The organism is Mesorhizobium sp. C395A (assembly GCF_030323205.1).
Taxonomy (GTDB): Bacteria; Pseudomonadota; Alphaproteobacteria; order Rhizobiales; family Rhizobiaceae; genus Mesorhizobium.
Map to the genome: position 1 here is coordinate 3,099,695 of NZ_CP100473.1, position 109,377 is coordinate 3,209,071.

The window sequence follows — 109,377 nt, forward strand, 5'->3', positions numbered from 1 at the left end:
TAAACCTTGCCGTCGGCCTGCTCTATGCGCTGGTAGTTGGAGCTTGGGGCAGGCGCTGCAGCTGCAATCCTCCTTTTGGGCGGACGCGGTGTATCGACGACGCTGGGCTCGGTCGCGTCTTCACCATCGAGAACAGCAGGCGCCTCCGCCATGCTGCCGGTCGTGTCGACGGAAGGTTCCGCTGCGCTCGACATGATTTCGTCATGGACAATAGGCTGGTTCTGTTCCAGCCGGGCTATGCTCCGGTTGATTTCGCCAAAGCTGCTCTGCAGTTGAGTGTCCAGTTTTTCAAATCGGCTCTGAAAACCGTTGTTGACCGTGTCCAGCCGGCCCCCGATTCGTTGTTCAAACGTCCCGAGTTGTTCCAGGCGCCCTTCCAGAAAGCGCATATCGCTGATGCCGCGGTATAGATAAACCGCGGCTACCATATTCACCAAGGTGAGCAGGGACGTGCCGATGATGACGGCGCCGACAATGCTTCTGTCGCTCGGTTTCACAACGGCAGCTTGCTCTCCAATGTGGGTTGCTGTCCCAATCTCGATTGCCGGCATGTCCGGTTCGCTGATCATCGTCATTGAACCACCACCTTTGCGCCGATCGCGACGCGCCTGAAGAGATCGATCACATCGGTGTTGGTAAGGCGAAAACACCCCGATGTTCCGTCGAAGCCAACACCCTTGGGATCGTTGGTTCCGTGTATCCGATAGAGCGTGTCACGCCCGTTCCGAAGCAGATAGAGCGCCCTGGCGCCAAGTGGATTGTAGGGACCGGCAGGCACCATTTGCGGCAGGTCCGGCTGGCGGGCGCGCATTTCGCGGGGTGGGCGCCATTCCGGCCATTCGGTCTTCGCCCCCACCTCGACCACTCCGGTCCAGCCAAATCCGTCGCGTCCGACGCTGATCTGATAGCGAAGCGCCTGGCCCTGTCGGGTCACCAGGTAAAGCGCTTTCTCGCCCTTGCGGATAATGATCGTTCCGGGTTGTTCCGTGGTTTCAAAGGCGACGGTCTTGCGCAGGCTGGGGCCCATTGCCGGCAGCGGCGGCCGATCCGAAAGTGCCGATCGCGCGCTGGCAAAATCCTGGACCGACATCGCCAGCGCCATGCCCATGGCGCAGACCAACCCAAGGACGATCCGATACCTATCTGGCAGCAGCGTCATCGAGCCGCTCTTTGAACATCCGCTTCAGGTCCTTGTTGAAGCGCGCACGCCCATCCACCTCGGCAGGCAGGATAGCACGGTTCAAGGCATCGGTCAGAAGCGCATTGTCCAGCGCGACCGACTTGATGTGCGGCGCCTTGAAAATCTTTTCCAGCTCGCTGCGCGAAAAGTGGTTCCCGAACCATTTGCGCTTGTGCTTGTTGGCGACCAGGGTGATGCTGACAGCATTGCCACGCAACTCACGGATCTTCTTGTAGAGCCGCTTGCCTTGCCGCAGCGAGGCGACGTTGAGTTCGAAGACGATGAAGATCTCATCGCTCGTCGACAGCACGGAATTGTGCCAGGGCGTCTCGATGTTCGGCAGGTCGATGACGATGTCGTCGAACCGGTAGGCGACGAGGTCCAGCAGCCGAAACACGAAATCGGCGCCCTGCGGCTCGAAAGGCAATTGCGGCCTCTCGAAGGAATAGAGCGTCAGCCCGGACGGGCGCGAGAGCTTGATGACATCCATCAGCTCGACGTCGAGCCTCTCCGGCTGGCCGATGATGCCGCCGAGGTCGAACTGGTTGAACTGGTTGAGATAGGCGCCGCAATTGGCGCTCTGGAAATCGAGGTCGACCAGGCAGGTGGAAGCCCCGCGTTCTGTCGATTTCGATGCCAGGTGTTCGGCCGCCGACAAAGCGAGCGTCGTCGCGCCGGCGCCGCCGCTGGCGCTGATGAAAGTGATGATGCGGCTTTTCGTTCCCTGGTTGCCGGTGTCGTGGAAGGTCACCGCGTTCAGCAGTTCCTTGCCGTCGAGCGGCTTGTGCAGCCAGTCCGAAGCGTTCATGCGCACCAGCACACGCGTCTGCTCCGACGACAGCTCGTCGGAGACCGCGATCAGCGGCACGGTTGCCCATTTGGAGCGCGCCTCGACGATGCCGGGCTGGCCGAGCAACTCGCCATTGCCAAGGTCGAGGATGACGATGCCGGGGCGCGTGTCCGCGGGCGGACCCCTAAGGAAGTCGCCGGTCTCGGAAACCCTGACGTCGTAGATCGCCAGCGCGTCGAGCCGCGTCGCCACATCGCGCTTGAAATTCGCATCCGACGAGAACAGCGCCACCTGCTTTCGCTTGGTTGGTGTAACCTTGGTGTTGATGGCATTCATGACGCGGTACTCTTCAAATCTTCGCCCGTTACCGTACTCAGCATGGAGGGCATGGTGATGTTGTCGAAACCGAGCAGTCCGCCCAGGAAGAAGAACTGGAAGGTCACGTTCTGCAAGCTGACGGTGATCGTCGGTACCGGTCCGCCCGGGCGGGTCTGGTAACCAAGCCCGGTGGCCGTATATCTGACGATCACATTGGCTGGCTGGAGCATCGGAAAGAAATGACACATGCCCGGCCGTTGTCCCGCACTAAGCGGCGGGCAGGTGCCCGCACCCGTCGCGTCGCCTCGAAAAATGCGATTGAAGTTGGCGGCAGTAAAAGTTCCGGCCACGCATCCCGAACCGGAGCAACTGCACACGCCGGTGGCGCCATTGCACGTGTAGTCGTAGTTGCCGACGGGAATCGGATCGCCTGGCGTCGTCGCGGTTCCTGCTGCCGCAATCGTTGGCGCAATCGGCGTCGAAATCGACGCTAGGCGTGCGCCGATCTCCACGGCTTTGGTCGCGGCATTCCATTGGTACCATGCATATCCAAAGTCTACGAAGCCGAGGGTAAGTGTCAGGAGCAGGGTCATGCTGATGGCGAACTCCACCATCACAGCGCCAGCCTCATCTTTCCTGAACAGGGCTAATGCGCGCATTTCACCACCCGTTGTAACGTTCTTCGTGGGCGGCGGAAAAGGTAACCGGCCCCAGGCCGAGAAAAGTGAGAAGGGAGGCGCCGGTATATGTGAAAGAGGTCTCAAGTCGGACTACCCGGACATTGGCTGTCGCGCTGTGGTAGTTAGCCAGGCCAGTATTGGGGTCGATAGTCACCGGTATGACGAGGTGATTGAGATCGACCGTGACAGCCGCCGGCAGCCAACCGGTGACCCGGCTTGCAACATTGCAATTTCCACCACAGTTGTACGATCCTGTGGCGGCGATGTTCCGCGCATAGGTGACACAGTTGAGCGCCGTGTTAAACGTCTGATTGCAGCGTGCGGCGTAGCGAGCCCCGTCATTGAGGCCAGCTTCGATTAGCAGCTTTTGATGGAGAAGATTGCCGAACTCGAAGACACCCGCCGAAAGGCTGATCATCAACGGCGTAATCAAGGTCATTTCGACGAGAACCGTGCCTCGCTCCTCAAGGCCAAAACTGCGTAAAATAGACCTCAGCGCAGTCAGCATCACATCACCTGTAAAGCTGCGGTTCGTCACGCACGAAATTGTCGAGCGTTCCCTGTCCGCCTGCGGCGATATCGACCAACTCGACCATGACGGAGGCATCGTCCGATGCCGATAGGACAGGCTCGGTCAGGAAGAAGCTGGCGAACGATTCGACGGGAAGATTCTCGCTATGGCCAGAAAGGTCATTGCCCAATGCTGAAAGAGCTAGGCAGTTGAGAATTGCCCCATAGATTAACCTGCGGTCGACTGTCGTTACCGGGGCTTGACACGAATTCACAGGCGTTCCGCTCTCCCCTCCGGTCGATGGTGTTCCAACAAGGCCTGCCGAAATCTCGTAGCGATAGACCTCATAGCGTGTCGGCCTGGTTGTCGCCCAACTGGCCGGCTTGGCGGCGGCTCCGAAATTGGTGCTCCAGTAAGTGTCTAGATCCCAGTTCCCGTCACCTAGCCGAGAATTGATCTGCCCGGCATCCCGAGGCAGCCCCTGAGTGCCGGGCAGATTGAAGGTCAACTGGTTAAAGCTGGGGCACTGGCCCGCGCCTCCCTGAGTCTTTAGGGCGCCCTTTCGGACGTTGGCGGCAGGACCGTATTCTGCAGTGTTGAAGTGACCGCCGGTCGTCCTTATGCCAAACCGGACGTTGAATGCGTCCTGTACTGGGCCAGCGTTCTGCCCGGTTTTGGTGGTGACGTTGTTGTTTCCGTAGCAGCCTACCGGATTTGATGTCGCAATGGTTTGGGCGAGCGCCTGCGCACCGTTGCCGATGCCTTGGGGAGGCTCCAGGAAACCGAAATTGCCCGGCCCGGCGGCGGCGCCATTCCCGACTTTGCGGAGTTCGATTAGTCGGCGGCGCAGGTTCGGATCGGCTGCGGCTTGCTGCAGGGTTACGCCGCCCGGTGCGAGTTCGTACGGGTTGCACATAAATACTGGGGTGAAGTGGCAAACGGCACTCTTGAACCCTGCGACCGAAACCGCACCGATATCGAAGCTGTTTGTTGCGCTACCGACAAAAGTGGCGGGGAACATTGTCGCGAAACCAACCGGTGTGACGGTCACCTCAACGAATTTGGCTGCGGTCGGATCGGTAGTCACATTCGCGGCAACGATGGGATCGCTGTCATTAGTTGGGAGGCTACTCAGGTAGCGCCATGTCACTCCAGCTGCTGCTAGCGCTTCTGCGCCAGGCGGATCGCCGGCAACTGGCTCAGCGAAACGGTACGTGTTGAAGACAAGCGTTGCGAGGGCGTTATTGCCGCGGGTGATCGCGTCCGGCTTGCCGTCAAGCTCCGCTGCCGTGGCAAGCGCAAATGCATCGGCCCCCTTCTGAAGGTCGTTATGTAGGCTATTGGCTCGGGACATATCGATGACCAGCAGAGCAAAGCCGATGATTACCGGCAGCATGATGGCGACGAGGATCATCGCTATGCCGCGTTGATCGTTCCAGAACGCCCTAATGGTCCCCAACATGACCTTACTCTCTAGCTTCCTTGCACCAGGCCCCTCGCTCACCCGGCGCAATGCGACCGCATCCTTCTGTTTTCAATTCGCTCCGTTAGTCACACCCGACCCGCCGACATTGACCGTCATCGCAGGCGGTGGTGGTGGTGGCGGTGGAAATTTATAGCTCTGGGCAACAGCGACAGCCCGCGTGCCGTCGCCTTCGATATGTGTGTTCTTCGCGTTCGGATTGAACGGATCGACCGTCTGCGCCAGCGAATTGTATTTCTGCGTATCGCCGGCGGCGAGCGTCACCGAATCGTAGTGGTTGAGATAGTCGGCGGCGCAGCCCGATAGTGCACCGGCGCACAGAATGAGGATCAAGGCGCTATTTCTTGACATAGAGCAACTTGTCCTTCGATTTGAAGTCCAGCATGTGGCCATAGGGGCCAGTCACACCGTCTCCCGTTTCATATTTTCGGATCATGTCCTTGTTCACTTCGAGCTGACCGAGGATGAAGAATTCCGGATCGTTGGCCGGCCGTGTCTTGTCGAACGGCGTCGCCAGTTGTTCGCCAGGCTTGACCGGTCGCACGATGTGCGGCGTGACGATGACCACCAGTTCGGTCTCTTCCTTCTGGTTGCTCGAATTGCGGAACAGCGCGCCGATGACCGGAACCTGGCCGAGCCACGGCACCTGGTTCTGCAGCTTGGTGGTCTTGCTGGACAACAACCCGCCGACAGCGAAACTCTGGCCGTCGCGCAGTTCGACGACGGTTGCCAGCTTGCGGTTGGTGAAGATCGGGTCGCCGGCAGTGGTGAAACCGGTGAGGTCACTCACTTCCGGCGCCAGCTTCATATGGATCTTGCCGTCGTCGAGGACGACCGGCGTGAACAGCAGATTGACGCCGAATTGCTTGTACGTGATGGTTACCTCGCCATCGGTGCCGATGACACGGATAGGCACTTCGCCGCCGGCGTTGAAGCTGGCCGGCTCACCGGACAGCGTGGTGAGATTGGGCTCAGCCAGCGTGCGCACAGCCCCCTTGGCCTCAAGCGCTTCAATGATCAGGTCGACCTTGATGTTGCTGTCGATGACGCGGGTGATCAGCGCCGCGAAAGGACTACTGTTCGACAGTAGACCGGTAAGCAGACCGCCCGGTCCAAGCACCACATCGTCTTCGTCGACGGCGGCAATGCCGGTTCCGGTGCGCGACGTGCCGCTACCATTTGTGCTCCTGATCGAGACGCCGAGGTCGCGCCCGGTATTGCGCTTGGCCTCGAGCACCCGGACCTCGAGATTCACCTGCTGGCTGTCGTCGACGATGACGGAATTTATGATGGCGTCGGGGCCATATTGCTGCGCCACCTCCAGGATCGATGCCAGCGTGGCGCCATCCTTGACATGGCCGCCAAGCCTGACCTTGCCGTTGATCGAACCGATCTCGATGCGTGACCTAGGCGCCACCTGGCGGATCGCCTGCGCCATGTCGCTGACGTCAACGCCGACTTCGATCTGGATGACGCCCAGCGAGCGCTTTTCCGGGGAGAAGAGATTGACCGTTGTGGTGCCGGCGTTCTTGCCGATGACATAAAGCGTGCGGTCGGTCATCGGCTGGGCATCGGCGATCTTCTCGTCGCCGACAACGATATCGCCGAGATTGGCGCTCACCTGGAGCGTCACCGACTGTGACATTGGCAGGAAGACGCGATGGACGCTGGGGTTCGATACGTCGATGAAGCGGTCGGCTGCTTCAGCCCCAAGGCTCGACGTCAGCAGCGCAGCCAAACAGGACAACGCGGCCGCCGCTACCCTCATCCAAAACCCCTGCATCCCCATCTCCCAAACTGCTGCCGCCTGCAGCCCCCGCTTCGCCGCGTCCCTTTTATGGTTGTCGCGGCACGTCATAGGATTCGAGCTTCACGCCGCGAAAGACGCCCACTGTAACATTCTTCGGCGGTTCCGGTTGTACGTATTTGACAACTTCCTTGACGATTTCCTGCACTTGCGGCGCAGATGCCACAGCCGGCTTCACTTTGCCCAACTCGTCGAGGCGGCTTCCCACTCGGTCCACCGCCTGGGTCAATCCGGCAATCTTGTCGTCGGCGCGCTTGCGCTCAGCTGCGGCCTCCGCTTCGGCGGCTGCCTGCTTATCCAGTTCGGCCTGCCTTTTGGCAACATCGTCCGGCGTTTCGCCGGTCAGATCCGAAAGCGTCACGCGTTCGGTCTTCTCGCCCTTGCTGGCCGCGGCCTGGCGAAGCGCCAGCGACAATTGGCCGGCGCCGGCGGCCAAGGTCAACTTCTGCGCATCCTTGGTGCTGGCCTCGAGCGTCACCGACTTCACAACTGTCGGGCTATCCTTGCTCTCATCGGCGACCTGGTCGATGGCGAGCACCTTCATGCTCTGCAGCAGCACGTCGACGAAACTCTTATCCGTGCCATCATCGCCGCGCGCCGTGCGGGTGAGTAGAATATCGACTCGATCGCCCGGGAAAACGAAGCCGGCGACGCCGAGCACGTCATTGACGCGGATCGAAACGGCCTTCATGCCTTCGCCAAGCACTGCCGATAGTGTGGCGCGTTGGCCTGGGCCAGTAATCTTGGTAGCAAGAATCGGCTCATTGACGCCGATCGCTTGCAGTGCCTGCTTGGCACCGTCACCAGCTAACAGGTCCTTAGTTGACTTGAACGCCCCGGCTGGGACCGCTCCCGCCGGCCATGCGACTTCGCGCAATTTATCTGCGGTGAGCGCGTCGCCGAACTTCAGCGGCATTGCCGCTACGACGACTGTGCTGCCTTGAACGAGGCCGGTTTGCGCCATGGCGCTACGCTGGCCGGCCAGCCAGATATTGACCAGCACAACTGCCAGAACGCCGAACACGCCGGCGAGAACGATCATGATAAGCGTATTGGCGCGCATGCCCAAAGCCCCAAGCCCCAATGCGGGATTCGCCCGCTGCGATCGGATTCAGGCCCGGCTCGAACGATCCGGGCCTGAATGTAGTAGTCAGGCGATCAGCTGCCGGTGCCGGCGCCGGCATTGCACGTGCCGGTCGGATGCCCGTCGAGGGCGGTGCAGAGTGCCGAGAAACGACCGTTTACCCAGCCGCCGATGGCGAGGACAGTTAGGATCGATGCAACGGCAATGATGCCGATAAGAATGGAATATTCGACCATAGCAGCGCCGTTTTCATCGTCGCGGAACTGCCGGGTCATCGTCATGAGCTTCTTCATGTCAATTTCTCCCTCTGGAGGTTTGAACCCGACGAGACAGAGCCAAGGATGAACCCCATACCCAAGCATCCCCCGTCACCTCAATCCTAGGTCCCACGAAAAAGCAGAGTCAAACGGATTAACGTTTCCTTAACCTTCCAATACCTGAACTTGCGAACTCGACAGGGATTTGAATTCTGACAAGAGCTTGATTCAGTTGAATTTTCAACCGTCTTTAACCATTCGTTCACAATTTGGCCGCAGTCAAGGCAAAACGACAGTCGCATCAGCAAAGATGCATATTCCTTTATATCTAAGGGGTTACCGACATTTTTCACCCCGCATCTCATTTGTTGCGGTATGAAAGGTCCCGTGAGCCGGAAGTTTGGGAGAGGGCTAAGCGCGCGGCGTCGAAATAAAACGATATTTTTCTGGCGTCCTCCTTAACTATGTTGAAAGCATTGGCCTCACGTGAGACCCTCCAGCGCTTGTGCCTCGCTTGGTTAACGGTTAGTTTCCGCTAATAAGGGCTAGCGGGGTATAAGGGATTATGCTGGGGCGGTTTATCAAGGGACCAAGCGAGCAGCAGGCCGCGGTAAGGGCGGAGCAGCCGACGGTGCTGCCTGCCGCTCCGGCCCTTTCGCCGGCCGCTGATGTTGAATCCCGCGGCGACGATTTCCTGACGCTCAAGGTCGAGATCCACAGTCACCTGATCGACCGGTTCAATCTTGCCGCGCTTGAAACGGCATCGAAAGATGAGATCCTGAACGAAATTCGGCCGATTGTGCGCGAATTCGTGCGCGGCCGAAGTGTGCCGCTGAATGCGCGTGAACTCGACCAGTTGACCAGTGACACGGCCGACGAGATGCTCGGGCTCGGGCCGATCGAGCCGCTGCTCAAGGACGACTCCATTACCGACATCCTGATCAATACCCACAAGCGTGTCTTCATTGAGCGGCGTGGCCTGGTTGAAGAGACGGCCATCCGGTTTCGTGACGAGGCGCATCTGCTGCGCGTCATCAACAAGATCGTTTCGGCTATCGGCAGGCGTGTCGATGAATCGTCGCCGATGGTTGACGCCCGCCTGGCGGACGGCTCGCGCGTCAACATCGCGGTGCGGCCGATCTCGGTGGACGGTCCGCTGGTATCGATCCGCAAATTCTCCAAGAACCCTTATTCGCTCGAGCGTTTGATGGCATTTAATTCGATCCGGCCGCCGATGATCGAGCTGCTACGGATCGCCGTCCAGGCGCGCAAATCGATCCTGGTTTCGGGCGGCACCGGCAGCGGCAAGACCACCTTGCTCAATGCGCTGTCGAGTTACATACCATCGAAGGAACGACTGATCACCATCGAGGATGCGGCCGAGTTGCAGCTGCAGCAGCCGCATGTCGGCCGGCTGGAGACGCGCCCCCCAATGTCGAGGGCAAGGGCGAGGTGCGCCAGCGCGAATTGCTGAAGAACGCGTTGCGCATGCGGCCGGACCGCATCATCGTCGGCGAGGTGCGCGGCGAGGAAGCCTTCGACATGCTGCAGGCGATGAACACCGGCCATGAGGGGTCGATGACCACCATCCATGCCAACACGCCGCGCGACGCGATCTCGCGGCTTGAACAGATGGTCGGCATGGCCGGCATGCCGATGACGCATGATTCAATCCGGGCGCAGATTGCCTCCGCCATTGACATCATCGTCCAGACACAGCGTCTTTCGGACGGCGGCCGGCGTGTCACCTCCATATCGGAGCTGACTGGCATGGAGGGTAATGTCGTCCAGCTTCAGGAAATCTATCATTTCGTCCGCCGTGAGGTCACAGCCGAGGGCAAGGTCATCGGAGACTTTCGCGCAACCGGCGTCCGCCCGCGGTTCGCTCCGGAGGCCGCAACCCTGGGGCACCATTTTGCCAAGGACGCCTTCAACCCGCAGGTTGCCCTCTGATGCTAACGGGTCAAGCTCTGCTGTATTTCATCTATATGCTGGCGGCGGCCTCGGTCATTCTCGCCGGTGAAGCCCTTTATCTTTCCTTTGCCGGCCGCCGCTCCCGGTCTATGGCAGTCAATCGCCGGCTGAAGCGACTCGCTGGCGACGTTCCGGCCGAACAAACGCTACAGGGGTTGCTGCGAGAGCGCGGTCTCACTGAATCCGGCGACTTTCTTTTTGGAATGGTCTGGCTGAACAGGCTCTATACCCAGTCCGGCATTACCGGAAATCCGTTGACCTTCGCCGCAACATTTCTGCTTGCAGGGCTGGCGATGGCGTTGCTGCTGGTTCTCTTCAATTTTTCCGCCTTGGCATCGCTCATTATCTTTCTGGTCATAGGGCTTGTCCTGCCGCTTCTCGTCCTCCGGCGTGCCCGCAACAAACGAATCCGGAAGTTCGCTAAACAGCTGCCGGATGCGCTCGACATGATTGTTCGCTCGCTGCGGGCCGGACACCCTGCTTCGGTCGCGATCGGTCTGGTCGCGCGCGAAATGCCCGATCCGCTCGGCACCGAGTTCGGCATCGTCTCCGACGAGATCACCTTTGGTCTCAGCATCGAGCAGGCCGTGCGAAAGCTTTCGCAGCGTGTGGGCTTCGAGGGCCTTCAGCTGCTGTCGGTATCGCTGTCGATCCAGGCCAAGACGGGTGGCAATCTTACTGAAATTCTGGCCAATCTTTCCTCGGTTATGCGTGAACGGCAGAAATTGCGAATGAAAATCAGGGCGCTTTCGGCCGAAGGTCGTGTCTCCGCGTGGATCATCTCCTTGTTTCCTATTGTGATGTTCTTCACGCTTCAAATCCTTTCCCCAGCCTATTACGGCGCCGTCTGGGGCGACCCGCTCATCTTCCCGGTATTCCTGCTTTTTGGGTTGTGGGCGCTGCTTGGCGACTTCATCATGTACCGGATGGTTACTTTCGATTTTTGACTGGGGGCGACGAAAGAAATTGTTTTCGAACATTCAGGACCTGGGCTTCTTGGTGTCTATTGCCGTCTTTGTGGCGGCGGTGTCCTTCTTCCTGTTCGGTGCGCTTGTCTTCTTGCCGGCTCTGCAGACACGAAAGCTCGTTGCGCAGAGCCTGATGGGCGAAAGGATTACAGACCGCCGATCGATGCTCGGACAAGACCAGCTTGCCAAGCTTGCGGCGCAACGGCCGGTCGATGCCTACTTCAAATCGATCGAGAGGGAGCGGGAAGAGCCAAACGCCTTGGAAGCGAAGCTGTTTCGCGCCGGCTTTTACCAATCAAGCGCGCCGCTGATTTATACGCTATCCCGTCTTGTCGCAGTCTGCGTCGGTTTTCTGGCAATGTATGCACTCCTGTCACGGGTTCTGCCGCCGCACCTGCCAGGTTTTATCACCCTTGCTGGCTCTGCCCTCTTCGGCCTGGCCTGCATGGTAATTCCCGCCATTCTGCTCGACCGTTTCGAGAACAGCCAGAAACAGATCTATCGTCGAGCCTTCCCCGACTTCATGGATATGATGATCACCTGCGCCGATGCCGGCATGAGCCTGGAGGGGGCGGTCGAACGCGTCAGCCATGAAATGGCCGCCACCCACAAATGGCTGGGAATACAGCTGTCGATCATGAATTTGCAACTGCGCGCCGGCAAACCCTTGCGGGAAGCGCTACGCGAACTCTCCGATCGCATCGGACTTGACGAGGCGCGGGCACTGGCTGTCCTGTTCCGTCAATCGGAAGAACTCGGCACCAGCCTTACCGACGCCCTGCGCGTCTACAGCGCGGAGATGCGCAGCCAGAGGATTCTGCAGGCGGAAGAGCGCGCCAATTCCTTGCCTGTCAAAATGATGATCCCACTGGGACTCTGCATCTTTCCTGTGGTGATGATGGTAATCATGCTGCCGGTGGTCATTCGCATGAAGGGGATTTTCTTCTAGTTGCGCACATGCTTTGGTCCTAATATGGGTCGGGGGACTCACGGGGAGATTGTATGAAAAGGCCAATTGCAGTCGTGGCCTGCCTGTTCATGGCGGCACTTGCCGGCTGCCAGACGAACGGGGCGGACGGTGTCGTTCGAACCAACGAGCCGTCGAAAGGCGACTTGACGTCTTTTGGCGACGCTTTCGACGGATTGAAGACAGTTGGTGACGTCGAATATTATGCCTCGGATCAGGCTGTTGCCGAGGCCAAGAACCAGTTCCGCGCGGAAAATTACGGCAATGCCGGCGCCCTGTTCTTCAAGGCGACGCAGCTTGCCCGCAATGATGGTGGCGCCTGGATGGGACTGGCCGCCTCCTGCGACCGGATCCATCGCTTCGACCTTGCCGATCGGGCCTATGGCCGGGCCTTCAAGCTGTTGGGTGCGACGCCCGAATATTACAACAATATCGGCTATTCCTATCTGCTGCGCGGCAAGCTGCAGGACGCGCGCAGCAATTTCCTCAAGGCCTACGAACTGGCGCCCAATGATCCGACCGTGGTCAACAATCTGAAGCTGCTATCGTCCAGCGTGCAGAACGTCGAACGGTAGAGCGCCTGTATGTTGTTTGCCGCTTCGCTGCTGCTGAAGGCGTTTGCGATCCCTCTGCTGGCATGGGTCGCCTGGATAGACTTCTCGTCCCAGAAGATATCCAACCGTCATGTGCTGCTGCTTTTGTGTCTCGGGCTGGGATCGCTTCAGCTTGTTTCCATAGCAAGCCGATCGTGGTGGGATATGGGATTGAGCGTGATCGCCGGAATTTTGCTGTTCGTCGCGCTCTTCCCGTTCTGGATTTTGCGCAAGGTCGGAGCCGGAGACGTCAAGCTGATTGCGGTCGTCCCGTTTCTGACCGGTGGAAGCGGTCTCGCCATTTTCTCGGTGCTGCTATTGGTTTTCGCCGTCGCCACGGTGGCGGTCATGAAAAACCCGTTCCTGCTGCCGGCGGGCGCGTTTCGCGTCTATGTCCAGCATATGGACAGGAAGGGCGTCGTTCCTTTTGGCGTGCCGATTTCGGCAGCTGCGATTGGCGCTATCGGTTTCCAGATTTACGGGAGTTGGGTGGTGGCGAGCAGCTCCGGAATCCTGGATCAGCTTAATTGAACCTCGGCAGTCCGCTCTGCTGCACGAAGCGCGCGCCGACGTAACCTTTGCTTAATGCCGAACTGGCAGTCTATTTGCCTATTGAGGGTGCGCTATGATACAGGATTACCGGTCGACAGTTGCCTGGTTGGCGGCTGGATTGATTGTTGGTGCCGTGGCGTTCCCGTTTGCGGCTGTTGTCAACAAACCGGCGACACCAACAATTATCAGCGCCGAACCGCCACCGCTCCCAATCATCAAAAAGACGTTCGTCCGAAAATGGCGCCGTACATAGTGATCAGTGGTGCCTGTCCCCAATACCGCGTACCGTCTGCAGCGAGACCCGGATTTGGAGCGGATCGCGCTCGATCTTGCGGCTCAGCCGGTTGATCTGGACGTCGATGGTGCGCTCGCCGACTTCCGAATCGTCACCGGCGAGTTCATAACGCGGCATGGTTTCGCCGACCCGTGCGGCGAAGACCGCCAGGATCTCTTGCTAGCGGCCGCGCGCCCGCCGCCCCGCCTCAGTTCGCGCCTGCACAGCGTGCCATGCGTTCCCCAGCGCTCCTAACGACATTGGTAGGATCATCGAAGATCGCTTCAATGGCAGGTTCCAGATCGAAAAAAGGAAGAGAAGAAGAATCTGTGCGCTCTCTGCACACAGTCTCCCAAATTATCTGCTTTTGCAGGAGTCGCCTGGTGGTGATCTGCCTCGGGAGCCGGCGATCGGCGCGGAGGCGACCATTCCTGGCAAAAAATTTCCGGCTTCGCATGACCTTCCGCCGCAACACGGACAAGACGCTGCCGGCAAGGGGCTGAGCAATAAAAAGCCCGCCACCGTGAGGCAGCGGGTTCTCTTTCGGAAATGATGAGCTGCCTTTTACGGCCGGCCTTCATGGGGCGGGGTTGCGGATGCCTCTGGCCGGACATTCGACGTCATTGAAGCGAGGCACTCCTCCAGACGTTCCAGCCGCGCCTTCTGGCATCGCAGTGTGTGCGCGACGTCATGCAGCCTGGATTTACCCTGAGAGTTGGCGGCAGCGATCAAGTCTATTTGTAGCCGACTGATCTCGCTCCGCAGATCGCGAGCGTCAGCTTCCATCAGACCCCTGATCCATCCAGCCCCGCGCATTCCAGCACACCATCCACCGAGCCCTGCGTCGCACGATAGCAGCGAGTTTGCTAACAACCATGCCATGAACCTTCTCGAATTTTATGCATTGCTAATATATAAAAGGCCCGCCACCGTCAGGCGTCCGGGCAGTTTTTGCCCCGTCGGATCGGACTGTGAGGTTTGTCATGGACGCATCGACGTATCGGCGTAGGCTACGTGCAGTTTCCTGCAGGGGTAAAGGGAGTGGTCCCGATGCTTGTGAACCTTCCTATGCTTGTGAATCTTCGTCTTGTCGCAGTTGGTCCCCTTGCCGATTGGGTCCGTCATCGAGCCGAGCAGAAGGCGCTGTTGAAGGCGACGGACGAGTTGAGCAAGTCACCAGACGACATGCTCAGCGACATCGGGATTTCCCGTGACGACATCACGACGTTTGCGTTCCGCAGCCCGGCGTCGAGACGTTGGGGCTGAGCAACAAAAAAGCCCGCCACCGTGAGGCAGCGAGCCAAATTATTCAAGAATTAAACTGGATCGTTCCAGGTTCTGTAGCGCGGGAAGCGCGGCCGGTGCCGAACACCCGGCCGAGGATGCGAATGCAAGAAGATGGCCCTCGTCCGCACACCAGGGAATCGAGAAGGAACGTCTCGTGCAGACTTCCCTTGGCGGCAAAGCGGCCCCATAGCCTCGCCCGTGATTGTTGCGCCAGCTCATGGTTTGCGGATGACCGCCTCCAAACATGGCGACCACAACGCACCCGTCCTCCAGTTCCGCGTCTGGATCAATGATAAGGCTTTCAGCCCGAAGCTCGGGGTAGGTGTCTGTCACCGCAAACACGTTGTAGGCCCACTTGCTGGCGGCACTGCGAGGCAAAACTGCTGCCCCAGGGCCACGTGACCGTGCCGAGACGGACGCGGGCTATCAGATGCCGTCGAGGTTCTCTTGAGCCGCGACCGAAATTCGACTAGTCGAGTCAGCCGCTTCCGATGATCGCCAGTATATCAAGCAAACGACCAGCCCGGCGTACCCGACTTGCAGAACGATCAGCGCAAGGACCGCACAGCCGAGCGCGGTCCAAATTGAACCGGCTTCGATGTAGGTCCAGATCGCCACAATGATCGCAGTGGCAGACATGCCGACCAGGAACTGTGGAAAATACATTCCTCACGCATTTCATTAATTTAGCGATTGCACAATTAGCCGATTCTAAAATATCGCTGCAGCATGATGTCGCATCGGCTAGCACTACTCATCCACAGAAATGGTCGCTGCAGTCTTTGGGTGTGGGGCCGCACCGGCCACCGCGCGCGAAGATAGAGCCTCCGCGCTGCCTAGATATAGTCATATTAGCAATCACGCCATTAACCATGTAGGCGCTCCCAAGCCAAAACTCAGGGAATCCCTCTTGAAGGCTCAAACGAGAGGACAAGCTAATACCGTTGAGAGTCGCGGGCATGGACGACGGTATGGGCGAGCATCTTGGGGTTTTCGACCTTGACGCTTTGCGCAAGGCTTTCCTCGAGTTCGTAGAAGAGCATAAAACCACGGATCATCCTGAGTGGGGCGAACTCGCCAAGCTGTTCCTCGAAAAAGAACGAGAGCGGCACCAAGAACCGGACCCTGCCCAGCCGGAGGGGTGAACGCACCAGCGCTGTGTGACCCGACCGGCGCAGAAGCCATGACCAGAACAAACCGGGGATTCACGGATTCGCGGTGTCGATCTACATTTGCTCTGAGATGGCATTGGCGTGGCGCTGGCCGGTTAGGTAAGCGAGCCCCTTGTCAGGCAGTCCGGCATGTAGGACATGACCGGCACGTCGGGGAAGCCTCAGGCTAAGTCCACCCTTTCGGCGACACGACGATTCACTTCGATAATCAATTCGAAGACGCTTTCAAGCTCGCCGTTGATCTCGTCGGCAGGAATCCCGGCCTTCTCGGCAGCTGTCATCAACTGGTCTTTCAAGTCGCCAACCGAGATGGGGTCTCCCCGCGCCACAATGGGCAGTTGTTTGGCTACCCACTTATCGAGAAACCTCAGGCCACGGACGCTCATTTGTTAGCAACCTCTCATCCTTGACACTGCACCCGCCTGCGGCCGGGTGACACCCGATGGCATAAGCGTGACGATTCCCTCCTATGACTTCCCGCATGCGGTTGTCGATTCGACTTCGAAGGCCGTGATCGGCCAGATATGGAATTAGTCGGCCCGGTCACGCGCATCGACGGCGACAAGGTAACCGTCAGCCTGCGGCCACTGGTGACTGTCGACGCCGAGCACGTGCGCGTTGTTGAGAGCCATGTGGGGTCGCCACGGCGAAAAAAGCCGATTGTTGACAAAGCCTAACGGCGCTGCTTGAGGAGATCAAAGGCCTCGTCGCAGGGGCAGCCGCCGGAAAGAATGGGATTCGGGCCGCTTTGGATCATTATGCGGTTCCCGAGCCAGCACGGCGACAAGTACCGAGCAGTCGAGTTCCTCGTTGAACGAAAAGTGCGGGTCGGCCTCTGGCAAGATCTGAGCCAAGCGTAGCGATTTCAACCTGGCTGTCTTGGCGGCACGTTCTGTGCATTCAACCTCATTGATCGCTTTCGCGGACCGCACTGCACCTGGGCGTTCTCCCAGCCAACACATTTCCTGGTAGCCTCATTCTCACCTCCCCCCAACGCAAATTTCTACATTCGGATGAACCATGTCGCCCTTCATTCTGATGAAGCCCAAGCTGAAGCAGCGGACCAGATGGCCCGCGATTGTGGGCTCGCACCGCCCGGCGAGGTGATGCGAGCCCGGCCGAGTCTTGCGGGACCTCGACCAGCAGCGAACACCCACTCGCTGCCGTTCTATCAACAAAGCCCCCAAATTTCAGGTTCCGCTTATATACAAAAAAGCCGGCCTCCTTTCGGCAGCCGGCCAGTTCCAACAGAACAAGGGAACGTGCACTGATGGGGCAGTGCAACGCCCGAAGTGTTCGAGGCCACAATGTTCCAAGGGTGAGAATAACGAGGCAGCCTAGCTAGCGGTTGGTGCCAGCCGCATGGCTTGCCCCCTCCGCCCTCTTGACTGCCCGAGCGGGTTAGGTACCTTCACTGCGTGCCTTGAGAGAAGCGGCCCGGGCACCTTTGGAAATGAAGCCGCGTGATAACCGACGATGGGGGAGCCCTTACGTCGTAGACAACGAGCAGCACGGCTGCCCAAGCACAACTCCAAACAACAACAATCCGGCTTCCGCGCCCATGGCGGCGTTGCGGCCACTAAAAAACATGGAGCAAAGTGATGACCAAAATTGTCGAATATCAGGATAGTGACGTGACGGTGGTATCGCGGAATCCGTTGCGAGGCGCACTGAAACTGGTGACCGATGACGACCACACAACCTTCCTCGAACTGGACAGGGACAGCGCCGAGTGGCTGGTGTCGGCGCTCCTCGACTTCCTCATGGAAGGCAAACACCCAGAAACACCAAAGATGACTGTTGAACCGGCCGCTGACGCCGCCAGAGGCCGCGACCAAGTTCTAACCGCCATTTTTGAAGGCATAGCAGCAGCCTATCAAGCCACGCTCTATGAAAACAATGATCCTTTGGACAATTGCGCGACCTTTGCAGAGACGGCACTAGCGTGGCTGGAGTCGAGTGGCTTAAGAGTGGTGCGTTAAGCCACCTTTGCTGCCTGCACGGTTTCGGGGCGAACCGTGCAGGTTGCCCAATGGGGCGAAAGTGGAACAAACAGGGGATTCACATTCCCGGAGTTCCGATCTAGAATCATTCCATGGAAACGGTGTTCGATGATATCGCCAACGCCCTCAGAGAGCCCCGCTCAGACGTGTGGCGCCCAGTCCGCGCCTTCGCCCTCGATCTTAGCCGCCAAGCTGTTCCTTGGCCTCGCTGTCGGCCTAGGCGTTTGCTTTGGAATGGCGCTGGCTGGTTAGCTATCTCGCTGCGGCCGACTGAAGTGCGACAGCAGCAAAATCTGCCGTTGAGTTTCCCGAAAACGTAGCAGTCTCTGATTCAGCGGAGGTCGAACTTGTTGATGCATGGATGCCAAGGAAATCCTTTCCACAAAGGGCACTAAAATCTTCGGTGACATTGCTCATGGACCCGGAGGTGGTGCCGGAAGCGATGAGCGAGATAAAAGCGATGCCATCGGCTGGAATGGTGATGGTAATCCTGTCGCCGCTTTCTGCAGCTATCGCGGCAGGTATCTCAGAAGCTCCAACCACTCTGTAAATCTGCGCCGTGACAGACGGGTTGCCGCCATCAAAAGTGAACCCGATGTCGGTCGACGTTGTGTTTTCCAATATGTCGCCGCTGCCGGCTGATATGAACCAGATCTCGGAATTGGCGCTTGAGGGCACATCATGACTGCGCACCAGGCGCCTTGCCCGAAGGTCGCCGACAGTTACGGTATCCAGCGTCCGCAACTCCCCGAAAAACTTCCATGAGACTTCGAGCCAGATATCCCTACCGGTAGCAACAGCACCAAGGTTTTTCGAGGGCGCCTTAACCGTGGGGCCAGGGACGAGCCCCCCACTATTAAAGGCCGAGACAGCCGAGACCATGATCGGTGACGAGCGCTGTAAATTCTGAAAGCCAATGATCGCCGCCGTGATCGCCAACGCCGCCAGGACAAGGGCAATCGCTATCCAAACAACTGACCGGCGTCGATTCGCATCGTTGCCCCAACCCTAGGGGAAAGATCAACGTATTAGCAACTGCTTGTATTTCTCGTGAACCAGGATCATTCTTGCCGCACGGAGGCCACCAGTAACGATGGAAAAGGGGAACGCCATGGAATCCGTTTGCTACGCCCAAAGCTCGATCTGTTTGCTGTCGTTCTTAGTCAACACCACGATGGCGCTTATTGTTTTGACGCCATTCGCAGCGACGCGCCTGCTGGTGTTGAGGATGCGCGCGGGCTCGGGCCGAAACCTTCAACTCGCTTAAGGCGCCGTGGGCAAACCACGTTACCGAGGCGCAGATCATGCGATTAGTTCTGTTGATCCTTGCCGCTGTCGCCGTGTTCTACATCTGAGACAACGTTGGCGAACGCGCCACCGACGAGATCCGCACTCATCTACAAAGCCCGCGAGCGGCTAAGGGCTTCGGTGCAGTCGTATTCCTTCCAGACCTTACCCTGAAACATCTGCTGCGCAAAATGCCTCTTAGAATCGCTTGGACCCTTGCTGGCGGCCGCGGCTCGTTCGCGGCACATCAAGGACATGTTGGGGACCTGCCAGCCGCCTGGAGAGAAGCGGATGCGCGGCGCCGGCAAGGCCGCATCGACGTGTGCAGGAAGGGATGAGCGCAAAACCGACATTGGCAGGAAAACCCGGGTAAATGCCGAGGCAAGACCGGATCTGGATGGCATCGACTCCTTCGAGGATATGGGCCTGCTTCGGCTAATCCAATCCCTTAGCGTATAAAGCATGCGATATGGACCTGTCGGATTGTTTGTATTCAAACGTCTATTGCAACGCAATATCGTCGGCAAAGAACGTCCGAATGGGGCTGTCGGCGGCTCCGTCGTGGGAACGAAAAAGAAGAGAAGCAGGACTTCCGTGTGCGATTTCTGCACGGTCTCCCGCAACGTCTGATATTACTTATCTATCCGCTCCATCCATCATGGGTGCAATTCGATCGAGCCTCACGGCTCCGATTGTGGAAGAGCAGGCCATCCGATTTCTGTCCAGCCATATCCGTCGTCACTACTACCCTCCTTCCTGCCTTCCCTTCTCGTGCACAGACGTCAGTCATAGCCGTGCTACTGCATGATCAACGTTCGGGAGCGTGCCCGCCCTTCCCTGCCCCACAATTCGAGGCCGATGTTGCCAAATATCTCGGAGACGGCGTGCTTGCCTATTTCGGGTGGCCGATGGCTTACGAGGATCACGCAGAGCGTTCCATTCGGGCTGGCCTCCAGGCCCTCGCCGCAGTCGAGGCCATCCAATCGCCCGACGGCGAGCAACTGAAGGCGCGTATTGGCATCGCATCGGGCCACGTGGTGGTCGGCGACATTGCGGGCAGCAGCGTGAACGAGCGCGCCTCAATCGCAGGGGACACACCCAATCTCGCGGCGCGCCTGCAAAGCGCTGCCGCTCCCGGTCAGATCGTCGTTGCCGACAGCACGCGTCGGCTCGCCGGGCAGTCCTTCGAGATCGAGAGCCTCGGTGAGCAGGAGTTGAAAGGCTTCAAATCGCCTATTGCCCTATTCGCGGTTCGTGGCGAGCGGGAGGTGGAAAGCCGGTTCGACGCAGCGCACGATCGCGCTTTGTCGAAGTTCGTCGGCCGAACCAGCGAAATCGGCATTCTGCTCGAGCGCTGGGAGTTGGCCGAAGCCGGCCAAGGCCAGGCGGTTTTCGTGTCGGGAGAAGCGGGCATCGGGAAGTCGCGCCTCGTGGATGCGCTCGAGGAACGGCTTTATGAGAGCCATCATGAGCTAATCCGGCTGCAGTGCTCCCCCTATCACATCACCTCAGCCTTCTACCCCATCATCCAACGCCTAAGCCGGCTTGCAGGCTTTTCATCCGCCGACAGCGAAGCCATGCGCGATGAAAAATTTCGCGCGATTGTTCAACGTTACGGGGAACATCCCTCGGAGGTCGGACCGATCTACGCCGAGTTGCTCTCGCTCGACCTCGGCGGCGCGTTCAAACCGCTCGATCTCTCCGCCCAACATCGTAAGGAACTCAGCGTCCACACATTGGCGAACCGCGTTCTGCTCGCGGCGAAGATTGCGCCGGCCTGATCGTAGTGGTTGGCCGCCTAGTCACGCATCAGGTCGAAGGCATCGCGCCGTCGATCATGGTCTGGCCCTGGGCGGTGAGTGTCTCGAGTTCAACCGCCTTGATCTCGCTGCCATCCTGTTCGCGCTGCAGGCAGCGCTGGGCATGCTCGTTGTCGTCCAGTTGCCGCTCGATCCGGTGTACAACTCGGTGGAAGACATTGGTGACGGACCAGAGCAGGTCATCGAGGTCGGGTTCGAGGCGCGTGTCGGCCAAGGTGGCGATGAGAGCGTCATAGATGTCGGCCACGGCTCCGGCCACGTGGTCGCCGCTGGGAAGCAGTCGCGGGTCGGGCTCGTCGGCATAGGGGCGCCAGCCATAGAGCTGGAGTTCGGTGAGGATGTGAGCGGTCGGAGAAGCTGCGTGGTGCGGTTCGGTGTCGTCGTGCTCGGCCATGGGATGCTCCCGTCGGTTTGACCGCGCCCCTCGCGGCCTTCATGGCGACGAGAGCCCGTGGGCGGGTTGGCCGGACACCCGAAGCGAAGCGGAGGGCCGGAGCGTAGCGAAGGATGGCGGCGGCCGGCTATTTTGCATCGCGATGGAAAGGCGTCGCACCCTATCGCTGGCTTTCGCCAGCAATCGCGCGCCGCCGGAGAATAGTCGGCCGCCGCCATTGCCTGGCCGGCGAGCTTGTGGGCTGATCGCCCTCTCGAAGGCCGGATCGCGGTTCTCTACCGCATCCAGGCAACGCCGCCGGCACCGTGCGCCGCCGCACGCTTCCCTGCCGGCTCAAGTAAACCGCTTCAGATAGCGGAGGCAGTCCTTGCGCATCAGTTGGTCCGCAATCGGGGCACGGAAGGCGGCAAGTCCGAAACGGCCGAGGTCTTCGTTGAAGTCCTCCATAGCCGGCGACAGCACGATTGCCTCGATTCCGGCGTCGGTCGCGCGCTCCATCAGGCTGTCTCTGGCACCGTCACCGGCCGGATCGTTGTCGCGGATGACGTAGAGCCGCCGCAGGTTCGGAGGGAACAGGATGGCGGCAAGATGGGCTGCCGAGAGTGCTGCAGCCATCGCCATGTCAGGCAAGGCGCATCTGAGCGACAGCGTCGTCTCGACCTTCGCCTGCCGCCATGACGCTGTCGGGTACGCCGAAGCGGACGGCGTGACTCAGAAGGTCACCCATTGCCCGACGCGGCGTGTCGACGGGTGCCTTGCCGGCGCTGTCCCGTGCGAGCCAGGTGCGGTGCGCGCCGGTCAATCCGGCGTTTAACATCCGCTGAGTGTTTTCATTTTTAACGCAATCCCCGATTGGTAGACTCTCGCGATGCATCGGCAGCTACTGGCTCCGTCGGGCCGAGGGGGAGGCCGACGGGAGTAGCAACCATGCCCTTGCAGAAACAGGACTTTCGAACCAACAGGGCCGACTATGCAATTGCTGCCAAGAGCAGCGCGGATAGCGACCGCGATGAGTTACTAGCAAGGAAAACGATGTCGCTCTGGCTCAGAGATAAGCGGTCAGCCAGATTTGCTGCAAACCCATCGGCTACCTTTCCCGGGCCCTCGAAAGCAAAAACCTTTCGCTTGAAGCGATGATAGAGGTCTCTCCGCATGTGAAAAAGCGGCGGTAGAGGACTGGAAGGAGGCTTAATCGCCCGGCCATTCAAGGATGACACTTTCCCCGGCGTTTCGTCGCGCCTCAAAAATGGAAAGACGGTCTATCGCTATCGTGCAAAGGGAATGCCTGAAATCCGCCTCCGCGGCCAGCCCGGTGATCCGGAATTCGAGGCTGCCTACAAAGGGCGACCCAGAGCCAGGGCCTGAAGGCAATTATCATCGACCTACCCGGTCGGGCGTTGCCAAAGACGTTCGGTCATGCAGCGCGGCGACTTGAAGGGACTATGGAATGGCTGGACTTTGACGAAGCAACGCAGCGGAAGAATGTCAGGCTGATTGAACGCTTCCTTGGGATGCAGGTCGAACCTGCCTACCCGCTGACTTGGCGCGATACGCCAGTAGAACATCTCGACGCCGACCATCTGCGTGCGATTGTCGAAAGCGCCTTTGCCGCCAACCGGACGGTTGCCAAGCACCTGCTGGTCGCAATCAAGAAGCTCCTGTGGGTGGGGATCGAAGTTGAGAAATGGATCAAACCGCAGAACAATCCCTCACTGTCGATCCGCGTCCGCATTCCTAAATCCACCACCAATCCCGCGTGGCCGGTCCCCATTTGTGAAAAGTTCGAGGCGCGCCATCCGATCGGCTCCCCGCCGCGCACCTGTTACGCGCTCGCCTTTTGGCTGGGCAACCGACGAGGCGATATCGCCTCGTTGCAATGGGACGATTTGGTTTTCGAGGAGATCGAACTGTTCGATGGCTCCCTAGAGGTGATCGAAGCCTTCGATTTCCGGCAGAAGAAGAGCCGCAACCGTCACGGCGGTCGCGAGATGTTTATCCCCATCCTCGACAAGCTGGCGCAAGCCTTGGCGCCGCTCGACGTTCGAAAGGCGGAACGGTACTGAAGAATGCCTATGGGCGTCCATTCGCGGAAAAGAGCCTCACCGGCATGATGGCACATTGGAACAAGCAGGCCGGCATTCCGGAGGGCTACACTCTCCACGGGCTACGCCGCACCTTCGGCACGTATCTCGCCGAATGCAACATCCAAGCGCGTGCCATCATGGAGGCGACGGGGCATTCTTCCATGACGGTGACGGACGAATATGTCCGGGAGGCTAACAAGAAGCGAATGGCCGTCGACATAGCCCGCGCCATTAACGAGCGCGAGGCCAAACGCGATGCGATGAAGCAGCGAGCGGCCCTGCGCGTCGTCAAGTAAGTGAAATCAACCGACCATGATCAGGGTCCCATATCGGGTGCCCTTTTCTTCGGGCCCATAATGGGCCCAAAACGTTTTGGGCTGAGGCATATTTCTAATAAGAAAATCAATGGCGATGGTGGGCCCGGAGGGACTCGAACCCCCAACCAAGCGGTTATGAGCCGCCGGCTCTAACCATTGAGCTACAGGCCCCACGCGCGCTGGATTAGTGTTTTTCCTTGCGCGGCACAAGGCTTTCCGGACGGGCTGGCCGAGATCGCCCAAATCAGCCCATATTCGCGCCCTAGTCGACAGGCGCGACTGGATCGCACACCGAGGAGATTTTCATGACCAGACATATTTTGCCGCTCGCACTTGCCGCCGCGATCGCTTTTCCGGCGATGGCAAGCGCTGCCGATTCGCTGCCCCCGCCCCGCATCATCGTGTCGGGTGAAGGCCAGTCGACCGTGGCGCCTGACCTGGCGCTGCTGACGCTCAGCGTCATGCGTGAGGCCAAGACCGCACGCGCGGCACTCGACGCCAACAACGACGCCATGGCCGCCGTGATCGCGGCAATGAAGTCGGCAGGGATCAAGGACCGCGACCTGCAGACCGCCGGCATCCAGATTAACCCGCGTTACAACTACACCAACAAGCCCGACGGCAGCCAGGAAGCCGAGCTTGTCGCCTACCAGGTGACCAACACACTCTCGGTGCGCATCCGCGACATCGACAAAACAGGTGAGATTCTCGACAAGGCTGTGTCGCTGGGCGTCAACCAGGGCGGCGGCATTTCGTTCTCCAACGAGGATCCGAAAGCTGCCGTCACCGAAGCCCGCAAGAAGGCGGTCGCCGATGCCATGGCCAAGGCCAAGACGCTGGCTGTAGCCGCCGGCGTCAGCATTGGCCGGGTGCTGGAAATCACCGACCAGAACGTTGCGCCGGCGCCGATGCCGATCAATGCCAAGGCCTTCGATGCGGCAGGCGCCGCGGTTCCCGTGCAGGCCGGCGAGAATGCCTACGCCGTGCAGGTAACAGTGACATTCGAGCTTAAGTAGCAGGCCGCCGGGCCGGGCGCGGTTCTGCTGAACCCGTCGGCCGGAACCGCAGATTTCCGACATGAAAAACCCCGAAGGACTGGCCTCCGGGGTTTTTTCGAGCCGCACCTTTCCGCGGAGGGAAAGGGGCTCCTGGCTAACCCTAGAAGGGTCATGCCGCTACTCCAGGCTGATCCTGGCAGAGGAACATGCCTCCGGATCGACCTTCGCAGAAGGTCGTATCCCAGACTGATCTTCGCAGAAGATCAGTCTGGTTCTCTTAGCGATAGATAACCGGGCAGCCGCGCTCATTGGCGAACACGACCACTACGCGATCGCCATACTGGCGGCCGGCGACCTTCACCACGCGGCGATTGACATCGACGATGCGGACGCGGTGCAGGCCCATGCGCTCGGCCTTGTCGAGGGCGCGATCCGGCGAGCAGCGGCGCCAATTGCGGTCACGGCGAAAGCCGTCCTCATCGTCGCCGGTGTAGACGCCGACGCGGCGGTCATGGTTGTTGCCGAAGCCGAGATAGATCGAGTCCGCCTGGGCGGGCACTGCGGCAAGGGTGCCGAGAGCTACGAGACCCGAAAGGGCTGCCGTCTTGAACGAGTTGAACATTGTCTTCTCTCCTTGTTGAGGGCTTGCGCCCGTCTTGGTCGAACCGATGGGGGGAGAATGCTCCTTGCAATCTGAACTCTTCGCGAACCGGCCGTTCATTTTCGGTTAATCTGCCCGACAGGTTGAAAGCAACCGCCCCTTCCACCGCTGCAAACGATCCTCACCGTCAAAAACGTCCAATGGCGCAGAACGCCCTATGGCAGCGTCCGTTCCAGAATGCTCAGGGCTCGTCATCGAGCATATAGTCGAAATAGTCGTCCGGCTCGGCCAGATCGGTCTCACTGGCGCGGACGCGGCCGCGCATGGAGATGCCGGCATCATGAACGGTCTCGGCACTTCCCGACACCAGCCTGTGCCACCAATAGAGGTCGTGCCCCTCGGCAACCAGCCGGTAGGCACAGGTTTTCGGCAGCCACGTGATGGTGCGCACATTCTGCGGCGTCAACCCGACACAGTCCGGCACGCGCGCCAGCCGGTTGGCATAGTCCGAACAGCGGCAGCTTTGCCCATCGAACAGCCGGCAGCCGACTGATGTCCAGTAGATCTCGCCGGTATCCTCGTCCTCGAGTTTAGACAGGCAGCATTTTCCGCAGCCGTCGCACAGCGATTCCCACTCGGTGGGCGTCATCGCTTCCAGCGTCTTGGTCTTCCAGAACGGCGTTTCCATTATGGGTCGAGATGTGGCCTCCGCATGCGGCAAGGTCAAGCTGTTGTGTGACTTCAAGTTCCGGCCGCACCATAGGAAAAACATGAAGTTGCCTTCAAAACGCCGGTCAATCGTCCTTGGGTGCGGGTAATGCCTGCAAACCGGAACCAATCCGGTCAAGGACAGTTTGGGCAGGGATGGGACCCCACAAGGAGAATTTAAGATGAAACGCCAACCACGGGTACTGGCAGGTACGGCACTTGGCCTGCTTATGGCATCCGCGCCGTTGGGCGCATCCCCGTTGCAGGGCAACGCCGTTTTCGGCCCCTTGCAGCACACGGCCGCGCCACTGATCCTGGTCCAGGACGACCCTGCTGCAGATGGTCAGCAGACCGACCAGGAACTGCCGCGCAAAAAGAAACGCCAGCAGGCCGAACAGGCAGCGCCGGCCGCCGAGCAGCCTGCACCGGCTGCAGAGCAACCCGCCCCTGCCGCCGAGGAACAACAGCCGCGCAGGAAGAAGCGGGATCAGCAGCAGACCGAGCAGGCCCCGGCCGAACAGGCCGCACCTGCCGCCGAGGAACAGCAGCCGCGCAAAAAGAAGCGCAATCAACAGCAGCAGATCGAGGCGGCGCCTGCGGATGAGGGCGGCGCCCAGGCAGCGCCGGCGACCGATGAGCAGCCGCTCAAGCCACGCAAGAAGAAGCGTGACCAGCAGCAGATCGAGGCAGCACCGGCTGAACAACCGGCCGAACAGGTAGCTCCGGCAAATGAAGAACAGCCGCTAAAGCCACGCAAGAAGAAGCGCGACCAACAGCAGATCGAAGCGGCGCCCGCTGAACAGCCGGCCCAGCAGCCTGCCGAGCAAGCAGCGCCCACCGAACAGGTGGCGCCGGCAAACGACAACAAGTCGGGCAAGAAAAAGCGCAAGCAGGATCAGCAGATTGAGGCCGCGCCTGCCGACAAAGCGCCAGACGTCAAAGTTGCGCCTGCCGGAGAGCCCGCGCCGCAGGCCGAGCCGATTCAGCCCCCGGCCGATCAGCAAGCGGCTCCCGCCGAAGGTGAACAGCCGAAGGATCAGGCGAAAAAGCACGGCAAAAAAACTGTCGGCGAACAGCCGGTGACGGGCGAACAGCAGCCTGCGACCGGTGAACCACAGCCTGCGGAGCAACCGGCCAATGCCGAGCAGCCCGCGCAAGGTGAGACGCCGGCGCAAGGCGAAGCCACGGCCAATCCAGACGAAGCACCCATCCTGGACAGCCAGAAGGATGCCAGGCGCAAGCACCGCAAGGACCAGGGCGGCAACAGCCAGAATGGCGATGGCCAAAATGGGAACGGCCAGAATGCTGGCGGCCAGACGGGCGAGCAGCCCGCGCAGGGCGGCAGCGAGGCGCAAGCCCCGAAGCCGGCTCCGGTCGACCAGGGACCGCCGCCCACCGACGACAAGTCGGCTCAGCAGGCAATTCAGCCAGAAAAGATCGCCCCGGTGACGGAGGAAAAAGGCAAACGCGTCGAGCGTGCACCCGATGAGAACGTCCGCGACCGCCGGCGTCCAAGAGGCGTCGACGTCGTCAAGGAACTCGGCGACCGCGTCATCCTGCAGTTCAACAACCAGACGATCGTGCAAAGCAATGACGCCCCGCGCATGCACCGCGGCGCCAGGAATGTTTACTACGAGGATCTGTCGGGCAACCGCACCCGCGAAATCGTCGAGCGCGACAATGGCATCCAGATCGTCACCATCCGCAACCGCAATGGCGACGTCATCAGGCGATCGCGCATCACGCCGGATGGGCACGAATATGTGCTGAGCTATGTCGACGAGCGCAGCTATGACGACGACAACGACTGGCGCGATCCCGGTGACGACCTGCCGCCGATGCGGCTCACCATCCCGCGCCGCGAGTACATCCTCGATTCGGAAGATGTCGAAAGCCCGGACGATTATTACGAGTTCCTCGAACAACCGCCGGTGGAGAAGGTCCAGCGCCTCTATTCCATCGACGAAGTGAAGCGTTCGGCGCGCGTGCGCGACATTGCCCGTCGCGTCGACCTCGACACGCTGAACTTCGAGTTCGGTTCGGCCTCGATCTCCGACACCGAAGTGCAGAAACTGGAAGGCGTCGCCACCGCCATGGAGAAACTGTTGAAGAAGAACCCGGCCGAAACCTTCCTGATCGAAGGCCACACCGATGCGGTTGGCACGCCGGAAGCAAACCTTGCTCTGTCCGACCGGCGCGCTGAGTCTGTCGCCGAAGCGCTGACCAATGCCTTCGGCATCCCGCCGGAAAACCTGACCACTCAGGGCTATGGCGAGGAATACCTCAAGGTCAACACCACGGCGCCCAACCGCGAGAACCGCCGTGTCGGCATCCGTCGCATCACCTCGCTGGTGGCACCGGTGGCGAGTAACAATTGATCTGCTTTCTAATGGCTTGAGCAGCTTTCTGGAATCAGATCGACAACAAGGACCCATCCCGGCAGATCGGGATGGGTCGAGCTGCGGACAGCAATCCGGTTCAACAAGAATTTGTACTGGTATTAGAACCGGCTCATTGAATAGAGCGGCCGCCCTCCCCAGATTCAAGGCTGGGCGTTCCCTGCCCCGTCCCGACTCCAGCGGGATGCATTGAACCCCGCCGGCCCTCCCGGCGGGGTTTTTTTGCGCCGCAATTTGCCTTGCAAACCGCGGCAAGCTGACCGAAATACCCCAGTCGACCTCAGAAAGCTCACCGGAACCGCTGCATGAAACGTCTCGAACTCGCCATCGAATCGATCATCCTCGCCTCACGCTGGCTGCTAGTGGTTTTCTACATCGGGCTGGCCCTGGCGCTCGCCGTCTATGCGCTGTCCTTCGGCAAAAAACTCTACGAGTTCGTCATGGTCGCCTTCACACTCGACGACACCGACACCATCCTGAAGATGCTCGGCCTCATCGACGCCGCACTTGTCGCCTCGCTGGTGGTGATGGTGATCATCTCCGGCTACGAGAATTTCGTCAGCCGCTTCGACGACCAGGATGGCGGCGTGCACTGGCTGGGTACGATCGATGTCGGTTCGCTGAAGGTCAAGGTCGCCTCGACCATCGTCGCTATTTCCTCGATCCACCTGCTGCAGGTGTTCCTGAATTCGTCTTCCTATATGATCGACCAGCTGATGTGGCTGACCATCATCCACCTCGCTTTCGTCGTCTCGGCGCTGATGCTGGCCTATATCGACCGGCTGATGGGACTGAGCAAAGGCAAGAAGGGCGAGGAGTGATGAGCCCCTTTCTCCCCGTTCATGGGGAGGTGAGGCTGGTCCGCACAGCGGGCGAAAAGCCAATTGCTTGGTTTTTCGAAAAACGCCGGCAGGTGGATGAGGAAGCAGCGCCGTCGGCCCGTGATTTCCGTCAGTAGATGCTTTTGACGTTCGTCGGCGAATTGGCAAATACCGCGTCCGGCACGAAAAAGTCGCCGGCCAGCGGCCCGGTCGCGCCCGGCGCATAGACCGCGAAATCGGTCACGCCCTCGGCGCGCAGCACCTCTTCATCGATGTAGAAATTGCCTGATGTCTCGCGCGATGAGCGCAGGAAGATGGCGTGTGCGGCATCGGCCATGATGTCGGGTAAGCGGCTCATCGCCGCCACCGTCGCGCCGCCGAGCAGATTGCGCACCGCAGCCGTGTCGATGGTCGAGATCGGCCACAGCGAATTGACCGCGATGCCGTCCTTGGCAAACTCGGCGCTCATCCCCAGCGTGCACATCGACATGCCGAACTTGGCCATGGTGTAGGCGACATGGTTCTTGAACCATTTGGCCTTCATGTCGAGCGGCGGCGCCAGATTCAAGATGTGAGGATTGCTTGCCAACTTCAGGTGGGGAATGCACATTTTCGACACCAGGAAGGTGCCGCGCGTGTTGATCTGGTGCATCAGATCGTAGCGCTTCATGTCCGTCTCCAGCGTGCCGGTGAGCTGGATGGCGCTGGCATTGTTGACGCAGATATCGATGCCGCCGAACTTTTCGACGGTCTTGGCAACCGCCTCAGCCACCTGCGCCTCCTCGCGGATGTCGCACAAAACAGGCAGCGCCTTGCCGCCGGCCTGCTCGATCTCCTCAGCTGCCGAGTAGATCGTGCCCGGCAGCTTCGGATGCGGCTCGGCGGTCTTGGCCGCGATCGTCACATTGGCGCCGTCGCGCGCAGCTCGCAGCGCGATCGAAAGACCGATGCCGCGCGACCCGCCGGAGATGAACAGCGTCTTTCCCTTGAGCGACATGTCTTGGCACCTCCCTTGCTACATCACTGACGCGAACCATTGCGCGGCGGCAATGCACTGCGCAAGGCCTCGGCAGCCTGCAACGGGGTTACGCAACGTAGGCTCAAACGGAAAAGGGGGTTAGACCAGCACCAGGCCCTGCCGCATCGCGATCGCGATGGCATCCGTGCGGTTCGCAGCACCCAGCTTGATCAGGATCGCGGCGACATGGAATTTCGCCGTGTGCACGGAAATGTTCAGCCGCCGGGCGATCACCTTGTTGGGCGCGCCTTCGGCCAGCAGCGCCAGCACTTCGGCCTCGCGCGGCGACAGCGCCGGACGGGCGGTAGCGCCATCGTCCAACGGCTCCTCGCCGAACAGCCCGCTATGGCTTCCGCCGTTGGCGGCGCCATCGAAATCGTCGTGGCGAGCGGGCGTCGAACGCCCATCCCTGGACACCCGGTAGCCGGCCGCCGCCAGTCTGACGGCAGCCGCGATCAGATTCGCATCCGACGCCAAAGGCAGCACGGCAAGCACCCGGTTTTCCGGCCGGCCAGCGCTCGCGGATAGCAGCACCCGTGGGATTGCGCTGTTGCCACCATCGGCCCGATCGAGCCAGGCCGCACTGTTCGCAACAGCGTCATCGACGACAGCGACGTCGGCAATCCCGCTGCCGGCCACGACCGGAAGCAGATCGTCCGCCATCGCAAGCGAAGCTGACAGGCGCTCGGCACGCGCGGCATCGTGCAGCGCGATCAGCACCACGAGCTGGCGTCCGCCGCCCGCCACCTCCGGCCCACCCGCCTCCGGTCCACTCGCCTCCGGCCTTGTGAGCGTGTCGCTTTCCATCGGCCCTCTCAGCTCAGCGGCTTTTCACCGACGTTCAACGCGACATCGCGCTGCTCGCCGCCGCGCACCACGCCGAGCGTCACCGCGGCACCCGCGCTATCCGGCCCGAGCTTTCGGATCAGTTCGCGCGGGCCGTGCACGGCCTCGCCATTCCACGCCATGATGATGTCGCCCAGCGCAAGGCCGGCGGCCTTGGCCGGACCATTGTCGTCGAGGCTCATGACCATGGCGCCGCGCGCCGCGCCGTCACGGATCGGGTGCAGGCCGGCGCCGAGATAGCCGCGCGCGACATGGCCCTTTTCACGCAGCGTCGCCACGGCCCGCTCGATCGTCTCATAAGGCATGACCAGCGCACGACCACGTGGCCCAAACAGCAGCATGCCGATCAGCGCGCCCTTGGCGTCAAGCACCGGCCCGCCCTCGAAACGGCCGCCGGCATTGACGGCGAGATTGATGCGCCGATCGATGGTGCCGCCGCGCATCGAGCGCCAGGCGGGGCCGACCTCGCCGACCGAGCCCGAGACAGCCAGCGCAGAGCCCTGACTGCTGCCGACAGCGATGGCGACGTTGCCCGGCCGCACCCCATCCGCCTTGGCGAGCGCAGGCGCCGCGGCCGCGCCGGCCGGCTTCAGAAGCGCTACGCCGGTCGACGGATCGCGACCGACCAGTTCGGCCTTCACCGCTTCGCCCGAAGCCAATGTCAATTCGATCTCCTCACCGGCCTCGACAGCTTCCTCGGCGGTGACGAAATAGCCGTCACGCCAGTGGAAGGCGCTGGCGGTGCGATGGTGATGGGTGGTGAAACTTGCCGTTGCCGGCGCAGCCTTGGCGGCGAGATCGGCGATGGCCTCGGAAAATGCATTAAGGTTGAAGTCACTCATGATGATCTCCTGGGTTTTCTCATGCCCCAGATATCGCTCGGCAGTGCGCCCGGAGGTACTCGTCTGACGGCTAGTTACTGGTTTGACTGGCCATCTGGTCAGGTCGCGGCAGTTCGAGCCGCTCCGCACATATAGTCATCATCGCGCCTGAAAACACGGAGCCCCGCCAATGGCCCTCGCCGCCCACAAATTCGAAACCGACGACACACTGCTCGACGCCTATTCGACGACAGTCGCCGACGCCGTCGACCGCATCGGCCCAGCCGTCTGCCGCATCGAGCGCGTCGGTGGCCAAGGTGGCCATGGCTCCGGCTTCGTCATCGCGCCGGACGGGCTGGTCGTTACCAATTTCCATGTCGTTGGCGATGCCAAAACGGTGCGCGTCTCTATGCCCGACGGCGCCTCCAGCGAAGGCCGCGTGCTAGGCCGCGACCCTGACACCGACATCGCGCTGGTGCGCGCCGATGGCAGCTTCACCGAAGTCGCGCCGCTCGGCGATTCCAAGCGGCTGCGGCGCGGCCAGATCGCCATTGCCATCGGCAATCCGCTCGGCTTCGAATGGACCGTAACGTCAGGCGTGGTCTCCGCACTTGGCCGTTCGATGCGCGCCTCGACCGGGCGGCTGATCGACGATGTCGTCCAGACCGATGCCGCGCTCAATCCCGGCAATTCCGGCGGACCGCTGGTGTCGTCCGCAGGCGAAGTCATCGGCGTCAACACCGCCATGATCCACGGCGCGCAAGGCATCGCCTTCGCGGTCGCTTCCAACACCGCCAACTTCGTCATTTCGGAGATCATCCGCTTCGGCCGCGTGCGGCGCGCCTTCATCGGCATCTCGGCCGACACTACCAGTTTGCCGCGCCGCGCAGCGCTCCTGTCGCAGGTGACCACCAGTACTGCGGTGCGGCTGCGCAGCGTCGAGAAAGACGGACCCGCGGCGAAGGCCGGCCTCAGGGAAGGCGACATCATCGCGGCGATAGACGGTCGCCCGGTCACCGGCGTCGACGACCTCGTGCGCATGCTCGACGCCGAACGCATCGGCCGCGAGACGCTGTGCACCGTGGTGCGCCGCACCGGCGTCAGCCAGGTGACGGTGACGCCGGTAGCAAGGGCGAGCTGAGCCCTTATCGAGGCTTGAGCACCCGCCCGAGCAGCGACACCAGCAGTCGCGCAAGGTCACCGGTCGGGTCGAGGTCGGGATCGTAGATCGTCATGTCCAAGCCGGTGCAGCGCTGGTCCGCTGCCAGCGCCGACAGAATGGCAACGAGTTCATCGGGGTCGATGCCGGGGCTGCCGGGCGAATCCACCGCCGGCATCACCGTCTGGTCGAGCACATCGACATCGAGATGCAGCCAGTAGGGACAGCCCGCGCGCGCCAGCGTCGCTCTTGTCTTTTGCAACACTCCAGCCGCGCCGAGTTCCTGCGCTGCAAAGACATCGATGCGCGTGACGGCGGTCGCATTGATGTCGGGCCAGGCAAAATCGGCATCGCGGCTCTCGCGTTCGCCGATCTGAACCACCGCCTCGTCGGCGACGAGCGGACCGACAACACCTGGCCATTGCGCCAGCAAAGCCTCGCCGCGTCCGGTGGCAAGTGCCAGATCCATGCCGGCAGCCGAGCCGAGTGAGGCATTGACATCGTAGTTGCCGGGATGGCGGAAATCGCTGTGGCCATCGACATGGACCAGGGCGACCGCGCCCGAGCGCCGCGCGGCGACCAGTGCGCCAAGCAGGATCGAGCAGTCGCCGCCGATGATCAGCGGGAACTCGCCTTGCCCAAGCGCGCCGGTGACGATCTCGGCAAGATCGAGGTTGAAGCGGCGGATCGCCGGACCATTACGCAGCCTAGTGCCCGGTTGCGGTTCGGTACTGTAGGCGGGTCTGTCGAGATCGACCACCCGCCCCGGCGCCAGCGACTCGATCAAACCAGCTTGGCTCAGCGCCTGCGGCGCACGCCAGGTGCCGGGCACATGGCCCGGCTCCAAGGGCCGAAGGCCGAGATTGGATGGCGCCCGAACAAGGCAGATGTCACGCATGCGGCAGGCCCAGCTTCAACGTCACCAACATAGACCGCATGGTGCGGGTCCGGCCACAGCGGCCGGAGCCGCTGCCGACATTTGCTGCCATCGTTCAGGCGCCCGCCGCGCCCGCCGCGAATTGCGCCTGAAATTCCGGGCTGAGCGGGATCGGCTTGATGACGTCGATCAGCACGCCATTGGGATCCCTGGTGATGAAATGGCGCTGGCCGAAGGGTTCGTCGCGCAGCGGGCACAGGATCGGCAGGCCGGCCGCAACGATCCGTTCATAGACAGCGTCAGGATCCCTCACCTCGAAATTGATCAGCAGCCCCGATGTGCGGCCGCGCCCCTCCTCGGGGATCGTCTCGTGGTCGCCCTGGACGATACCGAGATTGACTCGGCGATCCTCGGCAGACTGCAGATGCACATACCAGTCGCTCGCAAACAGCGGCTTGAAGCGGAAGTGATTGGTATAGAAGGCTTTTGTGCCGGCTACGTCGCCCGTCATCAGCACCGGATAATAGCTCGTCGTCTTCATCTTTCTTTCTCCCGTTAGCCAACATACAGTTTGCATGTAATTCGAAATAACATACAGGCTGCATGTATGCAACGAGAAACCCCGCGCCGCTCCAACCGCGACCGCACCGAAGCGACGCGCGCCGACCTGATCGCTGCGGCGCGCAAACTGTTCATCGAAAAGTCCTATGCCGAGACCGGCACGCCGGAGATCGTTGCGGCCGCCGGCGTCACCCGCGGCGCGCTCTATCACCACTTTGCCGACAAGCAGGCGCTGTTTGCCGCCGTGGTCGAGCAGGAGGCGGCGGCGGTGGCGCAAGAGATCGAGCGCGCCTCGCCGCCTTCTTTGTTTGCCCGCAATGCGCTGATTGCCGGCTCGGACGCCTATCTCGCCGCCATGCGCGCGCCCGGCCGCACGCGGCTTTTGCTGCTCGACGGGCCGGCCGTGCTTGGCCGCGCCGCCATGGATGCGATCGACAATCGCCACGGCAACCGGTCGCTGCGCGAAGGCCTGGTTGCGGCAATGCGCGAACAGTCGATGACCAGACTGCCGGCCGATGCGCTGACCGCTTTGCTCGCCGCTGCCTTCGACCGCGCAGCACTTGCCGTCGAGGCCGGCGCCTCGGCCGAAGACTATCGCGCCGTGCTCATGGCTCTGATCGATGGGCTGTCTCCGGCTCATCCTCAGGCAGGTCGTCCGGGTCGAACTCGTTGAAGCAGCCGAGCTGGCGTTTGAACTGGTCGATCAGCCAGGCCGCCGCCGGTTTCGGGCTGCGGTCGGCGCGGTGCATGGCATAGAGCGATGAGCGCACCTCGCTAAAGGGTTCAAGGTCGAGTTCGACCAGCCTGCCGCTGGCCAAATCGTCCGCGATCAGCCAGCGCGGCAACCCGCCCCAGCCCAGCCCCTCGCGCATCAACGTATGCTTGATACGCACATCTGTCAGCCGCCATGTACGATAGGCAAAGACGCCGAAGTCGCGTCCCTTGGTGCGTTCCGACTGGTCGCTGACAACCAGCTGGGTGTGCTCTCGCGCATCCTCGAGCGCCACCGGTTTCGGCAGCAGTGCCAGAGGGTGGGTGGGGGCGGCAGCCAGCACGATCGACATGAAGCCGATGCGCACGAGATGCACGTCGACCTCGCCCAGCAAGCCACCGATGCCAAGATCCGACTGTCCGCTGACGACATGGTCGGGGATCAGACCGAGCGTGCCGATATGCAGTCGCATCATCACGGTCGGGAACTGCGCCTCGAACGCCTTCAGCACCCGCACCAGCACCGGCGAGGGCAGCGCCGCGTCAACCGATAGCGCAACTTCAGCCTCCAGCCCCTGATGGTGACCGTCGGCACGCGAACGGATGCGCTGCAGCACGCCGACCATGCGCCGGGCGTCCTCCAGCATCGCCCGGCCGATTTCGGTCAGCTGCGGCTCGCGCGTGCCCTCGCGCTCGAACAGTTTCAGGCCAAGCTGCGCTTCAAGATTGGCGATGCCGTAGCTGATGACGGACTGCGCGCGGTTAAGCTTGCGGCCGGCGGCTGAGAAGCTGCCGGTGTCGGCGACCGCAACCAGGATCTGCAATTGGTCGAGCGTCGGATTGGGTTGCACGGCATACCTACTTTATGGATGGATCGTATAGAAAATATACCAGTTTTTTGAATGGGTCGGTAGGCCCATATCAGGCGGGAGAAATCAATTCCCACTGGAGAGAACCGCTATGTCTATCCTGCTTGTAACCTCGAGCCCGCGCGGCGCTGCCTCGCACTCGACCCGTATCGCTACCGAATTCGCTGAAAAGCTCGTCGCCGCCGACCCGTCGAATACGCTCGTCGTACGCGACCTCGTGGCCAACCCGCTGCCGCACATCGACACCGATTATGCGACCGGCATCTACACCCCCGTTGAAGCCCGCACGCCGCGCCAGGCCGAAGTCGTCGGCGTCTCCGACATCGTGCTTGACGAACTGTTCGCAGCCGACACCGTGATCCTGGCCACCGGCTTCATCAACTTCAACATCTCCTCAACCCTGAAGTCCTGGGTCGATCACATCTCCCGCTCCGGCAAGAGCTTCTCTTATGGCGAGGGTGGTCCCAAGGGCCTCGTCACCGGCAAGAAGGTCTATATCGTACTCGCCTCGGGCGGCATCTATTCCGAAGGTGCGGCCGTGCAGTTCGATCACGCCATCCCCTATCTGCGCGGCGTGCTCGGCTTTCTCGGCATGACCGATGTCGACGTCATCCGCATCGAAGGCGTCGGCATGGGCCCTGATGCCGTCACCGCCGCACTTGCCAAGGCGACCGCCAAGGTCGATGCCGTGGTGGCCAAGACCGCGAGCGCGCAAATCGCCGCGTAAGCACACCCCGTCATTCGCATTGAAAAGGCGGGCGCTTCGGCGCCTGCCTTCTTGCTGTCCGGGGCCGAGAGCAGGGTCCACCGGCAGATGGCGTGGTGTTCGTGGCGGGGTTTTCGATGGCTGCCAACTATTCTTGCCCGTTCATCAGCTGGCCCTCATAGGCTTGGAGCCCCCGGCATCGCCATCGGATTTGCCGTTGGTCCACGGCCAATCTGTTTTTGCACCGACGGATCGGGCTAAACTCGTGCAACCCTGTCAAAACAGAGAGGCAACTTATGGCCGAATGTCCGAGTGGAGGAGAGAACAACGGAATTGTCGCAAGCGCTGTTGCCGACGATGATCCGCGTCTCGCGTTCATCTATCAGGAGGCGGTGAGAGGTCTCACTCAACAGCAGACGCTTGTGGAGAACATGAGCACCCGCGCCGGCAGCCTTGTCTTTGCCATCGCATTTGCCAACTCGCTACTCGGCGGTGCGGCGCTTTCCAACGGGCTTGGGCTTTGGGATTGGACCGCAGTGGCCCTGTTGTTCGGCATCGGCGGGCTGATCGTCTTCATGCTTTGGCCCTATCACCAATATACATTCCGCTTCGATCCGGAAGATCTGCTTGATCAATATGTCGACGGCGACAGGCCGACGACAATGTCGGCCATGCGCCGCGCGCTTGCCCTTCGGATCAAGGCGGACATGGCCGGCAACTGGCGAATTATCCAGCGGCTCCGGCTGGCGTTGCAGATTGCGCTGGTTTTTCTGCTGCTCGACATCCTGGCTTGGCTTTTGGCAATTGCGGGCATCTGATCACGTCTCAAGGTGCACCGGCCTCGGTCGCGCATCATACCTGCGTCCTAGGAAATGGACAGAATCTCAAGTTCGCGCGGCCCTAGCTGGACAAAGTCGCCAACGGTTTTTCCGGTCAGCGCGATGGCAACCGGCGAACCATGCGATATGGAAGCTTCAGACGGGTTGGCCTCATCCTCTCCGACGATGCGGAAGGTCTGAGTGCGGCCATCATCACGTTTGAAGGTAACGGTGTGCCCGAAGGCGATCACCTCATTAGAGGTGGGCACCGGCATAAGCTGTGCCGTACGGACGCGCTCGGCATAGTAACGCATATCTCGAACCGGAACCGCTGACTGGCGTCGCCGCTCATTGACATCTTCCAGCACGCTAGCGGCCTCGAGAGCTTGCTGGGCGCGAGTCAATTCAACCTGCAGCGTCTTGAGGCCCGCTTCCGTGACAAGGTTGACCCGATCGGAGACAGGGCGAGCCGGCAGGATGGTTTCCGATGCTGCCTCGGCGCTTTCCTCCTTGGCAAACGCTACGCTCAATTGTCGATACTTTCTGCTTGCCGCCCACTGCTGTTATTCGAGATTCTGGCGACGGATGACCGGCGCAAAACCTATGTTCGGCGCCTCGACCAGTTCGGCCCTTACCCGAACATCCTCTCGCCTTGCTCGTCGACCAACTGCATGCCCTTCTTGATCGAGATGTCGACGGCGTCGTCCAGTCCGGCAAAGCGATCGGCGCGGATGAATTTGTGTTCCTTCATCACGCCGTCGACTTCCTTCGAAACCACGCCGCAGGTCTGGTATTGGCCCCCCTCCGCCTTGTAGGGCGTGGCGCTGATCAAAAATCCCTTGTGCTCAACCTGCTTTGCCGGTGCTGCGCTCTTGGGCTCGCCCCCCTCACCGCCACCACCGAAAAGACGCTTCAGAAAAGACATGGGGCTTCCTCCAACGGCAATCATCCTGCACCACGTCTCGCGGTGCAGGATGATTTTCAGTACCGTTCCTCAGTCGAACGGGCAAGCGTTCTCGCCAGGGGTCAACCGCGCGATAGCGCTTCCAGGGCTTCAGCGGCGGCTTCCAGGACTGCAATCGCCTCGGCCTGCTTTTCAGCCGGCGCGTCGACGAGATCGCCGAGCGCGGCACGCAGCCGGTGGCGCACGGCGCGGAACTCCTCGCGGGCATCCGAGCGACCCCGTCCACCACGCCGTCCGCCTTCCTCGCCGTCGTCGTTCCAGCCGAACCAGTCCCGCGCTTTCGCCATCTTGCGGCCGAAGCGCTCGAGATGCTCCAGCACGCCGTCGATCATCTCGCGGTTCTCGGCGAGATGCGCCTGGCCCGCCTCGGTGATCGAAAACACCTTCTTGTTGCCGTCGGCGGCTGAAGCCGCATAGCCGGCCTCTTCCAGGAAGGTCAGCGTCGGATAGACGACGCCCGGGCTCGGGCTGTAGATGCCGCTGGTGCGCTCTTCCAGCGCCTTGATGATGTCGTAGCCGTGGCGAGGCGCCTCGGCCAGCAGCGACAGCGTGATCAGCTTGAGATCGCCGTCGGCCAGCATGCGCCCGGCACGAAACATGTCGCCCGGGCCGCCGCGTCCACCGCCACGTCCGCCGTGGCCGAACGGACCAAAGCCGCCGCCCCCTCTTCCACCAAATTTGCCTGCCATGTGCAGGAATGCGCGCTCGGCGCGCTCGCCAAAGGGATGATGTCTGTGCATGAATTGCTCCTTGAGTTATATCTTACGATACATCTTAATTAGGCTTACCCCGCCGACGAGTCAAGATATATCTTACGATGCATCTAAAGGCGGCGCCAGAAGGTTGATTTCGCCGCCGCCGGCAGCTAGAAAGCGCGTGAGGGCCAAAACCTCTCCGTAAGCGTCTGACGTCAAGCAACGCATCCACCCCGGTCTTTCCGGGCAGTTCCGCCGGAAACCCGGCGCAATGGATGCCAAATGCGACGGACCGGATGTTTCAGGAAAATCCAAAAATGACCACGACCCGTAAGCGCGGCAAGCTGCCGGCGCGCTATGCCGCGATCGTCAGTCCGCTGGTGCTGTCGCTGCTGATGACCTTCATCGTCTCGTTCATATCGACGCTGAAAAGCCTTGGACTGCGACCTGATTTGCCGGCTGTCTGGCTCACTGCCTGGGGCCTGTCCTGGCTGGTAGCGTTCCCAACGTTGCTCATGGTGCTGCCGGCGGTGCGCCGCATTGTCGGCTGGCTTTGCGAGCCGGCGTCCCGGTAACGCCCATGACGGTAAGGCCCGCAGATATCTTCGGGCCTTGCCTCGCTACCAGCGGCCCTTGCGCCGGTTCCAGGCATAGAGAAGATCGGCGAAACGATCATAGGCCAAGCGCGTCAGCGGCAGCGCGACCGGATTGCCGAAGAGCGTCGCCAGCCAGCCCTCGCCCGGCGTCGCCCGCCAGACGGCAACCGCGACATCGGCGCCGACCAGCAGCCTGCCTTCGGCATCGGTGGCATGCAGCCGGCGGCGTATGTCCTCCAGCGAGGCGCTGTAGCCAGAGAGCGCCGCCGGTTCGAGGTTGATGTCGCGGAATTCGATCCGCCCGGCCTTGATCGCCTCGATCAGCCGCCGTTTCTGCCGGGTGATGCCGCCATCGCAGACGGGGCAGCGTGTGTTGTACCAGACGGTCAGCGCAGGCTTGGACATGGCGCGACTATCACCCTGACGGCACGGCCCCGCAATATGACGCCGAGCCGCACGGACCCGCGCCCAGCGCTATCCAAGCGAAGTGACGATCTCGCGATAGGCAAATTCCGGGAAAGCCTTGAGCGTTCGCGTCTTGACGCTGCCACCCGTTGCCAGCATCAGCGCGAAACGAGCAAGCACAGCATCGTCGGGCGCCTCGATAATCGCCACCATGTCATATTCGCCCATAGTCAGGTAAAACGCCTTGAACGAGCCGCCCATGTCGGCCAGTTGCTTCTTGGCGGCATCGAGCCGCTTCGGCGACTCTCGGATATTTCTGGCGCCCTGTTCCGTCCAGTTCATCAGCAGGATGTAGGTTGTCATCACACACCTCCCTCCGGCGCCACGGAGCACGGCTGAGGACATCAGCCTGGGCGGACATCCGGTTTTTCGCCCAGAACATGCATCCGACCAGGCAAGTATCCTCCCGACGGAGATGTGCGACAAGAGCCTTCACCCGGGCAACAAAAAGGGCGCCATCGGCGCCCTTTTCGAATGCTGGTCTGTTGCCGGTATCAGCTGTCGAGGAAGCTCCTCAGCTTGCGGCTCCGGCTCGGGTGCTTGAGCTTGCGCAGCGCCTTGGCTTCGATCTGGCGGATACGCTCGCGCGTCACCGAGAACTGCTGGCCGACTTCTTCCAGCGTGTGGTCGGTGTTCATGCCGATGCCGAAGCGCATGCGCAGCACCCGCTCCTCGCGCGGCGTCAGCGAGGCGAGCACCCGCGTTGTGGTCTCGCGCAGATTGGCTTGGATCGCCGCATCGATCGGCAGGATCGCCATCTTGTCCTCGATGAAATCGCCCAGATGCGAATCCTCTTCGTCACCCACAGGGGTTTCGAGCGAGATCGGCTCCTTGGCGATCTTCAAGACCTTGCGCACTTTTTCGAGCGGCATTGCGAGCTTTTCTGCCAGTTCCTCCGGCGTCGGCTCGCGGCCGATTTCATGCAGCATCTGGCGCGACGTGCGCACGATCTTGTTGATCGTTTCGATCATGTGCACCGGGATGCGGATGGTGCGCGCCTGGTCGGCAATCGAACGCGTGATCGCCTGCCGGATCCACCATGTCGCATAGGTAGAGAACTTGTAGCCGCGGCGGTATTCGAATTTGTCGACCGCCTTCATCAAGCCGATATTGCCTTCCTGGATCAGGTCGAGGAACTGCAGGCCGCGATTGGTGTATTTCTTGGCGATGGAAATGACGAGGCGCAGGTTGGCCTCGACCATTTCCTTCTTGGCGATAGCGGCTTCGCGCTCGCCCTTCTGCACCTGGTTGACGATCTTGCGGAATTCCAGGATCGAGATCGCCGTCTCGGTGGCGAGATTCTGGATTTCCGAACGCAGATCCTTGATCGCGTCCTTCTCGTTCTTGGTGAATTCCTTCCAGCCGCGCGAGGTCAGATTGCCGATCGAGCGCGTCCAGTTCGGGTCGAGCTCGGAGCCCTGATATTCCTTGAGGAACTCCTCGCGGCGCACGCCATAGCTTTCGGCCAAGCGCAGCAGCTTGCCTTCGTTCTGCACCAGCCGCTTGTTGATGTCGTAGAGCTGCTCGACCAGCGCCTCGATGCGCGCCGTGTTGAGCGACAGCGACTTCACCGCCTTGATCAGCTGGTCCTTCAGCTCCTTCAGGCGGCGGTCCTGGCTTGGCGACAGCGTGCCGGTCGCGGCCAGACGGTTCTCGACCTGCTGGTCCTGCAGCTTGCGCAGCTTCTTGTAGGTGTCGGCGATGACGTCGAGCGTCTCCATCACCTGCGGGCGCAGTTCCGCTTCCATCGCCGCCAGCGACAGGCTCGCCTCGTCCTCGTCTTCCTCGTCGTCATCGACTAGGCCGCGCGTGTCGGCGCCGACATTGGTGATGTCGTCTTCCTCGTCGCGTCCACGCCTCGGCTTGTCCTCGGCCTTGGGCGCCTCCTCGATGCGCTCGACCACCGGCGCCTGCTTGGCTTCGGGGCCGGCATAGGTGGCTTCGAGGTCGATGATCTCGCGCAGCAGGATCTTGGATTCGTTGAGCTCGTCACGCCAGATGATGATGGCCTGGAAGGTCAGCGGGCTTTCGCAGAGGCCCGCAATCATCGTCTCGCGGCCGGCCTCGATGCGCTTGGCGATCGCGATTTCGCCCTCGCGCGACAGGAGCTCGACCGAGCCCATCTCGCGCAGATACATGCGCACCGGGTCATCGGTGCGGTCGGTCGGCTCTTTCTTGGTGGTCGTGGCGGCGACGGCGGTGCCGGTCTGCTCGGCCAGCTCGTTGGCGTCTTCCTCGGCGTCGGCATTGCTGTCGGCGGCCTCGGGCTCCTCGCTCTGATCGTCGTCCTCGACCACGTTGATGCCCATGTCGGACAGCATCGCATTGATGTCTTCGATGCGATCCGGATCGGTCTCTTCCGACGGCAGCACCGCGTTCAGTTCGTCGAGAGTCACATAGCCGCGCTTCTTGGCGGCCTTGATCATCTTCTTGACAGCATCATCGGAAAGGTCGAGCAGAGGCCCATCGGTGGCGCCTTCACGTTCGGTCTCGACCTCTTCCTTTTCCTTTGTCGCCATAGTCTTTATCTTCTCCTAGCGGCCGAGCATCGAAGCCGCGTAGCTGCCGCACCGGTCAAACTACATGCGCTGGTGGCGCTTAACCGGGCCGGTAACCGAATCAACTCTTTTGTTTGTTCATATCGTGCCCCCAAAACCGGTTTTCACTTTTGGGCGATATGCATTAAGTCCAGATTAACCCTGATATCTGTGGCAGGCTGACAGCCTGTCCAGTGATCAGCACCTCGCGTCAGTGCATTTCCATCGACGCCGGCACGGGTTAAGGTTTCGAATCGTCCTGATTCCGTCATTCTGCCAGAAGGTCAAGCGCCTCTCGCATGATTCGCATCAAAAAAGCGAATCAATTACCCGACTTAGAGGCGTCGATTCGACGCGCAGCACGTACATCATCCATTCTTGCGCAGGTTTCGACCTACACGCGCCCACCCCTGCCCGAGGACACACCGAAGCCTTCGATCAGCGCTTCCGTTGCTTGTACATCACGGAACTGCGCCTGAATCTCGATGAGGTGCCGGTAGTTTTCGTCAGTGGGATCGCTGGCGAGCGCTGCTTCCGCCTGTTTCAGCTCCTTATGTAAGGTGCGCGCGCTGCGCTGCAAGTGCAGCGCCTGGTTGAAGGCGTCGCGGGCATCGTCAAGCGCTGCGGTTTCCAGCGCGGGCCATTGCCTGGCCCGTTGGATGAGCGCCACGGCGCGCCCCCAGATATCGCTGCAGCCGGCACGTTCGATGGTGGCGATCACCGCGCTACGGTCATTGGCCATGTCGTGCGCCATCGCATCGAGGATGGCGGCGTGCAGCCGCTGCAGATCGGTGTTGGCGAGATCGAGGAACTCGACATGGGCGAAGTTCTCGTCGATCAGCGCCGGATGGTTGACGAGGGCTACGATGATCGTCGCCTCGCGCACCGACATCATCTCGCCGCCGCGCTTGACCATGGCGGAGCGGCCGAGGCTTTCGGTGATCGCGGCGCGCGCGCCGACCCCGCCGCCTTTCGCGAACTGCCCGCCGGGGGCTGAAGTCTTGCCCTGCCCCGGTTTCCAATCCGGACGACCTTGCCGGGCACTGCGCTGGGAGCCGAAGAAGTTCAGCACCCGCTCGCGCATCTCCTGCTGGTAGTGGTAGCGCAGGCTTTCGTCGCGGATACGACTGGTCAGCTCGCGGAGCGTCTTTTCCAGCTCCGCCCGCCGCTCCGGCGTATCGAAGACGCCGCCTGCCGTCTCGCGCATCCAGAGCAGGTCGGCCAGCGGCCGTGCTTCGGCAAGCACGGCGCGAAAGGCGTCCGGTCCTTCGGCCTTGACCAGATCGTCGGGATCCTTGCCCTCGGGCAGCAGGGCAAAGCGCGCCGAGCGTCCCGGCTGGATAGACGGCAGCGCCATATCGGCGGCGCGCCACGCCGCCTTCAACCCGGCCTGGTCGCCGTCGAAGCAAAGCATCGGCTCGGGCGCCATGCGCCACAACAATTCGAGCTGGTTTTCGGTGAGCGCGGTGCCGAGCGGCGCAACGGCATTCTCAAAGCCGGCCTGCGCCAGCGCGATGACGTCCATGTAACCTTCGACGGCAATCACTGTGCCGCCCTTGGCCAGGGCTTTGCGGGCGCGGGCGAAGTTGTAGAGCACGTTGCCCTTGTGGAAGAGCTCGGTATCCGGCGAATTCATGTATTTGGCCAGCGCATCGGCCGCCAGCGCGCGACCGCCGAAGGCGATGATCTTGCCCCTGGAATCCGGGATCGGGAACATGATGCGGTCGCGGAACCAGTCGTAGGAGACCGGAATGTCGTCGCCATGGCGCACCAGCCCGCAGGCCTCGATGTCGGCCTTGGGCACGCCCTTGGCGGCAAGATGCTCCTTCAGCGCGTTGCGGCTGTCGGGCGCAAAGCCGAGCCGGAACGATTGCTGCGTCGCCGGCGTCAGCCCACGGTCCCTGAGATAGGCGCGAGCCTTGGCGCCTTCCGGCCCCTGCAGCCGCTCCTGGAAGAAGGCGGTCGCCATCTCCATGACATCTGTCAGGCTGGCGCGTTCCTTCTCGCGCTGTTCCTCCCGTTCGTCGCGCACCGGCATCGGCACGCCGGCCATCTCGGCGATCTTCTCGACCGCTTCGGGAAAACTCATGCCATCGAGTTCGGTCAGGAACTTGAAATGATCGCCCGACACCGAACAGCCGAAGCAGTGATAGCGGCCCTTCTTGTCCTCGCAGTGAAAGGACGGGCTCTTCTCGCCATGGAAGGGGCAGCACGCCCAATAGTCGCCGCGCGAGGCGTTGGTCTTCTTTCTGTCCCACGCGACGCGCTGGCCGATGACCGAGGAAATCGGCACACGGTCGCGTATCTCGTCGAGAAAGGCGGGCGGAAAGCGCATCGGGGAACTCGTTTGTCCCCCATATAATCATGTGCGCGAAATCCGACGACCCTTATTGCGGACCTTACCCGGTTTCCACAGGGCAAAAGGAAAAGCGGCCGTTGCTGGCCGCCTCCTTTCAAGCTCCAGCAGTGCGCTGGTGAGACTTAGTGCGCGGCGATGGCGCCGAAGATGATGCCGGACAGGATGCTGACCAGCACATAGTCGTTGCCGACGCGGATCCATTCCTGGCCGCGGCCGGGACGATGCAGGCCATAGCGGCCATAGTCGCGGATCGGCTGGTGACGCTTCCAGCTCGAGTATTTCTGGCCATTGCGCCAATGGCTGCGCTTGACGACGACCGTCTTCTTCACGACGCGCTTCCTGACGTCGACACGCTTGCCGGGCTTCTGCCAGTCGACCTGCGTGTAATCCGACTGCGGTGCTACCGGCGCATTGAGAGGCGCGGCCTGGCCGGTAAGCGAAGTCGCGGCCAGCATTGAGAAAGCGAGGACGGAAAGAACAATACGTTTCATAGCGGGGCTCCTTGGTTGTCGATGCCCCAGGGAATAGCGCCCGAAGGATGAACCGAAACTGAACATCAGCATTACAATTATGTAATGAAATCCTCTGCTTATACCGGAGATCTGAACATCATCGCAAAGGCATTTGCCAGAAGCACGGCAAACGGGGTTGGTCGGCCACCGGGCCAGGGATCCGCCATGCAACCATTTGCGCATCCGTCCATTTTCCGACACGGCCCGTCGCGCTGCGACGGCCCCTTGAATTCGACAAGATTTTATTATCCGGCTAAAATATTCCCGCTATTGTTCAAGACTGTCATGATCATGATTCGCGCTCTCGTTTCCTACCCTGCCCACCACGCTCTTCGGGTCGCGGTCCCTGTCCGCGTGCGGGTTTCGAAATGAGCGGTTCCGTCGTCCTCCTGCATCTGGCCGGCGCCGTGGCGCTGATGCTGTTTGCCACTCGCATGGTCAAGACCGGCGTCGAGCGCGCCTATGGCGACGTGCTGCGTCACCGGCTGCGTTCCACCATGCGCAATCCGATCATGGCGGTGCTGGCCGGCTGCGGCCTGTCTATCGCGCTGCAAAGTTCGACCGCGGTCACGCTTCTCGTCGGATCCTTCGCCGGCGCCGGCATCGTTTCGGGCATGTCGGGCCAACTGGCGGTGCGCGGCGCCGAGATCGGCTCGGCGCTGGTCGTCAAGCTGCTGACTTTCGATCTGACGCTGCTGGTGCCGATCTGCCTCGTCGCCGGCACCGTCATGTTCATGGCCACGGAGCGGCGCGACTGGCGCCAGTTCGGCCGCATCCTGGTCGGCATCGGCCTTTTGGTGCTGTCGCTGGAGATGATTGGCCAGGCGTCGGAGCCACTGCGCCAAAGCACGCTGATGCCGCTGATCATCAAGTATTTCTCCAGCGACTACGTCACCGCCTATCTGCTCGCCGCGCTCGTCACCTGGCTGTTCCACTCCTCGATCGCCGCCGTGCTTTTGATGGTGACGCTGGCCGGCCGCGGCTTCATCCCGCCTGAACTCGGCATCGTGCTGGTGCTCGGCGTCAATCTTGGCTCCTCGATCATCGCGCCGCTGCTGACCCGTAATGCCGAGCCTGGCGTGCGCGTCGTGCCGATCGGCAATCTCCTGATGCGCGGCATGGGTTCGCTGGTGATGCTGATCCTGTTCATGACGGTGAAGCCGTCTGTCGCCTTCCTCGGCGCCACCGTGCCCGACCAGATCGTCAACGCCCACATCCTGTTCAACGTGCTGATCTTGCTTGCTGGCCTGCCGCTTGCCAGCCTGGTCTATCGCGCCTCGGAGGCAATCGTGGCGATGGGCACCAAGCCGGCGCCGGCCGCCGCCCTCGACGTGGTCGAGCTTTCCGCGCTCAACGACAGCGCGCTGGACGTGCCGAGCCAGGCGCTGGCCAACGCCACCCGCGAGGTGGTGCGCGTCTGCGAAACGGTCGAGATCATGCTGAAGCGCATCATCGAACTCTATGAGAGCGCCGACGGCGACAAGATCAAGGCGCTGGCCGCGCTTGACGACCGCGTCGACAGGAAGCACGCGGCGATCAAGCTCTATCTGGCCAAACTGACCAGGAACTCGCTCACAGAGGACGAGGCACTGCGCTGCCAGGAATTGATCGGCGCCTGCGTCAAGCTCGAGCAGGTCGGCGACATCATCGTGCGCAACATGCTGGTGCATGTGAAAAAGAAGTTCGAGCGCGGGCTGGAGTTCACGCCCGAGGGTTGGAGCGAGTTGCTCGCCTTCCACACTTCGGTTCTGGCCAATGCCAGGCTTGCCTTCAACGTGCTGGTGTCGCGCGATCCTGAAACCGCGCGCCAGCTGGTGCTGGAAAAGGACCGCCTGCGCGACCGCGAGAAGGAAACCAGCGCCAGCCATTTCGTGCGCCTGCGCGACGGCACCGCCAAAAGCGTCGAGACCAGCTCCATTCACCTCGACACCATCCGCGATCTGAAGCAGATCAACTCGCTGCTGGCCTCGATGGCCTACCCCGTGCTGGAAGAGCGCGGCCTGCTCGGCGGCTCCAGGTTGAAGGCGAGCTGATCAAGAAAACCTAAACCGGCCGCAAAAATTTCTGCATTGCCGGCAAGCGCCATCCATGATTTGAGGCCAACTCGTTCAAGGATCGCTTCCGCGCCATGCTTCCGCTCATTGCCCTGTTCATCGCCGCCTTCGCTTTCGGCACCACCGAATTCGTCATTGCCGGCGTGCTGCCGCAAGTGGCCGACGGCCTTGGCGTTTCGATCCCGACCTCCGGCTATCTCGTCTCAGGCTATGCCGGCGGCATCGCGGTTGGCGGGCCATTGCTGGCGCTCGCCACCAAGGGCATTCCCCGCAAGACGCTGCTGCTTTGCCTGACCGTCGCCTTCACCATCGGCCAGGCCGCTTGCGCGCTGGCGCCCGATTTTGCCTCGATGCTGCTCTTGCGCATTGCGGTCGCCGTCGCACACGGCGCCTATTTCGGCGTCGCCATGGTGGTGGCTGTCGGCCTCGTGCCCGAGGACAAGCGCGGCATGGCCGTGGCTGTGATCCTCTCCGGCCTCACCGTATCCAATGTCATCGGCGTGCCGGCCGGCACCGCAATCGGCAATCTCTGGGGCTGGCGCGCCACCTTCTGGGTGATGTGCGCGCTGGGCGTGGTGGCGTTTGCCGCCATGGCTGCGCTTTTGCCGCGCACGACAGGCGCATCAAGGCCATCCGCCAGTCTTGGCAGCGAGGTTCGCGTGCTGGCGCGCCAGCAAGTCTGGACCTCGCTGATCCTGATGCTGATGTTGATGATCGGCCAGTTCGGCCTGTTCACCTACATCACCCCGACCCTGCTTGAGGTGACCCATCTTGACGAGAGCCTGATCCCCTGGGTGCTGCTGCTCAACGGCGTCGGCGCCACCGTCGGCGTTTTTCTCGGCGGCAAGCTTTCCGACTGGAAGCTGATGCCGTCGCTGATCACCATGCTTGCGCTGCAGGCGGTGATGTTGGGCGTGATCTATGCCGTCAGCCCCTATCCCGTGCCGATGGTCATCGCCATCGTTATCTGGGGTGGCCTCAACTTCGCCATAGGCACGCCGATCCAGACCCGCATCCTGGCCTGGACGGCGGACGCCTCCAACCTCGCCTCCTCGCTCATCCCCTCCGGCTTCAATGTCGGCATCGCGCTCGCCGCGTCGCTGGGCGCGGCCATGCTCAATGCCGGCTACGGCTACCGCAGCCTGCCGGTTGTGGGCGCTGCCGCCATGCTGGTGGCGGTGGTGGTGGCACTTGCCTCCTACATGTGGGAGGGGCGCAGCCGGGCAGCGCCGCCGCTGCAGGCAGCGGCCGAATAGCGTCGACCTACAAATCGATCCGGAACAACAAACTCTCGGCGCCGCCATACGCGGCGTCCTTGATGAACGGACCGACCACACGGCCGCCATTGGCCAGCACCACCTTCTGCGAGGCCGGATTGTCGAGGTCGGTGGTGAGCTCGACATATGGCAAACCAACAGCCCTCGCCTCGTCCAGCATCAGCCGCAGCGCCTCGGTCGCATAGCCTCGTCCGCGCTTCCACGGCACCACGGCATAGCCGATATGGCCGAGCACATGCGACGGCAGTGCGGCCGTACCGGGCTGCCAGCGAAAGCCGATCGAGCCGGCGGCCTCGCCATCCCAGATCCAGCGCCGAAAGCCCGGCAGCCGCGGCACTGTCGTGCCGTCCGGCAAGGTAATCGGGCCTCCTTTGGCCTCGGGATCGTCGAGGCTGGCAAGGAACGCCGCGGGATCCTCGTCGATCGCCGCAAGTTGCTCGCGCGTCGCTTCCATCAGCCGGACATTGTCCGGCGACCAGCCACGCTCGAGCGCCGCCTTGTAGGAGGGCAGATGTTCGAGCGTGGGTTTGACGATTTCGATCATGGTGGGTCTCGACCGGGCAGAGGCCACTTAGCCCCGAAATTGCGGTGCCGCCTTGAACCGGATTTCGCCGTTGTTCAGGAAACATGCCTTGTCGAACAGCGCGAGATCCAGCGGGTTTGGCAAACGGACATCGGCAAGGTCTGGAAATGGCTTCTTCGACGGATCATAGGATCGATCGATCTGCGAGATAAAGACCATGATCAGCCCCGCGTCGCGCGCAAAAGATTTGAGGTTGCGAACCTGAACCATCAGCTCCGAATTTTCCCGCCTCTGATCAAGCAGTTGCAGATAATCGATGACCACCAGCGTGCCGCGCGGCGCCGATCCCAGCCTGCCGATGATGTAGTCGGCGCTGATGGCGTCGGAACTGTCGAATTCGAACCGGCCATCGAACTGCGCAGGCTCTACCCCGATAGCGTGGAACCGGCCCAGGACATCCGCCAGCGTATATTCCAGCGTGAAGAAAACAGCTCTGTTGCCGGCCTTCATGGCTTCGACCGCGAGTTTGATACTCGTCAGGATCTTGCCCTGGCCCGGCCGCGCACCGATCAGAACCAGGTCACCGGGTGCCATCCGCGCAAACATCTTTCTAGCAGGCGGCGCTGCGGCTGCTTTGCTCGCAAGCAAGCTCCAGCTGTCAAAACCTTCCTTGATCGCGATATGGTCGAGCGCTTCGTGAAGTGGAATATCGTCTTTACGCGACAAGAGTTTGGCTTCACGCTTGAGATGGTAGACAGGCGCTGACAGCCTCATCGAAAACCTCCTATTGCGAGCAGTCTTCGCAACCCCTCCTTATGCATGGTGCTCGAACAGTCGGTTCGGTGATCGTATGGCCCCGCATGAACAATGCTTCCCGCTGGAGGGAGGAGGCGTGGGCGCGCCGGAATCAGATGATAGAGCAATCTCTGCTTAACGAAAATCGTGTGTGCGGCGCCTTTCGAGAGGGACTGTTTGCGGATCACCGCCACGTTCTGTAAGTAAACATTGTGGTCTTTACCGAGGGCGAGTTACATGGCCAAGATACGTGGCATCGACGATCTTACCTGGCAGCAGCTCCTAGACGAGATCAATCGTGGCGGAAAGTTCGTCTGTTTCCAATATTGCTTCTCGATCATCGTGCTGACCTTCCGTCGCTCGACCGACGTCTACTTCATCCGAGCCGGGGAGAACGCCTCCCGTCATCATCTGCCCTATACGCTTTTGTCCCTGGTCGCAGGATGGAGGGGTGTCCCGTGGGGTGTGATCTACACGCCGGCCGTATTGGCCACCAATCTCTCCGGTGGCAAGGATGTCACCGCCTCGATCCTGCGCCAGATTGCGCCAACGGCCTGATCGGCATCGAGTGCCCGAAGCCAAGTCGCTACTGCAGCAGGCCCTTGACGATGCCGCTGGCCTTGCCGAAATCCATCTGGCCGGCATATTTCGCCTTCAGCGCGGCAATCACCTTGCCCATGTCCTTCTGGCTCGCCGCACCAGTCGCTGCGATCGCTTCGCGCGCGGCCGCGGTGACGGCAGCGTCGTCCAGCTGCGTCGGCAGGAAGCCGCGGATGATCTCCATCTCGCCACGCTCCTGCGCCGCCAGTTCCGGGCGCTTGCCGTCCTCGAACGCCTTGGCCGATTCCTCGCGCTGCTTCACCATCTTGGCCAGGATCTGCAGGATCTCCTCGTCGCTGGCGGGGTCCTTGGCCGAGCCGCGATTGGCGATGTCGCGGTCGTGAATGGCGGCCTGGATCAGCCTGAGCGTCGGCAGGCGGTGCTTGTCCTGCGCCTTCATCGCGCTTTTCAGGGATTCGGCGATTTTTGCGCGCATGATGCTTTCTCCTTCGAACGGCGCGGACAATAACCGCGGCCCATCCGCAAAGCAAACGCGCCAAAGCTCTGATATCATTCGCTGAAACAAATGCTCGCCGTTTTGGCACGGCATCATTGACCGCTCTGGCGCCTTCCCCTATGTACTCGGCCTTGCATAAGACAAAGAATTGATGCGCGCAGGCTCGAGAGATCGGCCGCGCCGTTTGCTGCGCAGATGGCCCGCCATCGAAGCGCGCAGCGTGACAGGAGCGTCGCCATGGCCGAGATGACCCCCGAACTGACCCCGCCTTGGGCAACCGAAAAGCCGACCGCCGTCCTGGTGCTGGCCGACGGCACCGTCATCGAGGGTCGCGGCCTCGGCGCCACCGGTTCCGCCGTTGCCGAAGTCTGCTTCAACACCGCGCTCACCGGCTACCAGGAAATTCTCACCGACCCGTCCTATGCCGGCCAGATCGTCACCTTCACCTTCCCGCATATCGGCAACATCGGCACCAATGACGAAGACATCGAGGACTTGAACCCGGTCGCCCGTGCCGGCGCCGTTGGCGCGGTGTTCAAGGCCGATGTCACCAACCCGTCCAACTACCGCGCCGACACCGGGCTGGACCAGTGGCTGAAGAAGCGCGGCATCGTCGCGCTGTCGGGCATCGACACCCGGGCGCTGACCGCGCTGATCCGCGAAAAGGGCATGCCCAATGCCGTCATTGCGCACGCGCCCGACGGCATCTTCGACCTCGACGATTTGAAGCGGCGGGCCGCCGCCTGGTCGGGCCTGATCGGGCTTGACCTCGCCAAGGAAGTCACCTCCGGCCAGTCCTCGGTCTGGCGTGGAACGCCCTGGGTGTGGAACGAAGGCTTTGGCGAACAGGCCGAGCCGTCGATGCACGTCGTCGCCATCGACTACGGCGTCAAGCGTAACATCCTTCGCCTGCTTTCCGGCCTCGGCGCCAAGGTCACCGTGGTTCCGGCCGGTACCGGTTCGGAAGAAATCCTGGCCATGCAGCCCGACGGCATCTTCCTCTCCAACGGCCCCGGCGACCCGGAAGCCACCGGCGAATACGCGGTGCCGGTCATCCAGGACCTGCTCAAGACCGATATTCCGGTGTTCGGCATCTGCCTCGGCCACCAGATGCTGGCCCTGGCGCTGGGCGGCAAGACCGCCAAGATGCACCAGGGCCATCACGGCGCCAACCACCCCGTCAAGGATCATACCACCGGCAAGGTCGAGATCGTCTCGATGAACCACGGCTTTGCCGTCGATGCCGACTCCTTGCCCGAGGGCGTCGAGGAAACCCATGTCTCGCTGTTCGATGGCTCGAACTGCGGCATCGCGCTGACCGGACGTCCGGTGTTCTCGGTCCAGCACCACCCCGAGGCCTCGCCCGGCCCGCAGGACTCGCACTATCTGTTCCGCCGCTTCGTCAACCTGATCCGCGAAAAGCGCGGCGAGGAACTGCTGGCCGAACGGGCCTGAGCCCTCTGTGTAGCAGCGATAATATCGCTTAGCCTCGAGCGATAAATCTGCGGTATTGCGCGAGTGAAGACGATCATCCTCTCGGTGTCGGCAGCTCGCGATCTCGACAACCTGCCGGCCGATGTCCGCGAGCAGGTCTCTGAGGGTTTGAACACTTATGCCATCAGCGGGCGTGGGGATGTAGAACGTCTTGCCGGCCGAGACGGTTACAGACTTCGGATCGGTTGCTACCGCGTTATATTGATGAAGATCGCACGACAATCCTCGCGATCTACATCGGCAAGCGCGAAACGACGACCTACAGCCGGCCATAGGACAGCACATCATGAACGCTCCGCAAATCATAAGGACTTCAACCGGGGAAGAACTGGTCGTCATCCCGAAGGCTGACTACGAGGCATTGCTGCATGCCGCCGAAGAAGCCAGAGAAGACGCTGCGGATGTGGCGATCTACGATGAGCGGAAGGCCGAGTTCAAAACGGAAAAGCCTCTGCCCGCCGAGGTGACCATGGATATTTTGCGAGGTTCCAGCCGGGCTCAAGGCGCTGCGCAACTGGCGCAAGCTGACGCAGGGCGAGTTCGCTGATGCCATCGGTGTCAGCCAGGGCTTCCTGTCGGACCTTGAATCCAATCGCCGCAAGCCATCGGCGCAAACCAGCACCATGCTGTCGAAGGCATTGGACGTGCCCAGCGAATGGATCGAAGCCTAGTATCTAACCTTACGCCACCGGCCGGCCTTCGCTGGCCTCCAGTATGGCAAACCATTGCTGGCGGTCGAGGTCGATCTCCAGCGCCTTGACCATGACGGCCAGCCGCTCGGGCTTCATCGTGCCGAGCACCGGCGCCAGCCGCGCCGGATGACGCAGCAGCCAGGCGATGGCGACGGCGGCGAGATCGCCGGCGCCGATCTCGGCAGCCACCGCCGCGATTGCCGCCCTGACCCGCGCCTCGCGCCCTTCCTTGCCGGTGAACAGCAAGCCGCCGCCGAGCGGCGACCAGATCATCGGCGCATAGCCGAGGCGTTGCGCGTGATCGAGGCTGCCATCCACCAGCGCATTGGTTTTCAGCACCGACATCTCGATCTGGTTGGTGGCCAAGGCAAACGGCAGCCGCGAAGCCAGAAGGTCGAACTGCGACGGCGTGAAATTGGAGACCCCGACCGCTCTCACCTTGCCCGACTTGACCAGCCCGGCAAGGGCCGCCGCCGTCTCGTCGGCATCCATCAGCGGATCCGGTCGGTGCAGCAGCAACAGGTCGAGATAGTCGGTGCCGAGATTGGCGAGCGAACGGTCGACCGAGGCGGCAATGTGGGCCGCACTGGTGTCGTAATGCTTCAGCCGGTTCTGAGGCCGGTTGGCCGATGCCAGAATGATGTCGCATTTCGAGATCAGCTCGATGCTGTCGCGCTTGCCCTTCCAGCGCGACAAGCCGGCGCCAAAGGCAGCTTCCACCTGGTAATGCCCGTAAATATCGGCGTGGTCGAAGCTGGTCAGGCCGAGATCGACCGCAGTGCCGATCAGCCGCGCGATCTGGTCGGCGTCCGGGCGCGCGGCGTTGTCGAGCAGGCGCCAGGCGCCGAACACCAGCCGCGACAGCGACACTCCGTCCTTGGTTAGCTCTATGCGGCTGTCATGGCTCATATCTGGGCTCCATCTTCCGCAGCGCCGGTGGCAACGCTTCTCACCGCCGTCGGCCTCGCAACTTTCGTCACAAAGACAATGACGGCAAGCGTCAGGAAGCACGCGCCAACCAGATAGGGGGCGCCGCCGAACACTACGGGCGCATTCGGTCCGGTGAACCAGGAAAAGATCGCGGTGTAGAGCAGCGGCGTGATGATCGAGGTGATCGAGAAGATCGACGTCATCGCACCCTGCAATTCGCCTTGCGCCGATGGCGGCACCTTGGCGGCGGCAAGGCTTCTCAGCGGCGGATCGGCCAGTGCTTCGAGGCAGCCGACGACGATCACCGCATAGATCATCCAGCCTTGCGAGGCGAAGGCGTAGCCGAAGGCGCTGGCCGCAGTAAATGTCAGGCCGATCACCGCCGTCCTCCATTCGCCAAGTTTGGGGATCACGCGCGGCAGCACCGTCGCCATGACGATCGCCCCACACAGGCCGAAGGCGCCGAGCGAGAAGCCGATCTGCTGCTCGCTCCAGCCATAGCGGTAGTTGGACACGAACGACCACACCGCAGGATACATCATGTGGCCGAGCGTCATCAGGAAGAAGGCGAGCCCGATCCAGCCGATGCCCTGATATTGGCGCATCTGCAGCAGCGTGCCGACCGGGTTGGCGCGTTTCCACTCGAAGCGGCGGCGGTGCTTTTCATCGAGCGTTTCAGGCAGGAAGAACATGGCGATGAGGAAGTTCACGAAGGCAAGCCCGGCGGCAAAGTAAAACGGCACTCGCGGCCCGAACGTGCTGAGCAGCCCGCCCAGCACCGGCCCAATGACGAAGCCGACGCCGAAGGCGATGCCGAGCAGACCGAAATTCTTCGCCCGGTTGTCGTCGTTCGAGATGTCGGCAATGAAGGCCGACGTCGTCGAATAGCTGGCGCCCGAAACGCCGGCCAGCACGCGGCCGATGAACAGCATCGGATAGGACCAGGCGATGGCGCAGATCAGATTGTCGATCGAGAATGTAAGCACCGAGGCAAGCAGGATCGGCCGCCGCCCGAAGCGGTCGCTCAATCCACCCATGATTGGCGCGAAGAAGAACTGCATCGCCGCATAGACGAAGAACAGCCAGCCGCCTTCGATCGCCGCTTCGCTGATGCCGACGCCGGAAAGCTCCCTGAGAAAGGCCGGCAACACCGGCATGATCATGCCGAAGCCGATAATGTCGAGCAGCAGCGTGGTGAAGACGAGCGCAAGGCCCCGCCTGGCGGTTTTGGGGTCGATCATGATGGCGTCTGCTCCCTGAGACCGCCCTTGGGCGGGCGCCCGTTATAGGCGAGGCGCCACTTTGGAACAATAGGAGAACGCCTCAGGCGTTCTCCTCCTGACATCTGTTGCCGGTGGTGAATCGGCCCGCCGACGGATGCGCTTTGAACCGCGGTCGGCTGGAACTTGCGAGCGCCTCAAACCGGACCGGTCAGCGTGTTGCAATCCGACAGCTTGCCGCTCTTGTAGCCGCGCGCCAGCCAGGTCTGCCTTTGCTGCGACGTCCCGTGGTTGAAGCTTTCCGGAACGACATAGCCCTGCATCTTCTTCTGCAGCGTATCGTCGCCGATCTGCTTGGCGGCGTTGAGCGCCTCTTCGATGTCGCCCTGTTCCAGAATGCCCTTCTGCGCGGTGAAATGCGCCCAAACGCCGGCGAAGCAGTCGGCCTGCAGCTCGATGCGCACCGACATCTGGTTGGCTTCCGCCTCACCCATCGACTGCCGCATCTGGTTGAACTTGGGCAGGATGCCGGTGAGGTTCTGCACATGGTGACCGACTTCATGGGCGATCACATATGCCTGGGCGAAATCCCCCGAGGCGCCGAACTGCTGGTCGAGCTGCTGGAAGAAGGTGGTGTCGAGGTAGACCTTGTGGTCGCCGGGACAATAGAACGGTCCGGCTGCCGTCGAGGCGGAGCCGCAGGCCGAGCGGATCTGGCCGCTGAACAGCACAAGCTTCGGGACCTCGTATTTCAGGCCCTGCGACTGGAAGATGCCGGTCCAGGTCTCTTCGGTCTCGGCCAGCACGGTCGCCACGAACTGCTTCATCTCGTCGGAAGCAGGCGTGCCGGCGCCGTCGTCCTGGCCGCCGCTGTTGTCGGTAATCTGGCCACCGCCACCCGGCAGCACGCCGCCGCCGTCGCCGCTGCCCAGGATCTGCGACGGGTCGAAGCCGAAATACCATCCGGCCAGCACCACGAGGACGACCAGCAATATGCTGCCGCCGCCGCCGGTGCGGCCGCCGATCGGGATGCGGAACTGGCCAGGGCTGCCGCCGCCGAAACCACCACCGCCGCCGCTGTCGCTGCGCTCGTCCTCGACATTGTCACTCTGACGGCGGCCCTTCCAGAGCATGGCAACTCCCCGTATGCAAACTTCGGCTGGCGTGGCCGATGTCGTGGCCCAGTCCGACCCAACAGACAATTATCGCAATGGTTGCGCCAAGTCACAGTATTTTTCGTGGCAGCGGCATCGTGTTCGCACTCTGGTCGAGGCGGCATGCGCGCTGTAGCATCCGGTTCGAACGGGGGTGTCGGGGACTTGCGGACAATCGGTCGATTTCTGCTGCTGGCGGTGGTGCTATGCCTCGGCCCGTCGCCGGCGCGCGCCGTGACGCTCGATTCCAGCGTCGCCGTAACCGATCCCGAGACATTGCAGGCGCTTGAGCGTGGCGGCCTCTCGATCAGCCGCCTGCTCGGCCCGGCGCTGGGTCTCACGCGCGAGGTCGACAATCGGGGCCTGTTTTCGGTGCGCGCGCTGACCCCTGTGCGCAACGCCGTCAAGCAGGAGATCGCCGACGAGCCTGCCAATAGCCCCGATCCTTACGTCGCGGCCATGGCCAAGTCGAAGGACACCAGCCAGAAATTCAACCCGAAATACATCGACGATGACGGCTCGACGCTCGACCTGACCGGCGTCGTCAACCGCATGGACCGCGGCTATCTCGGCCACACCGAATGCGGCGAGATCAGGCTGATCTACCGCTTCCACTATTCGGTGGCGGAGAAGCCCACGAAGGGAAAGACAGCGCAACGCATCTCGTCGCGGCTGCCGCTGACCATGGGTCTGGTCTTCAACGCCAGGCCCGGCGAGGCTCGCCCCCGCGCTTCGAGAGACCGTCCAAGCGCCACCGCCGTTTCCTGTGCCGAAATCGCCAAGCGCTGGCTCGCCGCCGGCCAGAAGAACCTTGCGCCCGAGCAACTGGCAGCCTGGCTGCGCTCCGACGAAGGGCCGCTCTCCAACGCCATGCTGAATTCGTCGCAGATCATGCGGCTTGAGCTGAACATGCAGGTTCTCCGGCTGTCGGCCTCGAGCCGCCGCGACTTCGGTGGCCACGCCGAATATCTCCTCAAGATTTTCAAATGGGACCCAACGACGTCCACCTTCCAGGAATCGAAGATGGAGAACCAGATCGACCGGAAAGTGGTTCTGGCCGACCGGCCGGCCTTCGCCAAATGGCTGCTCACCGACCGCAACCTCTACGACCTCGATCGCGGCCGGCTGGTCATCGACGACAAGTTCCTGGCGACCAGCGCCGTCTCGGTCGCACCCGGCGGCATGGCCAGGTCGCAAAACAATATCGCCTATGGGCTGCTCGACGATGCCGACATCGACAAGGCACTGCAGGACTATGTCGCCAAGGGCAACGAGCTGCGCAGCGTGAAATCGGTGGCCGGCTTCAATCTGCGTCTCAACGAAATGACCTGCACCGGCTGCCACCAGACGCACGGCATTGCCGGCTTCCATTACACCGGCGCCGATCCGGCCAGCGAGCCGCGCCGCAACGCCGTCATCGTCCCCGGCTCGGCGGTGTTCTTCGCCGACCTGCCGCGCCGCCGCGCCATCGTCGAGGACTTCGCCGCCGGCGGCCATCCGGATTTCTCACGCGGCTTCGCCGCCCGTCCGGACGCCAAACTCGCCGAAGCGCTGAAAGGCACCGATCTCTACAATGGCTGGGGCTCGATCTGCTACAGCGGCAAGGATGCCAGCTTCAAGGACTGGAGCTGCGGCGAAAGCCTGCGCTGCGCCGGCGTCCATGAAAGCGACATCCATCCGGGCTTCGGCACCTGCGTCAGCGAGGCGGCCACCGCAGTCGGCGACCCCGTCGAGTTCGGCGAGATTAAGATGTCGAGCTGGGGCAGCGACAAATATTGCCGCCTGTCGCCGGCCACCGCAAAAGCCTGCGCCATCGATCCGGCGCGCGACAAGAAACCGGTAATCAAGCTCGCCGGCTATGGCGCGGCGCGCCAACGCTACGACAACCCCGAGCAGAAGACCGGTGGCTTTCCCGGGGGCATGCTGCGCAAGGCAAGCTGCGACAAGCTTCCCGACGAGGCGACTTGCGGCCGCCTCGCCAAGACCGGTTTCAACGACTGCATCGCGTCGGGCAAGGACCACAAATTCTGCACCAAGGAATTCACCAAGACCGCCGGCCTGCGCGCCTGCGACAAGGCGCATCCCTGCCGCGAGGACTATATCTGCACCGCCGGCTACGACGATCTGGCCGCAGCCAAGCCTGGCAAGGGCTCCTGCATTCCGCCCTATTTCATATTCCAGTTCCGCGTCGACGGCCATCCGCGCAGTTGGGTGCAGGACACCGAGGAATGAGCGGCAGGTTGCCGCTTGCGAACAGAACTCAGATCTTCTGCTTGGTGCCGGCGCTTTTGCCGTCCGAGCTTTTGGAGCGTTCCTCGAAACGCGCGGCGCCCTTTTTCAGCGCATGGCCGGTTTCGACCTCGGTCTTGCGTTCGTCCTTTGCCGCTGCCTGCCTCAAACCCTCGGCCGCCTGCTTGCCCTTCGCGGTCGGTGCCTGTTCGACGCCCATGTTTTCCTCCTTGGCGCGCGACAATCACGCGCAACGTCAGGAGCAACGAGCCTGACGTGCGGAGGTTCCAGTGGTGCGGCCCCGGCACCCCTCAGCGCGGCGCGATCATCGCCTTGCGAAAGGCTTCCAGCGTCTCGGCGCTGACATGATGCTCGATGCCCTCGGCATCGATGCGCGCCGTCTCGGCGCTGACACCGAGCGAACGCAAAAACGCTTCTACCGTCTGGTGGCGGATGCGGCTCTCTTCCGCCACCTTGCGCCCGGCGTCGGTCAGGAACACACCGCGATAGGGTTTTCTGGAAACGAGCCCGTCGGCGCACAGCCTGGTCAGCATCTTGGCCACCGTCGGCTGGGCGACACCGAGCCGCGCAGCAATATCGACCTGACGCGCCTCATTGCCGTCCTCGATCAGGTCGGCGATCAGCTCGACATAATCCTCGACCAGCGCGCCGCGGCGCGCTTCGCGCTGCTGCCGGAACCCTTTCGAATGAATCTCGGCGTCAGGCAGCGGCTCCTCGCGTCCAACCGGTCTGTGCTTCAGCGCCAACACGCGCTCCTTCCTATCTTTTGACAAGAATCGGCTTTGGGCAAAGCAATCGCCCTTTGCCATTCATAGCACGGGCTTAACTGTTCCAGCCGTTTATTTCCATTCCATGGTAGGCGCAACCGGCGTTTGCGATCCCCGGCCGGCCTGCCGGTCGGCGCAACAGGAAGCACATACAATGAAATATAGCCTATTGCATAATGTTGAGCCCTGGCATAGATAGGATGACGTCAACCGATCCACCCAGTGGAAAGCCCTCCATGTCCGAAGCTGACGCTACCTTGGGATCATCCTGGCGATTTGACAGGCCGGAGGACAATCCTCCCAGCCTGCGCGAGGTGAACTCCACGATCGCGGTGCCGCAGTCCGGCGTCTGGTTCCGTCGCCTGTTCGCCTTCATGGGACCGGGCTACATGGTCTCGGTCGGCTATATGGATCCGGGCAACTGGGCCACCGACCTCGCCGGCGGCGCCCAGTTCGGCTACACGCTATTGTTCATCATCATGCTGTCCAACCTGATGGCGATCCTGCTGCAGGCGCTTGCCGCCCGGCTTGGCATCGCCACCGGCCGCGACCTCGCCCAGGCCTGCCGCGCCTATTATCCGCGTCCCGTCAGTTTCGTGCTGTGGATCGCCTGCGAACTCGCCATCATCGCCTGCGACCTCGCCGAGGTGATCGGCACGGCGATCGCGCTGCAGCTTCTGTTCGGCATTCCGCTGATCGGCGGCGCGTTGCTGACGGCGCTCGACGCCTTCATCGTGCTGCTCTTGATGAACAAGGGTTTCCGCTATCTCGAAGCCTTCGTCATCGCGCTTTTGATCATCATCTTCGGCTGTTTCGCCATCCAGATCTTTGCCGCTGCCCCTCCGGTCGGCTCGATCCTGCATTCGATGTTCGTGCCGTCGACGGAGATCGTCACCAATCCGGCGATGCTCTACATCGCCATCGGCATCATCGGCGCCACGGTGATGCCGCACAATCTCTACCTGCACTCCTCGATCGTACAGACACGCGCCTATGAACGGACCGAAAAAGGCAAGCGCGACGCCATTAAATGGGCGACGACGGACTCGACCATCGCGCTCGTCCTGGCGCTGTTCGTCAACGCCTCGATCCTGATCGTCTCGGCGGTGGCCTTCCATGGCACCGGCCATCAGGATGTCGCCGAGATCGGCCAAGCCTTCGAGCTCTTGTCACCGCTGCTTGGCCTCGGCATCGCCTCGATCCTGTTTGCGGTGGCGCTGCTGGCCTCCGGCCTCAACTCGACGGTTACGGCAACGCTTGCCGGCCAGATCGTCATGGAAGGCTTTTTGCGCCTGCGCATTCCGCAATGGGCGCGCCGGCTGCTGACGCGCGGCATCGCCATCGTCCCGGTGGTGGTCGTCACCGCGCTCTATGGCGAAAAGGGCACCGGCCAGTTGCTGGTCTTCAGCCAGGTGGTACTGTCGATGCAGCTGCCCTTCGCAGTCATCCCGCTGGTGCAGTTCGTCTCCGACAAGAAGAAGATGGGCAACCTTGCCATTCCCCGCGGCGTGGCGGTCCTCGCCTGGGTCGTCGCGGCGGTCATCCTGGTGCTCAACTTCAAGCTGCTCTACGACACCGTCTTCGGCGTCGGCTGAGTTTCTTCTTGAACTGCTCTATCTCTTGTTTGACGCAATTCCGGGCGGAAAGCCGCCTCACACTTTTCCTGGAATTGCTCAAGACGGCGACAAACCGGCGGCTTGCGCTATCTTACCGGCCATCATGACAAGTGTCGAAGACGCCAGGAAATTTTACGCGCAGCTGATGGCGGCCAATGCCGGCTCGGCCGATCCGCGCCTCGAAGAGGCGTTCGCCACCGTTCCGCGCGAGGCCTTTCTCGGTCCCGGACCCTGGGCGGTAGTCGCCGGCAGGGCGCTCACCACCGGCAACGGCAAGATCATGACGCCGAGCGCCGATCCTGTTCACATCTATCAGGACGTGCTGGTGGCGCTCGATGCCGACAAGGGCATCAACAATGGCGAACCCTCCTTGCACGCGATGTGGATCGGCAGGATCGCCCCCAGACCGGACGAGGCCGTCACCCATATCGGCGCCGGCACAGGCTACTACACCGCCTTGCTGGCGCGGCTGGTTGCGCCCGGCCCGGTGACCGCCTTCGAAATAGAGGCAGATCTTGCTGCCAGAGCAACAAAGAATCTCGAAACCTACGGCAATGTAAGCGTCGTCCACGGCGATGCCGTCACCGGCGATCTGCCGCCGTCCGACATCATCTATGTCAATGCCGGTGTCGTCGCACCGCCGGCTCCTTGGCTTCGGGCGCTGAAAGCGGGCGGCCGCATGATCTTTCCCTGGCGTCCGTCCCAGGGCGTCGGCCTGGCCGTGATGGTAACCCGCAACGACAAGGGCTTTGCCTGCGACCCCTTCATGCGCTCGTGGTTCATCCCCTGCGTCGGCGCCTCGGCGGCCGGTTCGGCGGCCAAAATCCCCGACCTCCAGAAGGCGGCGCGCAGCCGTTCGATCTGGCTGACGTCAGACAGGGCGCCGGACCGGACCGCCACCGCCATCATCGGCGACGTCTGGTTTTCGTCGCAGGCGCTTGGCGGCGGGCGACGGCGGTAGGTACCCTTGTCGGCCGGCAGCGTTTTTTTGCCAACGCCTGTCGGGCGGCCGCCGGCCTGTCCGTCCTTAGTTTAGATCGAAATCCGGCCCTGACGGCGCGGATCCTGGAAAAGGAAAATCCAATGCGAAAGATCATCGCTTCCACCTTCGTCAGCCTCGACGGCGTCATGCAGGCGCCAGGCGGCCCGGAAGAAGACCCGGTTGGCGGCTTCGAGTTCGGCGGCTGGACGTTCCACTACTTCGACGAGGTGGCGGGGGTGGCCATGGAGGAATTGTTCTCCAAACCCTTCGCCCTGCTGCTCGGCCGCAGAACCTACGACATCTTCGCCGCATACTGGCCGCACCAGAAAGATGCGATCGGAGACGTCTTCAACCCCGCGATCAAATATGTGGCGACACATCGGCCGGATTCGCTCACCTGGGAGAACACGCAATGGCTTGGGGAAGATATCGTCGCGGCGTTGCGCCGCCTCAAGAAGGAAGATGGGCCTGACCTGCTCATCCAGGGTTCGAGCGAACTGATCCAGACCTTGCTGGCCAACGGTCTGATCGACGAAATCCGGCTGATGATCTTCCCGCTGCTGCTGGGCAAGGGCAAGCGGCTGTTCGATGGTGGTGCGATGCCGGCCGCTTTCAAGCTGGTGAAGTCGCAGGCTACCACCACCGGCGTCATCATGGCGACCTACGAACGCGGGGGTGAGGTCAAAGTCGGGTCGTTCGCCACGCAAGAGCCGTCAGAGGCCGAGCTCGAGCGGCGTAAGAACTGGAAGTGACAGGGACAGGCTTGGCACCTTTCCTCTCCCTCCGGAGGGGGGAGAGGAAATCCAAGTTCTGTCAAGCCGCCACAGCCCGCCGTGCCAACCCATCCCGGATATACCGCGCGAACTCCTGCGCTGCCGGCGCCGCGCCATACTTCGGCAAATGCAGATTGATGGAAAAATTCGGCAGCGGCGGCAGCCCGGCATCGAAAGGCAGGATGTCGAGGTCGGCGGGAACGGTGGAGGCCAGCCAGGCGGTGACGGCAAGGTCGGAGCGCACTGTCGCGGTCGTCGCGTCGATGTTGCCGTTCTCGAACACGGTGCGCCATTCCAGCCCGTGCTCGTTCAGCGCCGACAGCACCACCGGTCGGAAGGCGCAGGTGTCGGCGACGATCGACACCGGCAGCGGCCGCTTGGCACGGGCGACGCCGCCCTTGGCCCCCACCCAGACCAGCCGGTCAATGGCCAGGCATTCGCCGGCCGACGGGCCAACCCGTTCCTCGATGACGGCAAGATCGATAGTGCCGGCCGCAAGGGCCGCGGCAAGATCCGGCGAGGCGGCGCAGAGTAGGGATATCTCAACCTGCGGATAGGTCTCGGCATAGGCTTTCAGCACCGGCGCCAGCAAGGTGCCGACAAGGTCATAGGGAACACCGAGCCGCACCTGGCCGGCGACCTCGGTGCCCGCCATCTCGGCCCAGATCTCGTCATTGAGGCCAAGCAACCGTTTGCCCTTGCCGAACAGCCGCTCGCCGGGCCGCGTCAGCCGCAAGCCACGCCGGTCGCGCTCGAACAGGCTGCAGCCCAGCGCCTCCTCCAGCCTTTTGATCTGCTGGCTGACGGCGCCTTGCGTCAGATGCAGCGCGTTCGCCGCCGCCGTCATGCTGGCCTTGTCGGCGACAGTGACGAAGGTGCGGATCAGCGCTGTGTCGAGGTTACGGATCATGGTTGGCATTATATCTGCTAATGCCAACCATCGCAAACATTGCATTTACTGAAGTATGCAGAAGTCTACCGTAGGGCCTTCGATGGAGGACGCCTCATGTTGCAGCCCATCTTTCCGCTCATCCTGTTTGCCTTCGTGGCCACCGTCACGCCGGGAATCGCCACCACCCTGTCGACTGCTTCAGGTGCGCAGTTCGGCTTTCGCCGTTCCGTTCCCCTATTGATCGGCAGCGCTGCCGGCCTCGCCACCGTGACCGCTGCTGCCGCCGCCGGGCTCGCCGGTCTGCTGCTGGCTATGCCTTCGCTGCAACTGGCGATGAAAATCATCGGCTCGCTCTATCTCATCTGGCTGGCAATCAAGATCGGCCGCGCCGGGCCGCCTAATCTCGATGTGGCGATGGCAAAACCCAACAGCTTCTTCGGCGGCGCCGGCATTCAATGGATGAACCCGAAGGGCTGGGCGATGGGACTGGGGGCGGCGGCCTCGTTCGCAGCCCTTGCCGACGGGCCGGGACAACTCGCGCTGCTGCTCGGCTCGACCTTCGGCCTCACTGCAGCCGTCTCGCTGTCGATCTGGTGCGTGGCGGGCATGGTGCTGGCACGGCTGCTCGAGACCGAATGGCAATGGCGCGCGCTCAACATCGTGCTGGCGCTGGTGCTGGCTGCATCGATCATACCGATGTGGCGGGGAGCGTAAACGCAGAGGTCGGCGCCAGTACCCCCACCCGGACCTGCGGTCCGACCTCCCCACAAAGGGGAGGTAGGGGAGCGCGCACTTTACCCTCCCCCTTGTGGGGAGGGCCGCGAACGAAGTGAGCGGGGTGGGGGTCCTGGTTCGCGAAGCGAACAGCTACTCTCAAGCAGCATAGCGGGCAGCAGGCTTGTCGGCGTGCAGGCTGCCGTAGAAGACTTGCCTTGCGCCGAGGAAGGTGTCGAGCTTGGTCGCATCGGCAAGTGCCGGCACGGTGACGGCTTCGCCCCTGGATAGGCCCACAAGCGCGGCATCGACCATATCGTCGGCGGACATGATGATCTCCTTCGGCAGATTGTCGATGTCGCCGCCGGCAAGCTCCCAGAAATCGGTGCGGGTCGCGCCCGGCAGCACCGCCTGCACCTTCACATTGGTGCCGGCGACTTCGCGGTGCAGCGCCTCGGTGAAGTTGACGACATAGGCCTTGGTGCCGCTGTAGATGCCGCCGAACGAGGTATCATAGGCGAGCACAGAGGCGATGTTGACGATGGCGCCGCGGTTGCGCGCAAGAAGCCCCGGCAGAACGGCGCGGGTCAGGCGGGTCAAGGCGATGACGTTGACCTTGATCATGCGCTCGGCCTCGTCGGCGTCGGCCGTTGCCACCAGGGCCTGGCCACCAATGCCGGCATTGTTGACCAGCAGCGTGACGCTGTCGTCGGCTGCGATCGCCTGCTCGACGCGGCGCACATCATTGTCGTCGGCAAGATCGGCTGATATCACGCTGACCTTGCGCTTGTAGGCATATCGCAGCTTTTCAGCCAGTTCCTCCAGCCGGTCGGCGCGCCGCGCTACCAGCACCAGATCGTAGCCCTGCCCGGCCAGCCGGTCGGCATAGACAGCACCTATGCCGGCCGATGCGCCGGTGACGACTGCGGTACCCTTGTTGTCCTGTCCACTCATTGTCCTGTTCCTTTTTTCTGCCCGGCGAGACAGGTCGATGAACCCTCGTCCCGCCCTGATCTCCAATTAGTGGCATATACCACTTTCCGGGAAGTAGGCATATACCACTATCTTGTCAACGGAGGCGGCAGAAACTATTTTCTGCGGCAGGCCGGCAGCGGTTTTGTCGGCAAGGAGTCGTGATGAGCAAGACCGCGCTGCCGGGATTTAGCCTTTGCAACAACGCCACGCTGCGGCGGGCCGCGCGCAAGCTCGGCCGCTTCTATGACGATGTAATCTCCCCTTCGGGTCTGAAGGGCACGCAGTACGGCCTGCTCTACCAGATCCATGTCAGCAACGAGCCGGCGATGGGCACGATAGCCGAAGCGATGGTCATGGACCTGTCGGCGCTCGGCCATACGCTGAAGCCGCTGATCCGCGACGGCTATGTCGACACCTTCGCTGACAAGGACGATCGCCGCGTGAAGCGGGTGCGGCTGACCGACCAAGGCCTGGCCAAGCTCGAGGAGACGACGAAATTGTGGACCATTGCCCAGCAGCGCTTCGAGGCGCTGGTCGGCCCGCAACGAGCGGCAGATCTGCGCGCTATGCTGGATGAAGTCGCGGCGCTGGAATACGACGTGCCGGCGGCCGCCCCTTCAAGCTGAAAGAGCGGCCGCCGGTCCTTTGCAAAGATCTATTCGGCCGGCATAGCGACCGGCCGGGCCGCCCAGCGGCCGGCCAGCACCACGCCAAGCCCGATCAGCGGGAAGATGGCGGCGACCAGGCCGAGATCGGCCGGCACGCCGTAGCGCAGCACGGCGCCGCCGACCACAGCACCCAGCGCCACGCCGAGATAGAGCGCCGAAGCGTTGAGCGACAGCACGATCGGGGCGGCGTCGGGCGCCAGCTTGATGATGCGGCTGGCCTGCGCCGGCGGAAATGCCCAGCCAACCATGCCCCACGGCACCATCATGGCCATCAATGCCGGCCCGGCGAGATGCTGCGGCAGGAAGGTCGGGATGACCGAGAGCATCACCAGCATGACGGCGCTCAGCGCCAGCGACCAGCCGACGGTGCGCGTCGCACCAAAACGGTCGGCCGCCTGGCCGCCGGCTATGTTGCCGATGACGGCGCCGACACCGAAGGCGAGCAGCATGCCGGGCAGCGCAATCGGGCTGAGGCCGCCGCTCTGGATGGCCAGCGGCGCGATATAGGAAAACACCGAGAAGGCGCCGATCAGGGCAAGAGCGGTGGTCAACAGGATCGGCATGACGCCGGGGCGCAGCGCCGCAGCCAGCCGCCGCCTGAGCGGCAGCTTGGTGCCGACAATGCCGCGCGGCAGCCGGTACCACAGGATGGCGCCGACCAGCGCGCCGAGCCCGGCAATGGCAAAGAAGGTCCCGCGCCACCCGGCTATCGTGGCAACCAGCGCGCCGAGCGGTGCACCGAGCGCAACCGCCACCGTGGTTCCGCCGACGACGACTGCAATGGCCCGCGCCCGGTGGTGGTCATCGACCAGCGCCACCGCCGTGCCTTGAGCGGTCGCGGCAAACAAGCCTGACGACAGCGCCATGATGATGCGGGCAATGAGCAGCAGTTCGAAGGACGAGCTCAGCGCCGCCACCACATTGCCGATGACGAAGAACGCCAGCGTCCACAAGATGACGCGGCGCCGGTCCCACTCGCCGGTCAGCGTTGCCAGGATCGGCGTGCCGATGGCGTAAGCCAGCGCGAAGGCGGTGATCAGCGTGCCGGCGAGCGGAATGGAAATGCGGGCGTCGGTGGCGATGTCAGGCAGCAGGCTGGAGATGACGAAGCCTTCGGTCGAGATCGTGAACGATCCGAGCGCAAGCCAGAAGAGGCGCTTGTCCATTGGGGTAACCTTAGTTCAAAAGTTATTGAACAATTGGACATAACAGGGCATGATGTCAATGAAGCCAGACGAAAATAGCTGAAGCCTGCTGACAGCCCTGTGTCAGGACAGCCATTGGGCCAATCGCGAACGGACTGTGCATGCCCGCGAAACATGGACGCGTTGAAATCGCCACAGACTGTGCTTAGTTTCGGGCCATGACTTTGCCGCACCCCAATACGGACCAGATCAGCCTGCCGGTCGTGCTCGGCGTGCTTGGCGACCCGACCCGGCTCGCCATCGTGCGCTATCTCGCCAGCAAGGAAGGCGTGCCGTTGAACTGCAGCCGGTTCCTCGACCTCGGCTCCAAGACCAATCTCAGCTATCACCTGGCCAAACTGCGCGAAGCCGGCGTCACCCGCGCCGAAGTGGCCGGCACCAACCGGATGATCACGCTACGCCGCGCCGACCTCGACGCTCGCTTCCCCGGCCTGCTCGACAGCGTGATTGCGGCGGCCGGAGATGATCCGGCTCTGCCCATCGTCGGCGGCCACGACATCGAAATGCCGGCGTAGCTGGTGCCGAAGTCAGGCCGCTCCTAGCGCTGCCAAAAACCGATATGCGGGGCGAGGAGCTCCTCGTCCATCTCGGGGAAGGGTCCGTGGACCTCGACCGGCTTCTGCCCGGAGCCGAGGACTGTGCGCGACGAGAGGTTCATCGTCGGATTCTCGGCGTGGTTGCCAGTCAGCGCGAGAAGCTTGGTCTCCTCGAAGCCGTAGACCAGCCGGCCGATATTGGCCCAGTACAGCGTTCCCGTGCACATCGCACAGGGCTCGCCGGTTGTGACCAGCGTGCAGGACCAGAGGAATTCCGGCGGATAGGCGTCCGCGGCACGCCGGGAGAGCTCGGTTTCGGCGTGGCGCACGGTGTTGATGTTTCCTTGCCGCATCAGGATGCGATCGTCGGGGCCGACGAGCACGCAGCCGAAAGGATGGTGCCCATGCGCGGCAGTCTCGCGCGCGACGTCATTGGCGGCGCGGAGGTGGGCAACCATCTGGTCGCGGGTCATCGCCTGGTCCCTCCCCAGATGAACTCTGGAACGGCGTGGACGCTAGCAGATGGAGTGCTTCCGCGATAGCCAGCTCCCGGCTGTCTCGAACGATCTCAAAGGCTTGATAATGAAGGCAGCGCCTTGATAGGAAGACGGGCCGCAAGCCTCCAACGGGGCTGCACCAAGGAGCCCGCCGCATGCGCATTGCCGTTCTCGCCGACATCCATGGCAATGTGCTGGCGCTGGATGCCGTGCTCGCCGATCTAGCGCGGCGCGGCGGCGCCGATCTCACCGTCAACCTTGGCGACTGTGTCTCCGGCCCGCTCTGGCCGCGCGAGACGTTCGAGCGGCTCGAAGCGCTCGACCTGCCGACGGTGCGCGGCAACCATGACCGCCGCGTCGCGGTCGATCCGGCCGACGATATGATGTGGGCTTCAGACCGCTATGCGCAGGAACGGCTGACATCAGCGCAGCGCGAAGCCCTGCTCGCCCTGCCCTTCACGCTGGAGATTGTTCCCGGCGTGGTCGCTTTCCATGCGCGGCCCGACCATGACGAGAAATACCTGCTCGACGCGATCGTCGATGGCCAACTGGTGCGCGCGCCGCTTGCCGCTATTCAGCGGCGGTTGCAGGCGCTGGACCCGGCCTGCCGCATCGTGCTGTGCGGCCACAGCCACCGCGCGGAACTGGTCCGTATCCCCGGCGGCCCCTTGCTCTTCAATCCCGGCAGCGTCGGCGCCCCCGCCTATGAAGATGACACGCCCCCGGCGCATGTTTCGGAGCAAGGCAGCCCGCATGCGCGCTACGGCATCCTCACCTTGGATGGCGATGGTCCAGACCGTTTCGAGACCATCGCCGTCGACTACGACCACGAAGCGGCGGCGAGACAGGCCGCACAGGCGGGCCGACCGGAATGGGCGCATGCGCTGAGGACCGGCTTCATGCCCAAACCCTCTTGGCCAGGCTCCGCTTGACCGCACGGCTGCGCCCTGCTTCCGCCTCGCGGCACCAAACATCGGACGCATTTTCAGACTTACATGGCCGCGTATCGTCCCTTATAAAACCGCCTTGGCATACGGCAGGACTGCTGCCGCAAGGGTAATCGGCGCACGGCCAAATGATGAGGCGCACAATCCGAACCATTTTGCATCGACTGACTGGCGCTCCGCTCCTGCGGGCAGCCCGGTTGTTGGCGGGTCCGTTGGTGGTGGGCCCGTTGTTGGTGAGCTTGCCGGCCAATGCCGAGGACGCGCCTGCCGACATCGTTTCCATAGTGACCGAGCTCGGCCCAGGCGATCTCCTCAACATCCGCGCCACGCCGTCGCCGGTCGGCAGAACCCAGGCGCGTCTGCCGATCGGCTCGAGCGTCAGGAATTTCGGCTGCAACGAAGTGGACGGCCACCGCTGGTGCAAGGTCGAGGAGATTGACAATCCACTGGTCAAAGGCTGGGCGCCCGCGCGCTATCTTATCCCCGACAATCCGACCGTGGTCGAAGTAGACGCCGCGCCGCCCCAGGTGACCGCCAGCGCTGAAGCCGGCGGCCCGACGCTCGCGCCCGACATGTCGACGCAGCCGGCCGACGTGGCCGCAGCGCCCCGGACGACTGCACCCGCCGCCTCTGCCGCTCCGGCTGCACCCACTCAGGCTCCACCCACCCCGGCTGCACCCGCGCCGGCTCCACTCGACCTGACGGAGCGCCTTGGCGGCACGGATCCGGGCGCGCCGAAGTCCGCCGCCGAGATCGGCAGGACCGCCATGCAGGATGCTTACGGCCTTGCCTTCGCAGCGAATGAAAGTCCGCCGACGGATGAAATCCCTGCCACAGAGGCTCCGGCAACGGAGGCCACAGGGACGCCGGAACTCGCCGCCGCCGCGTCTGCGGGAGCAGCGCCGGATACAGCGTCCGCGCCGGGGGTACCATCCCCGACGCCACGGCCAGACCAGGCCAAAGCTGCGACCGCTACGCAAACCGTTGCACGGCTGGAACCCCCGCCCGCCCTCGGCGCCACCGCCGAGATCCCCTGTGCCCGCTATGTCGGACAACCGATGACCCGCTGCGCCGTCAACATCGTCCACAATGGCGCCGACAAGGCAGACATCACCGTGACCTGGCCCGACGGCGGCACCCGCGTCATCTCCTTCTCTGCCGGCATGCCGGCCAACTCGGATTTGGGCAAGGACTTCCGCTTCACAAGGGAAGGCGCCCTCAACATGATCCGCGTCGGGGTATCCGAGCGGTTTGAGATTACGGATCAGCTCGCGCTGGGGGATTAGGTGTCAGGCAGTAGGGAATGGCAATAGGCGCCTTAACCTCGCTCCTGCCTAATCCCCACTGCCTGATCCCTACTGCCTAATCCCTACTGCCTAGCCTCATTTTCGGGGTTACATCTCCCAAAACTCTTCCCTATAAGGCCCTCCTAGCCTGATACCAGAATCGCAAGCACAACCGGCCGGGTCTTCCCGTCCCGGTTTTTCGTGCAAGCCGCTCGCCGAACGGAACTCACAACGATGCCAAGACGCACCGACATCAAGTCGATCCTGATCATCGGGGCCGGCCCCATCGTCATCGGCCAGGCCTGCGAGTTCGATTATTCCGGCACACAGGCCTGCAAGGCGCTGAAGGAAGAGGGCTTTCGCGTCATCCTGGTCAATTCCAACCCGGCCACCATCATGACCGACCCGGAACTGGCCGACGCCACCTATATCGAGCCGATCACGCCTGAAGTCGTCGCCAAGATCATCGCCAAGGAGCGGCCCGACGCGCTGCTGCCGACCATGGGCGGCCAGACCGCGCTCAATACCGCTCTGTCGCTGCGCCGCATGGGCGTGCTCGAGCGCTACAATGTCGAGATGATCGGCGCCGACGCCACGGCGATCGACAAGGCTGAGGACCGGGCGCTGTTTCGCGAGGCGATGAAGAAGATCGGCCTGGAAACGCCGAAGTCGATGCTGGCCAATGCCACCGACGTCAAGAACGCCGACCGCAAGACCCATGAGGCCGAGCGCGCCGCCGTCAAGGCCGAGGCGCCTGCCGACCTCGATGCCGCGCTCGACGCGCTGGAAACCCGCTGGAACCTCGGCGAAGGCGACCGCAAGCAGCGCTACATCAGCCATGGCATGGCGATTGCCGCCCAGGCGCTCGACCATGTCGGCCTGCCCGCCATCATCCGCCCGTCCTTCACCATGGGCGGCACCGGCGGCGGCATCGCCTACAACCGCGCCGAATTCTACGACATCGTCCAGTCCGGCCTCGACGCCTCGCCGACCACCGAAGTGCTGATCGAGGAAAGCGTGCTCGGCTGGAAGGAGTATGAGATGGAGGTCGTCCGCGACAAGGCGGACAATTGCATCATCGTCTGCTCGATCGAGAACATCGACCCGATGGGCGTACACACCGGTGACTCGATCACCGTCGCCCCCGCGCTGACCTTGACCGACAAGGAATACCAGATGATGCGCAACGCCTCGATCGCGGTGCTGCGCGAGATCGGCGTCGAGACCGGCGGCTCCAATGTGCAGTTCGCCGTCAACCCGGCCGATGGTCGGCTGGTCGTCATCGAGATGAACCCGCGCGTCTCGCGCAGTTCCGCTTTGGCTTCGAAGGCGACCGGCTTCCCGATCGCCAAGATCGCGGCCAAGCTCGCCGTCGGCTACACGCTGGACGAGCTGGAGAACGACATCACCGGCGGCGCCACGCCCGCCTCCTTCGAGCCAAGCATCGATTACGTCGTCACAAAAATCCCGCGCTTTGCCTTCGAGAAATTCCCCGGCGCGGAGCCGGTGCTGACCACCGCCATGAAGTCGGTCGGTGAAGTCATGGCCATCGGCCGCACGTTCCAGGAGTCCTTGCAAAAGGCGCTGCGTGGGCTGGAAACCGGCCTGACTGGTCTCGACGAAATCGAAATCCCCGGCCTCGGCCACGGCGCCGTAGCTGCCAACCACGCCGACGACCGCAACGCCATTCGCGCCGCACTCGGCACGCCGACGCCCGACCGGCTGCGCATGGTGGCGCAGGCGATCCGCATGGGCACCTCGCTGGAAGACGTGCACGCAATGTGCAAGATCGACCCGTGGTTCCTCGAACAGATCGCCGGCATCGTATCCATGGAAGCCCGCATCCGCGAGCACGGCATCCCACAGGACGCCGTCAATCTGCGCATGCTGAAGGCGATGGGCTTCTCCGATGCCCGCCTCGCCTCGCTGACGAAGAACGACGCCGAAGTGATTGCGAAGATTCGTGAAAAGCTCGACGTTCATCCGGTTTATAAGCGCATCGACACTTGCGCGGCCGAGTTCGCCTCGCCCACCGCCTACATGTACTCGACCTATGAAGTGCCCTTCGCCGGCGCGCTCGCCAACGAGGCGCAGGTGTCATCGCGAAAAAAAGTCGTCATCCTCGGCGGCGGTCCGAACCGCATCGGCCAGGGCATCGAGTTCGACTATTGTTGCTGCCATGCCGCCTTCGCGCTGCGCGACGCCGGCTATGAAGCGATCATGATCAACTGCAATCCGGAAACGGTCTCGACCGACTACGACACTTCCGACCGGCTCTACTTCGAACCGCTGACGGCGGAGGACGTGCTGGAGATCCTGCGCGCCGAACAGGCCTCGGGCGAGCTGGTCGGCGTCATCGTCCAGTTCGGCGGCCAGACGCCGCTGAAGCTGGCCGATGCGCTGGAGAAGGCCGGCATCCCTATCCTGGGCACGTCACCCGACATGATCGATCTCGCCGAAGACCGCGACCGCTTCCAGAAGCTGCTGCACAAGCTCAACCTCAGCCAGCCGAAGAACGGCATCGCCTATTCTGTCGAGCAGGCCCGCCTCGTCGCCGGCGAGCTCGGTTTCCCCTTGGTGGTGCGCCCCTCCTATGTGCTCGGCGGCCGCGCCATGCAGATCATCCATGACGAGGGCATGCTGCAATCCTATCTGCTCGACACCGTGCCTGGCCTGGTGCCGGAGGACATCAAGCAGAAATACCCCAACGACAAGACCGGCCAGATCAACACGCTGCTGGGCAAGAACCCGCTGCTGTTCGACACCTATCTCTCCGGCGCCATAGAGGTCGATGTCGACTGCCTCTGCGACGGCACGTCGACCTTCGTGTCGGGTATTCTCGAACACATCGAGGAGGCCGGCATTCACTCGGGCGATAGCGCCTGCTCGCTGCCGGTGCACTCGCTGCCTTCCGAACTGGTCGACGAGTTGGAGCGCCAGACGGCGGCGCTTGCCCGCGCGCTCAATGTCGGCGGCCTGATGAACGTGCAGTATGCGATCAAGGACGGCACGGTCTATGTGCTGGAGGTCAACCCGCGCGCATCGCGCACCGTGCCCTTCGTCGCCAAGACCATCGGCCGGCCCATCGCCAAGATTGCCGCACGCATCATGGCCGGCGAAAAGCTGGAAGACGCCTTCGCCCATTACGGCGCGATGCCCGACCCGAGAAACCCCGGCCACATCGCGGTCAAGGAAGCCGTCTTCCCCTTCGCCCGCTTCCCCGGCGTCGACATATTGCTCGGCCCCGAAATGCGCTCGACCGGCGAGGTCATGGGCCTCGACCGCGACTTTGCGCTGGCCTTCGCCAAGAGCCAGCTGGGCGCCGGCGTCGACCTGCCACGCTCCGGCACGCTGTTCGTCTCGGTGCGCGACGAGGACAAGGCCGGCATCCTGCCGGCGGTCAAGCGCCTCGCCGGTCAGGGCTTCAAGGTGCTCGCGACATCCGGCACCGCCCGCTTCCTCGCCGAAAACGGCGTCGACGCGCAGAAGATCAACAAGGTCCTGGAAGGCCGCCCCCACATCGAAGACGCCATCCGCAATCGCCAGGTCCAGATCGTCTTCAACACGACCGATGGCCAGAAGGCGGTGTCGGACTCCAAGTCGCTCCGCCGCGCGACGCTGATGCAGAAGGTACCGTATTACACGACGCTGTCAGGCGCTGCGGCGGTGGCGGAAGCGATTGCGGCGCTGAAGGCAGGGAGCCTGGAGGTTCGGCCGCTGCAGGAGTATTTTGCGTAGGGCATCGCCGAATGCCAGCTAGTGGTTCTAACAACGTGCCAGAAATTCCTTCGTACTATCTATAACCTCAACCAAGTTCTGGATTGGGGTTATCTCCCAGGTCTGAATGAACGCTCGCGAGAGAAACAGGTTCAACGGGCCTGGTTGTGTCGTCGGCGGCAGCTTTGAACCATCTGCTTCTTTAGCTTTTCTAAGAATGGAAAATTGTATCTGACGAAGATAGTATATGTCATTGTAAAGAAAGTTTAATATATCGCAAGATCGAAACATGACGTTCAGCGACAACTTTCCGTCTCTATATTTAAAATCTCCGCTTGTAGGACAAGGGACGTAGCCAGGCCATCTTTTATTGTATAAGTCAGAAGGCCTAAAGAAAGTAAAAACGTGGGTACTAGCACGCGGAAACGCTGAGACTTCGCTTACTATTTTATCGATTTGGTTGATGGCATTTAGCGGGACAGGTCTAGAAGCTGTGTCGGGAAAATTTTCTAGCCGGCTGCGATAGCTAGGTTTGCTAACTCGATTCTTTTCCGAGGTATAGACACGAGCCGTTCTTTCGATCGCCTTTAGTCCCCGAATACCAAGCAACTCGCCGTACTCATAGCGTCGCTCAGCGAAATATGTGAATCTTTCCGGTGAATATGGTATAAATATAACTAGAGGGCTTATCTCTAGCGATCTTTTAACCCGCTTGCCCTGCAAAAAAACTTCGGAGATCGCCCTGCAACAGGCATCAGTTTCCGATTTTGACGTTATTGCGTAAGTCATCAATTATTTCTTTTGCGGGTGAACACATCAGAACCGCCAACGCCAAACCGAAGAAGAACATCGACGTGACGGTTCCCTTTTTTGTGACACTATACATCTTCTTCAGATTGGTTTGCCGATAATTCTGCAGAAGGTACAAAATGAATACCTGCTGGAGATCTTCTTTTAGCATGACTTCACGATCTAAAGATCCGGAAATAGCTTTCAAGAAATTTCTAAAATTTCTCCGAACATCTTCAACCGCCGCCTCCTTGTCGTCGTGCCCGAACAGATCGTCGAGATCGTCTATAACATCGCCGGAAACCGTATACCTGTAGTACCAGCTTTTGATGTCAGCGGCTTTTCTATGGGGATGATTTTTCTCAGAAACGTGAGTGTACATCACGATCAGGCGGCACGCCGTAATTCCGAGTACTACCAAGCCCAAGCCAAGAAAGAAAACAAAATATCTAGATCCTCCAACCGAATTAACTATCGCAGCCGCAGCAGCAATAAATGATAGCATGCCTAGAGCGGCTTGAAACAACTTACCACGCTGATCTTCATACCAATCGTGGCGCCCAACGGCGTACTCGATCATACGATACGCTCTATCTTGCAAATCGCCGTTTTCGCCAAGTTCGTATTCGGCAGCGACCTCCGATAATTTCTTGCGAATTTGGGGCTGCATAGTTGGCCTTTGGTGCGAGCGTATGGATGAGTCTCACCGTCGATTAGAGCATATAACGCGCTACTACATCCACGTGTTGTTATCGACCCACGGCAACGAATCCGAAAATAAGACTTTCAGAATAGCCCCTCACCCCTGCTCCGGATACGGCATCCCATGCTTTGTGCAGGAACCACCAGCCGACTAGGCTTATCATGTCGATGTCGGAGCAAGTGATGACATCGTCGGGGTCACGCGAACCGACCTCCAGATAGCGCGTCCTCATCGACGAGCGGTTGATCATGTGGTGGCCGTTGCCGCTGTTTCCGGCGAAGGCGGCGGTAGCTTGCCTCGAGCAGCGTCTCACCGCTGTCTTGGACCAATCTCAACTCGACAGGGAAGCTCACGCCACCGCCACACACTCGATCTCGATATCAAACTCCATCGGCCAAGACGCCACCGGCACGAAACTCCGCGCGGGCGGGTTGGTCGAAAAGTACCTCGCATAGACCCGGTTGATGGCGTTGTAGAAGCCCGAATTGACGGCGTAGATGCGCACCATCACCACGTTCTCCAGCGAGGTGCCGGCCGCTTCCAGGCAATGTTTCAGCGCCTTCAGCGACGCCTCGGTCTGCGTTTCGATGTCGCCGCGCACCATTTCGCCGGTCACCATGTCCACCGGCGGCGTCGCCGAGACGAACGCGAAGCCATTGGCCCTCACCGCGGTCGAGCAGGGCAGCCCGAGCGCCCGTACCTTGGCCGACATGACGGGCACTTCGATGACTTCTTTTTTCATGGTGATGCTCCCTTTGTTTGGCAAGGTTAGCGCCAAGTCCCCCTCACCCAGCCTCCGCTTCGCTCGGCTGACCTCTCCCCGAGGGGAGAGGAGACTGCGAGCGCCAGCGCTTCCCTCTTCTCCCCAGCGGGGAGAAGGTGGCCGCGAAGCGGTCGGATGAGGGGGCCTGCGCCACCTTTGATTGTGAGGAGCTTATCCCCCCGCCCAGCGAACGCCAGCGCCGAACCATAGTCCAGCTTCACCCCTGCCCCGGATAGGGCATGCCGTCCTTGTGCAGGAACCTGCCATCCGAACTCGGGCTCATCATGTCGATGTCGGAGCAGGTGATGAGATCATCCGGATTGCGCGAGCCGACCTCGAGATAGCGCGCCGTTGTGGACGAGCGGTTGATCATGTGGTGGCCGTTGCCGCTGTTCTTGGCAAAGGTCGCGCAGTCGCCGGCCTTGAGCAGCGTCTCGCCGCCATCCTCGACCAGCACCAGTTCGCCTTCCAGCACATAGACGAGCTCGTCCTCATGGCTGTGCCAGTGGCGCTGGCTGGACCAGCCGCCTGATGGCAATGTCATCAGGTTGACGCCGAAATCGGTGAGGCCGCCGGCATCGCCGAGGCGGTGGCGTGTGCGCTCGGCGCAAGGGGCGTCGAAGGGCGCGGGGTAGCCGGAGCCCTTGCGGACAGGCACGGTGGACAGGTCGATCTTGGGCATGGGAGCTCCATTGAATTGGTGGCGGCAATGTATGTCACTGCCGGCGCAGCCACAGAGCCACTTTGCCGCAATGCCTTGCCAACGGCAGGCATCGGCCGTCGCACTCTACGGCGCCCCCCTCTGTCCTGCCGGACATCTCCCCCGCAAGGAGGGAGATTGGCTGTCGCCTCAGCCTTCGCCAATTTTCACCGTCGCAAGAAAGCACGGCGCCGACGCTGCTGATCTCCCCACTCGTGGGGGAGATGTCCGGCAGGACAGAGGGGGGCGCCGTAGAATGCTATTGCTGGCCAGTCACCAGCCCTCAACCCTGATGCGCGGCCGCGAGTTCCTTCACGTGCTTCTCGTGCATCTGCAGCGTCGGCAGCGTCTTCTTGGCGAATTCCTTCATCGCCGGGTCGTCGCCCGAGTTGGCATAGCTGCTGAAAAGGGCAACTGCCTCCTTGTGCGCGTCCGTCTGCATCTGGATGTACTTGGCGTCAAAATCCTTGCCGCTTGCGCTCTTCAACTCGTCGAGCATTGCCTGCTCCTTCGGCTGCAGGGCCGGTCCCGCGGCTTTGGTCGAACCGGTGGTCTGGCCCTGGCTCAGCGCCGCCTTGAACTCCTTTCCGGCTTTGGTGTGGTCCTTGACCATCTGCTTGGCGAATTTCTTGACGTCAGCCGCCTTGGATTTCTCCTCCGCGAGCTTGCTCGACTGGATTTCGAATTCGTTGGAGCTGGGCACGGTCTTGACGAAGGTTGGGGTATCGACCTTGCTGGCGGCCATGGCAGGCGCGACCGCGGTCGAGTTGGCCGCAAAGGCGGCAGGGGCACCGGCGAACAAGGCGACGGCGGCAATGGTGAGAAGCGTTTTCATCTGAGTTCTCCGATTGAAAATTTCCCTCGGCTAATCAAACGCGGCATTGGCGGCAGGGTTGCGTCCGGAGAACTATTCGTCAGGGACCATCTGCCGAAGAGCCGTCCCGAGCCCCTGGCGGACCAACCTGAGGACAGCACGCCTCGCCATATTGCAGCTGTTCGTTCCAGTTCGGCCGACCCTCAGGCGTGAAATCCATAAGGTTCCACAGGATCTCGCAGATGCCGATGGCGCGCTGATCCTAATGGACGGCGCTGCATTGGGAGCCGGTTGCACTTCCCTGTATTGCGTCTGCAGGTTAGGTTTCCGGAGCTGGGGAGACACATGCAAGAGGATGAAGAGATCGATCTGCGCTGCCCGCAAGTGGTGGCCGACAATGCCGCCAAGGGGTTGAGGCTGCGCAAGCAGTTCGGCCGTGGCGGCACCGAGATCGGCGTCGCGCGGGCGACGGAACTCAAGAACCGCGAAAAGCTGGCGCCATCCACCATCCGCCGCATGGTCAGCTATTTCGCCCGCCACGAGGTCGACAAGCGCGGCAAGAATTACGGCAATGAAGACAATCCATCGGCCGGCCATATCGCCTGGCTGCTGTGGGGCGGCGACGAGGGCCGCGCCTGGGCGCTTGAGCTCAAAAAGAAGATCGGCAATGCGCCTGATATCTGAGGGCTGCCGCAAAACGACTGGCGGGCCCCAAACCCCCGCCTGGGACCCGCCAAGGAGTGGCTGAACACATGCCGGTGCAGCCCCTCCACATCTGCCAGTCGTCGATCCGCCATCGGTCGAAAGGCATGGATGGTGAGGTAGCATCCGGTTGCGACGGCCTATGTGAAGCAGTTCACAATCCGAAGGATTTCAACAGCGCTCGAGCAATTCCAGGAAAAGTGGGAACCGGTTTTCCTGGGAAAAGCGCGTAGCGTTTTCCCCAGGGAATTGCGGCAAGAAAAAAGCCCTTACCCTTCCCATGCGACAGGCATCATTCCCAGCCGCTCGTAGAGCCGGAGCGCGGCGGCGTTCTCGACCGTGTTGGTCTTGAGGTCGACATGGGCCGCGCCTCGATCGCGAAAGGCGTTGAAAGCCTGCCACATCAGCGCTTCGCCAATTCCTTTGCCGCGCGCTTCGGGATGGACCGCGAGGTCCTTGACGAAAGCCCTCGTCCAGCACAGCGCTGCCGCCGCCAGCCGTCCCTTGGCGTCGATGACCAGGAAACACAGCGCCGGGTCGAATTCGGCATCGCTGGATATGCGCGGCCACCATTCGTCGAACGGGCCGTCGGTGCCGTCGTCGAACACCTCGCTCAAAAGCGCATGCAAGGGCTGCGCGTCACCATGTTCGAAGCAGCGCATGGTAAAGCCGTCCGGCCAGTGCGGTGCAACGAGCGTCTCGTCGAGGATCTTGCGCAGCCGGATGTCGTTTGGAGCCGGCGGGCGCGGTTCAGGCATCGTGCTCAGGCGTCGGGCTGCAGCCGGCGGCGCTTGCGGTCGACACCGAGGCCGGTCGCCTCGAGCAGGCCTTTGCGCTTGGCGTCGAAATAATAGCCGGTCTGGTAGAGCCAATCGGCCTTCTTGGCGTTGCCACCCGCCACCAGCCAGGCGCCACGCAGATATTTGACAGCGTATTTCAGATTGGTTTCGGCGTCGAACAAGCCCTTGGCCGGCCCGTCAAAGCCCATGCCGCGCGCCGTCGCGTGCTTGATCTGCATCAGGCCCCAATGGCCGTTATTGTAAGCCTTGGGATTGTAGGTGCTTTCGCGATTGACGACGTGGCGCACCAGATCGACCGGCACCTCGTAGAGAGCAGCGTATTTCTGGATCAGCCGGTCGACATCGCCGCGCATGCCGGTCGCATGCTCTTCTTCCGGGAGACCGAGCGGCGCGGCGGGGAACTGGCCCAAGGAAGCCGGGTTCTGCGGCACGACATAGGCTACCTGCTGCACGCCGGGCATGGCGTTCTGGCCGCCCTTGGCGGTCGCCGGCATGACAAGGCCGGCGGTCTTATATTGCGCCGCGACCGGCTGTCCAGCGTTGGCGGGCGCAGGCGCCTGCCAAGCATTGGCGGCCAAGACCGCGGGCACGGCCGGGGCCGTGGGCGTCGCGCCGGCAAAGGCCGCCGTCGCGGCAACCGGCTGCGCAGCGGCATCGAGCGCTGGCGTGGCCGGCGTCGCTTCGGCCGACTGAACGGGTGTTAGGCCCGAGGATTGCGGTAGCACCGAAACCGTATCGGGCAGCGGCAAGGTGAAGCCGGCATCGCTGCCGGCGGCGGTCGCGGTTTCGGTCAGCGCAGGCGTGGCCTTCATCTGCGAGGTCGATTGGCAGCCGCTGAGGGCAGCTGCGCCGACGATCACAGAGATCGCGATAAGGTTGAACTTTGCTGGCAAGCCGCGCGGGTCCGATTTGTCGGTTGTTAAGAAGTCCTTACACCAGCGATTCCTGGTGGGCAATCGGGACCATCTGGTGGTTTTCGGGTGGCGAGAGCCGGGCTCAGATGCCATATTGTTCTGCATATGTACCGGTCGGCATCCCGGTTTTCGCCACTTTGCGGAAAGGAGCGCATCATGGAAACGGCATCTTCGATCACAGCCGGCCACGCAGTGTTAGAAACAGTGATCGGCTTCATGGGCATCGCCTGGAGCGAAAAGGGCCTGATCCGGCTCTGCCTGCCCGAAAGGAGCCGCGAAGCGGTGGAACGCCGGCTGATGCGGCATGCCGGTGTTGCCGCCAATACGACTGCGAACATTGGGCAGCCGCAATGGGTGGTCGAGCTCATCGCCTCGATCAAGGCCTATGCCTCAGGCGAGGACGTCGATTTCTCCGGTGTGCCGGTCGATCTCGACGGCGTCGACGACTTCCGTCTCGCCATCTACGACGCGGCGCGAAAACTGCATTACGGCGAAACCACCACCTATGGCGAACTGGCCAAGCGCGCCGGCCAAGCCGGCCTGCCGCGCGAAACCGGGGCAGCGCTGGGCGCCAACCCGGTGCCGCTGGTCATCCCCTGCCATCGGATACTAGCCGCGGGCGGCAAGATCGGCGGCTTCTCGGCGCCCGGCGGCTCGGCCACCAAGGAAAAGATGCTGGCCATGGAAGGCGTGCGCGTCGGCCCGCCGCCGGCGGCGCAGGTCTCGTTCGGGTTCTAAGAGCTTGAATGGTATGCCGGCTGGGTATGTTGAGATTCAGGTCAGGCCGCACCGAGAACTATGGTCTTCGAGAACCGGAGCGGAGCGTACTTAATGTACGTGGGCGCCGGAAGCGCAGAAGACCATCGTTCGCAGGCCGGCCTCACCTTAATATCAATATGCCTAATGACGGCGCAGGAAGCGGCGGTGAAAATGGTCGTTCTCGACCCGCTTGCAGAGATAGACCGGGCAGGATTCGGTATCGGCGCTCGGCACATAGGCGCGCTTCCTGACCTCGCCGACATTGCAGAATTGCTGGCTCTGCACATAGCGGTCGAAGAGCGGCAGGCCCGGCACGCGCCTGGACTGATAGCGCAGGATGACCGCGCCCTGGCGGGCGATCGTGCCTTGCACCCTGTCGCAGCTCATACGAGTGGGGTCGTAGCGCGAGATCGCCTGCGCCTCGGCGGCCGCGAGCGTCAGGCAGGCGGCAAGCAGAATGGTTTTCACAACCGTTTTCATGACAGTCTCCCAAAACCGGACTAACGCCGTCGGGCGTCCCGATCTTCCCGATTGCGCGACGCTTTCATGCGATTGGGGCGGCCTTTGGGCGGCGCCAGCGCAACGCCATTTTTCGAGCCATCTTGTTTTTGGTGCGAAACCCGCCTATATCAGCTCCATTGATATTTCGGCCGATCGATCCGGGCCTCGCGATCTTCGCGTTTGCTGACGTCTATCTCCAAAATCTCGATACAAACCGGCTGAACCTCGGTTCGGTCAAACCAAAGCAAATGCGAGGACTATTCATATGGCAACTGGTACGGTCAAGTGGTTCAATGCCACCAAGGGCTTCGGCTTCATTCAGCCTGATTCGGGCGGTGCGGACGTTTTCGTTCACATCTCCGCTGTCGAGCGCGCTGGGCTGTCGACCCTGGTCGAAGGCCAGAAAATCAACTTCGAGATCGAGCAGGACCGCCGCACTGGCAAGTCGTCCGCTGGTTCTCTGAGCAAGGCAGCCTGATTTTGCGATAGCGCGCGCCGGACGAGAGTTCGGGGCGCGCGGCAAGTCACGGATGTACTGACGGTCGCGCGAGAAGCGCGCTGGAGCGGAAAGACCCGACAAGCTGGATCAGCAGATAGCTGCCGGCCCGGACTTAAAGCTCCGATCAGGCTACCGAAAATGGGAAGGCGGGATTTATCCCGCCTTTTTGTTTGTCTGGAATTGGACGATGGCCATGCTAGTTTCGCCCCATGACCAAGCTCGAACAGATTGAAAGATCCATCGCAGCCCTGAACACCAAAGAACTAAAGGCCTTTACCAAATGGTTCGCAGCGTACCAGGCAGAGGTGTGGGATATGCAGATCGAGGCGGACGCCAAGGCTGGCCGGCTGGATAAGTTTGCCGAGCAGGCTTTGGCTGAACTTCACGCGGGCCGAGTTCGCCCTCTTTGAATGCGCGCTACGGCCGAAGGCCGCAAGCCCAACCGGGCATCGCGCCCGTTGGCGTCCGGTCCGGAACGAGCCGCGAAGCGGCGGCAAGCGCGAGCACAAATCAGCGCCGTAGATGCAGCGGCACCACCTTGTTGTCGGCGCCAAGCAGCGCCTCGATCGACAGCGGCTCCCGGTTGAAGATCGTGCCGGCCAGCGCCGGGCGGCCGAGATGGAACCCCTGTAGCAGGTCGACGCCGCCATCCAGCGCGACGCGCAGATGCACGGATTGCTCGATGCCTTCCACCAGCACCTTGGCGCCGCGATCGTGCAGCGACGAGACGAGCGGCCGGAAGAAGCGCTCGGCGGCAGCGTGGCGGCAGAATTCGGCGAACCAGCCGCCGTCGATCTTCACAATATCCGGTTGAAGCAGGCTCATCCGCTCCGCGGTCGAGTGGCCGGTGCCGAAATCGTCGATGGCGATGCGGATGCCGTGGCGCCGCATCTCGCGCACCAGCGGGGCCAGCACATTATCGTCGGCCGCCTGTTCGGTGATCTCGCAGACCAGCATGGCGGCATGCAGGTCGAGATCGCCGAGATGCCGCGTCATCAGCCGGATCTCGGCCAGCGCCCGCCCGAGATGATCGTTGATCATCGGGTTGTAATTGAAGAACAGGTCGAGCCCGTCGACGCCGATGTTGCGGAAGTTTTTCAGATGCAGCATCCGGCACATCGTCTCGACAAACAGGCGGTCGCCCGGCGCAACACTGTCGAAGAACATGGCCGGTGCAACCGGCATGGAAGCGCGCTGCGGTTCGATCAGCGCCTCGACGGCAACCGCGGCCAACGCGCCACCGCGTGGCGCAAAGATCGGCTGGTAGGCGCTCTTCAGCCGGAACGCGCCATAGACGCCGTATTCGATGCCGACCTCGTCGGCAAAGATCGCTTCGCCGATATCGCGACGCCTCTCGCGTTGCCCGGTCATGGCCCGGTCCTGCGCCCGAACACCCTGCCCGGCCGCGCCGGAGGCGCTGCAGTCGGGCCGGCAGGCGTCTTGCCAGGCTCGGCCGCCGCGACAGACGGCTGCCCATCCTTGCCGAAAGCGCGAAAGCTGGTCGGCGCCAGTTCCGGCTTCGCCAGCACGAAGCCCTGCACCATCGATGCGCCGGATTTCTCGGCCAATTCAAGCTGCCAGCCTTCCTCGATGCCTTCGAACACCGTGCGGATGCCCTGTAGTTCGAAGTTCGTCACCATGGCAGTCAGCAGGGCAAAGCCGGCGCCGGATTCCATGAGCTGCGTGATCCAGTGCGCATCGAATTTGACGATGTCGGGCTTGAGCTCCTTGATGCGGTTGATGTCGGATTCATCGGCGCCGTAATCGTCGACGGCAATGCGAAAGCCATTGGCCCGCAGCGCCTCGACAAAGCTGTAGAGCGTTTCCTGCGACGCCGACTTCTGCTCGGTCACCTCGCACACGATGCGGCGCGGATCGATCCCGGCTTCGTGCAGCACCAGCCGCATGTCGCGCAACGCGTTGTCGGCGATGGAGCGCTCGGTAAACACCGACGGATCGAAATTGACGAAGATCGAAGCCTCTTGCGGCAGGCAGGCGCCGGCATTGAGCAAATGCAGCGTGCGCGTCAGCGCCTCGATATGCAGGCGGTCGCCGGCCGGACAGGTGCGGAAGAAGTTCATCGGCGATTGCGGCTCGCCGTCACGAAACGGCCGGATCAGCCCCTCGAACGCTGCGATCGAGAGCTTGCCGTCCTTGAAGGCGAAGATCGGCTGAAAGGCGCTCTGCAGCGTGTAGGGACCCCAGACACCTGAAGCGGTGCCGTCATCGTGACGGATGATGTGGGCAAGCCCGGTGCTGCGCGACAAGGGTCCCTCGCTCCGCGAGACAGGCGAAATGGCTGGCGATCCTGCCGTCAAAGGTTTTAGCGGCCGTTGATGAATTTAGTCTTGCCGGGGATAGGCGTCGATTGCAGAGCCCGCAACGCAGAGTGAAACCGTCATGCACGCGCTCCAAAAAGCCGATCTCCACGGGTCCTTGACCCTGGCTCATCCGACAATGCTTGCACTTGCCGGGTCGATGCGACATGAGAAGCGCCGCAGCTGTTTGCGGTTGCGCCGACCCCTCTGGAGATATCTGGTCATGGCCTTTCTTGCCGACGCCCTTGCCCGCGTAAAGCCTTCCGCCACCATCGCGGTGACGCAGAAAGCCCGCGAGCTGAAAAATGCCGGCCGCGACATTATCGGCCTCGGCGCCGGCGAACCGGATTTCGACACGCCCGACAACATCAAGAATGCGGCGATCGAGGCGATCCGCCGCGGCGAGACCAAATACCCGCCGGTTTCGGGCATCGCGCCGCTGCGCGAGGCGATCGCAAAAAAATTCAAGCGCGAGAACAATCTCGACTACAAGCCCGAGCAGACCATTGTCGGCACCGGCGGCAAGCAGATCCTGTTCAACGCCTTCATGGCGACGCTGAACCCAGGCGACGAGGTCATCATCCCCCGCCCCTATTGGGTCAGCTATCCCGAAATGGTGGCGATCTGCGGCGGCACCTCGGTGTTCGCCGATACTTCGATCGACAATGGTTTCAAGCTCACTCCCGCCGTGCTGGAAAAGGCGATCACGCCGAAGACCAAATGGCTGTTGATGAACTCGCCGTCGAACCCGTCCGGCGCCGCATACACGGAAGCCGAGCTGCGCGCGCTGGCCGACGTGCTCTTGAAGCATCCGCATGTCTGGACACTGACCGACGACATGTACGAGCACCTGACCTATGGCGACTTCGTCTTCAGGACGATCGCCGAGGTCGAGCCGAAACTCTACGAGCGCACGCTGACCATGAACGGCGTCTCGAAAGCCTACGCCATGACCGGCTGGCGCATCGGCTATGCCGCGGGTCCCGTCCAGCTGATCAAGGCGATGGACATGATCCAGGGCCAGCAGACCTCGGGCGCCTGCACCATCGCGCAATGGGCCTCGGTCGAGGCGCTCAACGGCCCGCAGGATTTCGTCGCCAGGAACAAGGCGATCTTTCAGGGCCGTCGCGACCTCGTCGTGTCGATGCTCAACCAGGCGCGCGGCATAACCTGCCCGTCGCCGGAAGGCGCCTTCTATGTCTACCCGTCCTGTGCCCAGCTGATTGGCAAGAAGACCAAAGCCGGCAAGATAATCGACACCGACGAGACTTTCTGCTCCGAATTGCTCGAAGGCGAGGGTGTCGCGGTGGTGTTCGGCTCTGCCTTCGGCCTCGGCCCCAACTTCCGCATCTCCTACGCTACGTCGGAGACGCTGCTGGAGGAAGCCTGCACCCGCATCCAGCGATTCACTGCATCGCTGACCTGATCAGGCTCCGAGACATGAAACCCGGCCTTTCGAGCCGGGTTTTTGTCAAGAGCAGACCTCAGCCGCCATACTGCTCGCTGGTGACCGCTTCCATCCAATCTGCGTGGACGCCGTCCAGCGCTTCCTGCATGGCGACGTGGGTCATTGTCGTCTTTGGACCCGCGCCGTGCCAGTGCTTCTCGCCGGGCTCGAACGAGATCACGTCGCCCGCCTTGATCTGCTGGATCGGCCCGCCCCATGTCTGCGCAAGGCCGGCCCCCGCAGTGACATAAAGCGTCTGGCCGAGCGGATGCGTGTGCCAGTGGGTACGCGCACCGGGCTCGAAGCTGACCAGCGTGGCTCTGAGCCGGGCCGGCGCTTCCTTCTCGATGATGGGCGTCTGCAGCACGCGGCCGGTGAAATACTGGTCCGGCGCGATGATGGTCGGCACGCTGCCGCAGGCAATGATCTTCATCTCTGGTGATCCCTAAGTTTGGCAGAACCTACCCTGCCCCGGTGCCGGCTACCACCCCAGCCGGGGCCAGAACAGGCCGGCACGTACGCGATAGTCCGCGTAGGCTCCGGCCAGCGGCGTGCGCGAAAATTTCTTCTCTTCGTCCAGCGCCGCAAAAACATAGAGGATAGCGATCCCGGCGACCGGCACCAACGCCCAGACCGACCAGGTCGCGATCCCCCAGCCGATCCAGAAGACGATGTAGGACGTATAGAAGGGGTGGCGGACATGGCCGTAGGGGCCGTGGGTCAGCAGGCTGTGCGGATCGTCGGGTGCGAAGACGAAGCGCAGCCGCACCTTGCGCGACGTGACGATCGCCCACCAGAACAGGGCAGAGCTCGCCAGTTCGACGGCAAGTCCGGTGAGCTTTGCCGAACCCGGCTGCGATTGGATCCAAAGGGTGGCGAGAAAGAACAGCGCCGTGGCGATGACCGCCGCCGAAATCACCATGGCGCCTGGAGACATCGCCTGCGATTGGAAATGCGCCCGCATCGACCAGACATATTGGCCAAGCATCGCGATGCTGCAGATCGAGACAAGAAGATCGAGGACTGGTTCCATTGTCGGGATTCCGCGCGTGATTGCCATGGAGCCAGCAATCGTGCCGGCTATCTCTTTAGAAATCCTTTCTTAACCACATGTTTAAAGAACATATAGAGCCAGCGATGCGATGTTGGCGGTCAGGCAAATCTCAAGGTCTAATCCAGCATGAGCATCACTCACCGCACCATCCGCACGCCGCAGGCCGACTTGCGCCTCAGCCAGTCGTCTGGGTCCGGCCTTCCCATCGTCATGATCCATGGCTCGGGCAGTTCGCGCGCCGTGTTTGCCCGTCAGTTCGATAGCCCGCTTGCCGACGCCCATCGGCTGATCGCCTTCGAACTTCCCGGCCACGGCGAGTCCTCCGATGCCCGCGACCCGGCGACCGCCTATACGATTACCGGCCTTGCCCAGACCACAGCCCGGCTTCTCGACGCTTTGGGCATCGGCCACGCCATCATCTTCGGCTGGTCGCTCGGCGGCCATGTGGCGGTCGAACTGGCCAGCTTTCACCATGCGGTCAGCGGCCTGGTGCTGACCGGAGCGCCGCCGGTGTCGCGGGGGCCGCTTGGCATGCTGCGCGGCTTTCACGCCAACTGGGACATGCTGCTCGCCTCCAAGAAGGTCTACTCCGAACGCGACATCGAGCGTTTTGAGGCTCTGTGCTACGGCGACACCGCCAGTCCGTCTTTCCGCGAAGCCATCAGGCGCACCGACGGTCGGCTTCGCGCCGGCGTGGCGCGCTCCATGTTTGCGGGCAAGGGCGCCGACCAGAAACAGGTGGTCGAGCACGCTCCGTTCCCCGTCGCGGTGATCAATGGCGAGCATGATCCGCTGGTGCGGCTGAGCTATTTCGAGACCGTCGCCTACAGCTCGCTGTGGGAACAGTGCCATGTCATACCAGGCGCCGGCCATGCGCCCTTCTGGGAACGTCCGGACCTGTTCAACCCGTTGCTGTCGCGCTACGCCGAGATGGTGGTGAAGCAGAGTGCAGCCGCCACGCCCACGCGCCGCACTCAGGCAAGCTGAAATCGCCCGACGGTTCTGATCCCCGGGTCTTGCCTCGGCCGCCTAACGGCGGCGCGATTTCTATTTTCCTTGCCCTCCCGGCTAACCCGTGGGACGATGGGTTGGGCAGGTGGCTAAATGAAAACAATCCCGCCCGCGACGGTCGAACAGGCCGGCCGCCGCTCACGACAGGGTGCGATCGGCGCAAAACCGTTTCCACTTTTGCTGATCGCACTCCAAGGGCAACGCCTGAGTGGAGGTCAGCCATGGGTACTCGCGCCGGAGGACGACGCACGGGACCGAAATGCATTGCCATAGTCGGTCCCTTTGCAAGCGGTAAGACGACACTTCTCGAAGCCGTCCTCGCCCGTACGGGCGCCATCCCCCGCCAAAATCCCGTTTCATCGGGAAGCACCGTTTCCGATCATTCGCCCGAAGCGCGGGCGCACGCCATGAGCGTCGAGGCGACCTTTGCCACCACCGAATTCATGGGGGAGCAGATTACCTTCGTCGACTGTCCCGGATCGATCGAATTCTCCTTCGAGGCCGAGCCGGTGCTGGCAGCCTGCGATCTCGCGGTGGTCGTCGCCGAGGCCGACGAGAAGAAGATCCCAGCCTTGCAGCTCATCATGCGCAAGCTCGACGATCTCGGCGTGCCGCGCATCCTGTTCCTCAACAAGGTCGACAAGGCAATCGCCGGCGTACGCGATACGCTGAAGATGCTGCAGCCGACGAGCGCGGCGCCGCTGTTGCTGCGCCAGATTCCGCTGCGCAAGGACAATGTGGTGATCGGTTCGATCGACCTGGCGCTGGAGCGCGCCTACATCTACCGCGAATATGCCGAAAGCCAGGTTGCCGAAATTCCAACTGACGACAAGGCGCGCGAACTGGAGGCTCGCTTCTCCATGCTGGAGACGCTTGCCGACCATGACGACCAGTTGATGGAGCAGTTGCTGGAGGATATCGAGCCGCCGAAAGACGCGGTCTTCGACGATCTGTCCGCCGACCTGCGCGCCGGCGCCATAACGCCGGTGCTGATCGGCACCGCCGAAAAAGGCAACGGCGTGCTGCGCCTTTTGAAGGCGATCCGCCATGACGCACCGGATGTCGAGGCGACGCGCAAACGGCTCGGCGTCCCCGACGGCAATCACACCGTGGTCCAGGTGATGAAGACCATCCACACCGCGCATGGCGGCAAGCTGTCCGTGTCGCGCGTACTCTCTGGCCAGATCGCCGATGCAGCCGAACTCTATTTGTCGAATGGCGAGACGGCGAAGGTCTCCGGCATCTACAAGATGCTCGGCAAGGACCAGTCCAAGCTCACCGCTGCCAAGGCCGGCGACACGGTGGCGTTGGGCAAGCTGGACGAGGTCAAGACCGGCCAGACGTTGAGTTCCACGAAGGGCGGTATCAAGCCGCTGGTCACGCTTACGCCGCCGCAGCCGGTCTTTGCCTTTGCGCTACGGCCGAAGGAGCGCAAGGACGAGGTCAAAATGTCGGCGGCCATCCAGCGCCTGGCCGAGGAAGATCCCTCGCTCACCTTGCGCCACAACCAGGACTCGGCCGAGACCGTGCTGTCCGGCCATGGCGAGATGCATCTGCGGGTCGTGCGCGAGCGGCTGGAAGGCAAGAATCAGATTCCGGTCGAAGGCCATGCGCCTGCCGTCCCCTATCGCGAGACGATCCGAAAGACGGTGCAGCAGCGCGGCCGCCACAAGAAGCAGTCCGGCGGCCATGGCCAGTTCGGCGATGTGGTGATCGAGATCAAGCCGCTGCCGCGCGGCTCCGGCTTTCAGTTCTCGGACACCATCACCGGTGGCGTCGTGCCCAAGACCTACATCCAGTCGGTCGAAACCGGCGTGCGCGATTATCTGAAATCCGGCCCGCTCGGCTTCCCTGTCGTCGATGTCGCCGTCAACCTCTCCGACGGCTCCTACCACGCCGTCGATTCCTCCGACATGGCTTTCCAGATGGCGGCCAAGCTGGCCATGAAGGAAGGCATGGCGGCCTGCTCGCCGGTGCTGCTCGAGCCGGTCATGAAAGTCGAGATCGTCACGCCGTCCGAAGCCACTTCGAAGATCATTGCGCTGATCCCGCAACGGCGCGGTCAGATCCTTGGCTACGACGCGCGGCCTGACTGGCCGGGATGGGATGTCGTGGAGGCGACCATGCCGCAGGCCGAGATCGGCGACCTGATCGTCGAACTGCGCTCGGCGACCTCCGGCGTCGCCAGCTATCGTTGCGCCTTCGATCACATGGCCGAGCTGACCGGACGGTTGGCCGACGAGGCGATGAACGCCAACGGCAAGGCTGCCTGACAGGCCGAAGGATGATCCGCACAAAAAACGGCGCCCGGATGATCCGGACGCCGCTCTTATTGCGGACCGTCTTCTTGGGAGGAAAACGGCAGGTCCGCCGCACGTATCCGCCGCGCCATACGGCACTGGCAGACGAATAGGTTCGGACGCGGTAGCCGCCTGAGCCCGGATCTTCCGAGTGATGCCCCCATCTCCCGGTCGAACCACACCGCGTCCTATGATCTGCTTAAACGATGAATCGCGCCTGCGGCATGTTACCTGAGGTTACATGTCACTGTTACGCGGCGATTTTGCTCGATTTTTCGCTGGCTACGGCAGGCCCGGAAACAAAAAAGCCGGATCAATGAAGATCCGGCTGAGTTTGATTGGAAGTGCCTGTTAAGGCTAACCTCCAGAGGGGAACACTCGAGGGCGCTAATGGGAGGAGAACGCGCCCAGGAGATGATCTATATATGTGCTGTTCATGCCCAAGAAACAAGCATCTATTTTGCAACACACGCATGCAAAAAGGTACAGGCTGTGGTCTAACCCGTGTCTAGGGGCCATAGGACCACGAAAAGTTGCCAAATGAATAGCGCGACCGTGCTGTTGCCTTCGCAGAACCGCAAGTCGGGCTGATTCTCGCGCTCGCGGGCAAAAAGCCGAATGACGTTGAATCGGGCAGCAGGCGTTTATTTTTGCGGCAGCGGGATGGGAAGGGTCGGCCGGAAGAAGGGAGACCTGACATGCGGACACCTCAGGCGATCGCCGGCAGCGCGGTCTTCTTCATCGCCGCACCTTGTGTCGTCGCCCGGCTGGTGCCCTGGCTGCTGACGGACCGCTACCGTCTGCCGCTGTCGACGGTGCCCGGCTTCTTGCCGGCTGGCTCCCTCCTGATCGTCGCGGCCATCGCCCTGCTCGTCCATTCCTTTGCCCGCTTCGCGCTCGAAGGCCTGGGCACGCCGGCGCCTGTAGCACCCACCGAGAGACTGGTGATCGGCGGCGTCTACCGCCATGTCCGCAACCCGATGTACGTCGCCGTGCTGTCGATCATCCTCGGCCAGGCGTTGCTGTTTTCAAGCTGGAGCGTCGCTGCCTATGCCGCCATCGGCGCGATCGTCATGGGCTCTTTCGTCAGGTTCTATGAGGAGCCGACTCTCGCCCGCCGCTACGGTGGCGAATACGAGACCTACCGCCGCAATGTTCCCGGCTGGCTGCCACGGCTGACGCCTTGGCGGGGGTGACCAGCACCTCCCAAGGCCATGTTTAAAATGACCAGCTGCGCGCTTTGGCGATGATGAAGTCGCGGAAGACGTGCAGCTTGGCCTGGTTCTTCATTGCATCGGGATAGGCGAAATAGGTGTCGAAGGACGGCACCTCGGTCTCCGGCAAAAGCTGCACCAGATCCGATTCCTTGGAGATCACGTAGTCGGGCAGCATGGCGATGCCGGCGCCGCCCTGCACGGCGCGCTTGATCGACAAGATGTCGTTGATCTGCAGCGTCGGCACCCTTTGCCCACCGTCGAAATCGCCGATCGTTTCCAGCCAGTTCAGCTCCGACAGATGCGACGGCACCGGCACACCGAAAGTGACAATGCGATGGTTCTTCAGATCGGCGACCGAGGTCGGCTTGCCGTGCTTGCCGACATAGGACGGCGAGGCATAGAGGTGGAAATGCACGGTGAACAGGCGGCGCTGGATAAGGTCGGGCTGCTGCGGCTGGCGCAGCCGTATCGCGCAGTCGGCCTGACGCATGGTGAGGTCGAGTTCCTCATTGGCCAGGATCAGCTGCAGGCTGATTTCCGGATAGAGCTCGATGAATTCCTGCACCCGCTCGGTCAGCCAGCCGGCGCCGAGCCCGACGGTGGTCGTTACCCTCAGCACGCCGGAGGGCCGGTCCTTTGCCTCGGTCAGCTTCGACTTGATGGTCTCCAGCTTCATCAGCACGTCATGCGCCGTGCGGAACAGCATTTCGCCCTGCTCGGTCAGCACCAGGCCGCGGGCATGGCGATTGAAAAGCGGCACCCCGACGTCATGCTCGAGCGCGCTGACCTGGCGTGAAATCGCCGATTGCGACAGGTGCAAAGTCTCGGCGGCATGGGTAAACGACCCAGCCTCCGCCGCTGCGTGAAACACGCGAAGCTTGTCCCAGTCCAACGCCATTGAATTCCCCTCGTTCTGTTCTTGGCGTCTGAATGAAAAATCAGGCTTTTGAACGGCTTGCGACGCCGTCTTGATAGATATTATTCCGCCGCTTCGCGGTGCACCTCGATGCCGGCCAGGTATTTTTCCGCCTCGAGCGCGGCCATGCAGCCGAGCCCGGCGGCGGTCACCGCCTGACGGTAGATATCGTCGGTCACGTCACCGGCGGCGAACACGCCGGGAACGTCCGTGCGGGTCGAATTCGGCGCCGTCCACAGATAGCCGTTCGGCTTCTGCTTCAGCTTGCCGACAAACAATTCCACCGCCGGCGCATGGCCGATCGCCACGAAGACGCCGTCCACCTGGAGGTGGGTGACCTCACCGGTCACCGCATTTCTGAGCTTCAGCCCTTCGACCGAAGGCGGCAGCGGCGTCTTGCCGGGCCGGCCGGTGATCTCGTCGACGATCGTGTCCCAGATGACTCGGACATTGTCCTTTTTCAACAGCCGCTCACGCAGGATGCGCTCGGCGCGGAAATCGTTGCGCCGGTGGATGACGGTCACGCTCTTCGCCAGATTGGAGAGATAGAGCGCCTCCTCCACCGCCGAATTGCCGCCGCCGATGACAGCGACATCCTTGCCGCGATAGAAAAAACCATCGCAGGTGGCGCAGGCCGACACGCCGAAGCCCATGAAGGTCTGTTCGGTGGGGATGCCCAGCCATTTCGCCTGCGCGCCGGTGGCAATGATCAGCGCGTCGGCCGTGTAGGTGGTGCCGGAATCGCCCGTGGCGCGGAACGGCCGCACATTGAGGTCAACCTCGGTGATGATGTCGTTGATGATATCGGTGCCGACATGCTCGGCCTGCTTCAGCATCTGCTCCATCAGCCACGGGCCCTGGATCGGATCGGCGAAGCCCGGATAGTTTTCGACATCGGTGGTGATCATCAGCTGCCCGCCCTGCTGCAAGCCTGCTACGAGCATCGGCTTGAGCATGGCGCGCGCGGCGTAGACTGCGGCGGTATAGCCGGCCGGGCCGGAACCGATGATAAGGACAGGCGCGTGCTTGGTGGTCATCTAAAGCCTCTGCGGGGCAGACAATCGAGTGTGCCTTGGAAAACGACGTGAAATGTTGCTGGTAATGTAAGGGTTGCCAACCACACCAGCAAGACGATCAGGCAGTCGTCCCCGGAAAGCTTCGGCCTACAGGCATATTCGCGCAATGGCCGCTTTCGTTACGGTTGCGAAATCGCCCGACCAAAGGGCTGGCATCGACACAAAAGTCGTTTAAGGACGAGAGCGCGAAAGATTCTTGCGCTAAGCCGAGACCGCCATGCCCCTGAAAGCCGACCTCGACGCCATCGACTGGAAGATTCTGCGCGAGCTTCAGGCCGACGGGCGCATGACCAATGTCGAACTGTCGAGCCGTGTCGGCATTTCCGCCCCGCCCTGCCTGCGCCGTGTCCGGCGGCTGGAGGAAAGCGGCATCATCAGAGGCTATCGCGCCTTGCTCAACGCGCCGGCGCTCGGCATGGATGTCGTCGCCTTCTGCCTGATCGGCCTGCATCACCAGGCCGACGCGGAACTCAAAACCTTCGCCGAGCGCACTCGCGGCTGGCCGATCGTGCGCGACGCCTGGATGGTCTCGGGCGAATCCGACTTCCTGCTGCATTGCGTGGCGAGTGATCTCGGCAGCTTCCAGACCTTCGTCATCGAAGAACTGGCTTCGGCGCCGAATGTCGACACGGTGCGCACCGCGCTGACCATCCGCCGCGTCAAGGACGAAGGGCTGGTGGCGTTCAGCGCCCCATGATCGTCCTAGATTCGGGCGAGCGACTCGATAGCCCCCAAAAGCCATACCAGATCATCGGGGTTGCGCAGCGGCAGAACCTCGAAGCCCGGCTCATTACTTCCCTCGCCATCCACCAGCCAGCCGCGCGGCAGGCCGGCACGTTGTCCGGCCTGCATATCCGCGGGATTGTCGCCGACGATCAGCGAGCGTTTGAGATCGAGGCCGAGGCGCTGCCGGGCCTGTAGCAGCATGCCCGGATTGGGCTTGCGCATTGGATGGTCGGCGACCGCCAGTGGCCCGCTGCCCGCCTCGTGGTAGGCGCAGGCCAGAACCATGTCGACGAAGGCATCGCCGGCGGCAAGCAGCTTGAGAACCCGGCCGTTGACCGCGGCAAATTCCTTCCAGCCGAAATAGCCGCGCGCGATGCCGGACTGGTTGGTGACGATGACCACCGGGATGTTGCCCCGGTTGGCCGCCGCGATGACCGGCACGATGCCGTCGCGCAGCACCATTTTGGCGGGATCGTCGGGATAACCCGTATCGACATTGATGGTGCCGTCGCGGTCGAGGAACAGCGCCGGCGCGTTGGCTGGAAACACCCGCGAACCCACCCGCTCAACCCACAGGCCGGGCTCAGCCAGCGGGTATGGACCGTAGGCCCCGGTGTCAGCCATTCGACAGACGGTCTTCCACCACCTCGCAGAGATAGTGGTAGAGGCAGAGATGTCCCTGCTGGATGATCGGCGTCGAGGTCGAGGGCACGTTGAGCAGTATGTCGGTGAGCGGCTTGAGTTTGCCACCGCTGTCGCCGGTGAGGCTGACCACCGTCATGCCCATCATCCGAGCCTGTTCGGCGGCAGCCAGAATGCTCGGCGAATTGCCGCTGGTCGAGATGGCAAGCAGCACGCCGCCGGGCGCGCCATGCGCCTCGACCTGGCGCGAAAACACCGTGTCGAAGCCGTAGTCGTTGCCCCAGGCGGTCAGCATCCCGGCGTTGGCCGGCAGCGCAATGACATTGTAGGCCTTGCGCTCCCTAAGAAAGCGGCCGACCAGTTCGGTGGCGATATGGATGGCGTCGCTGGCCGAGCCGCCATTGCCGCAGACCAGCAGCGCCTTGCCCGACGAGAGCGCCGATACCACAGCGCTCACGGCGCGTTCCATCTCGCTGGTCAGGTCGCGCTCAACCGTGGCGGTGATGGCGGCCGCCGAGCGGACAAGGTAATCGTTCAGTCCCGACATGAATTCCTCAGTTTGTAGTACCGGCGCGCAATTTGCCGATCGTGCCGGTGGTGCTCTTGCCGGCGACAAGGTCGACCAGGACGACGCGCCCGCCCGCCTTCTGCACCACATCGGCGCCGACAACGGTTTCGACCGTGTAGTCGGCGCCCTTGACCAGAATGTCGGGCAGAAGCGCCTCGATCAGCGCCAGCGGCGTATCCTCTTCGAACACCACGACCGCATCGACCGAGGCCAGGGCGGCGAGCACGCAGGCACGATCATGCTGATCGTTGACCGGGCGCCCGGCGCCTTTCAGCCGACGCACCGAGGCATCGCTGTTGAGGCCGAGCACCAGCCGGTCGCACTGGCTGCGCGCCGCGTGGAGAAGACTGACATGGCCGGCATGCAATATATCGAAGCAGCCATTGGTGAAGCCGACGCTCAGGCCCTCGTCCTTCCAAGCCGCCACCATGCGCGCGGCCGATGCGGCATCGAGGATGGCGTCCTTGTGGGCGGTGGGGCCGTGCGAGCGGAACAGCGCGCCGGTGAGTTCCTCCACGGTCAGCCGCGCGGTGCCGCGTTTGCCCACCACCACACCGCCGGCGGCATTGGCGATGGAGGCGGCCATGATGCGATCGGCGCCCGCGGCCAGAGCCAGCGCGAAGCTCGCGATGACCGTATCGCCGGCGCCCGAAACGTCGAACACTTCGCGCGCCTGGGTGGCGATGTGGCGCGCCTCATCCGCGCCGACGACGCTCATGCCCTTTTCGCTGCGGGTGGCGACGACGAAGTCGAAGCCATGTGCCGAAATCAGCTGGCGTGCCGCCGCGACGATCTCGTCGTCGGCGAAAACCGGGCGACCGACAGCTTCGCCAAGCTCCTTGCGGTTGGGCGTGATGGCGGTCGCGCCGGCATAGCGCGCATAGTCGCGGCCCTTGGGATCGACCAGCACCGGTTTTCCCGCCTCGCGGCAGATGGCGATCAGGTCGGCAGCGACGCCGTCGAGCAAGATGCCCTTGCCATAGTCGGACAGAATGACGATGTCGGCGCGCGTGAGTGCGGCGCGAAAATGCCGGACCAGGTCCGCCCGTTCCTTGTCGTCGAGCGGCTTGATCTCTTCCTCATCGAAGCGCAGCACCTGCTGATTGAGCGCGCTGAAGCGGCTCTTCGACGACGTCTTGCGGCCGCGCTCCTGCCCCATATCAGCCGTGTCGGCGCCGAGTTCGCCAAGCATCCGCACCAGATTGTCGCCGGCCACATCGGTGCCGATCACCGATATGGGAATAGCGCTGGCACCCAGCGAGACGATGTTGGCGACAACGTTGCCTGCGCCGCCCATCGTCGAGGTCTCACCGCGCCCGTGCAGCACCGGGATCGGCGCTTCCGGCGAGATGCGCTCGATGACGCCGTTGACGAAACGGTCGAGGATGAAGTCGCCGACCACCAGCACGGCAACGTCGCCAAAGCGGGCAATGGCGCGGTGCAAAGGTTCGGGCGAAGGCGGATTGTGCTTGATCATGTCACTGGCAATGCGAGGGAAAGGCCGACCTCAATCACGCTGAAAATTGTCAATTTACGGGCCGGATCGTTCATGGCGAAGCCGATATACCGCAAATCCGCGCAGCGCAACGTCAGGGCGGCCGTCAGCTCTTCTGCAACGCGACGTGGACGCCCAGTCCGACCAGCACCGCCCCGCCCGCCCGCTGCATGATGCGCTGCGCACGGCTGGAGCGCTTCAGCCGGGCGATCACCATGCCTGCCAGCAACACGCAGACAATATCTGCCGAAGAGAACATTAAATTGACGATGGTGCCCAGCACTACGAATTGCAGCCACACCGGGAACCCCGCCGAGGCATCGATGAACTGTGGCAGGAACGCCATGAAGAAGATCGCCGTCTTCGGATTGAGCACTTCGACGGTGATGCTCTCGAAAAATGCCCGGCGCGCCGATTTGCGCTCGATCGCCGGCAGCGCCGTGTCACCGTCCCCGCGCTTGCGGAACAAGGACACGCCAAGCCAGATCAGATAGAGCGCGCCGATGAGCTTGACCGCCATGTAGAGCGGCGGCACCGCATGGAAGAGCACCGACAGCCCGGCGGCAGCCGCAAAGACATGGAAATAACCGCCAAGATGGATGCCAAGTGCCGCCGTCAGCCCCGACCAGCGCCCGCGCGCCATGGTCTGCGCGGCGGCATAGAGCATGGCCGGTCCTGGAATATAGGCAAAGATCGCCGTGGTGGCGAAAAACGCAATGAGCAGTTCGGTCGACGGCATTTTTTGTCCCCTAGTTTGCGGGCCTCGATAAAGCGGGCGCTTCGCAGTCTCACTATGTCGTCGTGGTGCTTCATCGACAGCCCGGCTGCCCTCCCTTATAAGGACCGGAATCGCAAGCAACCAGAGGCCTTCATGATCATCGTCACGGGCGGGGCCGGCATGATCGGCTCCAACATCGTCGCCGCACTCAATGCCGAAGGCCATGATGACATCCTCGTCGTCGACGACCTCACCGACGGCCACAAGATCGCCAACCTGGCCGATTTGCAGATAGCCGACTATCTCGACAAGGACGAATTCTTGGCCACCTTGGAAGCCGGCGACCTAGGCCGAGTGGAGGCCGTCTTCCACCAGGGCGCCTGCTCGACCACCACGGAATGGAACGGCAAGTTCATGATGGACGTGAACTACGCCTTCTCAAAGCGGTTGCTGCATGGCTGTCTTTCGCTGCGCATACCGTTCCTCTATGCCTCCTCGGCTTCCGTCTACGGCGGCGGTTCGGAGTTTCGCGAGGACCCCGCACTTGAGCGGCCGCTCAACGTCTACGCCTATTCGAAGAAACTATTCGACGACTATGTCAGGCGCACCGTGTTCGACACCGATCATTCGCAGGTCGCGGGCCTGCGCTACTTCAACGTCTATGGCCCGCGCGAGGCGCACAAGGGTGCCATGGCCTCGGTCGCCTTCCATCTGTTCAATCAGGTCGGGCGCGGCGAAAACCCAAAGCTGTTCGGCGCCCATGACGGCTTCGGCCCCGGCGAACAAAGCCGCGACTTCATTCACGTCGGCGATGTCGCCGACGTCAATCTGTGGCTGTGGAAGCGCGGCTCGAGCGGCATCTTCAACTGCGGCACCGGCCGCGCCCAGCCGTTCCGCGCCATTGCCGAGACCGTGATCGATACGCTGGGCCAGGGCGAGATCGAGTTCATCGAATTCCCCGATCACCTCAAGGGCAGCTACCAGAGTTTTACCCAGGCTGATATGTCCCGCTTGCGCGCAGCCGGCTATAATGGGCAATTCCGCAGCGTGGAAACCGGCGTCAGAGACTATGTCGAATGGCTGAAAGCCCAACGATCCTCGTGATCGGCCCACGCTGGGTGGGCGATATGGTCATGGCTCAGTGCCTGTTCTCGGCATTGAAGGAGCTCCATCCCAACGCCGCCATCGACGTGCTTGCCCCGGCCTGGGCGGCCCCGCTGGTCAAGCGCATGCCCGAGATTCGCCAGCAGATCGATTTCCCGCTGCAACCCGGCGCGCTTGAATTCATCATTCGCCGCCGCTTCGGCCGCCTGCTGCGCGGCCGCTACGACATGGCCTACGTCCTGCCGGGTAGCTGGAAATCGGCGCTGATCCCGTTCTTTGCCCGCATTCCGCGCCGTTTCGGCAATTTGCGCGAAATGCGCTATGGCCTGCTGACCGACATCTTGCCGCTGCCCGATGCCGTCAAACGGCACACCGCGCAGGCCTATTTTGGCCTCGCCCAAGGCGGACATTTCCGGCCGCCGCGGCTCACCGTCGACGCCGGCAATCAGAAAGAGCTGCTCGCTCGCTTCGCACTTCAGCCGGGAAAATTCGTCGCCATGATGCCCGGCGCCGAATTCGGTCCGGCCAAACGCTGGCCTAGCGAAAGCTATGCCGGCCTCGCCAGAGAGATGATGGCGAAAGGATTCAAGGTCGCGTTGTTCGGCTCGAAGAACGATCGCGACGTCACCGCCGAGATCGCAGCACTCGCGCCCGGTGTCGTCGATCTGGCAGGAAAGACGCGGCTGGAGGACGCCATCGACCTGATCGCCGCGGCCAGGCTGGCGGTGTCCAACGACAGCGGGCTGATGCATGTCGCGGCCGCCGTCGGCACGCCGGTCGTTGCCGTCTACGGTTCGACCTCGCCGGAAAACACGCCGCCGTTGGCTGAACAGCGCGAACTGATCTGGTTGCATCTGTCCTGTTCGCCCTGCCACCGGAAGGTCTGTCCGCTCGGCCACCTCAACTGCCTGAAGACGCTGGACGTTGCCCGAGTGGCAGCGGCGGCGGACAGGTTGCTGGAACTCCCGGCCGCCGCATGAAGGTGTTGATCGTCAAGACCTCCTCGATGGGCGACGTCATCCACACCTTCCCCGCCGTCGAAGATGCACGCCGCAAGCGCCCCGATATCGCCTTCGACTGGTGCGTCGAAGAGGCCTTTGCCGGCATCGTCGCGCTGCATCCGGCGATAGCAAAGATCCATACCGTCGCCATCCGGCGCTGGCGCAAGCATCTGTTCAACGCCGGCACATGGCGGGAGGCGACAAGCTTGCGCCGCGCTCTGCAAGCAGGCGAGTACGACCTCGCCATCGATGCGCAGGGGCTGCTGAAATCGGCCCTGGTGGCGAAACAGGCAGCGGCACCAATCGCAGGTTTCGACCGCGCAAGCGCGCGGGAGCCCTCGGCAACGTTGTTTTACCAGCGCAAATACGCCGTGCCGCGCAACCTGCACGCCATCGAACGCACGCGCCGGCTGTTCGGGCTGGCGCTCGGCTACGAGCCCGATCTTTCGGCGCTCGCATCCGGGATTGTGCCGCCTCCCGGCGGCCTGGCCGGCATTGACGGCAAGACGGCCTTCCTGCTGCACGGCACCAGCCGCGAGGACAAGAAATGGCCCGCCGAAGACTGGATCGAAACGGCTCGCCTGCTGGTTGGTAGCGGAATGACGCCGGTCACCACCTGGTCGAACGAGCGTGAGAAGGCGGTGGCCAAGGCGATCTCGAAAGCCGTGCCGTCAACGATCGTGGTGCCGAGATCGCCGCTGGCAGACATTGCCGCGATCCTTGGCCGCTCGACGCTGGTTATCGGCGCCGACACCGGTCTGACCCACCTCGCCAGCGCCTTCGGCCTGCCGACGGTCGCGGTGTTCCTGGCGACCGAGCCGGGTTTGACCGGCCCGCGCGGGCAATATGCCTCAACGTTGCTGGCCGCAGCGGGGGAGCGCCTCATGCCGGCACAGGTGGTGCCGGAAGCAGAAAAGCTATTAGCCCTTAAGCTCCAAGCTTCGGCATAGGACCTTCCAGCAATCTGAGGTGCTAGATAAATTGCACCTGGACGATCTCATAACCCCTGGCGCCGCCGGGGGCGTTGACCTCGATGGCGTCGCCGACTTCCTTGCCGATCAGCGCGCGCGCGATCGGCGAGGAGATCGAAATACGGCCCGATTTCACATCCGCTTCCTGGTCGCCGACAATCTGGTAGGTCTTCTTTTCCTCGGTGTCCTCGTCGACCAGCACCACCGTGGCGCCGAACTTGACCTTGTCGCCGCTAAGCTTGGTGACGTCGATCACCTCGGCCCGAGCAATATAGTCTTCCAGTTCGTTGACACGGCCCTCATTGAGGCTCTGCGCCTCTTTGGCGGCATGATATTCGGCATTTTCGGACAGGTCGCCATGCGAGCGCGCTTCGGAGATCGCCTCGATGATACGCGGCCGCTCTTGCTGCTGGCGCCAGCGCAGTTCTTCCTTCAATGACGCGAACCCCTCGCCTGTCATCGGGACCTTGTTCATGATGCCTGACCTTTCCTGCCGCCACCCCCGCATTTCGGGGAAAGCCTTGTCGATGGGTATAAAAAGAAAACGGGTCCGGCAGCCTCGGGCTAACGGAACCGTTTCACCGCAGTTTTCCCCAATATAGCGATCCTCGCGCGTTTTTCACGCTGAAAAAGCAGGCTTTTTGAAAAATCATGAGCCGATTGTCCAATTGTCGTTACGGCACGTGCAGCGTGTTGCAGTTGCGACAACCAAAAAACCGACTGCGATTGCTCGCAGCCGGCCCAGAGAAGCCGTTGGGGTTGGGTCAGCTTCTCATGAAATGGTAGATCTGTTCGGCCAGCATGCCGTATTCGCGGGAACCTTTGCCGGTCCGCTTCTCGATCTCGGCCAGCTGCGCCTGGGCGCCGGCCAGATCGCCGATCTGCAGATGGGCCTCGCCGAGATATTCGCGCACCAGCGTGTAATCCGGGTTGATGCGGAGCGCTTCCTCGTAATAGCCGAGGCCGACGGTGACACGGCCGGAATGGCGATGCGAATAGCCGAGATAGTTGAGGATGCGTGGATCCTGCTTGTTGGCGGCAAGGCTGAGCACGGCGATCGCCTCATCATAACGCCCGGCCATGGCCAGGTCGTGACCAGCATCGTAGATGTTGTCGTCGTCCAGCATGCCGTACTTCGGCGCGACGCATTTCTGCTTTTTCTTGTCCCAGACCTGCCCCTTCTTGCACTGGGTGGTGGTCTCGGTACCACCGCCACCGCCGCCGGCCGCAAACACCGGAACCGCAAAGAACTGCAGCGCCACAAGCGCCGCAGCCGCCTGGATCAACACTCTTTTATGCATCGAAGCCTCCTTGAGGGATAATGACGATCTTGAGGGATAATGACGATAATGAAAAGCTAACGCCGGGATGCAGACTTTTCATCCCGGAAACCCGCAGCCGCCGAAACTATTTGTGCGGCCGTGCCTAACCTGAATTCGGTCAAAGGCGGGAGCCAGGGATCAGAACATGACGTGACGCGCGCTGCAAATCCGCTATCATTCCGGAAATGATCAGCGGGGGTGCCCGAGAGTGCAACAGCGCCGTGAGCGGGAATGGGAGCTATCGATCGGCCCGGACACCGTGCGCCTGTTCATTCTCAAGGCAAAGGGACTGAGTGCTGCCGTCAACGAAGACTATGCCGACGGTGCCGAGCATGAGGTCGAGCTCGATGGTGAATCACATGCCAATCACCACCATGACGGTCTGGCGGAGGAAAGCGCGGAAGACCTCACCGAGGAAGAGCTGCGCGAGCTGATCAACGACCTCAACGTCGACGAAGCGGCCGAGTTGATCGCGCTGGCCTGGGTCGGCCGCGGCGACTATGACGCAGCGGAATGGTCCGATGCGGTTGCCGCCGCGCGCGACCGCGCCAACAAGCGCACGGCGAAATACCTGCTCGGCATGCCGCTTTTGGCCGACTGGCTGGAAGAAGGGCTGGAAGCGATTGGCGCGTAACGGCGTGGTTACCGTTCGTGATGGGCCGCAGGCAACCTCCGGGCGCTCGCGCCGTTGAGGAGGATGGGGTCGCTTGTACTTTCCCGAACATGCAGAGTTGCACTGGTCATGGTCGTCACGGCTCTGCTGCTGACGCCCCTGCTGACGCAAGCCGACGCCAAACAGCGCAAGAAGCATTACACGCCGCTGTCACAGCGGTTGGAGCAGCTGTTTTCACCGCGGGTCGACTCGCATCCTAAGCCGCGCAGCAAACACCGCCAGAAGCCCAGTCCAAAGCGGCACATCACGCCAAAGCAGGTGGAACAAAAGACCCCGGATAAAAAGCCCTCGCCCGCCGATGTTCCGGTGCAGCCCTCGCGCGTTGTCCCGCTGCCCGAGGCGCGTCCTTCAGAGGCGCCGAAGACCGGCGCGGCACCGATCGAAAAGCAAAAGGCCGAAGGTCCGAACCCCCTTGGCGCGCCCAACCGGTCCAATGACGATCGATTCAACGAAGAAAAGTCCCGTTTTAAAAAGCAGGCGCGGCCCGGACCGTCAGCCCCGAAGCCGTCGACCGATAGGCAAAGCGAGCCCGAGCCGCCGGCCGCGGTGCCGATTCCGACACAAAAGCCAGACACTTCGGAACCTGAAGCTCAGCCGCTGGCCGTTGCTCCGCAACCACCTGAAAAACCCGATGCCGGCGACAAGAAGATGCTGCCCGATGCGCGCTCGGCCGATGTGCCCGATGCAAAAATGCCGGCGGCGGAAGTCGCCTGTCGCGAGCGGCTGATGGCCCTTGGTGTCGAATTCGAGGAGCATAAGGCGGAAAGCAATCCCGACATCGGCTGCTCGATCCCCTATCCCCTGGTGCTGAAGTCGCTCGGAAAATCCATCGCCATCGGACCCACGACCGAACTCAACTGCCCGATGGCCGAGGCGGCAGCCCGCTTTGCCGCCGAAATCATCCAGCCTGCGGCGAAAGCCGAGTTCGGCGCCGACCTGAAATCGATCAACCAGGCATCGGCCTTTGTCTGCCGGCCGCGCAACGGCACGCGCCATCTGTCGGAACATGCCTTCGGCAATGCGCTCGATATTGCCAGCTTCACGTTGTCGGATGGCAGAAAGGTCGAAGTCGGTCCAACGCCGCCCGAGAAGGACGGCAAATTCCTCAATGCGGTGCGCAAGGCCGCCTGCGGACCGTTCAAGACCGTGCTTGGGCCGGGCGCGGACCCGGACCATTCCCTGCATTTCCATCTCGATCTCGAACCGCGCCGGAATGGTGGCACTTTCTGCCAGTAATGGCCCTCCAGTGATCGTCATGCCGGTGATGGTCTGGCTGCCGCATTTCGGCCGCACGCATGAACGTGGACGCTGAGTTTTCCTTTACCCTTGATCGTTAAAATCCCATCGATCAAGGACAGGATTCCGCCCATGGCCGCAATATTTCGCGCCGCCGCGAAGGCAAAAAGCGCAGCGATACTGGCCACCGGTCTTGCGCTGGCCGCCGTTTCGGCTTGCAACACTGGCAGCGTGCTGTCGCTGCAGCCGGCCGTCGATGTCGGCTCGCAGACCGCGGCCGTGCCGCAATATGAAGGCATGCAGAAGCTCGTCCCGTCCAATCCCTATATGACTGCCGCCTATCCGCGCATGGACGAGCCGATGTCGGAGCCGCAGCAGATGCCGGCCAGCGAAACCGATTGCCGTGGCGAGCTGAAGCGCCTTCGCGTCGTCTACACCGATGTCCAGCCGATCCATGAGGGACAGTGCGGCATAGACTGGCCGGTCAAGGTCTCCGCCATCGGCGGCATCCAGATGAAGCCCGCCGCGACATTGACCTGCGACATGGCCGCAAGTTTCGCCGCCTGGACCAGCAACGAACTGGTTCCTTCCGCCCGCTGGCGCTATTTCTCGGGCGTCAAGACCATCCACCAGGGCTCAAGCTATTCCTGCCGCAACATCGCCGGCGAAGGAGTCCTGTCCGAGCACGGCAAGGGAAACGCCCTCGACGTCATGAGCATCGAGCTCAACAACGGCGACGACATCGACGTGCGCAAGCCCGGCCTGTTTGCCTTCCGCACCCGCGGTTTCCTCAACAATGTGCGCGCCGACGGCTGCCAGTATTTCACCACCGTGCTCGGTCCCGGCTACAATTACGATCACCGCAACCATTTCCATTTCGACATCAAGAACCGCAAAAGCGGCTACCGCGCCTGCCGCTAAGGCGTTTCACCGTTCAGAAATCAGTCGGGATTGGCGTTCCCGGTGGAAGCGATGATTTGCTCGGCCACCAGATCCTGGATGCGCCAAAGGTTCCTGTCGCGGATACCGCTCTCTTCCAACTTGCTGACGGTTCGGAACAGGTATTGAGCCGACGAGCCCCAATGCCCGGCAGCCCGCGCCAGCGTGTCGGCAACCTGCTCCAATGGCAGCCGGCCCGCATAGGCCCTGCCGTCTGGCGCGGCGACGAAAGCCAAGGCCCGCAACGGCCCATCCTTGGTCTTGACCTTGATCCAGCATGGCACGTTAGTCGGCGGGTTGGCATCGATCTCGCGGCGCATCAACTGGCCAAGTTGCCCGACATGGTCTTCCGCGGGCAGCCGATAGACGATGCCGTTGCAGCTGCCGCCTCGATCGAGCGCCAGCATCAGCGCCGGCAAATCACGGGTTCCGCGCCAACGGGTCAGCGTCAGGCAGAACGAGCGGTGCCATCCTGGCGCCGTGGCCGGGCGCTGCTCGACATGGGCGAATTCGGGGTTCCAGATCAGCGACCCGTAGGCAAAGACCCATAGCGCTTCAGGCCGATGCTCCGACAGAAGTTGCTCGACAAGACTATCGAACTCCGCGTCCGTATGCTCGGTTGTTCCGGGCTCGGGACCCGCATCCGGTTCGACACGCTCGACCCTTGCGACAAGGTCCGCGGTCAATGCCATCGAGCTGCGACCCACCGGCTTCTTATCCATTGCTGCTCACCCCACGCAAAAACGATGGCCGACGATAGAACGGCTGCTCGCCGCTGGCCATTGATTTTCAGGGTCCGTCAGGCACAGATACCGCACGGATCGAGCCGCTTTCATGAGCCGACGAAGCCTGCAACGACGCGCATTGACCTGGCTCGCCGCTCTTCTGGCGGTCTGGCTGGCCCTCGCCTATGTCGCTGCGCCGGAATTCTGGACGGTTCGCGACCGCGGCTTTCGCACGCAGACTTTCGAGATGGTGACACACACGCCGCAAGGCATTCCGGGCGACCCGATCAATATCGGCCTTGTCGGTACCGAAAAAGAGATGGTCCATGCCTTCGCCATGGCCGGATGGGATACGGCCGATGGCGTGACGCTAAAGACCGCGATCGAAATCGGTGAGAGCGTGCTGTTCGACCATCCCTATCCTGACGCCCCGGTCAGCCGGCTGCTGTTCGAAGGCCGCGCCCAGGATCTCGCCTTCGAAAAGCCGGTCGGCGGCAGCGCCGACCGGCGCCATCATGTCCGCTTCTGGCGCAGCGATGCGACCGGCGACGACGGCCGAACGCTCTGGATGGGCTCGGCCAGCTTCGACCGCGGCGTTGGTCTCAGCCACGATACCGGCGCCATCACCCACCATATCGCCCCTGACATCGACGCCGAGCGCGATCTCGTGATCCACGACCTGTCGGCGGCCGGCATGGTGATCTCGGTGAGCGACATCCCGGGCATCGGCGCCACCAGGACCGGACGCAACGGCGGCGGCGATCCCTATTTCACCGACGGCAAGGCTGTTGTCGGGGTGCTCAGGCAATTCCCCTGAACCACTGTCATTTTCCAAAAATCATCGCGGACTATTTTCCTGCGGCCCGCCGCAATGCTATTGAGCCCTGATGCTATACGTCGAAATCGCCACCGTGGTCGTCCTCATCTGTGTGAACGGCCTTCTGTCGATGTCCGAGCTCGCCATCGTGTCGTCGCGCCCGGCGCGGCTCAAGGCGATGATCGACCGGGGCGTCAATGGCGCCGGGCGTGCGCTGACGCTCGGCTCCAATCCCGGCAAATTCCTGTCGTCAGTGCAGATCGGCATCACTCTGGTCGGCGTGCTGTCGGGCGCCTTCTCCGGCGCCACGCTGGGCGACAGGCTGTCGGTGTACCTGGCCTCGACCGGCATGCGCGAAAACATCGCCGATCCGCTCGGCGTCGGCATTGTCGTTGCGATCATCACCTATTTCTCGCTGATCGTCGGCGAACTGGTGCCCAAGCAGATCGCGCTGCGCGATCCCGAGCGTGTTGCGGCCCGCGCGGCGCCTGCGATGACCATCCTCGCCACCGTCTCGGCGCCGCTGGTGTTCCTGCTCGACATTTCCGGCCGCGCCATATTGTGGTTGCTCGGCCAGCGCGGCGAGAGCGAGGAAAAAGTCACCGACGAAGAGATCAAGATGCTGGTCGCCGAGGCCGAGCACCACGGCACCATCGAATCTGACGAGCGGCGCATGATCGCCGGCGTCATGCGGCTCGGCGATCGCGCCGTGCGCGCCGTGATGACGCCGCGCACCGAGGTCGACTGGATCAATTTGCAGTCCGATGAGGGTGCCATCCGCAAGCTCTTGATGGAGACCCAGCATTCGCGCCTGCCGGCCGGCGATGGCGGCGTCGACGTCATGGTTGGCGTTGTTCAGACGCGCGACGTGCTGGCCGCCCTGCTTGCCGGCCGCGCACTCGATCCGCGCAAGCATGTGCGCGCCGCCCCCATCGTCTACGATCAGGCCGACGCGCTGGATGTGCTGCAGAAGCTGAAGGAATCCGACGTGCCGATGGCGCTGGTGCATGACGAATACGGCCATTTCGAAGGGATCGTCACGCCTGCCGACATTCTCGAGGCCATCACCGGCGTCTTCCGGGCCGATACCGACGCCGGCGACGAGGAAAACGCCGTCAAGCGCGAGGACGGCTCATGGCTGCTCGCGGGATACATGCAAGCCGACGAGATGGCTGACGTTCTCGGTATCGACCTGCCGGAAAATCGCGATTACGAGACCGTCGCCGGTTATGTGCTGTCGCACATGCACCATCTGCCGACGACCGGCGAATGCGTCGACGCGCAAGGCTGGCGTTTCGAGGTCGTCGACCTCGATGGCCGCCGCATCGACAAGCTGATCGCCACCCGGCTGCCCAGCGGCCATCGCGAAGTGGTGCGTTGACGCTCTGCCGTCAAAGCGAATAGCGCCCTCAGACCGCGGCTTCAATCGGTTCGGCAAGCTTCGGATTGGAGCGCGAGGCGATCAGGCAACTGGCCACGATCAGGGCCGCTCCAGCCAGCGTGGTCCAGGTCGCCGCCTCGTCGAAGAACAGCCAGCCAAACACGATCGCCCAGATGAAGGCGGAATACTCCGTCGGGATTAGATATTGCGCTTCGGCCCGCGCGTAGGACCAGCTCATCAGGAACTGGCCGGAGAGCGACAGCGCCGTCACCCCGGCCAGTGGAAGCCAGAGATTGCCCGGCAGGGCAACCGCGAGCCAGGGAGCGGCGGGGAGAAGGACGGCGGCAACGCACAGGTTCTGGAACAGCATGATCTCGACTGGTTTGGCTACCAGCGCCTGCCGCCGCGAGAGGATCAGATTGTAGGCGTAGAACACCGTCGATGCGAGCACCGCCACCGTGCCAAGCAGGGCATCCCCGGTATAGTTCCCTTGCCCGAACTGTCCGGCCATGATGATGACGACGCCGGCGATGCCCGCCAGCGACGCCCAGATCGCCTGGCGCTGTATGCGTTCGCCCAAAAGCAGCGCCGCCAGCAGGAGAGCGAACAGCGGCGCGACGAAACTAAGCCCGATCCCATCCGCTAGCGGCAATCTGGCAAGGCCCCAGAAGAACGACAGCAGAACGATGCCCACGATCACGGCGCGCAGCGCGTGTAGCCGCAGCACGGAAGGCGTGGGAAGGGAACGCGGCCCCGCCGCCCAGGCCGTGCCCGCGACCACGCTCGCAAGCATGCTTCGCCACAGCACCGTGTTGTAGACACCGACGGCGATCACCAGGATTTTCATCGCCGCATCCATGGCGGACAGAAGGAAGATCGCAAGTGCACAGACCAGCACCGGGGTCATGGGGG

Annotated in this window: 114 protein-coding genes, 1 tRNA gene and 4 pseudogenes (1 of these 119 running past the window's edge); 52 read left to right on the forward strand and 67 right to left on the reverse strand. The window is 62.3% G+C overall.

Annotated elements, in window-relative coordinates; all coding sequences use genetic code 11:
• The 10 genes from NLY37_RS15105 to NLY37_RS15150 form a co-directional block, all read right to left on the reverse strand.
• Positions 1-575, reverse strand: the 5' portion of a protein-coding gene (locus NLY37_RS15105; RefSeq protein ID WP_023741149.1) for a hypothetical protein. It extends 19 nt beyond the left edge of the window; the window shows 575 of its 594 coding nt (coding positions 1-575); it begins with the start codon at positions 573-575; the stop codon falls past the left edge of the window.
• Entirely contained in the window at positions 572-1,159 is a 588-nt protein-coding gene (locus NLY37_RS15110) for a L,D-transpeptidase (RefSeq protein ID WP_023741148.1), read from the reverse strand. Before NLY37_RS15110 ends, NLY37_RS15105 begins: the two co-directional genes overlap by 4 nt.
• Positions 1,140-2,306, reverse strand: coding sequence for a CpaE/TadZ family protein (locus NLY37_RS15115; RefSeq protein ID WP_023741147.1), 1,167 nt, complete (start codon positions 2,304-2,306; stop codon positions 1,140-1,142). Before NLY37_RS15115 ends, NLY37_RS15110 begins: the two co-directional genes overlap by 20 nt.
• Positions 2,303-2,947 (reverse strand): TadE/TadG family type IV pilus assembly protein, encoded by a 645-nt coding sequence (locus NLY37_RS15120; protein ID WP_023734691.1) that lies wholly within the window; start codon positions 2,945-2,947, stop codon positions 2,303-2,305. Before NLY37_RS15120 ends, NLY37_RS15115 begins: the two co-directional genes overlap by 4 nt.
• A 1-nt stretch (position 2,948) precedes the next feature.
• On the reverse strand, positions 2,949-3,476 hold the full coding sequence (locus tag NLY37_RS15125) for a TadE/TadG family type IV pilus assembly protein (protein ID WP_023734690.1): 528 nt from the start codon (positions 3,474-3,476) through the stop codon (positions 2,949-2,951).
• Between the two features lie 4 nt (positions 3,477-3,480).
• A complete protein-coding gene (locus NLY37_RS15130; RefSeq protein WP_023741146.1) occupies positions 3,481-4,941 on the reverse strand; it encodes a pilus assembly protein TadG-related protein in 1,461 nt (486 codons plus the stop codon).
• A 72-nt stretch (positions 4,942-5,013) separates the two neighbouring features.
• On the reverse strand, positions 5,014-5,295 hold the full coding sequence (locus NLY37_RS15135; RefSeq protein WP_245260893.1) for a hypothetical protein: 282 nt from the start codon (positions 5,293-5,295) through the stop codon (positions 5,014-5,016).
• A gap of 4 nt (positions 5,296-5,299) precedes the next feature.
• Positions 5,300-6,745: a type II and III secretion system protein family protein gene (locus tag NLY37_RS15140; RefSeq protein ID WP_023734687.1), complete on the reverse strand. Its 1,446-nt coding sequence runs from the start codon at positions 6,743-6,745 to the stop codon at positions 5,300-5,302.
• A gap of 52 nt (positions 6,746-6,797) precedes the next feature.
• Positions 6,798-7,832, reverse strand: a complete 1,035-nt coding sequence (cpaB, locus tag NLY37_RS15145) for a Flp pilus assembly protein CpaB (RefSeq protein ID WP_023734686.1) — start codon at positions 7,830-7,832, stop codon at positions 6,798-6,800.
• A 95-nt stretch (positions 7,833-7,927) separates the two neighbouring features.
• Positions 7,928-8,146, reverse strand: coding sequence for a Flp family type IVb pilin (locus NLY37_RS15150; RefSeq protein ID WP_023734685.1), 219 nt, complete (start codon positions 8,144-8,146; stop codon positions 7,928-7,930).
• A gap of 529 nt (positions 8,147-8,675) precedes the next feature.
• Between NLY37_RS15150 and NLY37_RS15155 the strand changes: the two are divergent.
• The 5 genes and pseudogenes from NLY37_RS15155 (at position 8,676) to NLY37_RS15175 (ending at position 13,143) form a co-directional block, all read left to right on the forward strand.
• Positions 8,676-10,063 (forward strand): annotated as a pseudogene (locus tag NLY37_RS15155) (TadA family conjugal transfer-associated ATPase).
• Positions 10,063-11,031 carry a type II secretion system F family protein gene (locus NLY37_RS15160; RefSeq protein ID WP_023734683.1) on the forward strand — a complete coding sequence of 323 codons (969 nt, stop codon included), beginning with the start codon at positions 10,063-10,065 and terminating at the stop codon, positions 11,029-11,031. The pseudogene NLY37_RS15155 and the gene NLY37_RS15160 overlap by 1 nt, the downstream one beginning before the upstream one ends.
• Before the next feature lie 19 nt (positions 11,032-11,050).
• Positions 11,051-12,001: a type II secretion system F family protein gene (locus tag NLY37_RS15165; RefSeq protein WP_023734682.1), complete on the forward strand. Its 951-nt coding sequence runs from the start codon at positions 11,051-11,053 to the stop codon at positions 11,999-12,001.
• Between the two features lie 53 nt (positions 12,002-12,054).
• Complete coding sequence (locus tag NLY37_RS15170; protein ID WP_023734681.1) at positions 12,055-12,594, forward strand: tetratricopeptide repeat protein; 540 nt, start codon at positions 12,055-12,057, stop codon at positions 12,592-12,594.
• Positions 12,595-12,603: 9 nt separating this feature from the next.
• Positions 12,604-13,143: a prepilin peptidase gene (locus NLY37_RS15175; RefSeq protein ID WP_023734680.1), complete on the forward strand. Its 540-nt coding sequence runs from the start codon at positions 12,604-12,606 to the stop codon at positions 13,141-13,143.
• A 277-nt stretch (positions 13,144-13,420) separates the two neighbouring features.
• Here the strand turns inward: NLY37_RS15175 and NLY37_RS15180 are convergent.
• Positions 13,421-13,618: pseudogene (locus NLY37_RS15180) on the reverse strand (winged helix-turn-helix domain-containing protein); the annotation flags it as partial.
• Between the two features lie 870 nt (positions 13,619-14,488).
• Here NLY37_RS15180 and NLY37_RS15185 point away from each other — a divergent pair.
• Complete coding sequence (locus NLY37_RS15185; protein WP_023741144.1) at positions 14,489-14,704, forward strand: hypothetical protein; 216 nt, start codon at positions 14,489-14,491, stop codon at positions 14,702-14,704.
• A gap of 447 nt (positions 14,705-15,151) precedes the next feature.
• Here NLY37_RS15185 and NLY37_RS15190 read toward each other — a convergent pair whose 3' ends face one another.
• On the reverse strand, positions 15,152-15,391 hold the full coding sequence (locus NLY37_RS15190; protein WP_023680991.1) for an exopolysaccharide production repressor protein: 240 nt from the start codon (positions 15,389-15,391) through the stop codon (positions 15,152-15,154).
• 293 nt (positions 15,392-15,684) lie between these two features.
• Here NLY37_RS15190 and NLY37_RS15195 point away from each other — a divergent pair, with 293 nt between their 5' ends.
• On the forward strand, positions 15,685-15,870 hold the full coding sequence (locus tag NLY37_RS15195; RefSeq protein WP_023818950.1) for a hypothetical protein: 186 nt from the start codon (positions 15,685-15,687) through the stop codon (positions 15,868-15,870).
• Positions 15,871-16,058: 188 nt separating this feature from the next.
• Here NLY37_RS15195 and NLY37_RS15200 read toward each other — a convergent pair whose 3' ends face one another.
• On the reverse strand, positions 16,059-16,283 hold the full coding sequence (locus tag NLY37_RS15200; RefSeq protein ID WP_023741142.1) for a DUF768 domain-containing protein: 225 nt from the start codon (positions 16,281-16,283) through the stop codon (positions 16,059-16,061).
• A gap of 1,215 nt (positions 16,284-17,498) precedes the next feature.
• Here NLY37_RS15200 and NLY37_RS15205 point away from each other — a divergent pair.
• Complete coding sequence (locus tag NLY37_RS15205) at positions 17,499-17,879, forward strand: hypothetical protein (RefSeq protein WP_023741140.1); 381 nt, start codon at positions 17,499-17,501, stop codon at positions 17,877-17,879.
• A 273-nt stretch (positions 17,880-18,152) separates the two neighbouring features.
• On the opposite strand, the gene NLY37_RS15210 is transcribed toward NLY37_RS15205, so the two are convergent.
• The gene (locus tag NLY37_RS15210; RefSeq protein WP_023741139.1) at positions 18,153-18,839 is read right to left on the reverse strand and encodes a hypothetical protein; all 687 of its coding nucleotides are present in this window, start codon (positions 18,837-18,839) and stop codon (positions 18,153-18,155) included.
• A gap of 1,142 nt (positions 18,840-19,981) precedes the next feature.
• On the opposite strand from NLY37_RS15210, the gene NLY37_RS15215 reads away from it, so the two are divergent.
• The gene (locus tag NLY37_RS15215; protein WP_280938679.1) at positions 19,982-20,968 is read left to right on the forward strand and encodes an adenylate/guanylate cyclase domain-containing protein; all 987 of its coding nucleotides are present in this window, start codon (positions 19,982-19,984) and stop codon (positions 20,966-20,968) included.
• A gap of 20 nt (positions 20,969-20,988) precedes the next feature.
• Here the strand turns inward: NLY37_RS15215 and NLY37_RS15220 are convergent.
• Together NLY37_RS15220 and NLY37_RS15225 are read right to left on the reverse strand one after the other, a co-directional pair.
• Positions 20,989-21,401, reverse strand: a pseudogene (locus NLY37_RS15220) (hypothetical protein); the annotation flags it as partial.
• Positions 21,402-21,734: 333 nt separating this feature from the next.
• Positions 21,735-22,215, reverse strand: a pseudogene (locus NLY37_RS15225) (toprim domain-containing protein); the annotation flags it as partial.
• A gap of 628 nt (positions 22,216-22,843) precedes the next feature.
• On the opposite strand from NLY37_RS15225, the gene NLY37_RS15230 reads away from it, so the two are divergent.
• Both NLY37_RS15230 and NLY37_RS15235 read left to right on the forward strand, forming a co-directional pair.
• Entirely contained in the window at positions 22,844-23,464 is a 621-nt protein-coding gene (locus NLY37_RS15230) for a site-specific integrase (protein ID WP_245270817.1), read from the forward strand.
• Positions 23,461-23,781, forward strand: coding sequence for a tyrosine-type recombinase/integrase (locus NLY37_RS15235; protein WP_245270812.1), 321 nt, complete (start codon positions 23,461-23,463; stop codon positions 23,779-23,781). Before NLY37_RS15230 ends, NLY37_RS15235 begins: the two co-directional genes overlap by 4 nt.
• Before the next feature lie 116 nt (positions 23,782-23,897).
• Here the strand turns inward: NLY37_RS15235 and NLY37_RS15240 are convergent.
• A tRNA-Ile gene (locus NLY37_RS15240) sits at positions 23,898-23,973 on the reverse strand.
• Between the two features lie 134 nt (positions 23,974-24,107).
• Between NLY37_RS15240 and NLY37_RS15245 the strand changes: the two genes are divergently transcribed.
• Positions 24,108-24,818: an SIMPL domain-containing protein gene (locus NLY37_RS15245; protein WP_023741130.1), complete on the forward strand. Its 711-nt coding sequence runs from the start codon at positions 24,108-24,110 to the stop codon at positions 24,816-24,818.
• Between the two features lie 259 nt (positions 24,819-25,077).
• Here NLY37_RS15245 and NLY37_RS15250 read toward each other — a convergent pair whose 3' ends face one another.
• Positions 25,078-25,422, reverse strand: a complete 345-nt coding sequence (locus NLY37_RS15250) for a hypothetical protein (protein ID WP_023672466.1) — start codon at positions 25,420-25,422, stop codon at positions 25,078-25,080.
• 220 nt (positions 25,423-25,642) lie between these two features.
• A complete protein-coding gene (locus tag NLY37_RS15255) occupies positions 25,643-26,089 on the reverse strand; it encodes a YcgN family cysteine cluster protein (RefSeq protein ID WP_023672465.1) in 447 nt (148 codons plus the stop codon).
• Between the two features lie 202 nt (positions 26,090-26,291).
• Here NLY37_RS15255 and NLY37_RS15260 point away from each other — a divergent pair, with 202 nt between their 5' ends.
• Together NLY37_RS15260 and NLY37_RS15265 are read left to right on the forward strand one after the other, a co-directional pair.
• Positions 26,292-28,487, forward strand: a complete 2,196-nt coding sequence (locus tag NLY37_RS15260; RefSeq protein ID WP_023741129.1) for an OmpA family protein — start codon at positions 26,292-26,294, stop codon at positions 28,485-28,487.
• A 326-nt stretch (positions 28,488-28,813) separates the two neighbouring features.
• On the forward strand, positions 28,814-29,329 hold the full coding sequence (locus tag NLY37_RS15265; RefSeq protein ID WP_023741128.1) for a TIGR00645 family protein: 516 nt from the start codon (positions 28,814-28,816) through the stop codon (positions 29,327-29,329).
• Between the two features lie 130 nt (positions 29,330-29,459).
• On the opposite strand, the gene NLY37_RS15270 is transcribed toward NLY37_RS15265, so the two are convergent.
• The 3 genes from NLY37_RS15270 to NLY37_RS15280 form a co-directional block, all read right to left on the reverse strand.
• The gene (locus NLY37_RS15270) at positions 29,460-30,326 is read right to left on the reverse strand and encodes an SDR family oxidoreductase (RefSeq protein ID WP_023741127.1); all 867 of its coding nucleotides are present in this window, start codon (positions 30,324-30,326) and stop codon (positions 29,460-29,462) included.
• Between the two features lie 120 nt (positions 30,327-30,446).
• A complete protein-coding gene (locus NLY37_RS15275) occupies positions 30,447-31,154 on the reverse strand; it encodes a helix-turn-helix transcriptional regulator (protein ID WP_156933896.1) in 708 nt (235 codons plus the stop codon).
• 8 nt (positions 31,155-31,162) lie between these two features.
• On the reverse strand, positions 31,163-32,035 hold the full coding sequence (locus NLY37_RS15280) for a S1C family serine protease (protein WP_023741126.1): 873 nt from the start codon (positions 32,033-32,035) through the stop codon (positions 31,163-31,165).
• A 169-nt stretch (positions 32,036-32,204) separates the two neighbouring features.
• Here NLY37_RS15280 and NLY37_RS15285 point away from each other — a divergent pair, with 169 nt between their 5' ends.
• Complete coding sequence (locus NLY37_RS15285; RefSeq protein WP_023689759.1) at positions 32,205-33,155, forward strand: S1C family serine protease; 951 nt, start codon at positions 32,205-32,207, stop codon at positions 33,153-33,155.
• A gap of 4 nt (positions 33,156-33,159) precedes the next feature.
• On the opposite strand, the gene NLY37_RS15290 is transcribed toward NLY37_RS15285, so the two are convergent.
• Positions 33,160-34,071, reverse strand: a complete 912-nt coding sequence (locus NLY37_RS15290) for an arginase family protein (protein ID WP_023741125.1) — start codon at positions 34,069-34,071, stop codon at positions 33,160-33,162.
• A 94-nt stretch (positions 34,072-34,165) separates the two neighbouring features.
• Positions 34,166-34,591, reverse strand: a complete 426-nt coding sequence (locus NLY37_RS15295) for a VOC family protein (RefSeq protein WP_023741124.1) — start codon at positions 34,589-34,591, stop codon at positions 34,166-34,168.
• Positions 34,592-34,657: 66 nt separating this feature from the next.
• On the opposite strand from NLY37_RS15295, the gene NLY37_RS15300 reads away from it, so the two are divergent.
• Positions 34,658-35,284 carry a TetR/AcrR family transcriptional regulator gene (locus NLY37_RS15300; protein ID WP_023672456.1) on the forward strand — a complete coding sequence of 209 codons (627 nt, stop codon included), beginning with the start codon at positions 34,658-34,660 and terminating at the stop codon, positions 35,282-35,284.
• On the opposite strand, the gene NLY37_RS15305 is transcribed toward NLY37_RS15300, so the two are convergent.
• A complete protein-coding gene (locus tag NLY37_RS15305) occupies positions 35,217-36,173 on the reverse strand; it encodes a LysR family transcriptional regulator (protein WP_023683802.1) in 957 nt (318 codons plus the stop codon). The two genes, NLY37_RS15300 and NLY37_RS15305, sit on opposite strands and share 68 nt — an antisense overlap.
• A 109-nt stretch (positions 36,174-36,282) precedes the next feature.
• On the opposite strand from NLY37_RS15305, the gene NLY37_RS15310 reads away from it, so the two are divergent.
• Entirely contained in the window at positions 36,283-36,918 is a 636-nt protein-coding gene (locus NLY37_RS15310) for an FMN-dependent NADH-azoreductase (protein ID WP_023689756.1), read from the forward strand.
• A gap of 218 nt (positions 36,919-37,136) precedes the next feature.
• A complete protein-coding gene (locus tag NLY37_RS15315) occupies positions 37,137-37,715 on the forward strand; it encodes a hypothetical protein (RefSeq protein ID WP_245260622.1) in 579 nt (192 codons plus the stop codon).
• A 47-nt stretch (positions 37,716-37,762) separates the two neighbouring features.
• On the opposite strand, the gene greA (NLY37_RS15320) is transcribed toward NLY37_RS15315, so the two are convergent.
• From greA (NLY37_RS15320) to NLY37_RS15330, 3 genes are all read right to left on the reverse strand, one after another.
• Positions 37,763-38,245, reverse strand: a complete 483-nt coding sequence (greA, locus tag NLY37_RS15320) for a transcription elongation factor GreA (RefSeq protein WP_023683799.1) — start codon at positions 38,243-38,245, stop codon at positions 37,763-37,765.
• 101 nt (positions 38,246-38,346) lie between these two features.
• Positions 38,347-38,640, reverse strand: a complete 294-nt coding sequence (locus NLY37_RS15325; RefSeq protein WP_023672451.1) for an HlyU family transcriptional regulator — start codon at positions 38,638-38,640, stop codon at positions 38,347-38,349.
• A 101-nt stretch (positions 38,641-38,741) separates the two neighbouring features.
• A complete protein-coding gene (locus NLY37_RS15330) occupies positions 38,742-39,419 on the reverse strand; it encodes a PadR family transcriptional regulator (RefSeq protein ID WP_023741123.1) in 678 nt (225 codons plus the stop codon).
• A gap of 272 nt (positions 39,420-39,691) precedes the next feature.
• On the opposite strand from NLY37_RS15330, the gene NLY37_RS15335 reads away from it, so the two are divergent.
• Complete coding sequence (locus tag NLY37_RS15335) at positions 39,692-39,949, forward strand: DUF2798 domain-containing protein (protein WP_023697083.1); 258 nt, start codon at positions 39,692-39,694, stop codon at positions 39,947-39,949.
• A 45-nt stretch (positions 39,950-39,994) separates the two neighbouring features.
• Here the strand turns inward: NLY37_RS15335 and NLY37_RS15340 are convergent, their stop codons facing one another.
• The 5 genes from NLY37_RS15340 to NLY37_RS15360 form a co-directional block, all read right to left on the reverse strand.
• A complete protein-coding gene (locus NLY37_RS15340; RefSeq protein ID WP_023697082.1) occupies positions 39,995-40,375 on the reverse strand; it encodes a thiol-disulfide oxidoreductase DCC family protein in 381 nt (126 codons plus the stop codon).
• Positions 40,376-40,444: 69 nt separating this feature from the next.
• A complete protein-coding gene (locus tag NLY37_RS15345; RefSeq protein ID WP_023672447.1) occupies positions 40,445-40,738 on the reverse strand; it encodes a GYD domain-containing protein in 294 nt (97 codons plus the stop codon).
• 191 nt (positions 40,739-40,929) lie between these two features.
• Complete coding sequence (gene rpoD, locus NLY37_RS15350) at positions 40,930-42,954, reverse strand: RNA polymerase sigma factor RpoD (RefSeq protein ID WP_023672446.1); 2,025 nt, start codon at positions 42,952-42,954, stop codon at positions 40,930-40,932.
• Between the two features lie 412 nt (positions 42,955-43,366).
• A complete protein-coding gene (dnaG, locus tag NLY37_RS15355; protein ID WP_023741122.1) occupies positions 43,367-45,307 on the reverse strand; it encodes a DNA primase in 1,941 nt (646 codons plus the stop codon).
• 146 nt (positions 45,308-45,453) lie between these two features.
• Positions 45,454-45,822 carry an RcnB family protein gene (locus tag NLY37_RS15360; protein WP_023741121.1) on the reverse strand — a complete coding sequence of 123 codons (369 nt, stop codon included), beginning with the start codon at positions 45,820-45,822 and terminating at the stop codon, positions 45,454-45,456.
• A gap of 389 nt (positions 45,823-46,211) precedes the next feature.
• Here NLY37_RS15360 and NLY37_RS15365 point away from each other — a divergent pair, with 389 nt between their 5' ends.
• Both NLY37_RS15365 and NLY37_RS15370 read left to right on the forward strand, forming a co-directional pair.
• Complete coding sequence (locus NLY37_RS15365) at positions 46,212-47,876, forward strand: Na/Pi cotransporter family protein (protein ID WP_023741120.1); 1,665 nt, start codon at positions 46,212-46,214, stop codon at positions 47,874-47,876.
• 95 nt (positions 47,877-47,971) lie between these two features.
• Positions 47,972-49,153 (forward strand): MFS transporter, encoded by a 1,182-nt coding sequence (locus tag NLY37_RS15370; RefSeq protein ID WP_023741119.1) that lies wholly within the window; start codon positions 47,972-47,974, stop codon positions 49,151-49,153.
• 7 nt (positions 49,154-49,160) lie between these two features.
• Here NLY37_RS15370 and NLY37_RS15375 read toward each other — a convergent pair whose 3' ends face one another.
• The gene (locus NLY37_RS15375) at positions 49,161-49,718 is read right to left on the reverse strand and encodes a GNAT family N-acetyltransferase (RefSeq protein ID WP_023672441.1); all 558 of its coding nucleotides are present in this window, start codon (positions 49,716-49,718) and stop codon (positions 49,161-49,163) included.
• A 27-nt stretch (positions 49,719-49,745) separates the two neighbouring features.
• On the reverse strand, positions 49,746-50,471 hold the full coding sequence (locus tag NLY37_RS15380) for a DNA helicase (RefSeq protein ID WP_023741118.1): 726 nt from the start codon (positions 50,469-50,471) through the stop codon (positions 49,746-49,748).
• 258 nt (positions 50,472-50,729) lie between these two features.
• On the opposite strand from NLY37_RS15380, the gene NLY37_RS15385 reads away from it, so the two are divergent.
• Positions 50,730-51,050, forward strand: a complete 321-nt coding sequence (locus tag NLY37_RS15385) for a hypothetical protein (protein WP_031245976.1) — start codon at positions 50,730-50,732, stop codon at positions 51,048-51,050.
• 28 nt (positions 51,051-51,078) lie between these two features.
• On the opposite strand, the gene NLY37_RS15390 is transcribed toward NLY37_RS15385, so the two are convergent.
• Positions 51,079-51,528 (reverse strand): GatB/YqeY domain-containing protein, encoded by a 450-nt coding sequence (locus tag NLY37_RS15390; RefSeq protein WP_032887220.1) that lies wholly within the window; start codon positions 51,526-51,528, stop codon positions 51,079-51,081.
• A 258-nt stretch (positions 51,529-51,786) separates the two neighbouring features.
• Between NLY37_RS15390 and carA the strand changes: the two genes are divergently transcribed.
• The 3 genes from carA to NLY37_RS15405 all read left to right on the forward strand — a co-directional run bounded on the left by carA (position 51,787) and on the right by NLY37_RS15405 (position 53,714).
• Complete coding sequence (carA, locus tag NLY37_RS15395) at positions 51,787-53,004, forward strand: glutamine-hydrolyzing carbamoyl-phosphate synthase small subunit (protein WP_081726027.1); 1,218 nt, start codon at positions 51,787-51,789, stop codon at positions 53,002-53,004.
• A 325-nt stretch (positions 53,005-53,329) separates the two neighbouring features.
• Entirely contained in the window at positions 53,330-53,590 is a 261-nt protein-coding gene (locus NLY37_RS15400) for a hypothetical protein (protein ID WP_245260143.1), read from the forward strand.
• Between the two features lie 4 nt (positions 53,591-53,594).
• On the forward strand, positions 53,595-53,714 hold the full coding sequence (locus NLY37_RS15405; RefSeq protein ID WP_245260145.1) for a helix-turn-helix domain-containing protein: 120 nt from the start codon (positions 53,595-53,597) through the stop codon (positions 53,712-53,714).
• Positions 53,715-53,723: 9 nt separating this feature from the next.
• On the opposite strand, the gene NLY37_RS15410 is transcribed toward NLY37_RS15405, so the two are convergent.
• The 3 genes from NLY37_RS15410 to ypfJ all read right to left on the reverse strand — a co-directional run bounded on the left by NLY37_RS15410 (position 53,724) and on the right by ypfJ (position 57,018).
• Complete coding sequence (locus tag NLY37_RS15410; RefSeq protein WP_023825080.1) at positions 53,724-54,644, reverse strand: aldo/keto reductase; 921 nt, start codon at positions 54,642-54,644, stop codon at positions 53,724-53,726.
• Positions 54,641-55,906, reverse strand: a complete 1,266-nt coding sequence (locus tag NLY37_RS15415) for a TCR/Tet family MFS transporter (RefSeq protein ID WP_023741115.1) — start codon at positions 55,904-55,906, stop codon at positions 54,641-54,643. The genes NLY37_RS15410 and NLY37_RS15415 overlap by 4 nt, the downstream gene beginning before the upstream one ends.
• A gap of 176 nt (positions 55,907-56,082) precedes the next feature.
• Positions 56,083-57,018, reverse strand: a complete 936-nt coding sequence (gene ypfJ / locus NLY37_RS15420) for a KPN_02809 family neutral zinc metallopeptidase (protein ID WP_023741114.1) — start codon at positions 57,016-57,018, stop codon at positions 56,083-56,085.
• A 186-nt stretch (positions 57,019-57,204) separates the two neighbouring features.
• Between ypfJ and NLY37_RS15425 the strand changes: the two genes are divergently transcribed.
• Positions 57,205-59,271, forward strand: coding sequence for a hypothetical protein (locus NLY37_RS15425; RefSeq protein WP_031245974.1), 2,067 nt, complete (start codon positions 57,205-57,207; stop codon positions 59,269-59,271).
• Positions 59,272-59,299: 28 nt separating this feature from the next.
• Here the strand turns inward: NLY37_RS15425 and NLY37_RS15430 are convergent, their stop codons facing one another.
• Both NLY37_RS15430 and mntR read right to left on the reverse strand, forming a co-directional pair.
• Entirely contained in the window at positions 59,300-59,488 is a 189-nt protein-coding gene (locus NLY37_RS15430; protein ID WP_023672434.1) for a hypothetical protein, read from the reverse strand.
• A gap of 91 nt (positions 59,489-59,579) precedes the next feature.
• Positions 59,580-60,035 (reverse strand): manganese-binding transcriptional regulator MntR, encoded by a 456-nt coding sequence (mntR, locus tag NLY37_RS15435; RefSeq protein WP_023672433.1) that lies wholly within the window; start codon positions 60,033-60,035, stop codon positions 59,580-59,582.
• A 257-nt stretch (positions 60,036-60,292) separates the two neighbouring features.
• Here mntR and NLY37_RS15440 point away from each other — a divergent pair, with 257 nt between their 5' ends.
• From NLY37_RS15440 to NLY37_RS15450, 3 genes are all read left to right on the forward strand, one after another.
• Positions 60,293-61,651, forward strand: a complete 1,359-nt coding sequence (locus NLY37_RS15440; RefSeq protein WP_023672432.1) for an Nramp family divalent metal transporter — start codon at positions 60,293-60,295, stop codon at positions 61,649-61,651.
• A gap of 124 nt (positions 61,652-61,775) precedes the next feature.
• On the forward strand, positions 61,776-62,633 hold the full coding sequence (locus tag NLY37_RS15445) for a protein-L-isoaspartate O-methyltransferase family protein (protein WP_023733300.1): 858 nt from the start codon (positions 61,776-61,778) through the stop codon (positions 62,631-62,633).
• Between the two features lie 122 nt (positions 62,634-62,755).
• Positions 62,756-63,406, forward strand: a complete 651-nt coding sequence (locus NLY37_RS15450; protein ID WP_023733301.1) for a dihydrofolate reductase family protein — start codon at positions 62,756-62,758, stop codon at positions 63,404-63,406.
• 61 nt (positions 63,407-63,467) lie between these two features.
• Here the strand turns inward: NLY37_RS15450 and NLY37_RS15455 are convergent, their stop codons facing one another.
• Positions 63,468-64,346: a LysR family transcriptional regulator gene (locus NLY37_RS15455; RefSeq protein ID WP_033003919.1), complete on the reverse strand. Its 879-nt coding sequence runs from the start codon at positions 64,344-64,346 to the stop codon at positions 63,468-63,470.
• Between the two features lie 87 nt (positions 64,347-64,433).
• Between NLY37_RS15455 and NLY37_RS15460 the strand changes: the two genes are divergently transcribed.
• Positions 64,434-65,033, forward strand: a complete 600-nt coding sequence (locus tag NLY37_RS15460; protein WP_023672428.1) for a LysE family translocator — start codon at positions 64,434-64,436, stop codon at positions 65,031-65,033.
• A gap of 159 nt (positions 65,034-65,192) precedes the next feature.
• On the opposite strand, the gene NLY37_RS15465 is transcribed toward NLY37_RS15460, so the two are convergent.
• Positions 65,193-65,987, reverse strand: a complete 795-nt coding sequence (locus tag NLY37_RS15465; RefSeq protein ID WP_023741112.1) for an SDR family NAD(P)-dependent oxidoreductase — start codon at positions 65,985-65,987, stop codon at positions 65,193-65,195.
• Between the two features lie 182 nt (positions 65,988-66,169).
• Here NLY37_RS15465 and NLY37_RS15470 point away from each other — a divergent pair, with 182 nt between their 5' ends.
• Positions 66,170-66,634 carry a MarR family winged helix-turn-helix transcriptional regulator gene (locus tag NLY37_RS15470; RefSeq protein ID WP_023741110.1) on the forward strand — a complete coding sequence of 155 codons (465 nt, stop codon included), beginning with the start codon at positions 66,170-66,172 and terminating at the stop codon, positions 66,632-66,634.
• Between the two features lie 29 nt (positions 66,635-66,663).
• Here NLY37_RS15470 and NLY37_RS15475 read toward each other — a convergent pair whose 3' ends face one another.
• A complete protein-coding gene (locus NLY37_RS15475) occupies positions 66,664-67,842 on the reverse strand; it encodes an MFS transporter (protein WP_023683782.1) in 1,179 nt (392 codons plus the stop codon).
• A 197-nt stretch (positions 67,843-68,039) separates the two neighbouring features.
• On the opposite strand from NLY37_RS15475, the gene NLY37_RS15480 reads away from it, so the two are divergent.
• The gene (locus NLY37_RS15480) at positions 68,040-68,396 is read left to right on the forward strand and encodes an ArsR/SmtB family transcription factor (RefSeq protein ID WP_023683780.1); all 357 of its coding nucleotides are present in this window, start codon (positions 68,040-68,042) and stop codon (positions 68,394-68,396) included.
• A 23-nt stretch (positions 68,397-68,419) separates the two neighbouring features.
• Here the strand turns inward: NLY37_RS15480 and NLY37_RS15485 are convergent, their stop codons facing one another.
• Positions 68,420-68,890, reverse strand: a complete 471-nt coding sequence (locus tag NLY37_RS15485; RefSeq protein ID WP_023691527.1) for a nucleoside deaminase — start codon at positions 68,888-68,890, stop codon at positions 68,420-68,422.
• A gap of 179 nt (positions 68,891-69,069) precedes the next feature.
• Between NLY37_RS15485 and NLY37_RS15490 the strand changes: the two genes are divergently transcribed.
• From NLY37_RS15490 to carB, 3 genes are all read left to right on the forward strand, one after another.
• Complete coding sequence (locus NLY37_RS15490) at positions 69,070-69,846, forward strand: metallophosphoesterase family protein (protein ID WP_023741109.1); 777 nt, start codon at positions 69,070-69,072, stop codon at positions 69,844-69,846.
• Between the two features lie 248 nt (positions 69,847-70,094).
• On the forward strand, positions 70,095-71,147 hold the full coding sequence (locus NLY37_RS15495; protein WP_286442804.1) for an SH3 domain-containing protein: 1,053 nt from the start codon (positions 70,095-70,097) through the stop codon (positions 71,145-71,147).
• Between the two features lie 234 nt (positions 71,148-71,381).
• Positions 71,382-74,885: a carbamoyl-phosphate synthase large subunit gene (carB, locus tag NLY37_RS15500; RefSeq protein WP_023741107.1), complete on the forward strand. Its 3,504-nt coding sequence runs from the start codon at positions 71,382-71,384 to the stop codon at positions 74,883-74,885.
• Positions 74,886-74,912: 27 nt separating this feature from the next.
• Here carB and NLY37_RS30800 read toward each other — a convergent pair whose 3' ends face one another.
• From NLY37_RS30800 to NLY37_RS15525, 5 genes are all read right to left on the reverse strand, one after another.
• Complete coding sequence (locus NLY37_RS30800) at positions 74,913-75,653, reverse strand: thymidylate synthase (protein WP_155921624.1); 741 nt, start codon at positions 75,651-75,653, stop codon at positions 74,913-74,915.
• Positions 75,619-76,323: a hypothetical protein gene (locus NLY37_RS15505; RefSeq protein ID WP_023741106.1), complete on the reverse strand. Its 705-nt coding sequence runs from the start codon at positions 76,321-76,323 to the stop codon at positions 75,619-75,621. Before NLY37_RS15505 ends, NLY37_RS30800 begins: the two co-directional genes overlap by 35 nt.
• Positions 76,324-76,705: 382 nt before the next feature.
• Positions 76,706-77,098: a RidA family protein gene (locus NLY37_RS15515; protein ID WP_023741105.1), complete on the reverse strand. Its 393-nt coding sequence runs from the start codon at positions 77,096-77,098 to the stop codon at positions 76,706-76,708.
• Between the two features lie 238 nt (positions 77,099-77,336).
• The gene (locus NLY37_RS15520) at positions 77,337-77,801 is read right to left on the reverse strand and encodes a cupin domain-containing protein (RefSeq protein WP_023672418.1); all 465 of its coding nucleotides are present in this window, start codon (positions 77,799-77,801) and stop codon (positions 77,337-77,339) included.
• A 301-nt stretch (positions 77,802-78,102) separates the two neighbouring features.
• A complete protein-coding gene (locus NLY37_RS15525) occupies positions 78,103-78,654 on the reverse strand; it encodes a DUF4142 domain-containing protein (RefSeq protein WP_023741104.1) in 552 nt (183 codons plus the stop codon).
• 324 nt (positions 78,655-78,978) lie between these two features.
• Here NLY37_RS15525 and NLY37_RS15530 point away from each other — a divergent pair, with 324 nt between their 5' ends.
• Positions 78,979-79,317, forward strand: a complete 339-nt coding sequence (locus tag NLY37_RS15530) for a hypothetical protein (RefSeq protein ID WP_023683772.1) — start codon at positions 78,979-78,981, stop codon at positions 79,315-79,317.
• A 287-nt stretch (positions 79,318-79,604) separates the two neighbouring features.
• On the opposite strand, the gene NLY37_RS15535 is transcribed toward NLY37_RS15530, so the two are convergent.
• Positions 79,605-80,093, reverse strand: coding sequence for a GNAT family N-acetyltransferase (locus tag NLY37_RS15535; protein WP_023741103.1), 489 nt, complete (start codon positions 80,091-80,093; stop codon positions 79,605-79,607).
• A gap of 5 nt (positions 80,094-80,098) precedes the next feature.
• Entirely contained in the window at positions 80,099-81,028 is a 930-nt protein-coding gene (locus tag NLY37_RS15540; RefSeq protein WP_023741102.1) for a lytic transglycosylase domain-containing protein, read from the reverse strand.
• A 177-nt stretch (positions 81,029-81,205) separates the two neighbouring features.
• On the opposite strand from NLY37_RS15540, the gene NLY37_RS15545 reads away from it, so the two are divergent.
• Positions 81,206-81,787, forward strand: coding sequence for a methylated-DNA--[protein]-cysteine S-methyltransferase (locus NLY37_RS15545; protein ID WP_023671959.1), 582 nt, complete (start codon positions 81,206-81,208; stop codon positions 81,785-81,787).
• A 162-nt stretch (positions 81,788-81,949) separates the two neighbouring features.
• Here NLY37_RS15545 and NLY37_RS15550 read toward each other — a convergent pair whose 3' ends face one another.
• Complete coding sequence (locus NLY37_RS15550; protein ID WP_023695754.1) at positions 81,950-82,276, reverse strand: hypothetical protein; 327 nt, start codon at positions 82,274-82,276, stop codon at positions 81,950-81,952.
• A gap of 298 nt (positions 82,277-82,574) precedes the next feature.
• On the opposite strand from NLY37_RS15550, the gene NLY37_RS15555 reads away from it, so the two are divergent.
• The gene (locus tag NLY37_RS15555) at positions 82,575-82,787 is read left to right on the forward strand and encodes a cold-shock protein (protein ID WP_015316174.1); all 213 of its coding nucleotides are present in this window, start codon (positions 82,575-82,577) and stop codon (positions 82,785-82,787) included.
• A gap of 230 nt (positions 82,788-83,017) precedes the next feature.
• Complete coding sequence (locus tag NLY37_RS15560) at positions 83,018-83,218, forward strand: hypothetical protein (RefSeq protein ID WP_023671961.1); 201 nt, start codon at positions 83,018-83,020, stop codon at positions 83,216-83,218.
• A 100-nt stretch (positions 83,219-83,318) separates the two neighbouring features.
• Here the strand turns inward: NLY37_RS15560 and NLY37_RS15565 are convergent, their stop codons facing one another.
• Positions 83,319-84,179: an EAL domain-containing protein gene (locus tag NLY37_RS15565; RefSeq protein ID WP_023689726.1), complete on the reverse strand. Its 861-nt coding sequence runs from the start codon at positions 84,177-84,179 to the stop codon at positions 83,319-83,321.
• Complete coding sequence (locus tag NLY37_RS15570) at positions 84,176-85,075, reverse strand: EAL domain-containing protein (RefSeq protein ID WP_023728195.1); 900 nt, start codon at positions 85,073-85,075, stop codon at positions 84,176-84,178. The genes NLY37_RS15565 and NLY37_RS15570 overlap by 4 nt, the downstream gene beginning before the upstream one ends.
• Positions 85,076-85,349: 274 nt before the next feature.
• On the opposite strand from NLY37_RS15570, the gene NLY37_RS15575 reads away from it, so the two are divergent.
• Entirely contained in the window at positions 85,350-86,552 is a 1,203-nt protein-coding gene (locus NLY37_RS15575; RefSeq protein WP_023683765.1) for a pyridoxal phosphate-dependent aminotransferase, read from the forward strand.
• A gap of 58 nt (positions 86,553-86,610) precedes the next feature.
• Here NLY37_RS15575 and NLY37_RS15580 read toward each other — a convergent pair whose 3' ends face one another.
• Together NLY37_RS15580 and NLY37_RS15585 are read right to left on the reverse strand one after the other, a co-directional pair.
• Positions 86,611-87,006: a (R)-mandelonitrile lyase gene (locus NLY37_RS15580; RefSeq protein WP_023741101.1), complete on the reverse strand. Its 396-nt coding sequence runs from the start codon at positions 87,004-87,006 to the stop codon at positions 86,611-86,613.
• 48 nt (positions 87,007-87,054) lie between these two features.
• The gene (locus NLY37_RS15585; protein WP_023683763.1) at positions 87,055-87,606 is read right to left on the reverse strand and encodes a methyltransferase family protein; all 552 of its coding nucleotides are present in this window, start codon (positions 87,604-87,606) and stop codon (positions 87,055-87,057) included.
• A 147-nt stretch (positions 87,607-87,753) separates the two neighbouring features.
• Between NLY37_RS15585 and NLY37_RS15590 the strand changes: the two genes are divergently transcribed.
• The 3 genes from NLY37_RS15590 (at position 87,754) to NLY37_RS15600 (ending at position 92,134) form a co-directional block, all read left to right on the forward strand.
• A complete protein-coding gene (locus NLY37_RS15590; RefSeq protein ID WP_023741100.1) occupies positions 87,754-88,614 on the forward strand; it encodes an alpha/beta fold hydrolase in 861 nt (286 codons plus the stop codon).
• Between the two features lie 245 nt (positions 88,615-88,859).
• Entirely contained in the window at positions 88,860-90,911 is a 2,052-nt protein-coding gene (locus NLY37_RS15595) for an elongation factor G (protein WP_023741099.1), read from the forward strand.
• A gap of 725 nt (positions 90,912-91,636) precedes the next feature.
• Positions 91,637-92,134 (forward strand): methyltransferase family protein, encoded by a 498-nt coding sequence (locus NLY37_RS15600; protein WP_023741098.1) that lies wholly within the window; start codon positions 91,637-91,639, stop codon positions 92,132-92,134.
• 22 nt (positions 92,135-92,156) lie between these two features.
• Here NLY37_RS15600 and NLY37_RS15605 read toward each other — a convergent pair whose 3' ends face one another.
• Together NLY37_RS15605 and trxB are read right to left on the reverse strand one after the other, a co-directional pair.
• Positions 92,157-93,053 (reverse strand): LysR family transcriptional regulator, encoded by an 897-nt coding sequence (locus NLY37_RS15605; RefSeq protein ID WP_023671970.1) that lies wholly within the window; start codon positions 93,051-93,053, stop codon positions 92,157-92,159.
• Positions 93,054-93,133: 80 nt separating this feature from the next.
• Positions 93,134-94,108: a thioredoxin-disulfide reductase gene (trxB, locus tag NLY37_RS15610; RefSeq protein WP_023705868.1), complete on the reverse strand. Its 975-nt coding sequence runs from the start codon at positions 94,106-94,108 to the stop codon at positions 93,134-93,136.
• Positions 94,109-94,364: 256 nt separating this feature from the next.
• On the opposite strand from trxB, the gene NLY37_RS15615 reads away from it, so the two are divergent.
• Positions 94,365-94,844, forward strand: a complete 480-nt coding sequence (locus NLY37_RS15615) for an Lrp/AsnC family transcriptional regulator (RefSeq protein WP_023741097.1) — start codon at positions 94,365-94,367, stop codon at positions 94,842-94,844.
• Positions 94,845-94,849: 5 nt separating this feature from the next.
• Here NLY37_RS15615 and NLY37_RS15620 read toward each other — a convergent pair whose 3' ends face one another.
• From NLY37_RS15620 to NLY37_RS15635, 4 genes are all read right to left on the reverse strand, one after another.
• Positions 94,850-95,497: a D-glycero-alpha-D-manno-heptose-1,7-bisphosphate 7-phosphatase gene (locus NLY37_RS15620; RefSeq protein ID WP_023741096.1), complete on the reverse strand. Its 648-nt coding sequence runs from the start codon at positions 95,495-95,497 to the stop codon at positions 94,850-94,852.
• A complete protein-coding gene (locus NLY37_RS15625) occupies positions 95,490-96,062 on the reverse strand; it encodes a D-sedoheptulose-7-phosphate isomerase (protein WP_023741095.1) in 573 nt (190 codons plus the stop codon). Before NLY37_RS15625 ends, NLY37_RS15620 begins: the two co-directional genes overlap by 8 nt.
• A gap of 7 nt (positions 96,063-96,069) precedes the next feature.
• Complete coding sequence (gene rfaE1, locus NLY37_RS15630) at positions 96,070-97,560, reverse strand: D-glycero-beta-D-manno-heptose-7-phosphate kinase (RefSeq protein ID WP_023741094.1); 1,491 nt, start codon at positions 97,558-97,560, stop codon at positions 96,070-96,072.
• 124 nt (positions 97,561-97,684) lie between these two features.
• Positions 97,685-98,317 (reverse strand): LysE family translocator, encoded by a 633-nt coding sequence (locus NLY37_RS15635; protein WP_023671977.1) that lies wholly within the window; start codon positions 98,315-98,317, stop codon positions 97,685-97,687.
• Positions 98,318-98,449: 132 nt separating this feature from the next.
• Here NLY37_RS15635 and rfaD point away from each other — a divergent pair, with 132 nt between their 5' ends.
• The 3 genes from rfaD to waaC are packed head-to-tail and all read left to right on the forward strand — an operon-like array spanning position 98,450 to position 101,351.
• A complete protein-coding gene (gene rfaD / locus NLY37_RS15640) occupies positions 98,450-99,400 on the forward strand; it encodes an ADP-glyceromanno-heptose 6-epimerase (protein WP_023683756.1) in 951 nt (316 codons plus the stop codon).
• Complete coding sequence (waaF, locus tag NLY37_RS15645; protein WP_023683755.1) at positions 99,373-100,380, forward strand: lipopolysaccharide heptosyltransferase II; 1,008 nt, start codon at positions 99,373-99,375, stop codon at positions 100,378-100,380. The genes rfaD and waaF overlap by 28 nt, the downstream gene beginning before the upstream one ends.
• The gene (gene waaC, locus NLY37_RS15650; RefSeq protein ID WP_023741093.1) at positions 100,377-101,351 is read left to right on the forward strand and encodes a lipopolysaccharide heptosyltransferase I; all 975 of its coding nucleotides are present in this window, start codon (positions 100,377-100,379) and stop codon (positions 101,349-101,351) included. Before waaF ends, waaC begins: the two co-directional genes overlap by 4 nt.
• 22 nt (positions 101,352-101,373) lie before the next feature.
• Here the strand turns inward: waaC and greA (NLY37_RS15655) are convergent, their stop codons facing one another.
• Together greA (NLY37_RS15655) and NLY37_RS15660 are read right to left on the reverse strand one after the other, a co-directional pair.
• Entirely contained in the window at positions 101,374-101,847 is a 474-nt protein-coding gene (gene greA, locus NLY37_RS15655) for a transcription elongation factor GreA (protein ID WP_023683753.1), read from the reverse strand.
• Between the two features lie 289 nt (positions 101,848-102,136).
• Positions 102,137-102,673, reverse strand: coding sequence for a tetratricopeptide repeat protein (locus tag NLY37_RS15660; protein ID WP_023741092.1), 537 nt, complete (start codon positions 102,671-102,673; stop codon positions 102,137-102,139).
• 229 nt (positions 102,674-102,902) lie between these two features.
• Between NLY37_RS15660 and NLY37_RS15665 the strand changes: the two genes are divergently transcribed.
• The 3 genes from NLY37_RS15665 to NLY37_RS15675 all read left to right on the forward strand — a co-directional run bounded on the left by NLY37_RS15665 (position 102,903) and on the right by NLY37_RS15675 (position 105,524).
• Positions 102,903-103,328 carry a DUF3775 domain-containing protein gene (locus tag NLY37_RS15665; RefSeq protein WP_023683751.1) on the forward strand — a complete coding sequence of 142 codons (426 nt, stop codon included), beginning with the start codon at positions 102,903-102,905 and terminating at the stop codon, positions 103,326-103,328.
• Between the two features lie 198 nt (positions 103,329-103,526).
• On the forward strand, positions 103,527-104,603 hold the full coding sequence (locus tag NLY37_RS15670; protein WP_023741091.1) for an extensin-like domain-containing protein: 1,077 nt from the start codon (positions 103,527-103,529) through the stop codon (positions 104,601-104,603).
• Positions 104,604-104,735: 132 nt separating this feature from the next.
• Positions 104,736-105,524 (forward strand): extensin-like domain-containing protein, encoded by a 789-nt coding sequence (locus NLY37_RS15675; protein ID WP_023683749.1) that lies wholly within the window; start codon positions 104,736-104,738, stop codon positions 105,522-105,524.
• Between the two features lie 20 nt (positions 105,525-105,544).
• Here NLY37_RS15675 and NLY37_RS15680 read toward each other — a convergent pair whose 3' ends face one another.
• A complete protein-coding gene (locus tag NLY37_RS15680; protein ID WP_023683748.1) occupies positions 105,545-106,264 on the reverse strand; it encodes a gamma-glutamylcyclotransferase in 720 nt (239 codons plus the stop codon).
• Positions 106,265-106,376: 112 nt separating this feature from the next.
• Between NLY37_RS15680 and NLY37_RS15685 the strand changes: the two genes are divergently transcribed.
• Both NLY37_RS15685 and NLY37_RS15690 read left to right on the forward strand, forming a co-directional pair.
• Positions 106,377-107,084, forward strand: a complete 708-nt coding sequence (locus NLY37_RS15685) for an LssY C-terminal domain-containing protein (RefSeq protein ID WP_286440051.1) — start codon at positions 106,377-106,379, stop codon at positions 107,082-107,084.
• 70 nt (positions 107,085-107,154) lie between these two features.
• Positions 107,155-108,465 (forward strand): hemolysin family protein, encoded by a 1,311-nt coding sequence (locus NLY37_RS15690; protein WP_023741090.1) that lies wholly within the window; start codon positions 107,155-107,157, stop codon positions 108,463-108,465.
• 28 nt (positions 108,466-108,493) lie between these two features.
• Here the strand turns inward: NLY37_RS15690 and NLY37_RS15695 are convergent, their stop codons facing one another.
• Positions 108,494-109,372, reverse strand: coding sequence for a DMT family transporter (locus tag NLY37_RS15695; RefSeq protein ID WP_023701605.1), 879 nt, complete (start codon positions 109,370-109,372; stop codon positions 108,494-108,496).
• Positions 109,373-109,377 lie beyond the last annotated feature (5 nt).

What these genes read in the sequence shown, in the direction of transcription:
- NLY37_RS15250 (WP_023672466.1), bottom strand. Translation starts at nt 25,422, where the DNA reads ATGTTCAACTCGTTCAAGACGGCAGCCCTTTCGGGTCTCGTAGCTCTC.
- NLY37_RS15275 (WP_156933896.1), bottom strand. Translation starts at nt 31,154, where the DNA reads ATGGAAAGCGACACGCTCACAAGGCCGGAGGCGAGTGGACCGGAGGCG.
- NLY37_RS15580 (WP_023741101.1), bottom strand. Translation starts at nt 87,006, where the DNA reads ATGAAGATCATTGCCTGCGGCAGCGTGCCGACCATCATCGCGCCGGAC.
- NLY37_RS15270 (WP_023741127.1), bottom strand. Translation starts at nt 30,326, where the DNA reads ATGTCGCTCAAGGGAAAGACGCTGTTCATCTCCGGCGGGTCGCGCGGC.
- NLY37_RS15525 (WP_023741104.1), bottom strand. Translation starts at nt 78,654, where the DNA reads ATGAAAACGCTTCTCACCATTGCCGCCGTCGCCTTGTTCGCCGGTGCC.
- NLY37_RS15660 (WP_023741092.1), bottom strand. Translation starts at nt 102,673, where the DNA reads ATGCATAAAAGAGTGTTGATCCAGGCGGCTGCGGCGCTTGTGGCGCTG.
- NLY37_RS15200 (WP_023741142.1), bottom strand. Translation starts at nt 16,283, where the DNA reads ATGAGCGTCCGTGGCCTGAGGTTTCTCGATAAGTGGGTAGCCAAACAA.
- NLY37_RS15150 (WP_023734685.1), bottom strand. Translation starts at nt 8,146, where the DNA reads ATGAAGAAGCTCATGACGATGACCCGGCAGTTCCGCGACGATGAAAAC.
- NLY37_RS15490 (WP_023741109.1), top strand. Translation starts at nt 69,070, where the DNA reads ATGCGCATTGCCGTTCTCGCCGACATCCATGGCAATGTGCTGGCGCTG.
- NLY37_RS15690 (WP_023741090.1), top strand. Translation starts at nt 107,155, where the DNA reads ATGCTATACGTCGAAATCGCCACCGTGGTCGTCCTCATCTGTGTGAAC.
- carA (WP_081726027.1), top strand. Translation starts at nt 51,787, where the DNA reads ATGGCCGAGATGACCCCCGAACTGACCCCGCCTTGGGCAACCGAAAAG.
- NLY37_RS15480 (WP_023683780.1), top strand. Translation starts at nt 68,040, where the DNA reads ATGACTTTGCCGCACCCCAATACGGACCAGATCAGCCTGCCGGTCGTG.
- NLY37_RS15450 (WP_023733301.1), top strand. Translation starts at nt 62,756, where the DNA reads ATGCGAAAGATCATCGCTTCCACCTTCGTCAGCCTCGACGGCGTCATG.
- NLY37_RS15380 (WP_023741118.1), bottom strand. Translation starts at nt 50,471, where the DNA reads ATGAGGCTGTCAGCGCCTGTCTACCATCTCAAGCGTGAAGCCAAACTC.
- NLY37_RS15605 (WP_023671970.1), bottom strand. Translation starts at nt 93,053, where the DNA reads ATGGCGTTGGACTGGGACAAGCTTCGCGTGTTTCACGCAGCGGCGGAG.
- trxB (WP_023705868.1), bottom strand. Translation starts at nt 94,108, where the DNA reads ATGACCACCAAGCACGCGCCTGTCCTTATCATCGGTTCCGGCCCGGCC.
- NLY37_RS15455 (WP_033003919.1), bottom strand. Translation starts at nt 64,346, where the DNA reads ATGCCAACCATGATCCGTAACCTCGACACAGCGCTGATCCGCACCTTC.
- NLY37_RS15390 (WP_032887220.1), bottom strand. Translation starts at nt 51,528, where the DNA reads ATGCGCGCAAAAATCGCCGAATCCCTGAAAAGCGCGATGAAGGCGCAG.
- NLY37_RS15285 (WP_023689759.1), top strand. Translation starts at nt 32,205, where the DNA reads ATGGCCCTCGCCGCCCACAAATTCGAAACCGACGACACACTGCTCGAC.
- NLY37_RS15620 (WP_023741096.1), bottom strand. Translation starts at nt 95,497, where the DNA reads ATGGCTGACACCGGGGCCTACGGTCCATACCCGCTGGCTGAGCCCGGC.
- NLY37_RS15555 (WP_015316174.1), top strand. Translation starts at nt 82,575, where the DNA reads ATGGCAACTGGTACGGTCAAGTGGTTCAATGCCACCAAGGGCTTCGGC.
- NLY37_RS15575 (WP_023683765.1), top strand. Translation starts at nt 85,350, where the DNA reads ATGGCCTTTCTTGCCGACGCCCTTGCCCGCGTAAAGCCTTCCGCCACC.
- NLY37_RS30800 (WP_155921624.1), bottom strand. Translation starts at nt 75,653, where the DNA reads ATGACTTACGCAATAACGTCAAAATCGGAAACTGATGCCTGTTGCAGG.
- NLY37_RS15160 (WP_023734683.1), top strand. Translation starts at nt 10,063, where the DNA reads ATGCTAACGGGTCAAGCTCTGCTGTATTTCATCTATATGCTGGCGGCG.
- NLY37_RS15545 (WP_023671959.1), top strand. Translation starts at nt 81,206, where the DNA reads ATGGAAACGGCATCTTCGATCACAGCCGGCCACGCAGTGTTAGAAACA.
- NLY37_RS15325 (WP_023672451.1), bottom strand. Translation starts at nt 38,640, where the DNA reads ATGTCTTTTCTGAAGCGTCTTTTCGGTGGTGGCGGTGAGGGGGGCGAG.
- NLY37_RS15110 (WP_023741148.1), bottom strand. Translation starts at nt 1,159, where the DNA reads ATGACGCTGCTGCCAGATAGGTATCGGATCGTCCTTGGGTTGGTCTGC.
- NLY37_RS15340 (WP_023697082.1), bottom strand. Translation starts at nt 40,375, where the DNA reads ATGTCCAAGCCTGCGCTGACCGTCTGGTACAACACACGCTGCCCCGTC.
- NLY37_RS15115 (WP_023741147.1), bottom strand. Translation starts at nt 2,306, where the DNA reads ATGAATGCCATCAACACCAAGGTTACACCAACCAAGCGAAAGCAGGTG.
- NLY37_RS15475 (WP_023683782.1), bottom strand. Translation starts at nt 67,842, where the DNA reads ATGGACAAGCGCCTCTTCTGGCTTGCGCTCGGATCGTTCACGATCTCG.
- NLY37_RS15140 (WP_023734687.1), bottom strand. Translation starts at nt 6,745, where the DNA reads ATGCAGGGGTTTTGGATGAGGGTAGCGGCGGCCGCGTTGTCCTGTTTG.
- NLY37_RS15585 (WP_023683763.1), bottom strand. Translation starts at nt 87,606, where the DNA reads ATGGAACCAGTCCTCGATCTTCTTGTCTCGATCTGCAGCATCGCGATG.
- NLY37_RS15245 (WP_023741130.1), top strand. Translation starts at nt 24,108, where the DNA reads ATGACCAGACATATTTTGCCGCTCGCACTTGCCGCCGCGATCGCTTTT.
- NLY37_RS15675 (WP_023683749.1), top strand. Translation starts at nt 104,736, where the DNA reads ATGGCCGCAATATTTCGCGCCGCCGCGAAGGCAAAAAGCGCAGCGATA.
- NLY37_RS15205 (WP_023741140.1), top strand. Translation starts at nt 17,499, where the DNA reads ATGACCAAAATTGTCGAATATCAGGATAGTGACGTGACGGTGGTATCG.
- rfaD (WP_023683756.1), top strand. Translation starts at nt 98,450, where the DNA reads ATGATCATCGTCACGGGCGGGGCCGGCATGATCGGCTCCAACATCGTC.
- carB (WP_023741107.1), top strand. Translation starts at nt 71,382, where the DNA reads ATGCCAAGACGCACCGACATCAAGTCGATCCTGATCATCGGGGCCGGC.
- NLY37_RS15440 (WP_023672432.1), top strand. Translation starts at nt 60,293, where the DNA reads ATGTCCGAAGCTGACGCTACCTTGGGATCATCCTGGCGATTTGACAGG.
- waaC (WP_023741093.1), top strand. Translation starts at nt 100,377, where the DNA reads ATGAAGGTGTTGATCGTCAAGACCTCCTCGATGGGCGACGTCATCCAC.
- NLY37_RS15560 (WP_023671961.1), top strand. Translation starts at nt 83,018, where the DNA reads ATGACCAAGCTCGAACAGATTGAAAGATCCATCGCAGCCCTGAACACC.
- NLY37_RS15370 (WP_023741119.1), top strand. Translation starts at nt 47,972, where the DNA reads ATGCTTCCGCTCATTGCCCTGTTCATCGCCGCCTTCGCTTTCGGCACC.
- NLY37_RS15530 (WP_023683772.1), top strand. Translation starts at nt 78,979, where the DNA reads ATGCAAGAGGATGAAGAGATCGATCTGCGCTGCCCGCAAGTGGTGGCC.
- NLY37_RS15695 (WP_023701605.1), bottom strand. Translation starts at nt 109,372, where the DNA reads ATGACCCCGGTGCTGGTCTGTGCACTTGCGATCTTCCTTCTGTCCGCC.
- NLY37_RS15535 (WP_023741103.1), bottom strand. Translation starts at nt 80,093, where the DNA reads ATGCCTGAACCGCGCCCGCCGGCTCCAAACGACATCCGGCTGCGCAAG.
- NLY37_RS15460 (WP_023672428.1), top strand. Translation starts at nt 64,434, where the DNA reads ATGTTGCAGCCCATCTTTCCGCTCATCCTGTTTGCCTTCGTGGCCACC.
- NLY37_RS15615 (WP_023741097.1), top strand. Translation starts at nt 94,365, where the DNA reads ATGCCCCTGAAAGCCGACCTCGACGCCATCGACTGGAAGATTCTGCGC.
- NLY37_RS15375 (WP_023672441.1), bottom strand. Translation starts at nt 49,718, where the DNA reads ATGATCGAAATCGTCAAACCCACGCTCGAACATCTGCCCTCCTACAAG.
- NLY37_RS15300 (WP_023672456.1), top strand. Translation starts at nt 34,658, where the DNA reads ATGCAACGAGAAACCCCGCGCCGCTCCAACCGCGACCGCACCGAAGCG.
- NLY37_RS15345 (WP_023672447.1), bottom strand. Translation starts at nt 40,738, where the DNA reads ATGACAACCTACATCCTGCTGATGAACTGGACGGAACAGGGCGCCAGA.
- NLY37_RS15170 (WP_023734681.1), top strand. Translation starts at nt 12,055, where the DNA reads ATGAAAAGGCCAATTGCAGTCGTGGCCTGCCTGTTCATGGCGGCACTT.
- NLY37_RS15635 (WP_023671977.1), bottom strand. Translation starts at nt 98,317, where the DNA reads ATGCCGTCGACCGAACTGCTCATTGCGTTTTTCGCCACCACGGCGATC.
- cpaB (WP_023734686.1), bottom strand. Translation starts at nt 7,832, where the DNA reads ATGCGCGCCAATACGCTTATCATGATCGTTCTCGCCGGCGTGTTCGGC.
- NLY37_RS15410 (WP_023825080.1), bottom strand. Translation starts at nt 54,644, where the DNA reads ATGAGCCATGACAGCCGCATAGAGCTAACCAAGGACGGAGTGTCGCTG.
- waaF (WP_023683755.1), top strand. Translation starts at nt 99,373, where the DNA reads ATGGCTGAAAGCCCAACGATCCTCGTGATCGGCCCACGCTGGGTGGGC.
- NLY37_RS15515 (WP_023741105.1), bottom strand. Translation starts at nt 77,098, where the DNA reads ATGAAAAAAGAAGTCATCGAAGTGCCCGTCATGTCGGCCAAGGTACGG.
- NLY37_RS15505 (WP_023741106.1), bottom strand. Translation starts at nt 76,323, where the DNA reads ATGCAGCCCCAAATTCGCAAGAAATTATCGGAGGTCGCTGCCGAATAC.
- NLY37_RS15360 (WP_023741121.1), bottom strand. Translation starts at nt 45,822, where the DNA reads ATGAAACGTATTGTTCTTTCCGTCCTCGCTTTCTCAATGCTGGCCGCG.
- greA (WP_023683753.1), bottom strand. Translation starts at nt 101,847, where the DNA reads ATGAACAAGGTCCCGATGACAGGCGAGGGGTTCGCGTCATTGAAGGAA.
- NLY37_RS15175 (WP_023734680.1), top strand. Translation starts at nt 12,604, where the DNA reads ATGTTGTTTGCCGCTTCGCTGCTGCTGAAGGCGTTTGCGATCCCTCTG.
- NLY37_RS15430 (WP_023672434.1), bottom strand. Translation starts at nt 59,488, where the DNA reads ATGGGCGTCGAACAGGCACCGACCGCGAAGGGCAAGCAGGCGGCCGAG.
- NLY37_RS15255 (WP_023672465.1), bottom strand. Translation starts at nt 26,089, where the DNA reads ATGGAAACGCCGTTCTGGAAGACCAAGACGCTGGAAGCGATGACGCCC.
- NLY37_RS15685 (WP_286440051.1), top strand. Translation starts at nt 106,377, where the DNA reads ATGAGCCGACGAAGCCTGCAACGACGCGCATTGACCTGGCTCGCCGCT.
- dnaG (WP_023741122.1), bottom strand. Translation starts at nt 45,307, where the DNA reads ATGCGCTTTCCGCCCGCCTTTCTCGACGAGATACGCGACCGTGTGCCG.
- NLY37_RS15600 (WP_023741098.1), top strand. Translation starts at nt 91,637, where the DNA reads ATGCGGACACCTCAGGCGATCGCCGGCAGCGCGGTCTTCTTCATCGCC.
- NLY37_RS15465 (WP_023741112.1), bottom strand. Translation starts at nt 65,987, where the DNA reads ATGAGTGGACAGGACAACAAGGGTACCGCAGTCGTCACCGGCGCATCG.
- NLY37_RS15400 (WP_245260143.1), top strand. Translation starts at nt 53,330, where the DNA reads ATGAACGCTCCGCAAATCATAAGGACTTCAACCGGGGAAGAACTGGTC.
- NLY37_RS15120 (WP_023734691.1), bottom strand. Translation starts at nt 2,947, where the DNA reads ATGCGCGCATTAGCCCTGTTCAGGAAAGATGAGGCTGGCGCTGTGATG.
- NLY37_RS15625 (WP_023741095.1), bottom strand. Translation starts at nt 96,062, where the DNA reads ATGTCGGGACTGAACGATTACCTTGTCCGCTCGGCGGCCGCCATCACC.
- ypfJ (WP_023741114.1), bottom strand. Translation starts at nt 57,018, where the DNA reads ATGCTCTGGAAGGGCCGCCGTCAGAGTGACAATGTCGAGGACGAGCGC.
- NLY37_RS15385 (WP_031245976.1), top strand. Translation starts at nt 50,730, where the DNA reads ATGGCCAAGATACGTGGCATCGACGATCTTACCTGGCAGCAGCTCCTA.
- NLY37_RS15595 (WP_023741099.1), top strand. Translation starts at nt 88,860, where the DNA reads ATGGGTACTCGCGCCGGAGGACGACGCACGGGACCGAAATGCATTGCC.
- NLY37_RS15190 (WP_023680991.1), bottom strand. Translation starts at nt 15,391, where the DNA reads ATGTATTTTCCACAGTTCCTGGTCGGCATGTCTGCCACTGCGATCATT.
- NLY37_RS15280 (WP_023741126.1), bottom strand. Translation starts at nt 32,035, where the DNA reads ATGAGTGACTTCAACCTTAATGCATTTTCCGAGGCCATCGCCGATCTC.
- NLY37_RS15260 (WP_023741129.1), top strand. Translation starts at nt 26,292, where the DNA reads ATGAAACGCCAACCACGGGTACTGGCAGGTACGGCACTTGGCCTGCTT.
- NLY37_RS15335 (WP_023697083.1), top strand. Translation starts at nt 39,692, where the DNA reads ATGACCACGACCCGTAAGCGCGGCAAGCTGCCGGCGCGCTATGCCGCG.
- NLY37_RS15125 (WP_023734690.1), bottom strand. Translation starts at nt 3,476, where the DNA reads ATGCTGACTGCGCTGAGGTCTATTTTACGCAGTTTTGGCCTTGAGGAG.
- NLY37_RS15265 (WP_023741128.1), top strand. Translation starts at nt 28,814, where the DNA reads ATGAAACGTCTCGAACTCGCCATCGAATCGATCATCCTCGCCTCACGC.
- NLY37_RS15195 (WP_023818950.1), top strand. Translation starts at nt 15,685, where the DNA reads ATGGACGACGGTATGGGCGAGCATCTTGGGGTTTTCGACCTTGACGCT.
- NLY37_RS15230 (WP_245270817.1), top strand. Translation starts at nt 22,844, where the DNA reads ATGGAATGGCTGGACTTTGACGAAGCAACGCAGCGGAAGAATGTCAGG.
- NLY37_RS15680 (WP_023683748.1), bottom strand. Translation starts at nt 106,264, where the DNA reads ATGGATAAGAAGCCGGTGGGTCGCAGCTCGATGGCATTGACCGCGGAC.
- NLY37_RS15485 (WP_023691527.1), bottom strand. Translation starts at nt 68,890, where the DNA reads ATGACCCGCGACCAGATGGTTGCCCACCTCCGCGCCGCCAATGACGTC.
- NLY37_RS15130 (WP_023741146.1), bottom strand. Translation starts at nt 4,941, where the DNA reads ATGTTGGGGACCATTAGGGCGTTCTGGAACGATCAACGCGGCATAGCG.
- NLY37_RS15445 (WP_023733300.1), top strand. Translation starts at nt 61,776, where the DNA reads ATGACAAGTGTCGAAGACGCCAGGAAATTTTACGCGCAGCTGATGGCG.
- NLY37_RS15520 (WP_023672418.1), bottom strand. Translation starts at nt 77,801, where the DNA reads ATGCCCAAGATCGACCTGTCCACCGTGCCTGTCCGCAAGGGCTCCGGC.
- NLY37_RS15365 (WP_023741120.1), top strand. Translation starts at nt 46,212, where the DNA reads ATGAGCGGTTCCGTCGTCCTCCTGCATCTGGCCGGCGCCGTGGCGCTG.
- NLY37_RS15290 (WP_023741125.1), bottom strand. Translation starts at nt 34,071, where the DNA reads ATGCGTGACATCTGCCTTGTTCGGGCGCCATCCAATCTCGGCCTTCGG.
- NLY37_RS15295 (WP_023741124.1), bottom strand. Translation starts at nt 34,591, where the DNA reads ATGAAGACGACGAGCTATTATCCGGTGCTGATGACGGGCGACGTAGCC.
- NLY37_RS15565 (WP_023689726.1), bottom strand. Translation starts at nt 84,179, where the DNA reads ATGACCGGGCAACGCGAGAGGCGTCGCGATATCGGCGAAGCGATCTTT.
- NLY37_RS15310 (WP_023689756.1), top strand. Translation starts at nt 36,283, where the DNA reads ATGTCTATCCTGCTTGTAACCTCGAGCCCGCGCGGCGCTGCCTCGCAC.
- rfaE1 (WP_023741094.1), bottom strand. Translation starts at nt 97,560, where the DNA reads ATGATCAAGCACAATCCGCCTTCGCCCGAACCTTTGCACCGCGCCATT.
- NLY37_RS15470 (WP_023741110.1), top strand. Translation starts at nt 66,170, where the DNA reads ATGAGCAAGACCGCGCTGCCGGGATTTAGCCTTTGCAACAACGCCACG.
- NLY37_RS15415 (WP_023741115.1), bottom strand. Translation starts at nt 55,906, where the DNA reads ATGATCGACCCCAAAACCGCCAGGCGGGGCCTTGCGCTCGTCTTCACC.
- NLY37_RS15185 (WP_023741144.1), top strand. Translation starts at nt 14,489, where the DNA reads ATGCTTGTGAACCTTCCTATGCTTGTGAATCTTCGTCTTGTCGCAGTT.
- rpoD (WP_023672446.1), bottom strand. Translation starts at nt 42,954, where the DNA reads ATGGCGACAAAGGAAAAGGAAGAGGTCGAGACCGAACGTGAAGGCGCC.
- NLY37_RS15330 (WP_023741123.1), bottom strand. Translation starts at nt 39,419, where the DNA reads ATGCACAGACATCATCCCTTTGGCGAGCGCGCCGAGCGCGCATTCCTG.
- NLY37_RS15590 (WP_023741100.1), top strand. Translation starts at nt 87,754, where the DNA reads ATGAGCATCACTCACCGCACCATCCGCACGCCGCAGGCCGACTTGCGC.